Here is a 115,343-nt window from a genome sequence, read left to right on the forward strand (position 1 = left end):
AGGTCGCTGGGACTTGGGTCGGCGATCCCTCGCGTTATCGAAGGAGGGCTTCGCGAATGATTCGGCTGACTAAAGGGGCGAAGCCTCAGGTACTAGTTGATAATGCGGCAGGTTGGACAGCTGAAATTTTGAGAAAAATCGGCGAAGGTTCAAAGGTTGGTGATGCAGTTGGACGAAGGTACGCGCATCAAGACATCAAGTTGGCATTGTTGGCGGAAACGCACGGCAAGTGCGCCTACTGCGAAGCCAAGATTCTTCACATTGCGTTCGGTGATATTGAGCACATCGTTGCAAAGAAGCCGCGCCCCGAGCTTGCCGTCGAATGGACTAATCTGACGATTGCGTGTGATCGATGCAATCAAAGTAAGTCTGACTTGGATGGTGTCCTCGATCCATACTCAGTTGACCCCGAGGACCACCTCGTTTTTCTTGGGCCTCTTGTCAGGTCGAAGGCGGCCAGCGACCTTGGTGAGCTTTCGGTTCGCATACTTGAGTTGAATCGCCCGGCTCTCGTAGAGCGGCGTACCGAAAGGATTGATGCAGTTTTAGCCTTTCTTCGTCTGGCGGAACGGGCAGTTGATATTCGGTTGAAGAGGGAGTTGATCGCCGATGCGCGTCGCTGTTCTGCCCCGTCAGAAGAGTATTCGGTAGCAGTTGCGTCTGCCCTTGCTGCTTGTGGTGTGGACCGAGCCGAAGGCCACCGCTGATGTGAGGTGTCGCACTTTGACCAAAACCTTGAAGCCCAACGAGCCCGGCATCGCGCTCGGCGTGGCGCTGATCGCGCTCCTGGCCGGATTGTTGGCTGCAAGCACGTAGGATGGGTTCGCGTGCGAACCCGTCGGTCGTTGGCCAATAGCCCTGCATCACGCCTTCTTCCATGCTCCAAACCGAGGCATATGCAAATGCGCATAGTTGGCTATACAGAGGAACAACTTGATGAAGTGCCTGCTGCGCCGCGCGAGTTGGCGGAGATAACGTTCGTCGCCACGCCCGAGGAGGCCCGCAAGATCGCCGCGTTTCTCCTGCATGCGGCAGACGAGATGGACCGGATGGGGGCCGACTACAGCCACATCCATCTGTCGGACAAGCAGCCGGGGTTCGACGACTCTCCACATGTCACGGTGTTCAACACCGCGAACGTATGAACTATCCCGACGGGCAAGAGGTACGCGTCGGCCACCGCGTGCGTTTGGGCGAGGACAGCGGTGGGGTCGTGGTGTTCTCTATCGATCGCGACGAGTACGCCGCCGACTATCCGAAAGCGGAGTGGGCGTATCTGGAAGCCGGCGTGATGATCCGGTTTCCGAAGGACGGCCTCATCCATTTCGCCGAGGAGGACGACGACCTGGAACTCCTGTCGCGCGCACAGCGCGAAGGCGATGCGGGTTGAAGGAGCGCTGAGACAAAGGCTGATTGCTCGCCGCTCACCGTCGTCAGCACACTCGCTCTCACGGAGTGTAGAAGCTCCGCACTAAGCGGTAACTCGCCACCGATCCCACAGGCGGGTTTCTTATGTCCGAAGCTCGGGCATGAGATCCGACGCAGTGCAGTTCCGCGTCGGGAGGGCGGCTAATACAACACCTCGCAAGAGGGAATATGCCCACCGGCTTAGTGCGGCTTCTAACCTCCCGACACCCTTGCGCCGAATCTTCGGCACAAGCCCGGCTGGTTTGCTGGAGACCCCCCGCATGAGCAAGGACACGCGTTCCATCCCCGCCGCATTCCGCGGCTACCTGCTGCCCCGTTCCGCCCACGACTCGCTGGTCCAGACGCGCGATCAATTGCGCCTGCTGGCGGTCCTCACCGAAGCCCGCAAAGAGCCGACCGACTACGTCGTCCTCTCGCTTGACGCGCTGTCGGAACTGTTCGAGCGAACCGCGTCCTACGTTGACGACGCTTTATCCCTCGTCATCCAGCACGGCCCCGAGCCCGAGCCGGGCTGAGTTCGCTGCGCGGTAGCCCGTTAGGCGACGCGCATCCGGGCTCGTCCCGCGATCGAGTTCAGACACGACGCAAGGCTCGGCTCGGCGGGCCGTTGCGTAGCGAAGGGCGTCAGCGTTCGGCCGCGATCCCTGAGGTCGGGTGGGTCATTCGTGCTTCAAGTCCGGCGGAAGCCATGACCCTTTACCCGTTCGGCTCAACTCGTACCCCGACATTCCCCATGTTTCGTAGGCAAGCTCGGTGAAGAGCAACGTCAACTGGCCCGCCCCGCGAACGTCTCCGAACCCGACTAGCGACCAGCTGCGCGGCTGCGATTCGCACCCGTCGCAACCGGAGTGGCCTTCGGTGTACTCAACGCGCCATTGCCCCGAAGCTGCACGTACGTAGATGCCGAGGAACGACGCGAGGCTGGGCTCACCGTTCGAGTCCATCGCGTAGGTTTCGGAGCTGTGGATCGCCACGTCCCCAAGCTGTCGTGACCGGTCGGTCAAAATCGTGAGCATCTCAGAACGTCGCCCTCCGTCTCCGGGCATGGGCGGTATCGAGGGTCGCCCAATCGAGCCCTCCATTCGGACCAGTTCTGCGTGCTCGGCAGGTGTCGCCGGCCTCGCCTCGTACCTGTCGCCGGGATTGATGTCGCTGTCTGCAATCAGGGTTCCTGCTGCGATATCCATCGTCGGCGAGAACGAAGCCACAATGCCGTCACCGACCTCCGGATCAGCCGAACTCACCAGTTGTGCCCGACCCAGGCTCTTGCCATGCAGGTAGAAGTTGAAGGTCTTGGGTGCGGAGGGAAACGGGTCGACGTCGAGAGAACCATAGTCATAGGTGCCCGGAATGTCTGTCGGGTCCAGAAGGAACACGGACGCGCGGCGATGCTCGCCAGCGAGGGTGCTGGCGTGACCTGTACAGCCGATCAGACAGGTGGCGATTAGCAGAAGTGCCAGCCTGTTCATCAAAGGATTCCTGGCGCATTGACGGTGATGTGGAGATGGTCTTTGTGCGTGTTGGCATTGCCCGGTGCCATGTCATTTGGGGTCGGGGCGGCGGCGTCGTGCGTGTTTGAATCGATGTACCAAGGATCGAAAAGCTGCTGCACGTGTGGGGAATCCTGAAGCTGCTGACGAAATGCGGCGAAGAGGGCGGGGCGGTTGGCTTCCATCTCCGCAATCCAGCGCCTCCGCGCCTCCGCACTTTGTCTGCTTGCACGGAAGAGTTGGCGTTCGCGTTCGCTCACCCATGGGAGGTCTGGGCCGCTGCCAATGAGTTCACCGCGATTGAGGCGAATGCTGTCGGTCGCGTCGCCAATTCGATTAACGTCCAAACCGATTCCAGCTCGGTGTGCGATCGAGCCAAGGAGTGGCCGCCAGCACGATGTGATGTTCAGGGTCTCGACCCCTGCAAGACGAGCGGCATCCATGAGCGCAAACAGGCCAATGGGATGTATCCGCGTAAGGCCGTCGCTGAGATTGTCGAAGTTGCGAATGTTCGACCTTGCGTTATCTGCGTCAGAGAACGTGATGGTTATCGTGCGGTCCTGGGGGGTGGCGCAGTTCACGATAACCGTCGGCTGCGTAAGGACTCGGTACACCGACATGATCGCGGAACGAATTCCGCTGTCGCAGTCGGCGGGGATTAGATCAGCAGCTTCCTGTTCTGTGTACTTGCGTGAAATGCTTGCCCACGTGTCCCCATGGAGGAGAGCGCTGTAGTAGTCAGTCATCGCGCCCGTGGTCTTGTCAACAGCGGATCGGTCTAATGTGACAACCGGTCGCGCGGCTTGTATGCCTCGTCGCTCAGTTACTTTGACGTAGATGTCGTTGTGCTGCGGTGTAACGGAGTACACCGGGAACTGCCGTCCGCCTGGAAGAGAGTCGGTGTTGAGGTAGAGCGAAACCTCAGTTCCCTCCGGAGCCCTGATTGAGAACCGAGTTCGTCCCACGATGCGTTTCGGCCATCCTTCGACCCTTCGCTGCACCGTTCCGTTGAAAGCGACCTCATACGGAATCTTCAATCCGGTCTCGGTGGAGCTTGAATCGGGCCAAGCTCCCGTTTGAAAGAAGTAGGTAACGGTGCGTTGGGCGCGAATGCGAACGGCTGTTGGCTCCGTTTCTTGCGTAGTACGCGTAACTGCGTCAGCCTGCTGCACGTTCAGCATCCTTCTATGTCTTGGTTGTCGTGATCCGCTTCGTCTTGCCAAGCGTTCAGCCATGTCAGGCGCACTTGTTCGGAGACGTGCGACGACACTTGAACGGTCAGCCCTTCCTCGTTCGTTCTGCCCGTGAACGTCCTGCCGTCGGACAACTCGATCAGATATGGGATGCCTGCGAGGAACGCTCCGGATTTCTCATCCACCGCTCGATACTGCTCGGTAAACCGTCCCGGCAGAGGCGACGCGAAACTCGCTGTCGAAGGCGGCAGGAACGCCTTCTCCGAGCCGATGCATTCGAAGCTCACGAGTCGCTGGCGCGTGGCAACAAGCCTGTGCCCGCATGCCAGCTTGCAGCCGTGGTAAGCGGCGGGTTTGCTTATGAAGAACCCCGAGCGACCTTCCACGACGGTCGTCATTCCGCACTGGCCGCAAAGCACCGAGTCGCCGACGCAGACCAGGGCGCTACGACTTCCGTCGATGCATTGGATGGTGAAGTCGGCCAGACCAGTCAGCGCCTGGCCGCCCACTTCGGTGGGGTCGCCCACCACGATGGCGTGAAGGGCGCTCATGCCGGCACCGGGTACTCGGCCAGGACCGGTTGCATACCTTCGAATTCAACGAGCGCTGCCCCTGTAGAGGGGCTGGCCGAGATGACATCGCCATTATTCAGGCGGCTGCCAACTACCGCGATGGGGCGGCCGGACAGGATGACGTAGCGCGAGCCGGTGATGATCCAAGCTTTGCGGCCGTCGGGATAACGCACCTCGTCGCCAACCCGGGCGACGTCTCTGCCGTCCAGTAGCGAAGCGCTCTTCCGGGCGACGACTTCGCCTCCGCGTTCTGTTGTTGCCCCGTCCGTCGCGACGGCGTAGGTCGCTTTGATGGTTTGTCTTGCCTCGTTCATTCCCGTTGCTCCGTGCTGGTTCGGTGTGTGACCGATACCGACACTGCCACCCGGAGGACGCGGCGCGCATTGGGAATGATTCGAGGAGGCGGGGTGCGGCGAAACTTTGCGTTGGGGTGTTACAGGGCATCAACGGCTGGCTTTAAGCGGCCAGCGTTTGTAGCCCGGGTAAGCGAAGCGCACCCGGGTCGAGCGTGACAGCTCCCGGGTGCGCTTCGCTTGCCCGGGCTACAAGAGCTAGAACCGTAGCGTTGTGCGGCGAACGCGAGAATTCAGGGCGCCGCTCCGTTGCCCCTCACCCCAACCCCTCTCCCGCAGGGAGAGGGGCTAAAGCAGGGCTCACACTCGGCCCTCTAGCTCTGCAATCCCATCGGTCGCCGCAGGGAGGGGGGCTAACCACGGGCTTATACCCAGCCCGTCGCATAGAACACGCCGATCACCGCGAACACCGCGATCGTCTTGATCACCGTGATCGCGAAGATGTCCTTATACGCCTGGCGATGCGTGAGGCCGGTGACCGCCAGCAAGGTGATCACCGCGCCGTTGTGGGGCAGGGTGTCCATGCCGCCGGAGGCCATCGAGGCGACGCGGTGCAAGACTTCCATCGGAATGCCGGCGGCGTTGGCGTTCGCGATGAAGGTTTCCGCCATCGCCGCCAACGCGATGCTCATGCCGCCCGACGCCGAGCCGGTGATGCCCGCCAGCGCCGTCACGGTGACGGCCTGGTTGACCAGTGGATTCGGAATCGCGCCCAGCGCATTCGCCACGACGAGGAACCCCGGCAACGCCGCGATCACCGCGCCGAAGCCGTATTCCGACGCGGTATTCATCGCCGCGAGCAATGCGCCGCCGATGGCCGACTTCGTGCCTTCCGCGAAGCTGGTCATCACCGGCTTCCATGCGAAAACCAACACGGTGGCGATGCCGATCAGCAGCGCGCCCAGGACGGCCCAGATCGCGGCGAACTTCGCGACCTCCTGCACCACCGGCGCCGCGCTGCCGATCACCGCCGGATCGAAGCTGTGGTTTTCGCCGTAGAAGCGCGGAATGACCGACGTCAGCACCTTGTTCGCCACGCCTACCAGCACCAGCGGCGCGATCGCGATGAGCGGATGCGCGAGCGTCTGACCGGAGAACGCCGCCGGTTCGTTCACCAGCGACGTGCCGTAGCCTTCGCCGTTCGCGCGAGCGGTGCGGCGGCGCCAGTCAAGATAGGCCAGGCCCACGACGAGGATGAAGATGCCGCCGATCGTGCCCAGCACCGGCGCGGCCCACGTGTTCGTGCCGAAGAACGTGGTGGGAATGATGTTCTGGATCTGCGGCGTGCCCGGCAGCGCGTCCATCGTGAAGGTGAACGCACCGAGCGCGATGGTGCCGGGAATCAGGCGCTTGGGGATGTCGCTCTGGCGGAACAGCTCCGCCGCGAACGGATACACCGCGAATACCACCACGAACAGCGACACGCCGCCGTAGGTCAGCAGCGCGCAGACCACGACGATCGACAGCATCGCGCGCTGCGCGCCGAACAGGCCGATCGTGGCGGTGACTATCGACTTCGAAAAACCCGACAGCTCGATGAGCTTGCCGAAGATCGCGCCGAGCAGGAACACCGGGAAATACAGCTTCAGGAACCCGACCATCTTGTCCATGAACAGGCCGGTGAACATCGGCGCGACCATCGACGGATCGGTCAGAAGCACCGCGCCCAGCGCCGCCACCGGCGCAAACAGGATCACGCTGTAGCCGCGATACGCGACGAACATCAAGAAGCACAGCGCGGCCAGCACGATCAGAAATGCCATCGAAGTCCCCGGGATCATTCAGTCCAGACCGCAACCCGTGCCGTCATCCCCGCGCAGGCGGGGAGCCATGTGTCCGGTGCGTCACGCCATTCGAAGGCGGTGATGGAGGGGACAGTTGGATTCCCGCCTTCGCGGGAATGACGAACCAGGGCGATGGGGCAAGTCTCGGCGCGGCGGTGGGTGGCCGGCATTGTCCGAAGGTACAGGAGCGGTCTTTGGACCTTGCGCTCTAGGCTTGCCTCCATGACGGGGAGGGCCGTCGTCCATTTCGTCCGCCGGCAACGCGCGGTGGACGTCCTTGAACGAGTTGGGGGAGGAGCGTCGACATGAAGCACAGCAGCAACCGCACCGGACTGAGCATCGCCATCGGCATGGCCATCACCGCCGCGCTGCTGGCCCCGGCCGCGCAGGCGCAGGACACCACGGCCACCGCGCAGGGTGAGGAAACCACCACGCTGAGCGGCGTCACCGTCACCGCACGAAAGCGCGAGGAGACGCTGCAGGAGGTGCCGGTCGCGGTGACGGCGTTCACCGCCGACGCGCTCGACCAGCTCAACGTCGAGGACCTCAGCGACCTCGATGCGCAGGTTCCTAACCTGACGATCTACGCCGCGCGCGGCTCGTCCAGCACGATCACCGCCTACATCCGCGGCGTCGGCCAGTCCGATCCGCTGTGGGGCGTGGACCCCGGCGTAGGTATCTACATGGACGATGTCTACATCGCCCGTCCGCAGGGCGCGCTGCTGGACGTGTTCGACGTGGAGCGCGTGGAAGTGCTGCGCGGGCCGCAGGGCACGCTGTACGGCAAGAACACCATCGGCGGCGCGATCAAGTACATCTCGCGCGGCCTCAGCGTCGATCCGGATGGCCAGGTATCGGTCACCGTCGGCAACTACAACCAGCTCGACGTGCGCGCCGCGGCCAGCGGTTCGGTCGGCGATGGCGCGCTGCGCGGGCGCCTGGCCGTGGCCAGCCTCAACCGCGACGGCTATGGCGAGAACCTCACCAACGGCCAGCCGGTGAGCGACAAGGAAATCCTCGCCGCGCGCGGCCAGCTGGGTGCGTACGTCAGCGACAACCTCGACATCCAGTTCGCCTTCGACTGGATGGACGACCAGTCCGGCGTGCGCGGCGCGAAGATGCTCGCGCCGAACCGCTTCGCGCCGGGTTTCGCGCCGCTGGACGACCGCTACGACATCCGCAGCGGCATGCCCAACGTCAACGACACCGAGATGAAGGGCGCATCGGCCACCGTCAACTGGCGCGTGAACGACGATTGGGCGGTGAAGTACATCCTCGCCAAGCGCGAGTCCGACACCGAGACGAACATCGACTTCGACACGCTGCCCAACAAGATCGCCGACGTGAAGGCGTTCTACAGCGACGAGCAGGTCACCAACGAATTGCAGGTGAACTACGACGCCGGCGGCCGCAGCCGGGGCGTGGTCGGCCTGTATTTCTTCGACGGCTGGGCCGGCGGCCAGGTGCTGAACAACTTCTTCAACGCCTCCTTCGGCGACACGCAGGGCACGGTCTACACCGACCAGTGGGCGCTGTACGCGGACTGGACGTTCGACCTGACCGAGAAGCTCAAGCTCGATGTCGGCGCGCGTTACACCGACGAGCGCAAGCACGCGGTCGTGCTCAACCGCTGCTACACCGATGCGACCTTCAGCACGCTGGCCGTGCGCTGCGCCGCGAACAACCCGACCCCGATCGCCGCCAACTTCGACAAGCGCATCGGCTTCCAGAACACCTCGCCGAAGGTGTCGCTGGATTACCAGGTCACGCCGGACATCATGGTCTACGGCCTGGCGTCGCGCGGCTTCAAGTCGGGCGGCTACAACATCCGCGCGCAGGCCACCGCGGTGCCGCGTTCGGCCGAGCCGTTCGACGACGAGTCGGTCGACAGCTACGAAATCGGCACGAAGATGGGGTTCCTGGACCAGACGCTGTTCCTGAACCTCGCCGCGTTCCACAACAAGTACAAGGACATCCAGCTGTCGGTGTTCACCGCCTACGACAGCAACGGCGACGGCACGAACGATGCGTTCTTCGGCGACTTCACCAACGCCGGCTCCGGCACGGTGGAAGGCGTGGAAGTGGAATACCAGTGGCTGCCGACGAAGCACTGGCTGATCAGCGGCAACTTCGCGTGGCTGGATGCGAAGTACGACGAGTTCATGTACGCCGGCGTCAACATCGCCGACGAACAGGAGTTCACCAACGCGCCGGAGTTCTCCGGTGCACTGAACGTCGAATGGCGCACGCCCTTGTCGAACGGTGGCGACATCTCCGCACGCGTGGGTTTCAGCTACCAGAGCGACGTGGTGGCGACGACGGAAATCGTGCGCACCGGCGCGCAGCCGATCACGCAGGACGGCTACGGGCTGGTGAACGCGGGCGTGATCTGGCGCCTGGACGAGAACTGGTCGTTCTCGCTGCAGGGCACGAACCTCGCCGACAAGGAATACCGGACCACCGGCTACAACCTCAACGCGGCGCTCGGCGTGCTCACCGGGTTCTATGGCGCGCCGCGGCAGTACAGTTTGGCGGTGCGGTACGACTTCTGATACGGGATTCCGGGTGCGCTTTGTGTACTCGGACCGCAGCAATTCCTTCTCCCTTCGGGAGAAGGTGCCCGAAGGGCGGATGAGGGGTAACGGAGGGCCATGGTTCGACCTGTCAGTGCAGTGCTGCACTGCGCGTTGATCGGTGACGCTCCGTTTCCCCTCACCCCCAATCCCTCTCGGTCTGCACTCCCTTCGGTCACCGGAGGAAAAGGGGCTCTGCGTTGCGACGGCTGTGATCTCGTCGGCTCACCTTTCCAGCGTCATCCCGGCGAAGGCCGGGACCCAGGCTGTCATGCCTCCCGCATCCTCGCCGTCATTCCTGCGAGAGCTGGAACCCATTTGACTCTCGGAGCTTCCCTTCGCGTTGGCAACAGCGCAGCGCTGTACCGCAACGGTGGGTTACCCCTCCCGCTCCGTTGCCCCTCACCCCAACCCCTCTCCCGGTGGGAGAGGGGCTAACGCTATCCTCAGCCCATGAGCCCCGCCGCATGCCCATGCTGAGCTTCACCACCGTCGCCGTCGCCAGCCTGGCGTGGCTGGCGCTGATGTTCGGCACGGCGCTATATGCCGAACGGCGGCCGACGGTGCTCGCGCGGCAGTGGCGGCACGTGTATGCGCTTTCGCTCGCAGTGCACTGCACCTCGTGGACGTTCTACGGCACCGTCACGCAGGCGGCGCGCTACGGGTGGCCGCTGCCGCCGACGTTCCTCGGCGCGATCCTGCTGTATGGCCTGGCGATCGCGTTCATGGTGAAACTCGTGCGGCTCTCGCGCGAGACCAACGCGACCTCGCTCGCCGACCTGATCGCGACGCGCCTGGGCAAGGACGCGTGGCTCGCCGCGACGGTCACGCTGATCGCCGCACTCGGCCTGATCCCGTACATCGCGCTGCAGTTGAAGGCGGTGGCGATGAGTTTCGCGATGCTCACCACGCGCAGCTCGCACGGCGCCGCCGGGCCGGCGTGGCAGGACAGCGCGCTGTACGTCGCGCTGGCGATGGCGCTGTTCGCGATGCTGTTCGGTACGCGCCGTGCGAGCGCCGCCGAACACAACCGCGGCCTCGTGCTGGCAATGGCGTTCGAATCGGTATTCAAGCTCGCCGCGATGCTCGCGCTCGGTGCGTTCGTGTGGTTCGGACTGGGCGATCTGCCGCAGGCCGCCGCGGCGCCACCGCCGCCGCGCGGCGCCGACGGCTTTGCACCGCTGGTGCTGCTGGGCGCACTGGCGATGTTCGTGCTGCCGCACCAGTTCCACGTCGGGGTGGTCGAATGCCGCGACGAGCGCGACGTGCGCACCGCACGCTGGCAATTCCCGCTGTACCTGGTGCTGATCGCGTTACCCGTGCTTCCACTGGCGACGGCCGGGCAATCGTTGCTCGCGGGCACCGGCGTGCCGTCGGACCTGTTCGTGTTGGCGCTGCCACTGTCGCACGGGCAGGAAGGGCTCGCGCTGTTCGCGTTCCTCGGTGGTTTGAGTGCGGCGACCGGCATGGTCGTGGTGAGCACGCTCACGCTCAGCCTGATGATCGGCAACCACTGGTTTGCGCCGGGCCTGTTGCGCGGCGCGTGGTCGCGCAACGACGGAAGCGACCTGCGCGGCAGCGTGATCGCGCTTCGTAGGAGCGGCATCGTCGCGATCATGCTGCTGGCGTGGGCGTATAGCCGGCTGCTCGCGGGCAGCGACGCGCTGGCCGACGTCGGCGCGGTGTCGTTCTCCGCGCTGGCGACGCTCGCACCGGCGCTGTTCTTCGCGGTATGGCGCCCGCAGACGCCGCCGCGCGCGGCGGTGGCCGGCATCGTCGCGGGATTCGCGGCCTGGGCGTGGGTGCTGCTGTTGCCGCTGATGTTCGAAGCCCGCGGCGCGGTGCCGGCGTGGCTCGTGGCCGGGCCGTTCGAACTGGGCTGGCTCGCCCCGGACGGCCTGTTCGGCCTCACGGGCTGGAGCCGCCTCGGCCGTGCGGTCGGCGCGAGTCTGTTCGTCGGCACGATGACGACGGTCGTCGTGGCCATGTGGCGACGCGAAGCGCCGCGGCGCGCGCAACGCGGTCTGGACCTTCGCACGCTGCGCGACGCCGGCCTGCGCTTCCTCCCGCGCGAACGCGTCGAGCAACTGCTGCACGGCGTGCCCGCCGTGGGTGCGGTGCCGGCGGCAGTGGAAGCGGGGATCGAGCGCGAACTCGCCGCGGTGCTCGGTTCGGCTTCGGCGCGCGTGCTGCTCGATGCGGCTCGACGCGCGGGCAGCCAGGAACTCGATACCGTCGCGGCCATCGTCGGCGAAGCCTCCGCCGACCTGCGCTTCAACCAGCGCGTGCTCGAAGCGGCGCTGCACAACATGAGCCAGGGCATCAGCGTGGTTGATGCCGAACTGCGACTGGTGGCGTGGAATCGGCGCTACGCCGAGCTGTTCGGTTTCCCGGACGAACTGCTCACGGTCGGGCGGCCGATCGCCGAACTCTCGCGCTGGGCGCTGCAACGTCTGCCGTCGCGCGGCTGGAGCGGACGCGATCTCGAGCGCGCGCTCGAACGCCGCCTGGCCTTTATGCGTGCCGGCACGCCGCATCTGTCCGAGCGCGTGCTGCCCGACGGCAGCATCGTGGAAATCCGCGGCAATCCGATGCCCGGCGGCGGTTTCGTCGCCACCTTCACCGACGTCACCGCGTTTCGTCGCGCAGAAGCCGGGCTGATCATGGCGAACGAAACGCTGGAGCTGCGCGTCGCCGAGCGCACCGCGGACCTGGAAGTCGCCAAGCGCGAGGCCGAGCGCGCGAACGAAGCCAAGAGCCGCTTCCTCGCCGCGATCGGCCACGACCTGATGCAGCCGCTGCATGCCGCGCAACTGTTCGCCGATGCGCTCGCGCAGCAGCCACTCGATGGACGCCAACGTGAAACGGTCGCGCAGATCGGCGGCGCGCTGGATTCGACCAACGACCTGTTGACCGGCCTGCTCGACATGTCGCGACTGGAGGCCGGCGGGCTGGAGCCGCAGCCGCGCGCCTTCCCGCTGGGGGACGTGCTGGAACCGCTTGCGTCGGAGTTCCGTGCGATCGCCGCCGCGCACGGCCTGCGCTTCCGCTTCGTCGGCACGCGCGCGTGGACGCACAGCGACCCGCAACTGCTGCGCCGCGTGCTGCAGAACTTCCTCGCCAATGCCGTTCGCTACACGCCGCAGGGCAGCGTGCTCTTCGGCGTGCGTCGCGACGGCGATGGACTGCGCATCGAAGTGCACGACACCGGACCGGGCATCGCGCCCGCGCAGCAGGCGGCGATCTTCGAGGAATTCCGCCGCGGCGAGGATGCGCCGGGGCAGGGGCTCGGCCTGGGATTGTCCATCGCCGAGCGCATCGCGCAGTTGCTCGGCGCCCCGCTGGCGCTGCGAAGCGAACTCGGCGCCGGCACGGTGTTTTCGGTGCGCGTGCCGCTGGCACCGCGTCCCACGGCGACGCCGCACGCCATCGCACACGACGGCGGCCCGCTGCGCGTGCTGCTGGTCGACAACGATCCGCTGGCGATGGACGCGCTCGCCGGCGTCCTGCAGCGGTGGGGCTACGAGGTCGTGTGTGCCGTCGACGGCGTCGAGGCCGAAGTCGCGTTGCGCACCGCGCCGGCGGCGTTGTGGCTCTTCGACTACCACCTCGACGAGGGCGACACCGGCGTGCGGCTGGCCGCACGGTTGGCGGAGGCATTCGGCGCGCGGCCGACGCTGATCCTCAGCGCCGATCGCGGCGAAGACGTGCGCCGCGCCGTGCACGAGGCCGGCCTGTCGTTGCTGGCCAAACCGGTGAAGCCGCTGGCGTTGAAGTCGATGCTCGACCGCGCGCTGGCCGCGCGCGAAGTCGCGATGTCGTGAAATTTCTGCACGCCTGAGGCCGGTTCTGCATCGGCGGAAAGGATGTCCGCGCCTTCGTCACATGCCGCACAGCCTGCGCCGGCGCACCTGTCGGCGCCGCATGCCGCACGCATCAGCTTTGTTCCCTGAAGCAATTTCATCCGGCCTTGAGCCGCGTGGCGCCATCGGCCGCTTGCGCGTCATGGCATGGAAATTGCGCCTTTCCTCGGTGCAGGCGGGTTCCGGGGCCTGCGCCCACCCCACACGAGAGGACGCAACCATGGCCAACGACCACGCACAGGTAAACCGACAGGGCAAGAGCGAGCGCGGTTTCGCATCGATGGATGCCGGCCGCCAGCGCGAGATCGCCAGCAAGGGCGGCAAGGCCGCGCACGAGAGCGGGCGCGCGCACGAATTCAGTTCGGACGAAGCGCGCGTCGCCGGGCGCAAGGGCGGCGAAGCGGTCAGCCGCGACCGCGAACACATGTCGGCCATCGGTCGCAAGGGCGGCGAAGCGAGCGGCAGCAACCGCGCCGCGCGCGATGTCCGCGACGGCGGCGGCAACGGCCGCAATGGCGGGAACGGCGCCTGACCAGTGACGCGTCGGCTATGACGCGAGCTGTCGCGCCGGGTCGGCCAATTCGAGTTCGCGCAGCACCACGCTCGCCTGCGTGCGGTTGCGCACGCGCAGGCGTTCGAATATGGCCGACAGGTGCGCCTTGACCGTGCGTTCCTGCACGTCGAGGCGATCGGCGATCTGCTTGTTGAGCAGGCCTTCGGCCACCAGCGTCAGCACGCGGAACTGCTGCGGCGACAGGCTGGCCAGGCGCGCGGCGAGGTCGGCGTCGCTGCTGTCGCTCTGCGTGCGCGCCACGGCCGCACGCAGCGAACCGGGCAGCCACTGCTCGCAGGCGAGCACGGCGCGGATCGCATCGCGCAGTTCGTCCAGTCCGGCGCTCTTTGGCAGGTAACCCGCCGCGCCGTGGTCGAGCGCGCGGCGCACCACGCGCGGATCGTCGTTCGCCGACACCACGACCACCGCGACACCCGGGTACTGCGCGCGGATCGCCGCCAGCCCCGCCAGCCCGTGGTTGCCGGGCATGTGCAGGTCGAGCAGGACCAGGTCGATGCCGGCGTCGGCTTCCAGCGCGGCGAGCACGGCGTCGAGGCTGCCGGCTTCGCGGATCTCGGCGTCGGCAACGGCCTCCATCGCCGCCTGGCGCAGGGCGGCGCGGAACAGCGGATGGTCGTCGGCGACAAGCAGGCTCGGCATCGGCCAAGCCTAGCAAGCGGCCGCGCGTCCGGCGCAGCGGTGGTACGAAAGTACGATGGGCGACGCGGATGAGATTGCTAGGCTCGCCGCATGAACCTGACACCCGTCCGCATCGCCGTCGCAGGGGCCGCCCTCGCGCTGGCCGCCTGCGCCACACAGAGCCCGCGCAACGCGAAGGAGGCCGCACCGGTGTTGTCGCAACCGCGCACGACCGATCACCGCGGCGACGACGACCTGCTCAGCGGCGGCCTTGGCCTTGCCGGATTGCGCGCGCTCACGCCGCCGGCCTTCGCCGATGCCGGGCATCCGACGCCGGCGGAACTGCGCCGGCGCGCGCTCTGGAGCAATTGGCGCGGCATCGCTGATCTTGCGCCGGGCGGCGGCTACGGCGAGCTGTACGGGACGATCGCGCCGATCCCCGGCCGGGAATTCAGCGCCTTCGCCACGGTGGTCGGCGCGAACCAGCCACACCGCGTGCTGGTGCAGGTGCCCGATGCGTTCGATACGGGCAAGCGCTGCGTCGTCGTCACCGCCTCGTCGGGGTCGCGCGGCATCTACGGCTCGATTGCCGTCGCCGGTGCGTGGGGCCTGCCCAAGGGCTGCGCCGTCGCCTACACCGACAAGGGCGCGGGCACGGACTACTTCGACCTCGACGCAGGGCAGGGCGTGCGCGCGGACGGCACGGTTGGTGCACGTGGTGAGCCGCTCGCGTTCGATCCGGCAACGACCGCGACGTCCGGCGTGGCGTTCAAGCACGCGCATTCGAAGGACAACCCGGAGGCCGACTGGGGCCGCCACGTGAAGCAGGCGGCGCAGTTCGCGCTGCAATCGCTGGACGAGGCATTCCCCGCCGCGGCGCCTTTCACCTTCGACAACACGCGCGTGATCGCGGTCGGCATCTCCAACGGTGGCGGCGCCGTGCTGCGTGCGGCGGAACTGGACGGCGACTGGCTCGACGCGGTCGTCGCGGGCGAGCCAAATGTGTTCGTCGAAGGCGCGCGACCACTGTACGACTACACGACGCAGGCGGCGCTGCTGATGCCGTGCGCGCTGCTGCACCTGCAGAACCTGCCGCAGCCGCCGCTCACCGCGCAGTCGGTTCCGCTGTGGACGCAGCGTTGCGCCGCGCTGAAGGCCGCCGGCCTCATCGAGGGCGACGACACCGCGGCGCAGGCGCGCTCGGCGTACGAGGCGATGAAGGCGTCCGGCTGGACCGACCAGGCGCTGCGTGCCGGCGCGTTGTCGGTGGGCTTCGACCTGTGGCGCGCGGTCGCCGTCACCTACGCCTCGGCGTACGGGCGCTACGGATTCGGCGACATGCCGTGCGGCAATCGCTACGCCGCGCTGGGAACGGACCTCGCGCCGCGTGCCGCCACCGCCGCCGAACGCGCGGCGTGGTGGTCGGACGCGAGCGGCATCCCGCCGGGCGCGGGCGTCCACATCGTCGAACAGAACCCGACCGCGCCGCTGACCACGCTGCAGTGCCTGCGCGCGATGTGGACCGGCAACGACGCCGATGCCGCACGCGTGCAGCAGAGTGTCGCCGAAACACGCGCCAGCGTGCCGCGCGAGGGGCTGCCGGTGGTGGTGATCCACGGAACGGACGACGGGCTGATCCCGCCGGCCTTCAGCAGTGCGCCGTACGTGCGACAGGCGAAGGCCGCAGGTCGCGACGTGCGCTACTGGCAGGTGCACAACGCACAGCATTTCGATGCGTTCCTCGGCCTGCCGGACTACGGCGCGCGCTACCTGCCGCTGCTGCCGTACGTGTACGAAGCGCTGGACCGGGTGGATGCGCACCTGGACGGCGCGGGCTCGCTGCCGACCGATGCGGTGATCGAGACGACGCCGCGCGGGGCGGGGAAGGCGCTGACCGCTTCGGATCTGGCGATGCCGCGGTAGTTTGTTCGTCATCCCGGCGAAAGCCGGGACCGAGGCTGACGACCTCTCAGCACATGGTTCGTCATTCCAGCGAAAGCTGGAATCCATCCTCATTCGCGGTTTATCGATCAAGCAACACCACAGCGCTGCGCCGCCGACAGTGTTTGCCGCGGCCGCTCCGTTGCCCCTCACCCCAACCCCTCTCCCGATGGGACAGGGGCCAACGCCGCCTCTTGCTGGCTTCACGCCCGATTTGGCACGCTGGCGGCCTCACCGATCACGGAGCGCCGCATGCCGCGCCGCCATTTCTCGATGTTGCGCGAGTTCCATCTCGCCGACTGGTTCACGCTGGGCAACGCCTTCTGCGGCACCGGCGCGATCTTCGCGGCGATGCGCTTCCTCCAGGACGGCGTGGTGAACGACCTGCTCATCGGCATGGCGCTGATCCCGCTGGCCTTCATCTTCGACGCGCTCGACGGCCGTGTCGCGCGCTGGCGCAAGTCGGCGTCCACGCTCGGGCGCGAGTTGGATTCGCTGGCCGACGTGATCTCCTTCGGCGTCGCGCCGGCCGCGCTGGCCTACGCCTGCGGCCTGCAGGGCGGCTGGGACTGGATCGTGCTGAGCTACTTCGTCGTCTGTGGCGTGAGCCGCCTGGCGCGCTACAACGTCACCGCCGAAGCGCTCTCGGGCGAGGACGACAAGGTGAAGTACTTCGAGGGCACGCCGATCCCGACCAGCCTGCTGCTGGTAATCGTGCTGGCCGTGGCGGCCTCGCAGGGCGCCATCGGCGCGAACCTGTGGCTGGGCATGGTGCAGCTGGGGCCGTGGCAGTTCCATCCGCTGGTGCTGATGTTCGCGCTCTCCGGCTCGCTGATGATCAGCAAGACGCTGCGCATCCCCAAGCCCTGACCGGGCGCCGTCGCGGCGGCGAAACACGGCGTTGGTACCATGGCCGCCTTCCCCGACGGCGGTGATGGCGATGCAGGGCGTTGACGATTTCGAAGCGTGGAACCGGCGGTACTGGAACGCCTGGGGCGACGCGCTGCGCGCGACGCAGCCGGCCGCGACGCCGACCATGCCCGGATGGAACGAGGCCGTGGACTGGTGGTCGCAGTTCGCCCGTGGCGGGCTGCCGCAGGGCGACGAGGCCGTGTCGCGCTTCAACGCGCAGGCGCAGGGCTGGTTCGGGCAGATGCAGCAGCTGGCCGCGCAGTTCGCCGGGCGCAGCGCCAACGCGGGCGACATCGCCTCCGCCTGGAAGCAGGCGCTGGGCGGCGACGGTGCGAATCCGTTCGCGCAGGTGTTCGCGAACATGCCGGGCAGCGCGCAGACCGATCCGTCCAGGTGGTTCGAAGCCTTTGCGCCCATGCTGCAATCGATGCAGCACGGCGCACAACCGTGGGACGGTCGCGCATGGCTGTCGTTGCCGGCCTTCGGCTTCGCGCGCGAGCATCAGGAACGCTGGCAGCAGCTGGCGCAGGCGCAGGTCGAACTGCAACAGCAGAGCCAGGCCTACCAGGCGCTGCTCGCCGAAGCCGGGCAGGACGCCTTCGCGCGATTCGAACGCAAGCTGGAGGAGCGCAGCGCGCCGGGCAAGCAGCTCGACTCGGTGCGCGCGCTGTTCGACCTGTGGATCGACGCGGCGGAGGAGGCGTATGCCGACGTCGCGCTGTCGCCGCGTTTCCGCGATGCCTACGCCGCGCTGGTCAACGCGCAGATGATGCTGCGCGGGCGCATGCAGAAGGAAGTCGAGCAGCTGGGTTCGCAACTGGGCATGCCGACGCGGACCGAAGTGGATTCGGCGCATCGCAAGATCGTCGAACTGGAGCGCGAACTGCGACGCCTTCGCGATGCGATAGAAGCCTTGTCGCGGCAGGCGTCGCGACCCGAGGCGCGCAGCGCGCCGGCGGAGGAAACCCGATCGTCTGCCGCACCGAAGAAGGCCGCGCCAGCAAAACCTGCTGCAAAGAAGGCGCCCGCCAAGGCGACGAAAGCCGGCAAGCCGGCGAGCAAGAGCGGGAGGACGCGCTGATGGACGCTTTCGGCCCGTTGGGCTTCACGCCCGATTCGCTGGCGCAGGAATCGCTGCGCTTCCAGGCCAAGCTCCGCGCCGGCCTGGACACGCTGCACCAGGTGCACGACATCGATTACGGCGCGACCGCGCGCGAGGAAGTCTGGCGCGACGGAAAGGTCGTGCTGTACCGCTTCCGCGGCAACACACTTCCCAACGGACGGGCGCCGACCGCGCGCGTGCCGCTGCTGATCGTCTACGCGCTGGTGAACCGGCCGTACATGGTGGACCTGCAGGACGACAAGTCGATCGTGCGCGGCCTGCTGGAACGCGGCGAGGACGTGTACGTGCTCGACTGGGGCTATCCCGACCGCTCCGACCGCTACCTGGAACTGGACGACTACATCCAGCGCTACATCGGCGGGGCGGTGGACCACCTGCGCGGCGAATACCGCATGGACGGCATCAACGTGCTCGGCATCTGCCAGGGCGGCGCGTTCTCGCTGTGCTACACCGCGCTCAATCCACACAAGGTGCGCAACCTCATCACCATGGTGACGCCGGTGGATTTCCACACCAGCGACAACATGCTGGGCAACTGGACGCGCGGCCTCGACGTGGACCTGTTCGTCGACACGCTGGGCAACGTGCCGGCAGACGTCATGAACTGGTGCTACCTCACGCTCAAGCCGTGGCGCCTGTTCGTGCAGAAGTACGTGGGCATGGTAGACGTGCTGGACGATCCGAAGGCGCTGGAGGATTTCCTGCGCATGGAGAAGTGGATCTTCGACTCGCCCGACCAGGCCGGCGAGGCGTTCCGCCAGTTCGTGAAGCAGTTCTACCAGGGCAACGGTTTCATCAAGGGCGGCATCGACATCGGCGGGCGCGCGGTGAACCTGCGCAGCATCGAGGTGCCGATCCTCAACATCTACGCCGAACAGGACCATCTGGTTCCGCCGGCGTCGTCGAAGGCGCTGGCGGGGCTGACCGGAAGCGACGACTACAGCGAGCTCTCGTTCCGCGGCGGCCACATCGGCATCTACGTTTCCAGCCGCGCGCAGCGCGAAGTGCCGCAGGCGATCCACGACTGGCTGGGCCAGCGGGCGCGGTAATCGCCCGATCCGCCCGTAGCGCGTGACGAAGGTCCGCATACGCGCATGCGAACGCGCGGCGTCGACGTCGCGCGTGCGAAACTGCGGCGATCCAGAAGGACGCATACCGTGATCCGAATCCTCCTCATCGCCTGCCTCGCACTGCTCGGCGCCTGCGTTGCGCATCCCGCCACGACCACCGCGCCCCCCGCGGCCGTCAGCGATTCGGCCCGGTGGGAACCGGACATCACCGCGTTCGAACAGGCCGACAGCGTCGTGCGACGCCGGCCGGGCGGCGTGGTCTTCGTCGGTTCGTCCTCGATCCGGCTGTGGGACTCGATTCCCGACGATTTCCCCGGCGTGCCGATCATCAACCGCGGGTTCGGTGGCTCGCGCGTGCGCGATTCGACGTATTACGCCGATCGCATCGTCACGCCGTACTCGCCCAGCGCGATCGTGTTCTACGCCGGCGACAACGATTTGTACGAAGGCCGCACGCCGAAGCAGGTACGCGACGACTTCGCCGCGTTCGTCGACAAGGTACGCAAGGAGCTGCCGCGCACGCGCATCGCGTTCGTGTCGATCAAGCCCAGCCCGTCGCGTGCCGCGCTGCTGCCGCAGATCCGCGAGGCCAACGCGCTCGTGCGCGAGTTCGCGCAGCAATCCGAAGGCGTGGATTACCTCGACGTCTTCCTGCCGATGCTCGATGCGCAGGGCCAGCCGCGCGAGGAACTGTTCGTCGCCGATCGCCTGCACATGAATGCGAGCGGATATGCGATCTGGGCCGGCGTCGTGCGGCCGTGGCTGGCGGCGCAGCCCGCGCCGTGAGCATTCCACGCGCCATTGCGACGCTGCTCGCCGGCGCGATGATGGCGCTGCTGGCAGCGTCGGCGGCGGCCGCGCCGCCGCCGCAGGCGCAGCGCGAGATCGAACAGCTGATCGACGCGCTCGGCCGCTCCGGGTGCGACTTCCAGCGCAACGGTTCGTGGTATCCGGCCAGCGAGGCGCAGGCGCACCTTCGCCGCAAGTACGACTACCTGCGAAAGCGAGACCTCGTCGCCACCGCCGAGCAGTTCATCGAGCGCGCGGGCACGCAGAGCAGCATGAGCGGCAAGGCCTACGCCGTGCGATGCCCGGGGCAGGGGACGGTACCGTCGGCGCAATGGCTCGGCGCGAAGCTCTCGCAATTCCGTCACGCGACACCCTGACGGCCGGCGCTAGACTCGCGCGCGTCGGCCGGCCTGGCCTTGCGAGCACGCGCCATGAACGTCACCCGCACGCTTACCCGCTCCCGCCACGACCGCATGATCGCCGGCGTGCTCGGCGGCATCGCCCGAAGATTCGGCTGGAATTCGACGCTCACGCGCGTGTTGTTCGTGCTGGTGTCGATCGCCTCGGCGGCGTTCCCGGGCGCGCTGGTCTACCTGATCCTCTGGCTGCTGATTCCCGAAGGCGACTGATGCGGGCGTCTCGCGTGTCGTTCGCGATGCGCTAGGCTTCGCGCATGCCGATGCTTCGACGATTCGCGATCGCGCTGGGCGCGCTGTGGACGCTGCCGAACACGTTGGTCGGCCTGATGCTGGGCGTGGTCGGGCTCGCCTTCGGTTCGCACGCGCACTGGCGCCGACGCGAGTTGGCGCTGGTGTTTCACCGCTGGCCGTGGGGGCCGGGCGGGGCGATCACGTTCGGCAACGTGATCCTGCATACCGGCGACGACCTGGATTCGCCCTGCGTGACCTATGCCCATCGCGCGGGTCACGGTGAGGAAGCGCCGATCGTCCTGGCCGACCACGAACGCGCGCACGTGTATCAGTACCTCGCGCTCGGGCCGCTGTTCCTGCCGCTGTATCTGTTGTCGGGCGGAATCAGCGTGCGCAACCGTTTCGAACGCGCAGCCGATCGCTATGCGAGCACGGGACGGGGCTGGTGGCCATGGTCGGCCTCGTAGCGACGTCTCATTCGAACGAAATCAGCTGGCCCTCGCTCTTCCACGCCGCGAAACCTCCGGCGAGCGGGCGAACGCGCTTGAAGCCGCGCTTGTTGAGCGCGCGCGCGAGCACGGCAGCAGAGGCTTCGTTCGGGCAATCGCAGTAGACGATCACTTCCTCGCGCGGCATCAGGGGCGCTTCGGCGACGGTCTGCACGAAGACCGAGCCGGGAATCCAGCCGGTTTGCGCGCGCTGCGGCTCCGATCGCACATCGAGGATGAGCGGCGGCGATTCGCCATCCATCAGCGCACGCAGCTCGGCCGGCGTGATCCGCGCCATGCGCAACTGGCGCTGGAACATGCGGCGGCGCCACAGCTTCCACAGCACGAAGGCGGCGATCAGCGCGAGCACGACCGGAACCGTCATGCGGCCCAGCGTTTCGAGGCGATCGAGAACGTCGTTCACCGCTTCGTGGAAGATCGCGCCCAGGGCCACCGCGACACCGGCCCACAACACGGCGCCGATGCCGTCGTACAGGAGGAAGCGGCCCGCGCGCGTGCCGGTTTCGCCAGCCAAGGTCGTCGCCACGGCCGCGAAGCCGGGGATGAACTTGGCGACGATCAGCGAAGGCGGACCCCATCGCCCGTAGATGCCGCGCGTCATCAGCACGCAAGAGTCCGGCGAAAGCGACAGGCGGCACATCAATCGCAGCAGCTTCGCGCCGAGCCGCCGCCCGCCTACATACCAGAGCCAGTCCGCAAGGACGGCCGCGAGAGCGGCCACCGCGACGATCGGCCACACGCTGCGCCCCTGGTCGGTCGCGAGCGCGGCGGTGAGGATGATCGGCGGATACGCCGGCACGGGAATGCCGCCCTGGTCCAGCAACACGCTGACGAAGACGACGAGCAGGCCGTAGACGGCGATGAGGTGGAGGAGGGTGTCCATGCGGCCGCGGGGGCCCTGGCGCGCGGGGGCGATGTCGCAATGGTAGGCCCGTGGCCGGGCACCGGGTAGCGCATTCCGTGCATTGCTGCGTGTCGCCGGTGCGGCCTTGCGCCGGCGGTCCGGGTGGGACGTCAGCCGATGTGGAAGCTCGCCCGGGTGCGACCGAGGCGCTGCCCGTTCGGGCCGAAGCTCTGTTCGACGAACGTCACGCGGGCCTCCTCGATCAACACGATGGAACTGCAGCGCGTGCCGTAGCGCTCGCCGCGCACGAACGGCGGGGACAGCAGGCGTTCCAACGGCAGGCCAACGCCGGTGTCGGGCAGGGTGTCGTCGGGGGCCGGTGTGGTGTCGGCCAAGGCATCGAACAGCGGCGCAAGGGCTTCGTCGCCGGTCTGGCCATCGAGGGCGGCGGCGCTCGCGAGCCAGCGCTCCAGGGCCCGCGTCGCATGGCCGCTCTTGGGCCAGGGCGCGTCGAAATCCCCGTTCGACATGGCGTGAAGGCCGGGCGTCACGTCGTACGTCCGGAACTGCGGGTAATTGCTGGCGAACGCGAGTCGGCGGCCATCGAAGGCCAGCATGTTGAAACGGCCGAACCCGGCCGCTTCGGGAGCGAGGCCGGCCAACGCATCGACGCTGCCGTCGTCAGCCACGAACTCCCGCACTAGCGCGCCGCGCGAGCGGGGCATGGGGCCTTCCGCGGCGCCCGCTCGTACGTTCGTGACGGCGGCAAGCCGGCCGCGGGTGGACGCCATCAGCCAACTCCCGCCCGCGAGCAGGTCGCGCCCGCCATAGAGCGCCGGATCGACCGGGTCCACGCCGGCGGGCGCGGCCGGCCGGTCGTGCGCTTCGTCGCGGTTGGCGATCAGCGCCAGCCGGTAGCGTGGATGCTGCTTCCACGAAAGGGCAATCAGGCACATGCGTGTATGTCGGCAGGAGGAATGGAAGTTGCGTTCAGCTGGGGCGGCGGGACCGTTGTAGGGATAGTCCTACAAAGCAGCGCAGCCCTCGCTGACTGTGGCGCCGCGAAAACCTTGGCAGCCTATGAACCCTGTCCCCGCACGTCCATTCCGGACGCCCCCCGTCGGGAGGAGCCCTCCGATGTACCGCGTCGAACTATCGCGCCATGACGGCGGCGTCCTGCAGCAGCAGATCGCCGAAGCCAGCGCCGATTACGCCAGTGCCGAAGCCGCGCTGGCCGCGGTGCTGCCCAAGGCAAAACGTTGCGCGGAGCGGAGCAGCCAGGCGCTGTGGCTGCGCATCTACGACGAGCGTTCCCGGGTGGTGTTCGGTACGCTCCTGCCCTGAGCAGCGGCGCCTTTCGCGTCGCCCACCGTCTCCTCGGAGCACGACATGGGCAAGAAGGAGTTCGAAGCCTCCATCGCCAGCGGCGGCCACCATCGCCTCGCGCAGATGATCGGCGAATGGGAAGGCACGTTCCGGCTCTGGTTCCAGCCCGACCACGTCGCCTGCGAAGCGCCGCAACGCGGCACGATCCGCGGCATCCTCGACGGCCGTTTCCTGCTGCACGAATACCGCAGCCGTTTCGGCGACGAGCCGATCGAAGGCGTCGCCATCTACGGCCTGCACCTGGACGACAACGCCTACGAATCGGCGTGGGTAGAAAGCTTTGGTACCGGCACCAGCATCATGTTCTCGGCGGGACCGGCCGCATCGGAGCACTTCAACGTGCTCGGCAGCTACGGCGACGGCCAGGGCGGCCCGCGCTGGGACTGGCGGACCGAAATCGAACAGCCCGATCCCGACCAGCTCGTCATCACGATGACGAACATCTCGCCGCAGGGCGAGGCGGCGAGGGCGGTCGAAGTGCGGTATCGGCGCGTGGCGAACACCGGCCTGTAATCGAGGGATTTCAGGCGCCCGCGGGCCGCAATTTCAGCGCCAGCCCATTCGCAGCGATCGCAAACGAGTCCGCATCGATGCGATCGACCGCCGCGCCGTCGCTCAGATGATACGAACGCAACCCTTCCACCACGCGTCGCTCTCCGGCGCCGCGCGTTTCGATCAGCGTGCGACGCACATGGATCGTGTAGCGGTTGCCGGCTTCGTCGTACGCGCTGAAGGTGTCGTTGGGCATCATCCACTCCCCGTTGTGGTGCGACGCATACGATCGGCGCTGGTTGTCTCCTGGCGTGAGACTGTGCGGCGATCACTTCGCACACGAAGACGGCGCTGGCACGACGAACAAAAAACCCGCGATCGCTCGCGGGGTTCTGTCTGGTGCCGGAAGTGGGACTCGAACCCACACGCTTTTAAGGGCGGCGGATTTTGAGTCCGCTGCGTCTACCGATTCCGCCATTCCGGCGCGGCGGTGCAGTATAGCCGAGGGGCCGGGTCGCGGTGCAGCGTTACAGGCTCAGGCCGCCGTAGCGGGCCATCGCGGCAGCCAGGACGAAGATCGCCGCCAGCAGGATCAGTTCGAAGCGGACGATCGCACGCATGCGGGCGGTTTCGGCGGCGTCGGGCAGGAAGATCGGGTTGGCGGCCAGCGCCTTGCGCCAGCGCAGGAAACGCATCGTCGGCAGGATCGAGAGCAGGCCTACCAGCACGAACGCGCCCATCTTCGCGTGGAACCACGGGTTGTGCAGGTAGAAGTCATGGCCCTTGATGCCGAAGGCGACACGCGCGATGCCCACCGCGATCAGCGCCATGGCGGTCATCCCGTAGCCCATGTCGATACCGGCCAGGCGTTGGAGCGACACGCGGTCCAGCGTGCCGCGCAGCAGGACCGATTCGGCGACCAGCATCGAAACCAGGCCGAAGACGAGCAGGTGGTGGAGCGAAGCGAGTACGAAGTCGATCAGCACGTGGCGCGCTCCTGGCGATGAATGCGGCCCACGCTAATGCCGCCGCGGGACGGCGGCCAGACGCCGAAGGTCAGTAATGTGACGGCCGGCGCTGCCGGCAGGGTTCAGGCGGCTTCGTCGGTGCGCAGCGTCTTGGCGACGCGCGAGAACCACTCGCCCTGATCCGGGACGAACGTCGCGCAGGATTCCATCGCCGCCTTGTAGATGTGCAACGACACCGCGACAGCGTCGGGGCTGACGTTCCGGATCGTGTGGTACTCATGCGGCGGAATCAGGCTGCCCGCGCTGCCCGGACCGGCATGCATGCCACCCGCGGCGCGGAAGCGGTAACGATCGCCCTCGCGTTCGAGCAGCTCGTACTGCGTGATCTCCAGTTCGCCGTCCCACACGCCTTCCACGCACCACAAGCCGCAGTGGTCGTGCACCGGCGTGCCCTGGCCCGGGCCCCAGGTCATCGCGACGACGCTGTAGCCAAGCTCCGGGCTGCGGTAGAGCTCGCGGCGCGCGTAGTGGTCGGCGATGGGCTCGTGGACGCAGGCCGGCAGCTGCACGTCGCGGTCGCGGATCATGCCGCACAGCGTGCTGCGCAGCGCGGACGTCACGGCATGTTCGTCGCCGCTCGACACCGCGGCATCGATGGCGGCGACCAGCTTTTCGTGGCCGGGGAAGTGCAGGTCGGGCAGCGCGTCGTGAGCGTTCATGCGCCGATTCTACCGCGCGGCGCGCTTGGCCTTTCTTGCGCTGCGTCAATCCGCGCGGGGTTGCCAGACGAAAGCAGGGCGCTTGAGCCGGCTTAGAGGGCGTTCAGGAAGCCTTCGACCGCCGGTCCGAAACGCGCGATATCCACCAGGAACGCGTCATGGCCCTGCGGCGATGGCAACGGCAGGAAGGTGGCCTCGGCACCGCCGGCGCGCAGGCCTTCGGCGATTTCCTCCTGCTGCTGCAGCGGGAACAGGATGTCGGTGTGCACGCCGATCGCCAGCGCCTTCCCGATGCGGATGCTCGCCAGACCCGCGCGCGTGTCGGCTTCGCCGTTCTGGCGTGTCGCGCAGTATTCCCCGATGTCGAACCAGTCCATCGACCGGCTGAGATACAGGTAGCAATTGGGATCGAACCGTCGCACGAAACGTCGCGCGTGGCCTTCCAGGTAGCTTTCGACTTCGAACTCAAGACCGAAGGGATCTTCGTCGGCGCGGTCGGAATCCAGCCTCACGCGACCGAAGCGGCCGTCCCATTCCAGTGCGGAGCGATAGGTGATCACACCGAGCTTGCGCGCCATGCGCATGCCCGACTCGGGGTAGTGCGCATCGTCGTACTGACCGTGGTTCCAGTTCGGATCCAGGCGGATCGCCTCACGCTGCAGCGAACGGATAGCGATCGAGAAGGGCAACGCTTTCGCCGCGCCGGAGATGTTGATGTGATGTTGCGCCAAGCCGGGATGACGAAGCAGGAACGCCAGCGCCGTCATCCCGCCCATCGAGTTGCCGATGAGGCACGCGATGCGATCCAGGCCCAGTCCGCGCACGAGATGCGCGGCGGCATCGGCGCCGTCTTCGACCGAAAGATCCGGGAAATCCAGGCGATACAGCGCGCCCGTCAGCGGGTTGATCGACGCCGGGCCGGTGGAACCCTTGCAGCTTCCGAGCGAGTTCACGCAGATCACGAACCAGCGGTTCGTGTCGATGGGCTTGCCCGGGCCGAGCATCGCTTCCCACCAGCCCGGTTCCGGGTTGGCTTCATTGCTCGCGGCGTGCGCATCGGGCGAAAGGCCGGTGACGATCAGCACCGCATTGTCGCGCGCGGCGTTGAGGGTGCCCCAGGTTTCGTATGCGACGCGGGCGCCGTGCAGTTCGCCGCCGCGTTTCATCGGGAACGGGGAGGGAAGGTCGAACCAGCGCGTGCCGGGCGGGATGAATTCGGTCATGGCGCAAGCTTAATCGCCCCGGTGGCGATAGGGCATCACGGTTGCGATTGCGGGCATGCCGGAACGTACGGTTACGTGCCGTCGTCCATCCGTCCGCGGCTCCTTACGGACGAACGGAATCGATCACCAGTTCGATCGCGCCGGACGTCTTCGATGGCGTCGCCTTCGCTTCCAGATCGCCCGATTTCGGCATCGCATCGCCGCTGGCGGAGATGCGCGCGAGCACGTCGACCGCCTCGAGCTGCGACAGCTTCATCGTCGGCATCGGGCTGTCGCCGTCGTCGAGCACGACCTCACGCGGGAAGCCGGCGGCGGGGAGCTTCTCGACCGCCACCGGCATCGGCGGGCCACCGGCCTGGCGCGCGATGACGAACAGCGTCGCGTTCGGCGGGATCTTCGCGGCGAGTTCCGGCGCGACCGACACCTTCACCTTCAGCCCGCCCTGTGCAGGCGTTTGGGCTGCAGCCGTGGCCGCTGGCAGCGGCGACAGCCCGGCTTCGGCACGCGCTGCGTCGATCTGCGCGCGCAGCGGCGCCGCAGCTGCGGCGTCGACGACGGAAAGCAGCGGCTCCCACGTCCGCGCCGCTTCAGCCGGCTGCGATGCCTGTCGTTGCGCGATGCCGAGGAACCAGCGCGCGCGCTGGTGCATCGGTTGGAGTTCGATCGCGTGGCGCAACATCGCGACGCCTTCGGCGTCGAAGCGGCGTTCCGGCGCGGCGAGGGCGCGCATCTCGGCACCTTCGGCCAGCAGGTCCGGATCGTCCGGCGCGAGCTTGAGCGCGCGGGCCAGCGCGTCGGACGCCTTCGCGGCATTGCCCTGCGCGATGTAGGCGCGGGCAAGCAGGCGCCAGCCCTCGACCTGGTTGGGATCGCGCTGCAGCTCGCCTTCGAGCTTTACGATGGCGTCTTCCAGCGTGCGCGGCATCTCGCGCTGCGCCGGGTCAAGCGCGGCTGGCGTGCCGATCGCGAAGTAGGTCGTCGCGGTGGCGAGCGTCAGCCCGGCGATCACCGCGATGCCGGCCACGCGGCGCGTGCGCCACAACGGTCGCAGCACGTACGCCAGCGTCAGCACGGCCAGCACGAGGCCGGCGATCACGAAACCCCACATCGCACCGCCCATCACCACTCCTGCTCTTCGTTGCGATCAGCCGTGCGTTCGTTGTCGGCCTGTGCGGACGGACGCGAGCGGCGTCGCAACGCGCCAACCACGATGAGGCCGCCGGCCAGCAGCACCAGCGCGGGGCCGAACCACAGCAGCCACGTCTTGCTCTCGACCTGCGGGCGGTACAGCACGAACTCGCCGTAACGCGCCACGAGGAAATCCTTGATCTCCTCGTCGCTCTTGCCCTTGCGCATCAGTTCGAGCACTTCTCGGCGAAGGTCCACCGCGATCTGCGCATTGGAATCGGCCAGCGACTGGTTCTGGCACATCACGCAACGCAGCTCGCTTACCAGCGCATGGAAGCGCGTTTCCTCGGCGGTGTCGGCGAAACGCAACGGCGTGGCGTCCGTGGCGACCTGCGCGAATGCGGGGGTGCCCGACAGCATCAGCGCGAAGGCCAGCAGCAGCGCGCGCATCACAGCGGCTTGCCCTGTCCGGCTTGCGCGTCGATCTGCGCAAGCTTGGGCAGCAGTTCGTTCGCGATCACCTCGTCGGTGAGCGGGCCGACGTACTTCCAGCGGATGATGCCGCCGCCATCGACGAGGAAGGTTTCCGGCGCGCCGTAGATGCCCCAGTCGATCGCGGCCTTGCCGTCGTAGTCGGTGAGGACCATCAGGTACGGATTGCCGAACTGCTCGAGCCAGCGCAAGGCGTCGGCGTGTTCGTCCTTCCAGTTGAAACCGATCACGCGCAGGCGCTTGGTTTCGGCGAAGCGCGTGAGCACGGGATGTTCGTCGCGACATGCCGGGCACCAGCTGCCCCACACGTTCAGCAGGTACGGTGCGCCGCGCAGGTCCTTGTCGGTGACCAGGCGCCCGGCTTCGTGCAGCACCGGCAGGCGGAAGGCGGGCGCAGGCTTGCCGATCAGCGGCGAGGGCAGGGCATCGCGGTTGGGATTGCGGCTGAGCAGCACGCCGGCGAAGAGCAGCACGCCAAGTGCGGCGACGATCGCCAGCGGAATCCAGCGCATCGTGGATTTGCGCGGTGCGCTGTCGGGCGTATCGCTCATCGTGCGGGCTCCGGAGTCGGTTCGGTCGCGGTGATGGTCGGACTGCGCGCTTCGGCCACGCGGCGGAAACGCCGATCCGTCGCCGTCACGAACCCGCCCAGCATCATCAGCAGCGCGCCGGCCCAGATCCAGCGCACGAACGGCTTGATGTGCACGCGCAGCGCCCACGCATCGTTGCCAAGCGGCTCGCCCAGCGCGACGTAGAGGTCACGCGTGACGCCGCGCGCGATCGCGGCTTCGGTCATTACCTGGCCGCCGCTCGCGTAGGCGCGCTTTTCGGGATGCATGACGGTAAGCGGTCGGCCGTTCTCGAAGACGGTGACGGTGCCGCGGTCGGCTTCGTAGTTCGGTCCCTGCGAATGCGTTGCGCCGTCGAAGCGGAACGAATAACGGCCCAGTTCCACCGTCTGCCCCGGCGCGACGGCGAGCTCGCGCTGCGTCGTCAGGCCTTCGGTCAGCAGCGCGCCGACGAGGAACACCGCGACGCCAAAATGCGCGAGCGTCATGCCGAGCATTTCGGCGGTGAAGCGCTGGCCCGTGGTCTGGCTGCGCACGCGCGTCCACACGAAGCGCGCCGTGCCGAACAACACCCACGCCGCGCCGAGCACGCCGGCGGCAACCTTCAACGGCCCCTGCGGCGCCATGAAATACGCGATCGCCGCGAGCACGGCAGCCAGGCCGGCCCACGGCAGCAGCATCGCCATCGGCTTGGACGGCTGTTCGCGCTGCCAGCGCGTGATCGGGCCGAACGGCAGCAGCAGCACGAGCGGCGCCATCAGCAGCACGAACATCAGCGCGAAGTAGGGCGGGCCGACGGAGATCTTGCCCAGTTCGAGCGCGTCGGCGAGCAGCGGATAGAGCGTGCCGAGCAGCACCATCGCGCACGCGGTCGACAGCAGCAGGTTGTTGGCCAGCAGTAGCGTTTCGCGCGAGTAAAGTTCGAACGGCTTGCCGGCATCGTCCGACGAAGGCGCCTTCAGCGCGTACAGCAGGAGCGATCCGCCGACGACGATGCCGAGGAAGATCAGGATGAACAGTCCGCGCGCCGGGTCGGCCGCGAACGCATGCACGCTGGTCAGCACGCCCGAACGCACCAGGAACGTGCCCAGCAGCGAGAGCGAGAACGTGGCGATCGCCAGCAGCAGCGTCCACCCGCGGAAGCTGCCGCGCTTTTCGGTCACCGCCTGCGAATGCAGCAGCGCCGCGCCGGCGAGCCACGGCATGAAGCTCGCGTTCTCGACCGGATCCCAGAACCACCAGCCGCCCCAGCCGAGTTCGTAATACGCCCACCACGAACCCAGTGCGATGCCGAGCGTCAGGAAGGCCCAGGCGACGTTCGTCCACGGACGCGTCCAGCGCAGCCAGCGCGCATCGACCTTGCCGTCGAGCAATGCGGCGATGGCGAATGCGAACGGCACCGCGAAGCCCACGTAGCCCAGGTACAGCATCGGCGGATGGATGATCATCCCCGGATCCTGCAGCAGCGGGTTGAGGTCGCGACCTTCCGCCGCCGCTGGCAGCAGCCGCAGGAACGGATTGCTGGTGAAGATCAGGAACGCGAGAAAGCCCGCGCTCACCAGACCCATGACGCCGAGCACGCGTGCGATGACGGTCTCAGGCAGGCTGCGCGAGAAGCGCGCGACAGCTCCGGTCCACGCGGCCAGGATCAGCGCCCACAGCAGCAGCGAGCCTTCGTGCGCGCCCCACACCGCGGTGTAGCGGTACATCAGCGGCAGCAGCGAATTGCTGTTCTCGGCGACGTACTGCAGCGAGAAATCCTGCGTCACGAAACCGTGCGTGAGGATGACGAATGCGAAGGCCACCAGCGCCAGCTGCGCGTAGGCCGCCGGACGCGCGACGGCCATCCACGGTGCGACGCCGCGCTGCGCGCCGGCCAGCGGCAACGCCGCCTGCAACACCGACACCAGCAGCGCGAGGATCAGCGCGACCTGCCCGATCTCGCCCAGCACTTACTTGGCTTCCTTCGCCGCGCCGGCGGCGGGCGCGTTGACGTCGTGCTTTTTGTGCGCCATGCCCATCTTGTCGGCGACTTCCTTGGGCATGTAGTTCTCGTCGTGCTTGGCGAGGATTTCCTCGGCCACGAACACGTCGCCCTGCATGCGGCCGGTGGCGACGACGGCCTGCTTTTCGCGGAACAGGTCGGGAAGGATGCCGGTGTACTTCACCGGCATCTGCGCGTCGCCGTCGGTGACGCGGAAAGTGGCATCGAGCGAGCCCGGCGCGCGCTTGAACGAATCGGCCGCGACCATGCCGCCGAGGCGGAAACGCGCCTGTTCGCCGGCTTCGCCGCGCAGCACTTCGCTGGGCGTGTAGAGGTAGGCGATGTTGCGCTGCAGGGCCATCGCGACGAGCGTGGTGGCGATGCCGGCGGCCACGACCAGGGCGATGACCCAGAGCAGGCGGCGGCGACGGACGGGATTCATGCGGAAAGCACTCTCGAGCGGAATACGGCTAGCGGGTCAGTTCGGCGTCGCGGCCCGGGCGCGCGGCGTCGCGCGCGGCACGCAGGCGTGCGCCGCGCAACTCGCGACGGATCTGCAGCTTCGTGCTGACGAAGTCCCAGCCCAGCACGATGACGAACACCGCGTAGGCGGCGATCACGTAGTTCAGGTAGCTCATGCGCCGCGGCCTCCGGCCAGGTCGGCGACCCATGCCTTGCCGCTTTCGCGACGCAGGTTGTCGGCGCGCGCGCGCGACAGCAGCGCGCCGGCGAACCACAGCTTGGTGCCGATGACCATCCAGATGAGCGGGCCGTACATCGACGGATCCATCTTCGATTCGCCGAAGATCTGGATCGTCTGGCCCTGGTGCAGCGAGTTCCACCACACCACCGAATAGCGGATCACCGGCAGCAGCGCGACGCCGACGATCGCCAGCAGTCCCGCGGCGCGCGCGGCGGCGCGGCGGTCGTCGATCGCGTTGTACAGGCCGATCACGCCCAGGTAGAGGAACAGCAGGATCAGTTCCGTCGTCAGGCGCGGGTCCCAGTCCCACCACGTGCCCCACATCGGCTTGCCCCAGATCGAACCGGTGAGCAGGGTGATGAGGGTGAAGGCGGCGCCGATCGGGGCGCAGGCCATGGCGAGGATCTCGCACAGCTTGATGCGCCACACCAGCGCGATGGCCGCGTAAAGCGCCATCAGGCCGAAGACGGCCATGCTCATCCAGGCGCTGGGCACGTGGATGTAGAGGATGCGGAAGCTGTCGCCCTGCTGGTAGTCGGCCGGCACCTGGAACAGCGCGCCGTACAGGCCCCAGGCCATCACCAGCAGGCCGAGGCCGTAGCCCCAGGGCGCCCAGCGAGCGGCAAAGCGGTCGAAGTACGGCGGCGATCCGAGTTTGTGGAACCAGCGGATGATCGGATTCATCAGTTTCTCAGCCGGTCCGGTGGTGCGACCGGACGGTGGCGGTTGCGGCGGATTGTCGCGTTGGCCGGGACGTCGGCCCTTGATCTGGCTCAAAGCTCCCTGCGCCGTCCATCGTCCGTCGAACTCAACTCAGTGCGATGCGGATCGCGGCGGCGGCGGCGAGCGGGGCCACGACCAGCGCCACCGCCAGCCCGGCTCCGAGCAGCAGCAGCGCCCCGGTCGGATCCAGCCCCTGCGCCGAGGCAGCCACGCTGCCCGCGCCGAACACCAGCACCGGCACGTACAAGGGCAGCGCCAGCAAGGCTACGAGTATACCGGAGCGCCGCATCCCGACCGTCAGGGCCGCGACCACCGCGCCGATGAGGCTCAGCAGCGGCGTGCCCAGCGCGAGCGAGATCATGAGCACCGGCAACTGCTCGCGTGGCAGGTACAGCAGTTCGCCCAGGAACGGCGCGGCGATGAGCAGCGGCAACGCGGTCGTCGCCCAGTGGATGAACGTGCGCACGCCGACCAGCCATGCCAGCGGCACCGGCGCCAGCATCCACTGCTCGAGCGAGCCGTCCTCGGCATCGCCGCGAAACAGCGTGTCCAGCGAGAGCAGGCCGGCCAGCAGCATCGACACCCACAGCACGGCGGACGCGACCTTCGACAGCGCCGCCTTCTCCGCGCCCAGCGCGAGGGCGAACAGCGTAACCACGAGCAACGCGAACAGGGCAGGCTGCAGCGCATCGCCGCGACGGCGCCACAGCAGGCGGGCGTCGCGGGAGAGCAGGGCGCGCGCGGCGCCGACGAGGCTGGGCGAGGTGGAGGGCGTCATGCGGCGGCAGCCTTGTTCAGCACCAGCATGCGCGTGCGCACCGGCGGGGCGGCGTACGCGCCGTGGGTGGTGACCAGGGCCGCGCCGCCGTCGCGCAGGTGCGCCTGGACCATGCGGTTCACCAGTTCGATGCCTTCCAGGTCGAGGTTCGCGTAGGGCTCGTCGAGCAGCCACAGCGGCGCCGGCGACATCCACAGCCGGGCGAGCGACAGGCGCTTCTTCTGCCCGGCCGAGAGTTGGCGGGCGAGGGCGTCCTCGTAGCCGGCCAAGCCGACGATCGCCAGGGCGTTCTCCGGCAGCTGCGCGCGACGCCGGCCCTGCAGGCCGCACAGGAAATCGAGGTTCTCCATCGCCGTCAGGTCGGCCTTCAGACCGGGCAGATGGCTGAGATAGGCGATGGCCCGGGCGCGGCGGGCGTGCCCGGCAGGTTCGCCGTCCAGGTCGATCTCGCCCCCGTCCGAGCGCAGCAGCCCGGCGAGCACGCGCAGCAACGTCGTCTTGCCGGCGCCGTTGTCGCCCTGCACGAGCAGCGCTTCGCCGGCATCGACGCTGAAATCCAGCGGGCCGAACACCGGTTCGTCGTTGCGCGCGAAGCGCAGGCCGCGGGCGGCCAGCAGCGGCGGGGCGGGGCGGTCGTGGGGCGTCATCGGGAAAGCCGGGGCGGGCGGCGCCGCGAGGGCGGCCATTCTATTCGGTTCGCGAAAGCCGCCGCTTGCCGGCGTCGGGCGGCGGCGCGGCCCTGGCGTCCGCGGTCAGGCCGGCAACCAGTCGGTGTGGGCGACCGCGGCCCCGGCCGGGGGCGATGCGAGCATCCGCAGGCGCACTGGCTCGCCGGCGGCCCAGTCGAGCACGCCCGCCTGGCCGAATTCCTCCGCGAGCCTCAGCACGGTGCTCGCGTCCAGGTCGGCGACGAGCCAGCCCGGTTCGCGCCAGCGGCCGGCGACGTCCTGCGCCCAGGCCGGATGCCGCGTGGCGCCCAGCGTCTCCAGCTGCGCGACCAGCAGCGCGTCGGCGGCTTCGTTGGCCGTGTCCGAACGCGGCTGCGACGCCGGATTCCACGCGGTGATGAAGGCATAGCGCGACGCCGGGGCGTACGCCTCCAGGTCCAGCGCCGGCTCGCCCACGCGCAGCGGGAAGGCGTCGCCGTCGAGCACCACCACGTACTCCGCGGCGGCGTAGGCGCTGGCAAGCTCGGCGGCGTCGACGATCTGCAGTTCACGCATGCGGCAAGTGTCCACACCGCACATGACCGGTGCAATCGACGGGCGATGATGCCGGCCACGGCCGGGAGATGCGCAGATGAGCGTTCGTCATGACGCCGCCGTGCCCGCGTCCTTACACTTGGCGGTCCGCAACCCCACGTCGAGCTTCCCCCGCGATGACCCTGCAAACCAAGCTGCCGAAGGTCGGCACGACCATCTTCACCGTCATGTCGCAGCTCGCGATGGAGCACGACGCGGTCAACCTCGGCCAGGGTTTCCCGGACTTCAACGTGCCCGAACGCCTGATCGAAGCGCTCGACCGCGCGATGCGCGAGGGCAAGAACCAGTACGCGCCGATGACCGGCGTGCCGGCGCTGCGACAGGCGATCGCCGCCAAGACCGAGCGCTGCTACGGCCACCGTCCGGACGCGGACTCGGAAGTCACCGTCGTTTCGGGCGCGAGCGAGGCGATCTTCGACGCCGTTGCCGCCGTGGTACGACCGGGCGAGGAAGTGATCGTGCTCGATCCCTGCTACGACTCCTACGAGCCCGCGATCGACCTGGCCGGCGGCCGCGCGGTGCACGTGCCGCTGGATCCTGCGACCTTCGCGCCTGACTGGCGAGCGATCCGCGCCGCGGTGACGCCGAAGACGCGCCTGCTGATGATCAACTCGCCGCACAACCCGTCGGGCGCGATGTTCACCGCGGACGACATCGCGCAGCTCACGGCGCTGCTTCGCGATACGAACATCTGGCTGCTCTCGGACGAGGTGTACGAGCACATCGTGTTCGACGGTCGCCGCCACGAGTCCGTGCTGAGCTATCCGGAACTGCGCGAGCGCGCGTTCGTCGTGTCCAGCTTCGGCAAGACGTACCACTGCACGGGCTGGAAGGTCGGTTACTGCATCGCGCCGCCGCTGCTATCTGCGGAACTGCGCAAGGTGCACCAGTACAACACCTTCTGCACCTTCGCACCGGCGCAGTGGGCGTTCGCGGAGATGATCGAAGCCGAGCCGGAGCACTACGAACAGCTCGGCGCGTTCTACCAGTCCAAGCGCGACCGCTTCCGCGAACAGCTGCTCACCACGCGCCTGAAGCCGCTGCCGGTGCCGGGCGGGTATTTCCAGCTCGTGGATTATTCGGACGTGAGCGATCTGGACGATGCCGCCTTCTGCCGCTGGCTGACGACGGAGAAGGGCGTCGCCGCGATCCCGTTGTCGCCGTTCTACGAATCGCCGCCGTCGGGCCAGCGCCTGGCGCGATTGTGCTTCGCGAAGAACGAAGCGACGCTGGACAAGGCGATCGAGCGATTGCAGAAGCTCTGACGTGAACCCCACAAACACACGGGCACCGCAATGAACGACCTCCGCGTCACCCTCGTACAAGGCGACACCCGCTGGCACGATCCGGCCGGCAATCGCGATTACTACGGTGGACTGATCGCGCCGCTGCGCGGCACGACGGACCTGGTGATCCTGCCGGAAACCTTCACCAGCGGATTCTCGAACGACGCCATCGGCAACGCCGAAACGATGGCGGGCGCCACGGTCGAATGGATCCGCGAACAGGCCGCGCGCCTGGACGCGGCGGTGACCGGCAGCGTGCAGTTGCGCGACGGTGAAGGCGTCTACAACCGCCTGCTGTTCGCCACGCCAGACGGTGCGTTGAGCACGTACGACAAGCGCCACCTGTTCCGTTACGCGCGCGAACACGAACGCTACGCGGCCGGTCGCGATCGCCTCACGCTCGACTGGCGCGGCTGGCGCATCTGTCCGCTGGTCTGCTACGACCTGCGTTTCCCCGTGTTCTCGCGCAACCGCTTCGACGTGGAGCGCGCCGGCCAGCTCGATTTCGACCTGATGATCTTCGTCGCGAACTGGCCGTCTGCGCGCGCGTACCCGTGGAAGACGCTGCTGCGCGCACGGGCGATCGAGAACCTGTGCTACGTCGCCGCGGTGAACCGCGTCGGCACCGACGGCAACGGCCTGCATTACGCCGGCGACAGCGCGGTGATCGACTATGTCGGCCAGCCGGTGACCGAGTGCGCCGACGTCGAAACGGTGGTCACCGTGACGCTGTCCGCGGCCGAACTGGCGGCGCATCGCGAGCGTTTCCCCGCGATGCTGGATGCGGATGCGTTCGAGTTGTTGTGAGCCGTGATTCGGGATTCCCGATTCGGCAAGTGGCGTCCGAGCGCGTGAGGAAGCGAAGCCCGCCAGCCGTCGGGTTTCTGCCCTTGCGAATTGCGAATCAGCAATCACGGCTTTTCGCCGTCCGCCCGTAACGGGCGTACACTGGCCGGGCCGCGCCTTTGCGTCACGCGTGAAGCCGCCTTCGCGGCCTGCGGCAGTTCTGAAGCCATCGACAACGACCGAGCCCCGCGCCGCCCCGTGCGCCGCGTCGCGCCCGGCCTCCGTAGAAGGAGCCGTGCCATGTCGTCCGAAACCCTGTCCCCTCGCCTCCAGGAATTCCTCAGTTCCAATCGCGTCCACTACGACACGATGACGCACCCGCATGCGTTCACCGCACGCGACACCGCGGCCAGCGCCCACATCGACAGCCACGAGATGCTGAAGACCGTCATGGTGCGGCTCGACGGAAAGCTCGCGATGGCCGTGCTTCCGTCGGACGAATGGCTTGACCTCGCGCAGCTGCGCAAGGCCAGCGGCGCACGCGAGGTCGCGTTGGCGACCGAAGCCGACTTCAAGGATCGCTTCCCCGAATGCGAAGTCGGCGCGATGCCGCCGTTCGGCAACCTCTATGCGATGGAGGTGTACGCCGCGGCCAGCCTGGCCGATGACGATGACATCGCCTTCAACGCGGGCACGCATCGCGAGCTGATGCGCATGGGCTGGCACGACTTCGAACGCCTCGTGCATCCGCGCATGGTCGAGCTGGCGCGCCACTAACCGCATCGCGCGTGCAATGCACGGTGCAAAGTTCCCGCCGGGCGGCGGTCCGACGGACGTACTGCGCGGTTAACCTGCCGCGCCCAGATCGTGCATCCGGAGGCGTGGCTCAATGGAACTGAACGCCGTCTCGCGCTCGTGGCAGCGCATTCCGCCGACCGCGCGGACATGGATCCGGCGCGTCGCCTTCGCGCTTCTCGGCGTGTACGCGTTCTACCTGCTCGCGGGCAACGTGTTCATCAACACGCCGATCGGCGAATGGACGGCGAACCGCAAGCCGGAGAAGTTCCAGATCGAATGGGGGCCGGGCTACACCGTGTGGCCAGGCCGCGTGCACGTATGGGACGTGCGGATGAAAGGCCACGCCGGGCGCGCGACGTGGGCGGTGAATGCAGCGCGCGCGAATGGGCGTATCGCGATCCTTCCGCTGCTGCGAAAGACCGTGCGCGTGCCCGAGGTGATCGCGGTTGACGTGACAGGTGCGGTCGACATCGGCGGCGCGCGCAAGCCGCCGCTGCCGGCGCGCCCCGGCGGCTGGGTGCTGCAGTTCGATCGGATCCACAGCGACTCGATCCGCAACGGGCGTCTGGGCGACCTCGTGCTCGAAGGCCTGGGAAGCGCCGACGTCGGCTTCTACAAACAACTGCGCGGCGGCGCGCTGGAGCTGATGCCGTCCCGTGCGCATTTCGAGAACGTGCAGCTGCGCTACCGCAAGGAAGCACTGCTGCGCGACGGCCGCATCGATGCCGACTTCGCCATCGCGCGGCACACGCGCGAGCAGGCGCGCGGCATCGCGAAGCTGCTGTTGACCGACGCGAAGCTGAAGCTCGATGGCAAGGCGCCGACGCTGCGCGTCGAGGTCGATCCGCAGGGCCGCATCGCGCTGGCGAACGTCGCCGGCGATGGTCGCGCGCAGATCGACCTCGGCTTCGCACGTGGTTCGCTGACGCCGGGCAGCCGGCTGCGCTGGCACACGCCGGTCACCGGCCACGACGGACGCGGAGCGGCGTTCGACGATGCGCTGGACGTCGCGCTCGACGTGGATCGCGACATGCGCCTGGTCGCACGCGCGCCGGCACATGCCGAAGGGCGTCTGTCGCTCGATGCCGACATCACCGTCCGCGGCACGCAGGTGCCGCTGAAGGATCCACGCAGCCTGTTGCCGCGCAGCTCCGGGCACGTGGTCGGGCGCTGGCATTTCGCATCGCTGCGCTGGCTCGGCAATTTCTTCGATGCACCCTGGCTGTCGCTCGACGGCGCCGGCGTGGTCGACGCCGACGTGCGCGTGGTCGATGGCCGCGTCGCGGGTGGCAGTCGCGTCGGCGTGCCCGACGTGCAGGCGGTCGCGCACGTGATGGGCAATCGCATCGCCGGTCGCGCGAAGGCAGACGGTCGACTGGATGCAGGCCCGAACGACGAAGTGCTGCCGCGCCTGGAGTTGCTGATGGAGCGCTTCGACATCGCCGCCGACGATGCGCCGGGCAAGCCCTTCGTGCAGGGACAGAACCTGCGGCTTCTGCTGGAAAGCGTGTCCGGCGTGGAACGGCAGGCGCTGCGCCAGCCCGGCGCGATGAAGCAGGTCGGGCAGGCGATGCGCGCGCACCTCACCTTTGCCAACGCGCAGGTGCCGGACCTGCGGGCGTACAACCGCTACCTGCCCAATGAACACCTGCGTTTCGACGGCGGGGCCGGCACGCTGTCGGGCGACCTGACGCTCGATGGCGCGGGCGCGATCGGGCAGGGCACGCTCGGAGTGGACGCGCGTGCGGCCCGCATGCACCTAGCGGGCATCGCGCTGCGTACCGACGTCGACATCGACACCAAGCTGCGCCGCGCCGACCTGAAGCGCCACACGTTCAACATCGACGGCACGCGCCTGGCACTGCAGAACGTCAGCTTCACCGAACCCGGCGGCGAATCGCGCAGCGGATGGTGGACGCGCATCGACCTGCAGCGTGCGCGCATGGACTGGGACCGTCCGGTGAGCATCGATGGACGCGCGCAGATCGCGATGAAGGACGTCGGTTTCCTGCTTGCGCTGTTCTCGCGGAAGAAGGACTACCCGAAGTGGATGGGAAAGCTGATCGATTCCGGCCAGGCGCAGGCGAACGGCAACGTGCGCCTCGCCGGCAAGACGCTGCTGCTCAACGACGTGCACGCGAGCAACCAGCGCTATGACGTGATGGCGCGCCTGCGCCTGCACGGCAAGCAGCGCGACGGCAGCCTGTACGCGAAGTGGGGCGTCCTGAGTTGCGCGGTGGCCGTCGACAACGGGCAGCGCGACTTCCACCTGATCAAGGCACGCGAGTGGTACGACGCGCAGCCGCGTCTTTCCCCATGAGGACCGGTCGCGCACGTCCGACTTGAGCCGCGATCAGAACGTCACCGTGACCGTGATCGTGTCGGCGTAGCTGCCCGGCGGCGGCGAGGTCTGCATGGGCAGCGTCGCGTAGACGGTGGCTGTCTGCGCCGCGCCGGAGCCCGACCCGGACACGGTGCCCGAACCCCCGCTGCCATCGCCCCACACCTGGGTGCGTCCGCTGTCGCGATAGAGCGCGTAGCCCAGCGTCTCGCTGCCGCCGGAGCGGGTCATGCGCCGTTCCGCGAACGTGGCGCCGGTGCCCGAGCCGGTGTTGAGCGCGATCGTGTAATTCGCGCCCTTCGTGCAGGTCGTCGAGACGACGCCGGTGCTTGTCGTCGCCGCCCGGATGACGCCCTGCTGGCCGAAGTCGATGTTGGTCGCCGACACCGTGCAGTTGGAAATCACGGTGGCCCGTGTCGTGAACGAGAACGCGTTCTGCGGTCCGGAGCTGGTCGTGCAGGTCGGCGGCGTGCCCGACGTATAGCCGATCACGTTGTAACCGGTGTAGCCGGCGCCGAGGAATCCCTGGGAATACGCGCCGGCGCTCAGCTGCGACTGGCCCCCGAAGATGCGCACGTAGACCGGAACCGTCACGCTGCCGCTGCCCGACGCGATCGGAATTTCCGCGGTCAGCACGTTGTTCGCGTTGGCTTCCCACAGGCTGCCCCACGGGCGCGTGCGCGCCGAATCGATGTAGAGGTCATAGGACAGCTTCACGCTTCCGGGGCCGGTCATCAGCCGCGTGGAGCCGATGCTGGCGCATGCGTGGATATACGGCGTCGACGCGCCGGTGCAGGTGAAGGTCGCCTGCGCCAGGAGGTCGACCGCCTCGGTCGCGAAGGCATCGACGTTGCCGAAGTCCACATTGCTCATGGAGAACGTGCACGTCTGCGCGCGGACCGGCGCGAAGCACACCATCACCGACATTACGGCGATCAGGCCCAGGCGAATTCCTGCCCCGCGATACGCGGCGTTCATGGTGCGCCACCCGTGGTGCAGACGAACGGACCCAGCGTGGTCATCGTCGCGGACGCATCGAACGTGAAGCGGACGCGACATGGCTTCCCTGCGGGTTCGGCGTAAAGTTCGTTGTCCTCCTGCAATTGCTGCAGGAAGACCTGGCCGTCGTAACCCACCGCGGTGGCCTCGCCGGTGGCCACCAGCGTGACGACCGTGCCGAGCGGCAGCGGCTGGCCGCTTTCGTCCACGAGCACGACCAGTGCGCCGCGGAAACGCGTCACGGGGAACGACACGAGCACGCCCGACATCGCGCGCGGCGCGACCTGCATCGACTCGACGTCCAGGTTGGCGTCGAGCGGCAGTGCAAGGGTGTCGATCGCGAGCCGGTTCCCCTGCCATGACAGCAGGTCCGGAATCAGCAGATGGCCTTGCGCGTTCGTCGTGCCTACACGGCGGTTCTCGCGCAGGACGGGCACGTTGGCCATGCCGTCAGTGTCGACCAGCGCGAAGGCGTCGTAGACCGAACGCGTGGCCATCAGGTCGCCATCCATCCACACCAGCGCGCCGGTGGCGAACAGCGAGGCGTTGTCGTAACTGAAGTCGTCGCGCGTGGCGTGCTCCAGCATCAGTGAGGCGTCGCCGTAGCGGCCGCGGTAGTCGAGCCGGCCCGAGCCGTGGCGATACCCGTCGTTGCCGCCATCCAGCAGCGCGTTCCACGCGAAGCCGCCCGCGTCGTAGTCCATCGAGCGGTTTGCGGCGATCGTCGCCGTGCGCGCCTCACCGTAGCGGCTCACGCTGGACGACACGCTGATGCGGCGATCCAGCGACAGCGAGGCGCCGATGTAGAGGCCGGCGGAGTCGTCCACGTCGACGTCGCGGAATGCATTGGCGAACACGCTCAGCCGCTGCCCGAACGTGCCGCTGTAGCCCATCGACACGATGCGCGAACCGCCGAGGTCGGACGCCTCCTGGCGCGTGTAGGTGAAGGTGATCGAGTGCCGTTGTCCGAGCGGGATGCCGAGCGAGGCATGCGCCTGCCGCTGCGGCACGGTCACGCCCTTCACCGTGCCGAGGTCGCGAAAGCCGCCGTCGGCGCGCAGCGCCTGCAGGTCGACGTTGAATCGCGGCGACTGGTACTGGTAGCCGAGGCCCCATTGCATGCCGTGCTGGCCGTCGCCGCCGCTGCCGGTCGCCGATGCGTTGAGCACCCCTGCGCCGCGCAGTTCGAACAACGCGCCGACGCCAAGGTTGGTCAGGCCTCGCGTGAGTTCGGTATGCGCTTCGAGCGTGAACCGGTCGTTGATCCCGTGGCGCAGCGACGCGTTGGCCGCCGCATCGTCGGCGTAATCGAACGAACGGCTGCCGTAGTTGCGTCGCGGATAGCCCACTTCCACCGAGTAATCGGTCAGTCCGTCGCCGAGCAGGCGCGTGTCCAGATACAACGGCCGGCTGAGCGTGACCTGCCGCCCCATCGCATCCTGGTAGACGACGGTCGCCACGCCCGCGCCGGTGAGGGCCGGCGGTGCGGCGATCACGAACGGGCCGCCGGTCGCGCTACCGGTGAACTGGCGCAGCCCGTTGACGTAGAGGTTCACCATCGTCGGCACGACGGCATCACCGCCAAGTGCGGGAATCGGAAAAGTGATCAGGTCCGGCCGCACGTCGAAATTGCGCGACAGGCTCGCGCCGCCCATGTGGATCGCGCGCGACCACGTCAGCGACGAGGACACCAGGTCGCCGACCGTCCACGTGCGTAGCGCGTCGGGGTTCGTGTAGGTCCAGTACGTGTCCTGGCGCACGTAGTCGTACTCGCCGTTCTCGACGGTGGAATAACCGGTGTTGACGAACACGCCGGCCGGCGAGAAGAAACGCAGTTCGGTGTTCAGCGCGAAGGTGCGGTTGCGACGGTCGTACTGCGCTTCGAATTCGTTCTCGCCCAGCACCGGCAATCGACTGTAACGCGCCGATCCCAGCAGCGGTGCGTGCAGGCGACGGCCAAGGCGCTTTTCGTCGAAGCCGACGCGCGAGTTCTGCAGGCGCGCGGTGTAATTGAGTAGCAGGCCGGTGCCGGAGCGGCTCGGCGGCGGAGGAGGCGGCGCCTCGCCCAGGCGCTGCGCGACCAGCATCGTTTCGGGCAACGTGAAATCGATGCGCTGCGCTTCCTCGATGTAGTCGAACGACAGGCCCGGGATGGCGTCGAGCATCACCTGTCGGTCCGCGTCGAGCGACAACGCGTCCTCGCGCAGCCCGATCTGCGTCAGTTCGTCGGCGGGCATCCGGAACGCCCCGCGCACGCGGTCCACCTGCACGATCAGCCCGGTCGCGCGACCGTTCACCGTCGCCTCCAGGTAATAGGACGCCGGCGCCTCATCGGCCGGCTGCGCGATGGCGGGGGCGAGCGCAGCCAGGCGCACCAGCGCGGCGACGGCGCAGATCGTCACGGTCCTCCGCATGCGCACGCGCATCGGCTGCCTCTCCCGCACATCGCCGCAGGGACGACGGAGCCATGGCCGCGCGGCCTCCCCGCCGGGCGATTACAGGTCGACCGCGATCGGCTGGCCGTTGAACATCGCGACCACGCGCGTGGGTCGTCCCTTGGCCGCCGCATTCGCCGGAATGGGCACGCTCCAGCGCATGCTTCTTCCGGGCAGCACGTAACCGAGCAGTCCACCGACGACGGGCGTCGACGTGCCGCCGGCATGTTCGATCGCCACTTCGGATGCCTGCATGTGCGCGTCGCTCTTGTTCTGCGCATCGAGCGTGAGCGTGCTGCCCGCGATCTGCGCCGCGAAGGTGACCGCGCCCGGCGGCATCGTCGCCTTGGGCAGCACGAACACCGGCACCGAATAGCGCATCTGCACCGACACGCCGACGTTCGGCGCGCGCGTGGCGTCGGGGATTTCGTCGACGATCAGGCGGTAGGTTTCCTCGGCCGCGATCGCCGACTTGTCCACGCGCACGATGCGGATCGACTGCGTCTGTTTCGGCGCGAGCGTCGCCATCGGCGGGCTGGCGACGACCTTCTGCGTCGGCGTCAGGCGATCCTCGTTGTCCTTCTGGTCCCAGGCGAACACGCGCACCTGCGCCCTGATGGGCGCATCGCCTTCGTTGGTGATGGTCATCACCGCCGTCGCCTTGCCGGGACCGAGCGTGATCGTGGTCGGCATGACGTGGATCGAACCGGCCTTCGCGGTACCGATGGCGAGCGCGAAGGCCAGTGCGAGCGCGGGAAGAACGCGGTTGAGCCTCATGTCGGATCTCCTTGCCTGACGGGGAACACGCACGCGTTGACGACGCGGTTCGCGCGCTCGGATGGGATGCGGTGGCGTTTGCGGGGCGGCCTCAGTAGTTGACCGTGACCGTGACCGTGCTGGCGTACGCGCCCGGGGCGGGCGCCGGCTGTTCCGGAACCCGCGCGAAGATCACGTGGGCGATGTTTCCGCCGTTGCCGGTGCCGCCGACGGTGTCCGTGCCGACGGTGTTGCCCCAGTTCTGCGTGCGCATGCTGTCGCGGAACAACTGGTACTTCAGCGCGTTTCCGCCGGCGCTGGCCATGCGCCGGTCGGTGATGGTGGAACCGGTGCCCGTGCCCGCATCCAGCGCCACCGAGTACGGCGTGCCGGGCGTGCAGGCGATGACGAGCGTGCTGCTGGTGTCGGTGTTGGCGGTCATGACGCCGAGCGTGCCGAAGTCGATGTTCGGCGCGCTCATGATGGTGCAGTCGCTGACCATCGTCGCCAGCACCTGGAAGGTCGCGGTCTTCGTGGCGGAGGGCGAGGCGAGCGGCGCCATCGCGAACGCCGCGACGGCGACCAGGCTTGGAAGACGGGAAGCGGGCAGGGTACGCATCGAAAACCTCCTGGCAGATGGGCGCCGGATCGCAGGGATACGGTTTCAGTACGTGACGAGGACGAGGAACCGCCGCGGCGACGGGGCGCCGCGTGCATCGGGCATGGCCTGGAAAGCGACGGCGTATGGCGCGCGCGAAGTGCAGAGGATGTGGATCGCCGCCGCCGTCATGGCGAAGGCCGGCGCGTCGATACGACACGACGACGCGACCGTCGCGGTCACCCGGAAGGCAGAGGTGCGCGTCGCCGCCGATGCGGCGCTCGCGAACAGAAGGGCACACGCGCACGCGCCCGCCCATACCGTGTCCAGCATCGCCACGGTGCGATCTCCCGGCTTGTCGTCCGGCGTGCGGCCGCGATGCGGGGCGGGCATCGGCCGCCGGATGCCCGCGCTACATGCTTGGCCCTCGTTCGTTCGCTGAGGGTGAAATCGCGTGCCGTACGTCGCCTTGTTCGCACAAACGAAAACGGGGCGCTGTGAGCGCCCCGTTTGGAGTCGTGCTGCTTGCGCGAATCAGCCGCGCGGACCGCGACCGCCGCCCGGACGTCCACCGCCGCGCGGACCACCCGGACGCGGACCACCCGCCGGACGATTGCCGCCCGGACGGTTGCCGCCGGGGTTGCCACCCGGACGACCGCCAGCCGGCTTCGGGCCGCCCGGACGACCGCCCGGACGCGGCGCGCGCGGCTTGTCGCCGTACGGGTTGAAGCTGCCGGGGTTGGCGTGGTCGGACGGGAAGCTCGGTGCGTTGCCCGGATGACCGTAGGGACGCGAGGCGCGCTGGCCCTGGCCGCCACGCGGACCCTGGCCGCTGCGCTGGCCACCGCCGCCGCTGCGTTCGCCGCCAAAGCCGCCGCCGAAACCGCCACCGCCGCTGCGTTCACCGCCAAAGCCGCCGCCACGCTCGCCGCCGAAACCGCCACCGGCGCGACCGCCACCGCCGCCCGGGCGCGGGCCCTTGCCGGCGTTCGGCTTGCGCGGACCGCGCACACCGTCGGGGTTGCGATGGCCGCTCGGGCCGGTGGTCACGCCGTCCGGCACGTACCAGGTGCGGAACGCGGCCGGATTGCCTTCCGGCAACGGCTTAGGACCCTTTTCCTTGCGCTGCTTGAACGGCTTGTTGCCGGCCTTCGCGGCGGCTTCGCCGCTGACGGTGAGGCCGCCGTGCTTGCGCGGACCACCGCGACCACGGCCGCGGTCCTCGCGCACGTGGTCGAAGCGGCGCAGTTCGCGGCCTTCGTCGGCCGTGTTGTGGCCGCCCACGTAACCGTGCGAACGCGCCTTGCCGGTCAGGTCGATCGTCGCCTTGGTCGCCTTGCGCTGGCCGATCACTGGCTGCAGCGTCAGCGCCGACGGCGCGCCGCCATCTTCCAGGCCCAGCTTGCCGCGCAGCGCTTCGACGGCTTCGGACGTCAGCTCGCGCGACTGCCCGCGCAGCAGCTCGCGCGGCAGCGCGACGTCGCCGTAGCGGATGCGCTTGAGGCGGCTCACCTGGCAGCCCTGCGATTCCCACAGGCGGCGCACTTCGCGGTTGCGGCCTTCCTTCACCACGACGCGGAACCAGTCGTGCGAATCGGTGCCGCCGATGCGTTCGATCTCGTCGAACTTCGCCGGGCCGTCTTCCAGCGCGACGCCACGCGAGAGGCGGTCGACGATGTTGTCCGGCACGACGTCCTCGCCTTCCGGCGCGCGCACGCGACAGACGTATTCGCGTTCGACTTCGAACGACGGATGCATCAGTGCATTGGCCAGCTCGCCGTCGGTGGACAGCAGCAGCAGGCCGGTGGTGTTGATGTCCAGGCGGCCGATGGCGATCCAGCGCGCGCCCTTCAGCGCGGGCAGTGCCTCGAACACCGTCGGGCGGCCCTCGGGGTCTTCGCGCGTGGTCACTTCGCCTTCGGGCTTGTTGTACATCAGCACGCGGGAGGGATCGGTCAGCGCGCTGGCGACGAACTGGCGTCCGTCGAGCTCGATGCGGTCGCCGCTCTTGACGCTCACGCCGACCTGCGCGGTCTCGCCGTTGACCTTCACCAGGCCGTCGGCGATGCGCTGCTCCAGCGCGCGGCGCGAGCCGAGGCCGGCCTGCGCGAGCACCTTGTGCAGGCGTTCTTCCAGTTTCGGCGCCTCGGTGGCGGCCGCATCGGGCGCGCGTTTGAGGGTGAGCTTGCGGCTCTTTTCTTCAGTCATTTTTGTGTTGCTCCGACTCGGCCGGTTCGGCTTCGTCATCGGTGGGAACGGTCGTCGTCTCGACGGCGTTGTCTTGCTCGTGATCGTTCTCGTCCGCCGCGCGCTCACCCGGCGCGGCTTCGGGGTCGCCCTGCAGGGCGTATTCGTTTTCGTCGATGTCGAGGTCGGCGACCTCGTCGTCGATGGTTTCGGCTTCGGTTTCGTTTTCGGTCGCCTCGTCGGCGGCCGCGTCCGGTGTTTCGTTCTCGTCGGCCTCGGCGGTACCGCCGGCCGCGGCCTCATCGCCGATGTCGTCGCCTGCTTCGGCGCCGGTTTCATCCGCATCCGATGCGGTGGCAGTGGCGGTGTCGTCCGCGTCCGCCTCGTTCGCCGGCTCGTCCGACGCATCGGCGGCTTCGGCGTTGGACGCCGCGGCATCGTCGGCCACGCCCGCCGCGATCGGCGCCGGCGTGCCTTCGAACTGCAGCTGCGGTTCGAGTTCGCCGATGTCCTTCAGCTCCGATAGCGGCGGCAGTTCGTCCAGGCGCTTGAGGCCGAAGTAGTCCAGGAACACCTTCGTCGTGCCGAACAGCGCCGGCTTGCCCGGTACGTCGCGGTGGCCAACGACGCGGATCCACTCGCGCTCTTCCAGCGCCTTGATGATGTTGCTGTTGACCGCCACGCCGCGGACCTGCTCGATCTCGCCGCGCGTGATCGGCTGGCGGTAGGCGATCAGCGCGAGGGTTTCCAGCGTGGCGCGGGTGTAACGGGTCTGGCGCTCGGTCCACAGGCGCGCGACCCACGGGTGCACGTCGGCCTTGACCTGGAAGCGGAAGCCCGAGGACACCTCGACCAGTTCGACGCCGCGGTCCTCGCAGCCGGCGCGCAGGGCTTCCAGCGCCTGTTCGACGCTGTCCGGCGGGGCCGGCTGGTCTTCGGGGAACAGCGCGTGCAGCTGCGCCAGCGTCAGCGGCTGGTTCGCGGCCAGCAACGCGGCCTCGACGATGCGGGTGATCAGTGGTTGGTCCATGAAGGGATCTTTGCCCTGCGTCTGCGTTTGCTCGTCATTCCCGCGTCAGCGGGAAGCCAAGGACGTTGCGGTTGTTGCGGTGTAGCGGGAGCGTGCGGTCCGGAACTCAGCCATCGTTGGCCGCCGGCTCGTCGAACTCGCTGCTCAGTTCGATCTCTTCCCCGTCCTTGAGCAGCGCGAGCGACTTGACGTAGATCGGTGCGAACGGTGCTTCCTGCACGATCTCCACCAGTTGTTCCTTGGCCAGCGTGAGCATGCCCAGGAACGTGACCACGATGCCGAGCTTGCCTTCCTCGGCGGTGAACAGCGTCTCGAAGCGCTGGAACGTGCCGTCCTTCAACCGTTCGAGCAGCTCGCCCATGCGCTGGCGGACGCTGAGGGCATCGCGCTTGATCGCGTGCTGGGTGAACAGCTCGGCGCGCTTGAGCACGTCGTGCAGCGCCAGCAGCATTTCCTTCAGCTCCACCGGCGGCGGCAGGCGCACCGACGCGCGGTCCGGGACGAAGGCCTGCACCGGCGCGGTATCGCGATCCAGGCGGGGCAGGCTGTCGATGTCCTCGGCGGCCTTCTTGAAACGCTCGTATTCCTGCAGGCGGCGGACCAGTTCGGCGCGCGGATCCTCTTCCTCGCCGACCTCGTTCACCGCGCGCGGCAGCAGCATGCGCGACTTGATCTCGGCCAGCATCGCGGCCATGACCAGGTAGTCGGCGGCCAGCTCGAAGCGCATCTCGTGCATGGCCTGAATGTAGTCGACGTACTGGCGGGTGATGTCCGCCACCGGGATGTCGAGGATGTCCAGGTTCTGCCGGCGGATCAGGTACAGCAGCAGGTCGAGCGGGCCTTCGAACGCCTCGAGGATGACCTCCAGCGCGTCCGGCGGGATGTAGAGGTCCTGCGGGATCTGCAGCACGGGCTGGCCATGCACCACCGCCAGCGGCATTTCCTGCTGCTGTGGCGCGGTGGAGGCCGGGGCGGCCACGGGTTGCGGATCGCTCGCGTCGGCTGCGCGTTCTTCGGTCATTCGGAGCCGGCCCCTCCGGGCCGTGGGCACTGCTATCGCTCAGGCTGGCGGTCGACGGACCACCGTGGATGCAACGGACTTGCTGGGTCGAACCCTGCCGGACAGATGCTGGTCCGGTCGGAACTCCCGTCAGGAAACCTTTCCTATATGTCGAACCTCGGGCCCTTACCGGACGACCAACGCCGGTGCGTCACGCGGGGGCGTGGCGGGCGATGGAGTTCGGGCTCGAGGCCGTCGGGGGCAGCGACGCACCGGGTGCGTGCGAGGCGACGGTGTGGGGATCCGGTCGCGTCGGGCCGCTGCAGCCGGCCTTGTGAAAGCAAGGGTACGGCCTCGTCCGGGCGGTGTCCAGCCGCGGGGCGACTACAATTCAGCTCGGTTCCCAATGGTTCGGAAGGACGCGCGACGGCATGTGGTACGTGATCGAAGGTTATGACGGCAACGACGTGCTGGCCCAGCGGCTGGCGGCCCGCCCCGACCACCTGGCGCGCCTGACCGCGCTGCGCGATGCCGGGCGTCTGCTGCTCGCCGGCCCGTGCCCGGCAATCGATGCCGAGGATCCGGGCCCGGCCGGTTTCAGCGGCAGCGTCGTCATCGCCGAGTTCGAATCGCTCGATGCCGCCCGCGCCTGGGCCGACGCCGATCCCTACGTCGCCGCCGGCGTCTACCAGCGCGTGGAGGTCCGGCCATTCCGCAAGGTGCTGCCGTGAGCCTGCCGCGCGAGCAGCGGGTCGGCGCCATCCGCGCGGCGCTCGCGGTCGCCCTCGCGCCGGTGTCGCTCGAGATCGAGGACGAAAGCCACCGCCACGCCGGCCATGCCGGGGCGGCCGACGGGCGAGGGCACTTTCGCGTCGACGTGGTGAGCGAGGCCTTCGCCGGCCTCGGGCCGATCGCCCGTCACCGGGCGGTCTACGCCGCCTTGGGCGACTTGATGACGACCGACATCCACGCGCTTTCCATCCGGGCGCGGACCCCGGCCGAGGCAGGCTGAACCCGGATCCGCACTCCGGCGGTAGTGCCGCGGTGCAACATCCACCGGTCGAGTTGCCTGCAAGAACGCCGACGAAGCCGACGTTTGCCGTGCCCGCGTAACACCAGCTTTACACTTGAAATTGGAAACGTTTACAGTCCGCGCGCATTCTCCGCACAGGCCCTGACAGCGTGCCGAGCGTAACCATCAAAGACGTCGCCCGCGTCGCGCAGGTCTCCGTGGCCACCGTCTCGCGAGCACTGAACGGCCATGGGAACGTCGCCGAAGACGTCCGCAATCGCGTCTTCGCGGCAGCGCAGGAACTGCGTTACACCCCGCACGCCGCCGCACGCAGCCTCAGCAGCCGCCGCACGCAGACGCTGGGCGTCGTGTTGCCCGACCTGCACGGCGAGTTCTTTTCCGAACTGATGCGTGGCATCGACCAGGTCGCCCGCGCCAAGCGGCTGCACCTGCTGGTATCGAGCTACCACGGCAATCCGGACGAGCAGGGCGCCGCACTGCGCGCGATGCGCGGCCGCGTCGATGGATTGCTGGTGCTGTCGCCATTCGCCGAAACGCCGACGCTGCTGGGCGAGCACCTCGATCCGTCGCTGCCGACGGTGCTGATCAACAGCCAGTCGGGGCTCGACGGCGCGGCCGTCCTGCGCGTGGACAACCACGGCGGCGCGGTGGCGATGGTCGAGCACCTCGTCGCGTCCGGCCATCGCAGCATCGCCTTCATCGCCGGGCCCGCCGACAACTTCGATGCGCACGAGCGTCTTCGCGGTTATCGCGATGCGCTCGCGCGCCTGCTGCCCGGCACGCCCGAGTGGGTGTTGCAGGGCGACTTCGACGAAGCGTCCGGCCATCGTGCCGGACGTGAGCTGATCGAGTCGTCGAGGCGCCCCGATGCCGTGTTCGCCGCCAACGACATGATGGCGCTCGGCTGCCTGTTCGCGTTCGCGCACGATGGCCTGCGCGTGCCCAACGACATTGCCGTGGCCGGCTTCGACGACATCCCGCTTGCACGCTACGTGCACCCGGCCCTCACGACCATTCGCGTCAACATCGCCGAACTCGGCGCGCGCGCGGCGCGATTGCTCATCGCGCAGATCGCCGGAGAAGCGGCCGACGAAGCGCCCGCGTCTTCCAGCGACCTGCTGGAAACCGGGCTCATCGTGCGCGAATCGAGCGGTTCCCGCCTACTTCCGCGTTCTCCGTGACGGCCTGTGCCCCGGGACGTCACGGTTCCTTGTGTCTGTTCGCTGTAAACGATTCCACGTGGTTCGACATGCTTTTGGAGAGAGGAAGCATATGAATTCGAGGTTCCCCCGACATCCGACGCGCCGGCTGCTCGCCTGCGCCCTTGCCAGCTGCCTGGTCGTCGCCGCCCCCGCGGTGATGGCGCAAAGCACCTCGGCGACCATCCGCGGCCAGATCACGGTCGATTCGGCGCCTGCGACCGAAGCACAGATCACCGCGACCAACACCGCCACCGGCCTGACCCGGAAGGTGCAGGCGGCGAACGGCAGCTACAACCTGGGCGGCCTGCCGCCGGGCACGTACCGCATCGACGCGGTCGCCAACGGGCAGACGACGACGAGGACCGTGACGCTGCAGGTCGGCCAGACGGCGACGATCAACCTGTCCGCCGGCGGGCTTCCCGAAACCGCGCCGGCGGGTGATGCGACCACCGTCGACGCCGTCACCGTGACCAGCGAAGTGGTCGCGGAAACCAAGACGTCGGAAATCGCCACCTACGTCACCAACAAGCAGATCGAGTCGCTGCCGCAGGGCACGCGCAACTTCCTCGCCTTCGCCGACCTCGCGCCGGGCGTGGCGTTCGAAACCGGCAACGAAGGCTCCACGCGCATCAAGTCCGGCGCGCAGAACGCCAACGGCATCAACGTCTACATCGACGGCGTCGGCCAGAAGGACTACGTGCTGCGCGGCGGTATCAGCGGCCAGGATTCCAGCCGCGGCAATCCGTTCCCGCAGTCGGCCATCGGCGAGTACAAGGTCATCACGCAGAACTACAAGGCCGAGTACGACCAGCTGAGCAGTGCGGCGATCGTCGCCACCACGCGCTCGGGCACGAACAATTTCGAAGGCAGCTTCTTCTGGGATTACACCTCCACCGACTGGCGCACGCCGACGGTGTTCGAAGAGCGTGCCGACGACAAGGTGCAGACCAAGGAAGAGCAGTACGGCGCCACCTTCGGCGGCCCGATCCTGCGCGATCGCGCGCATTTCTTCCTGTCGTACGAAGCCAAGGAATACGAGTCGCCCCGCACGCTCACGCCGGGCCGCGGCTACTCCATCGACCAGTTGCCGGACTTCCTGCAGGCGGAAGCCGGCACGGGCCTGTTCAACGCGCCGTTCAAGGAAGACCTGTACTTCGGCAAGGTCGACTGGCTGATCGGCGAGAACCATTACTTCGAGCTGACCGGCAAGTACCGCGACGAGGAAGAGCTGACCAACACCGGCGGCCAGAACCTGCCCAGCTACGCGACCAACAAGCTCAACGAGGAAACGCGCGCGGACCTGCGCTACCAGTACACCAATGGTCCGTGGCTCAACGATTTCCACCTGACGTACGAGGACTCGACGTTCAACCCGAGCCCGTATACCAGCGGCATCGCGTACATCCTCAGCAACCGCAGCGACAACGGCAACGCCGATTTCAACAACGTCATCGTGCGCAGCGGCGGTGGTTCGGACTTCCAGGACAAGGGGCAGAAGGGTTACGGCATCCAGAACGACCTGACCTTCACCGGCTTCCAGGGCCACACGCTGAAGATGGGCGTGAAGTTCAAGGACGTCGATGTCGACGCCACCGAGCGCCAGCCGTACTACCCGCAGTTCACCTATGACGTCGGCACCAGCCTGACGCAGCCGATCCACGTCAAGTTCGGCACCGCGCTTCCGGGCGTGGGCGACGGCTCGGCGTCGTCGTCGAACAAGCAGTACGGCATCTATTTCCAGGACGACTGGGAGGTCAACGACAAGCTGATCCTCAACCTCGGCCTGCGCTACGACTACGAGAAGAGCCCGACGTACCTGGATTACGTCACTCCGGCCGACGTCGCCGCCGCGCTGCGCGGTTCCACCGCGATCAACAACCCGAACTCGGGCATCAACGTCGAGCGTTACATCAGCAACGGCAGCAACCGGAAGTCCTTCAAGGACGGCTGGCAGCCGCGCCTGGGCTTCTCGTACGACCTGTTCGCCAACCAGGAACACGTGATCTACGGCGGCGCCGGCCGCGCGTACGACCGCAACCTGTTCGACTGGCTGCAGCTGGAGATCACCAAGTCGACGTTCCCGACGACCGACATCGATTTCCGTCTCGCCGACGGCTCGTGCCCGCGTCCTTTGCCGTCGCCGGGCACGCCGTGCATCGACTGGAGCGACGCGTACTTCGATCCGGCGGTGCTGTCGACGCTTGCCTCGCAGACGGGGCTGGGGCGTGAAGTCTTCATGCTCGACAACAACCTCAAGACGCCGTACTCCGACCAGTTCAGCCTCGGTATGCGCAACCAGGTTGGCGACTGGCTGACCGACGTGACGATCTCGCGCGTGGAGAGCAAGGACGGCTTCGTGTTCCTGCTCGGCAACCGCCAGGCGGACGGCTCGTTCTTCCGCCCGGGCTTCAGCTGGGGTCCGCCGTGGGGCCAGGGCTTCGCGCCCTTCGGCAACCTGATCCTGGGCACCAACGGGCTTGAGACCAAGACCAACGCGCTGTACCTGAAGGCCGAAAAGCCGTACACGGCCGAATCCGGCTGGAGCGTCACGGTCGCCTACACCTACCTCGACGCGCGCGAGCAGCGCGAATCGCCGGAGGTGTTCTCGCTCGATTACCCGACCGTGGCCGCGCTGGGTTGGCATGACGCCGAGGTGCCGGAGCATCGCCTGGTCGCCACCGGCATCTACGACGGCCCGTGGAACACGACGCTTTCGGCCAAGCTGACGTTGACCTCGCAGCCGCCGCGCTACTTCGTGAACTGCGTGAACGTCGACCAGCCCGACAACTGCTTCATCGACCAGTACAAGCCGGATGGCACGTACGGCAGCAAGCAGTTCGACATCGCGGCGATGAAGGAATTCGACACCGGTGCGGGCTTCAGGATGTGGGCCCGCGCCGACATCCTGAACGTGTTCGACTGGGCGAACTACAACAGCTACCAGGATTACCCCGGTGGCTTCAATTCGCCCAACCCCGAATTCGGCATCCCGCTTGCACAGGCCCTGCCAACCCGTACCTTCAAGCTCTCGCTAGGCTTCAACTTCTGACCCGGGCCGCCGGCCGCCTTCTCGTCGGGGCGGTCGGCGGTTTCGTGGTACGGCCTTCGCCCGCATGGGCAAGGCACGGCGACTTCCATTCGACAAGATGGCGTGGTGATGTTCGATTCGATACGACGCAGCGTGGGGACTGCATCGCTGGTGGCGGTGCTCGTGTTCATTTCCGGATGCAAGCAGGAAGGGCCGGCGTCCAAGGCGTTCCCGATCGCGTCCGCGCCGCCTGTCGAGGTGGAGCCGTTGAAGCCGACCAAGCTCGAACTGCCGCCGCTGTTCCGCGACGTCGAAAAGCGCACGTTCCAGTTCTTCTGGGACACCACCAACGAAGTGAACGGGCTCACGCCCGACCGTTATCCCTCGCGCCCGTTCGCGTCGATCGCCTCGGTCGGCTTCGCGCTGACCGCGTATCCGATCGGCATCGAGAACGGCTGGGTCAGCCGCCGTCAGGCGGTGGATCGTACGCTCACCACGCTGAAGTTCTTCCGCGACATTCCGTCCGGCCCGCAAGCGGAAGGGAAGGGCGCCTACAACGGCTTCTATTACCACTTCCTCGACATGGACACTGGCGCCCGCTACCAGAGCTGGGTCGAGCTTTCGAGCGTCGATACCGCGCTGCTGATGATGGGCGTGCTGTTCGCGCAGAGTTACTACGATCGCGACGATCCGCGCGAGAAGGAAATCCGCGACCTCGCCGACACGCTCTACAAGCGCGTGGACTGGCCGTGGCTGCAGCGCAACGCGCCGCTGATCTCGATGGGCTGGTTCCCCGAAAGCGGCTTCATCCAGCACGACTGGACGGGCTACAACGAAGCGATGATGCTCTACATCCTCGCGATGGGATCGCCGACGCATCCGGTCGCGCCGGAATCGTGGTCGGTGTGGACGCGCACGTACAACGATTCGTGGGGCGTCTACCAAGGCGAGGAATACCTGTCGTTCGGCCCATTGTTCGGCCATCAGTACAGCCACGTCTGGATCGATTTCCGCGGCATCCAGGACGACTACATGCGCGAGCGCGGCATCGATTATTTCGAGAACAGCCGCCGCGCGGCGTACGCGCAGCGCGCCTACGCCATCGCCAATCCGATGAAGTGGAAGGACTACGGTCCGGAAGTGTGGGGCCTGACCGCCAGCGACGGCCCGCAGCAGACGCTGCAGGAATTCCGCGGCGAGCAGCGCCAGTTCCGCCACTATTCCGCGCGCGGCGCCGGCCTGCGCGACACGTTCGACGACGGCACCATCGCGCCGACCGCGGCGATCGCGTCGCTGCCGTTCGCGCCGGAAATCGTCATTCCTTCGACCGTCGCGATGCACGAGCGCTACGGCGAATACCTGTATTCCAGCTACGGCTTCCTGGATTCGTTCAACCGCAGCTTCGACTTCGACATTCCGCTGAAAACCGGCCGCCTCGTGCCGGGCGAAGGCTGGGTCGCCAGCGACTACATCGGCATCGACCAGGGGCCGATCCTGGCGATGATCAGCAACTACCGCAACGAGTTTGTCTGGAACGTGATGAAGCGGAACAAGTACATCCGCGACGGATTGCAGAAGGCGGGCTTCAAGGGCGGCTGGCTGGAACCGGTGAAGGAAGGCGAAGCCGCGCCAACGCAGCCCAAGCCGCAGACGCAGGCGGAAAAGGACGCCGCTACGGCGCGCGCGCTGGGCGAAGCCGAGTCGCGCGTGAACCGTGCCTCGCAGACGCCGCAGCCGGCACCGCCGCCGGAACCGAAGACGAAGTGAGCGGGCGAACGCCACGGCGGATCACGGCGCGTGCGTTCATCGCGTTGATCGTGCTGTGCGCACTCGCCGCAGTCGCAGGATGCGGCAGCGAACGCGACGACCGCACCGTCGTGCGCTTCTGGGCGATGGGCTTCGAGGGCGAGATGGTCCGCCAGCTCATCCCCGATTTCGAGCGCGCCAACCCCGGCATCCGCGTCGAAGTGCAGCAACTGCCGGTCACCGCCGCGCACGAGAAACTGCTGACCGCGTTCGCCGGCGACGGCCTGCCGGACGTGTGCGGCCTCGGCAACACGTGGCTGGCCGAGTTCGTGGAATTGCGTGCCGTCGCGCCACTGGAGCCGTTCCTCGCGCGCACGCCGTCGATGCCGGCGAATGACTACTTCAGCGGCTCGTGGGATACGGGCGTCATCGGCAGCCATGTCTACGCGGTGCCGTGGTACGTCGAGACCCGCCTGCCGTTCTATCGCAAGGACATCCTCGAAGCCTCCGGCGTGAAGCAGGTGCCGCGCACGTGGGGCGAATGGAATGACGCGATGGCCGCGGTGAAGCGACACGTCGGGCCTGATCGCTATGCGATCCACCTGCCGCTTAACGAATACGAGCCGCTGCTCAACCTGGCGATCCAGCAACCCGATCCGCTGCTGCGCGACGACGGCCGCTACGGCAACTTCCGCAGCGCCGGCTTCAAGCGCGCGCTGACGTTCTACAACGACATCTTCGCGCGCAAGTGGGCGCCGGCCTTCGCCAACACGCAGATCGCAAACGTCTGGAACGAGTTCGGCCGCGGTTTCTTCACCTTCTACGTCAACGGCCCCTGGAACATCGCCGAGTTCCGCAAGCGTCTGCCGCGAGAACTCGAAGGCAAGTGGGGCACGATGCCGCTTCCCGGTCCGGACGGCCCGGGCGCCTCGGTCGCTGGCGGTGCGAGTTTCGTCGTGTTCGAGCAGTCCAAGCACAAGGACGCGGCGTGGAAGCTCGTCGCGTACCTGTCCGACCCGCAGGTGCAGGTGCGTTTCCACGCGCTGACCGGCAACCTGCCGCCGCGGCGCAGCGCGTGGGCCGGTAGCGAAGCGCTGGCGACGGATCCGTTCACGTTGCCGTTCCGCGAACAGCTCGAACGCGCCAGGCCCGCGCCGAAGGTGCCCGAGTGGGAGCGCATCGCGCAGGAGCTGCGGATCGTCGGCGAGCAGATGGTCGCCGGCCGGTATACCGTGGACCAAGCGGCGGCCGAGCTCGACCGCCGTGCCGATGCGATTCTCGAAAAACGCCGCTGGATGCTCGATCAGCACGCCGCTGGAGGTGCGCGATGAACGCCATGCCACGCGTCAGCGCGTCCACCGCGGGCTGGGTGTTCGCCGCGCCCGCGCTGACGGTGATCGGCGTGTTCTTCGGCCTTCCGGTGCTCGCCGCGTTCGCGCTGAGCCTGACCGATTTCGACATCTACTCGCTCGCGGATCTGTCGAACCTGCGCTTCGTCGGCCTGCACAACTACGCGACGCTGCTGCAGGATCCGCTGTTCTGGAAGGCGCTGGGCAACACGATGTACTTCGTCGTGGTCGGCGTGCCGCTGTCGATCGCGGTGTCGCTTGGCGCGGCGCTGCTGCTGCACGCGAAGAGCGCGCGCTTCAAGCCGTTCTTCCGCACCGCGTACTTCGCGCCGGTGGTGACGACGGTGGTGGCCGTCGCGGTGATCTGGCGCTATCTGTTCCACACGCGCTATGGCCTGGTGAACTGGGGCCTGACGTCGATCGGCCTGGATCCCATCGACTGGCTCGGCGATCCGACGTGGGCGATGCCGACGATCATCCTGTTCGCCGTGTGGAAGAACTTCGGCTACAACATGATCATCTTCCTCGCGGGCCTGCAGTCGATCCCGGAGGACCTTTATGAAGCGGCGCGCATCGACGGCGCCACGCCCGCCCAGCAATTCTGGAACGTGACGCTGCCGCAGCTGGGCCCGGTGCTGCTGATGGTGGGCATCCTAACGTTGTCGGGCTACTTCCAGTTGTTCGCCGAGCCCTACGTCATCACGCAGGGCGGCCCACTGGAGAGCACGGTCAGCGTGCTGTACCTGATGTACGAACAGGGCTTCAAGTGGTGGAACCTCGGCAACGCGTCGGCGGTGGCGTTCCTGCTGTTCGCGCTGATGTCGGTGGCGACCAGCGGGCTGCTCTGGTTCGCGCGGCGCAAGGGAGCGGAAGCATGAGCCCGCGTCTGGCGAAGGCGATCGTCAACGGGCTGATGATCGCGCTCGCGGTGATCAGTCTCGCGCCGCTGCTGTGGATGCTGTCGGTGTCGTTCATGCAGCCGGGCGAAGCGGCGCACTTCCCGCCGCCGCTGCTGCCCGCCGCGCCGACACTGCACAACTACCACGAGCTGTTCGCGCGTGCGGGCATGGGCCGTTACCTGCTCAACAGCGCGATGATCGCTACCGCGGCCACGCTGATCGCGCTGCTGCTCAACACGATAGCCGGATATGCGTTCGCCAAGCTGAAGTTCGCCGGGCGCGAGCGCGTGTTCCGCCTGCTGCTGGCCGCGCTGATCATCCCCGCGCAGGTTACGATGATGCCGCTGTTCCTGATGCTCAAGCAGATGGGGCTGGTGAACACCTATGCCGGCGCGATCGTGCCGCTGATGGCGAGCGTGTTCGGCATCTTCCTGGTGCGACAGTACGCGCGCTCGATTCCCGACGAACTGCTTGAAGCGGCCCGCATCGACGGTGCGAGCGAGACGCGCATCTTCTTCCAGATCGTGCTGCCGGTGCTCAAGCCGATCCTCGTCACGCTGGCGATCTTCGTCTTCCTCGGCGCGTGGAACGACTTCATGTGGCCGTTGATCGTGCTGAGCGACGCGGGACACTTCACCCTGCCGGTCGCGCTGGCGTCGCTGTCGCGCGAGCACGTGCAGGACAACGAGATGATGATGGCCGGATCGGTGGTGACGGTGTTGCCGGTGCTGATCCTGTTCCTGGCGCTGCAGCGTTACTACCTGCAGGGCCTGTTGGTCGGCAGCGTGAAGGGGTGAGGATGGGAAGGCGTTTCGCTTGGGCGTTCGCGCTCGTTCCGGTGATGGCGTTCGCGCAGGGCGTTGGCGAGATCCGCATGTTGGACGATTTCGAATCGACCACGCCGTGGCAGGTCGTCACCTCCGATCAGGTGAGCGGGACGCTGCGCACCGTGCCGGGCGCCGACGGCCAGGCCGTGTGCCTGGACTACGACTTCAACGGCGTGTCCGGTTATGCCGGATTGACGCGTGAAATTCCGATCGATTATCCGGACAACTACGCGTTCTCGTTCCAGCTGCGCGGCGATTCGCCGACGAACGACCTGCAGTTCAAGGTCGTCGACGAGAGTGGCGACAACGTGTGGTGGGTCAACAAGCCGGGTTACGATTTCCCGAAGACGTGGACGCCCGTCGCCTACAAGCAGCGCCACATCAGTCGCGCGTGGGGCCCGGCGCCGGATCCTACGCTGCGCCATAGCCGCAGGATCGAATTCACGATCTACAACAGCGTCGGCGGCAAGGGTTCGGTGTGCTTCGACCAGCTGGCGTTCCGCAAACTCGCGCCGCAGGACAACTCGCCGCTGACCGGCACCGCAAGCGCGACAGTGGAGACTCGCAACGGACCGGCACGTGCCGCGATCGACGATGCGCCCGACACCGCATGGCGAGCCGACGTTGGCGCGAAGCAGGCGCCGCAGTTCACGCTCGACCTGCGCAAGCCGCGCGAGTTCGGCGGGCTCGTCCTCGACTGGTTGCCGGGCGAACACGCGAGCGAGTACCGCATCGAGTTGTCGGACGACGGCGCGACCTGGCGCACGGCGCGCGAGGTGCGCGGTGCCGACGGCGGGCGCGATCACATCGCGCTGCCCGAATCCGAGGCGCGCTTCGTCCGCCTGACGCTGCTGAAAGCGCCGGCAGGCCGTATAGCGCTTTCGCGCTTGCAGGTGATGCCGTTGGCGTTCGCCGCGACGCCGAACGACTTCGTCCGCTCCGTCGCGAAGGACGCGCCGCGTGGCCGTTGGCCGCGTGGCTTCTTCGGCGAACAGCCGTACTGGACGATCCTCGGTCTCGACGGCGGCATCGAGCAGGGCCTGATCGGCGAAGACGGCGCCATCGAAACCGGCAAGGGCGGCTTCAGCATCGAACCGTTCGTGGTGAGCGACGGCAAGCTGGTTACATGGGCCGACGTGAAGGCCACGCAGTCGCTGCAGGACGGCTACCTGCCGATCCCGTCGGTGCATTGGCAGCACGCGGACTTCGCGCTGGACACCACCGCCTTCGCGCACGGCACGCGCGACGATTCGCATCTCACCGCGCGCTACGTGCTTCGCAACACGAGCGATCGCCCGCGCCGCTACGTCTTCGCGCTGGCCGCGCGGCCGATGCAGGTGAATCCGCCGACGCAGTTCCTGAGCACGGTCGGTGGCGTCAGCGAGATCCGTTCGATCAGCGCGAGCGCCGACACCATCGCCGTCACCGGCCGTTTCCGGGTGCATGCGGGCAACGCCGCCGATAGCGCGTTTGTCAGCCGCTTCGACGAAGGGGAAGTGGTGCAGCGCCTCGCACGTGCGGACTGGGCGTCGTTCTGTTCGAAGGGATGCGAACGCAAGGCGTTCGGTGCCGTGGAGAATCAGGTTGAGGACGCGACCGGGCTGGCATCGGGCGCACTGCTGTATGCGGTCGAGCTCGCCCCGGGGCAGTCGCGCGAATTCGACTGGAGCGTGCGCCTCACCGGTCGCGATGTGACCACTCCGACGGCCATCGACGCCGCGAAGGCGCAGGACGCCACCGCCGCCCTCTGGCGCAGCAAGCTCGACCGCGTGCAGATACAGGTTCCCCAGCAAGGCCAGCACGTCGTCGATACGCTGCGCACCGCGCTCGCGCACATGCTGATCAGCCGCATCGGTCCGCGTTTGCAGCCGGGCACGCGCTCGTATTCGCGCGCGTGGATCCGCGACGGCGCGATGATCGGCGAAGGCCTGCTGCGCATGGGGCGCGAGGACGTCGCGGCCGAATTCCTGCGCTGGTACGCGCCGTACCAGTTCGACAACGGCAAGGTGCCGTGCTGCGTGGACGACCGCGGTAGCGATCCGGTGCCGGAAAACGACAGCCACGGCGAGCTCATCTTCACCATCGCCGAGGTGTACCGCTTCAACCGCGATCGCGCGATGCTGCAGGCGATGTGGCCGCACGTGGTCGGCGCGTTCGACTACATGGAAAAGCTCCGACTGTCCGAACGCACCGAGGCCAATCGCGCGCGCAACCCCGCGTTCTACGGAATGATGCCGGCGTCGATCAGCCACGAAGGCTATTCGGCCAAGCCGATGCATTCGTACTGGGACAACTTCTGGGCGCTGCGCGGCTACAAGGATGCAGTCGAGATCGCGCAGTGGCTCGGCAAGGACGCCGACGCGAAACGCTTCGCCGCCTCACTCGATCAATTCCGCGATGACCTGTACGCGTCGCTGCGCAGCGCGACGCAGCAGCACGGCATCGACTTCCTGCCGGGCGCGGCGGAACTGGGCGATTTCGATGCGACGTCGACCACGATCGCGCTCGCGCCGGGCGGCGAGCAGGGTCGCCTTCCTCAGGACCTGCTCACCAACACGTTCGAACGCTACTGGCGCGAGTTCGTGGCGCGTCGCGACGGCACGCGCGAATGGAAGGACTACACGCCGTACGAGCTGCGCACCATCGGCACGTTCGTGCGGCTTGGCTGGCGCGATCGCGCGCACAAGGCGCTGGATTTCTTCTTCGCCGACCAGCAGCCGCGTGCATGGAACCAGTGGGCCGAAGTCGTCTCGCGCACGCCGCGCAAGCCGTTCTTCGTCGGCGACCTGCCGCATGCGTGGGTCGGGTCGGACTACGTGCGTTCGGCACTGGACCTGTTCGCGTATTCGCGCGACCTGGACGACACGCTCGTCGTCGCCGCCGGCATTCCGGCGGACTGGCTGGCGGGCGAGGGCGTGAGCGTGGCGAACCTGCGCACGCAGTACGGCCCGGTGGGTTACCGGCTGCGCGAGTCCGACGGGGCGTTGATGCTCGACGTCGCGCCGGACACCCGGCTGCCGCCGGGCGGCATCGTGTTCACCTGGCCGTACGACACCGCACCCGGCGCGACCACCATCGACGGCAAGCCGGTGCAGTGGCGCGGCGGCGAGTTGCGCATCGGGCGCGCCGGCGCACGCGTGCGGGTGGCGCTGCGCTGAACGGCATGGCCCGGGCGGCGTCGCGTTGACGCCGTCTGGACCTTCGCTGCGGCAACGTTCGAGCCTCCGCAGCATGAAGTGCGGCCCTTGGCCCGGATTCCCCAACGCGTTCTTCCAGCCGACGAGCGTGCGCGCCAGCACGCGCTGGACCGCTACCACGTGGTCGACACACCCACCGAGACGGTCTACGACGATCTCGTCCGCGCCGCCGCGCACCTGTGCGGCGCACCGATCGCGCTGCTGTCGCTGATCGATCGCGAACGCCAGTGGTTCAAGGCGCGCGTCGGCCTGGCCGAACACGAAACGCCGCGCAACGTCGCGGTCTGCGCGCACGCGATCCTGCAGCCGGGCGAGCTGATGGAAGTGAGCGACCTCGCGCGCGATCCCCGCTTCGCGTTCCTGCCGATCGTGATCGGCGAGGTGCGCGCCCGCTTCTACGCGAGCATGCCGCTCACGACCGCCGACGGGCAGGCGATCGGCACGTTGTGCATCGTCGACCGCCAGCCGCGCACGCTCGACGGCGAGCAGCGCGAATGGCTGCATTCGCTGGGCCGCATCGCGATGGGTCTGCTGGACGGGCATGCGCGCCGCTACCAGGACGAAGTCCGCGCCGCGCTCGACCCGCCGCGCGCGCCGCAGTCCGAGCCGGAAGCGAAGGCGAAGGAGAACTACCGCATCGCCATCCTGGAAGTGCAGCGGTACGCGGCCGCGGTGGAAAGCAGTGGCGAGCGCACCGTCGACAAGGCGTTGGCGGCGCTGGAATCGCGCTTCGAAGCCTGCATGGACCTGGAGGCCGGCGATCGGGTGAACCGCGTGAGCGAAAGCGCGGAGTTCGTCGCCGTGCTGATGGGCGATGCGGGCGAAGCGCGCCTGGACGCGCTGCTGGCCGTCGCCGCGGCGGAACCTTCGCAGAGCGGGTTGGCGGTGCTCGTGGGCAGCGCGGTTTCGACGCACGGCGACGAGGCGCTTGGCGCCGTGTTCCTGCGCGCCGAAGCCGACCTGAGCCGGCAGAAGGACGCGGCCGGCGAGTCGCCGGCCTGAACCCGATTACTGCTTCTTCGCCGGCGCCATGGGTTTGGCGTTGACCGCGCTGCCGTCGGTGAGCAGTGCGTTCGGCGCGAGCACGACGGTGTCGTTCGCCGCGACGCCCGACAGCACTTCGATGTCGTTGCCGAGGTTGCGGCCCAGCGTGACGTCGTGGAAGGCGAGCTTGCCGTCCTGCACCGTCGCCACCTGTGCGACCGTGCCGCGCTGCACGACGGTCGACACCGGCACCACGATCGCCGGCACCGCGCGCGTGAGGTGCAGCGCGACGCTGCCGACCATGCCGGCGGGGATGCGGCTGTCGGGGTTGGGCAGTCGCAGTTCGGTGCGCATCACGCCGGCATCGCGCGAGATCGCCTGCGCGCTGCGCACGACCTGCGCCTTGAACGTCTGGCCGGGCAGCTCGGGGAAGGTGACGTCGCCTTCGACGCCCGGCTGGATCTGCAGCGCCACGTTCTGCGGGACGTCGACGACCACGCGCAGCGGATCGAGCGCGTTCACCTCGAACATCGGCTGCGCGCTGGCGACGTCGCCCACCACGCGATCGCCGCGCTCGACGTTGCGCGCGACCACCACGCCGGAGAACGGCGCGCGCACGGTCTGGAAACCCTGGCGCTCGCGCGCGGCGGCCAGACGCGCCTCGGCGGCGCCACGCGCGGCGACGGCGACGTCGAAGTTCGCCTTGCGGTCGCTGTAGAGCTCCTTCGAGATCGCGCCCGAACCGATCAGCACCTGAGCGCGGTCGTAGTTGACCTTGGCCAGTTCCTGGTCCGCCTTCGCCTGCGCAAGCACGGCGGCGGCTTCGCGCACGGCCTGGTCGGATTCCGGCGCGGAGATCACCGCCAGCACCTGGCCGGCGACGACCTTGTCGCCGAGGTCGGCGCGACGTTCGCTGACGAAGCCGGTCGCGCGCGGATAGAGCTGCGCCGATTCGCCGGCCAGCGCACGCGCGGGCAGGCGCAGTTCGAACGCGGCGTCGGCGGGTTTTGCCTGCACGGTCAATACGTCGGGAACCGCCTGCGACGGCGTGGGCTCGGCCGAGCTGCGGTTGCAGCCGGACAGCGCGAGCGCGACCCAGAGCGCGGTCAGGGTGAAGGTCGCGCCCCGCGTGGTGATGCGCGCGTGGGAGGGGGCGGTCGTCATGGCGTGGCTCCTGCCTCGGCGTCTGCGGTGCCGGGGGTGTCGTCGGGATGGGCGGCGTGGCGCGCGGCGGCCGGCATGCGGCGGCCGAGCACGGCAAGGATGGACGGAACGAGGATCAGCGTGGCCGGCGTGCCGAACAGCAGGCCGCCGATGACGGCGCGGCCGAGCGGCGCGTTCTGCTCGCCGCCTTCGCCCAGGCCCAGCGCCATCGGGATGATGCCCAGCACCATCGCGCTCGCCGTCATCAGCACCGGGCGCAGGCGCACCGCGGCGGATTCGTACGCGGCGAGTTCGGGGTCGTGGCCGTCGGCGACCAGTCCGCGCGCGAAGCTGGTGACCAGCACCGAGTTCGCGGTCGATACGCCGATCACCATCATCACGCCCATCAGCGCCGGGACGCTCAGCGGCGTGCCGGTGACGAACAGACCGATGGCGGCGCCGGCGATGGCGATCGGCAGGCCCGACATCGCCACCAGCGGCTGGATCCACGACTGGAAGTTCACCACCAGCACCAGGAAGACGAGCGCGGCCGACATCAGCAGGCCCGCGGCGAGTTCGCCGTACGCGCTCTGCATCTCGCCGGCCTGGCCGACGATCTCGATGCGGTTGCCCGGCTTGAGGCGGGATTCCAGCTGCTTGGTGATGCCGGTCAGCGCGTCGTGGACCGAACCGAGGTCCGTGCCTTCCACGTTCGCCAGCACGCTGATCGTCGGCGCGAGCGTGGTGCGCGCAAGGCTCGCCGGAACCTGCCGCGGCGTGACCGTCGCGATGTTCCGCAGCAGCACCGCCTGCCCGTCGCTGCCGATGCGCAGCGGCGCGTTGAGCAGTTCGTCGATGCTGGTCATGTTCACCGGCGGCGCCTGCACCTGCACGGTGTAGGCGAGCGCGTTGACGGTATCGGTCCAGTACACCGGCGACACCGTGCCGGCCGAGCCGAGCACGGCGAGCACCGCGCGGCTGGCCTGCTGCGCGTCAAGGCCGAGCTGCGCCGCGCGCGTGCGGTCGATGTGCACCTGGTATTCGGGCAGGTCGAGCACCTGGCGCAGCGCGACGTCCACCGCGCCCGGCACCTGGTGCAGGCGCTGCTCGATCTCGCGTGCGAGCGCGAGGTTGCCCGCGCTGTCGCGGCCGATGATGCGCACTTCGAACGCCGCCGCGGCCGAGCCCGCCAGCGTGCGGCTGGTCGCGTCCGGCGGGCGCTCGAACATCTTCACGTCGGGGAATTTCTCCGCGATGGCGTGGCGGATCCGCGACAGGTATTCGTGGCTCGGACCGTGCGGCGTCTTCAGCTGCAGCATGATCTCGGCTTCGAACGAACCCACCACGGCACTGTCGACCAGCGACAGGTTCACCGCGTCGGGCACGCCGATCTGCTCGTAGACCGTCTGCAGTTCGTCCGGCGGCACGATCTTGCGGATCTCACGCTGGATGTCGGTCACGCGCGCGGCGGTCTGCTCAAGTCGTGTACCCGACGGGAAGCGGACCTGGAAACGCAGCTGGCCGGCGTCGACGTGCGGGAAGTACTCGCGTCCCAGCGACATCGCCGACACGCCGCCCAGGGCGACGACGAGCAGCGCGGCGATGGCGAGCACGCCGCCGTGGTGGCCTAGCTTCACCAGCAACGCGTGATGCTTGTCGCGCAGCGCATCGAGGCGATGTTCGACCGCGTGGTTGACCTTCAGCAGGAACTTCTCCGGCGCCCAGCGCGGGTTCGCGCGCGACTGGATGTCGGCCGGCAGGAGCAGGTAGCACAGCACCGGGATCAGCGTTCGCGACAGCAGGAAGGAGGCGAGCATCGCGAAGATCACCGCCAGCGCGAGCGGCGTGAACACCCATGCCGACAGGCCCGTCATCAGCAGGATGGGCGTGAGCACGATGCAGATGGCGATGGTCGAGACCATCTCCGGGAACACCACTTCCTTCGCGCTGTCGAGGATCGCGGTGCGCACGTCCTTGCCGAGCGCGATGTTGCGGTTGGTGTTCTCCACGTCCACCACCGCGTTGTCCACCAGGATGCCGATGGCGAGCGCCAGGCCGCCCAGCGTCATCACGTTGAACGTGTAGCCCAGCAGGCTGAGCATCGCGACCGACGCCAGCAGCGCCAGCGGAATGGCCGACAGCACGATCAGGCTCGAACGCCACGATCCGATGAACACCAGCACGACCAGCGCGACGAGCAGGCCGACCAGCAGCGCTTCGTGGCGGATCGAACCGATGGCGTTGTCGACGAATACCGACTGGTCGAAGATCGGCTGGATGCGCGTGCCCGGCGGGGCGGAGGCTTCGATTTCCGGCAGGCGCTCGCGCACCGAACGCACCAGTTCCACCGCCGAAGCGTTGCCGAGCTTGATCAGCGCCACCGCGACCGCGCTGGAGCCGTCCATGCGCGCGACGTTGGTCTGCAGCGCGCCGCCGTCGCGCACGGAGGCGATGTCGCGCACGTACACCAGCGTGCCGTTGCGCGAGGCGACGGGGATGTCGAGGAAGTCCGCCGCCGTCGCCGGGCTGGAATCGAGCGAGATCTGCATCTCGCGGGCGTTCTCGCGGATGGAACCGGACGGAAGCGTCGGGCTGCCGCGTTCCAGCGCGCCGGTGACATCGGCCGGCGTCAGACCGTAGGTCTGCAGCGCGGCGGGATTGAGGTCGACCATGATCTGCCGCGCCGCGCCGCCGTAGGGCAGCGACATGCGGATGCCGGGGATGGTCTGGATCTGCGAGCGCAGCTGTAGTCGCGCGTAGTCGTACAGCTGCGCCTCGGTGAGCGAGTCCGACGACAGCACCAGCATCAGCACCGGCGTGGACGAGACGTTGTTGCGGATCACCAGCGGCGGCGACGTGCCCGGCGGCATGCGGCGCAGGATGGTCTGCGACACTGACGTGATCTGGCCGAGCGCGCGGTCCAGGCTCACGTTCGGCTGGAAGTCGATGCGCACGATGCTGGCGCCGTTGATCGTGTCGGACCGGACTTCCTTCAGGTCGTCGACGGTGTTCATGATCGCCACCTCGGAGAACGAGGTGAGCTTGGCGGCCATGTCGGCGGCGGGCAGGCCGTTATAGGTCCAGACCAGGTTGACCGACGGGATGCCGACTTCCGGGAGGATGTCGGTCGGCATGCGCCGTGCGGCGAGCGTGCCGAACAGCAGGATCAGGATCGCGAGCACGCCGATGGTGTATCGGCGGCTCAGGGCGTACTGGACAATCCACATCGGGTGGCCGGCCTGTGCTGGGCGAAGCGTCGGGGGAGGGAAGGCCGCACACCCGTTGGCCCCGCGGCCGCGCGTAAGCGGGCGTGCAGGGCGGGTCGGCGCGGGGCGTTCCGTGTCCTGCGTACGGTAGTCCCGGGCGGAGGCATGCGATAGTCCATTGCTGCTGGATCATTGCCCGATCCTGCAAATCCGTCGCGAGCCGGCACGATCGGCAAGCTTCGGCATAGCCCGGAAGTCATAATCCGAGCGCCTCCCGGAACGGCTGCAACTCCCCGGAACTCCAATGCCTTCCATCGATTCCCCGAACGATCGCCCCGGTTGCGCCGCCTTGCCGGAACTCGCGCAGCGGATTGCCCGATCGACACCGGGCGACGGTGTCCACGCGACCGCGTTCCCGCCGCTGAGCCTGGTCCGCCTGAGCGGTCCCACCGCCTGCACGCCGGTCGTGTACGAGCCGCGGCTGGTGATCGTGGCGCAGGGCAGCAAGACGGCGACGCTCGCCGGCCAGACCTACGTCTACAACCCGCTCAACTACCTGGTCGTGTCGGTGACCCTGCCGGTGACGGGGCAGGTGATCGAGGCCACGCCGGACGAGCCATACCTTTGCCTTCGCCTGGACATCGATCCGGACGACGTGGCCGCGCTCATCGCGCAGTCCGGGCTGCCGCAGCCCGCGTCGCCCGACGTCGCGCAGGGCCTCGACCTCGGCCTCTATGCCGCGCGCGTCAACGCACCGCTGATGGACGCCGTGCTTCGCCTGATGCGCCTGCTCGATACGCCGGACGACCTGCCGGTGCTCGGTGCGATGGCGCGACGCGAGATCCTCTACCGCGTCCTGACGGGAGAACTCGGCCATCGCCTGCGCGCGCTGGCGACGAAGGACACGCGCTCCAGCCGCATCGCGCGCGCCGTCGCGCGGCTGCGCGAGGACTACCTGCAACCGCTGAGCATCGACGAGCTCGCGCGCACCGTGCACATGAGCACGTCCTCGTTCCACCACCAGTTCAAGGCGGTGACGACGATGTCGCCACTGCAGTTCCAGAAACACCTGCGCCTGCACGAAGCACGTCGACTGATGATGGCCGGCGGCATGGAAGCGCTGTCGGCCGCGCGCCATGTCGGCTACGAAAGCCCGTCGCAGTTCAGCCGCGAATACAAGCGCCTGTTCGGCGCGCCCCCGCGATCGGAAGTCGGACGTTCGCGCGGCGTGCCGCAGGTCTAGCCTTCGTCGCGCCGCGCGGATCAAGTAATCCAAATCTGCAAACGCGTCGCCGATGTGAGCACGCCCGAAGCAGAACCCTTCTCCCGCCTGCGGGAGAAGGTGCCGTGCCTTGGCAACGCCCCGCATGCCCGGGCTACAGTGGCCGCGTTCCCACCGGACACGAGCACGCATGGATCGCGATGCCCTCCTGCAGCAACTCGCCCGCACGCGCACGGCATTGATCCGCACCTATGTGCTGCACGTGGTGTGGTTCGCCATCATGTGCACCGCGACCGCATTGCAGTGGCGGCAGGACGGCCTGAAGGCCTCGGTGCTGCTTACGCTGGTGACGGTTCCGCCGGTGCTGTTCTACACCGTGCGCGCGCACCGGCTCTGCCGCGCGCTTGATCCGCGCGCACGAACCGTCGGCCTGGTTCCCGTGCTGGTGACGACGGTGATCCTCAGTCCGTTCGAATCCGGACTGGTGCTGCCGCTGAAGAACCTGCTCGTAGCGCGACGCGTGCTGCGCGATGCGCGAATCGCGTCGAAGGACGCAGTGCATGTGGCCAGCAGCGAAGCGTCGATCGAAGCCCAGAGTTGATCCGAACGCTCACGCGCACCAGTGCACGTCGAGCGGCGTGCCGTATGAGCTTTCCAGTGTCGCCAGCACCGGCCAGCGTTGCACGTCGCCGGAGGCGATCGCCTCTTCGAACACCGCGCGCTTTCGCGCACCCTGGATGAGCAGCAACCGGTGCGCGATGCGCTTCATGCCGTGCGGGGTGAGGCTGATGCGGCGCGGCCATCGCTGCGCGCCGGGGCAGCCGTGCGCGTCCACGGCGACGTAGTCGCGCGGGCTGGTTAGGACGCGCTCGGCGTCGGCCATGCCGGGGAACAGCGACGCCGTATGCCCGTCCTCGCCCATGCCGAACACCGCGACGGTCGCTTCGCGGCGCGCGTGCGCGTTGGCGGTCGCGACCGCGCCTTCGAGGTTGCGGCCGGCCTGCGTCATCGGTTCGAAGCGCGCGACGGCGGCGTGGTCGCGCAGGAATTCGTGATGCACCAGCCACGCGTTGCTGTCCGGGTCGTCGGGCAGCAGCCAGCGCTCGTCGACGAGGCCGACGTCCACGCGCTCCCAGTCCAGCGGCGCCTGCGAGAGCGCCCGGTAGACCGGCCCCGGCGTGCCGCCGCCGGAGAGCAGCAGGCGCGCACGTGGCTGGACGATCAGTTCGCGGCGCAGTTCCGCGGCGATCGACACCGCCGCCGCCCAGGTCCACACCTCGCGGTTCGCGTGGGCGTGGAACGTGTAGGTCGCGGCGGTTTCGGGCACCGGCTGGGGCGAGCGATCGGCCATTCGCCGGATCCTCGCACAGCCCACTTCAAGGCCACGTGTGGCGTTACGCGACGTCCTGCGCCAGCGCGGCGGCGCCGAGCAACCCCGGTTGCGGATGCACCACCGCCAGCGTCGGGATGCGTGCCATCACCGGCGAGAACCGGCCCTTGTATTCGAAGCGCTGGCGGAAGGCCGAATGCGCGATCGACGGCAACAGCTTCGGCACGAGGCCGCCGGTGAGGAACACGCCGTCCCATGCGCCAAGCGTCAGGACCAGGTCGCCCGCGGCCGCGCCGAACACCGCGCAGAACACGTCGATCGTGCGCAGGCTGCGTTCGTCGCCTTCCTTCGCGCGTGCGGTGATGTCCGACGGTTTCAGCGGGCCCGGATCCTCGCCGGCGATGTTGCTCAGGGCGCGATGCAGGTTCACCAGGCCCTGGCCGCTGACGAGGCGTTCGTTCGATACGCGGCCGAACTCGGCCGACATCTGCACCAGGATCTCGATTTCCTCCGGCGAGTTCGGCGCGAAGCTGACGTGGCCACCCTCGGTCTGCAGCGGAAAGTAGCGGCCGCCGCGCCGCAGCAGCCCGCCCACGCCCAGGCCCGTGCCGGCACCGATGATGGCGAAGGTGCGGTCCACGGCGTCGTGGCCGCTCCAGCCGATGCCGCCGACCGGCACCACGTCCTGCGGACGCAGCAGCGAGGCGCCCATCGCCTGCGCGGCGAAATCGTTGACCAGGCGCAGCGACCCAAGGCCCAGTTGTTCGCCGGTGCGCACGGCGGAAATCACCCACGGATGGTTGGTGATGCGCGCCTCGTCGCCGTCCACGCGGCCGGCCACGGCGAACACGCCGGTCGTCGCGATGGCGCCGGTGGTGTCGAGGTAATGGCGCGCGGCGTCGGCCAGCGAGGGGAAATCGGCGACGGCGAATTCGCGCACGCTGTCCATCAGCAGCGGGTCGACCGCATCGCGACGCGCGAGCGCGAAACGCGCATTGGTGCCGCCGATGTCGGCAAGCAGGGCGTGGCTGTCGGTCGGGAAGGTCTCGCTCAAGGGATCACCGCGGTGGGGTAAACGCAGAAAGGCCGCAGCGTAATGGACCGCCGCGTGCCTGTCTCCGTGGGCGATGTACCGGCGCCGGCCTGTCGCGACTGAATACGAAATCAGACCCCGCCGCGCATGCCGTTCCCAGAAGAGCGGCGGGACCCGCTGCCGTGGGAGGGAAGGGCAGCGGATCCCGTCCGCCAAACCGTGCGCGACCGTCGGGTCCGTGGCCCCATGAAGGCCGCGCGATAGGCATGAAAACGGTTACATGGCAGGATAACGAAGCCCGGCGCCATTTGCATCGCCGGAACCAACAGAATGCGAGCGCCGTCCCGCTCGACCGCAGGGACACACCCGAGGAACTCAATGGCGAAGGTCACGCTGGATCGTCTGCGCAAGGTCTATCCCAACGGCTTCGTCGGCGTGGACGACGCGACCTTCGACATTGGCGACGGCGAACTGCTGGTGCTGGTCGGCCCCTCGGGCTGCGGCAAGTCGACGCTGCTTCGCATGATCGCGGGCCTGGAAACCATTACCGCCGGCGAATTGCGCATCGGCGATCGCGTGGTCAACGACGTGGCGCCGAAAGATCGCGACATTGCGATGGTCTTCCAGAGCTACGCGCTGTATCCGCACATGACCGTGGCCGAAAACCTCGGTTTCGGCCTGAAGCTGCGCGGCGCGTCGAAGGAGGACATCGCCCGCCGCGTGACCGAATCGGCGCAGATGCTCGAACTGGAATCGCTACTGGATCGCAAGCCGGCAGCGCTGTCGGGCGGACAGCGCCAGCGCGTCGCGCTCGGCCGCGCGCTGGTGCGCCAACCGCAGGTGTTCCTGCTCGACGAACCGCTGTCGAACCTCGACGCCAAGCTGCGTGCGTCCACGCGCGTGGAGATCGCGCGCCTGCACCGCAAGCTCGGCACGACGATGATCTATGTCACGCACGACCAGGTCGAAGCGATGACGCTCGGGCAGCGCATCGTCGTGCTGGACAAGGGCCGCATCCAGCAGATCGACACGCCGATGGCGCTGTACAACCGGCCGGCGAACCTGTTCGTGGCGACCTTCCTGGGCAGCCCGAAGATGAACCTGCTCGAAGGCGAGGTCGTGCAGCGCGATGACGATCTCGCCTTGCGCCTCGCGGATGGCATCGAACTTCCGCTGCCGCCGGAAGCCGGGCTGCGCGAGGTCCTGCGCGGTTTTGCCGGCAAGCGGCTCACCGTCGGCCTGCGTCCGGAAGATCTCTCGCTCGCCGCACCTGGCGCGGGGCAACTTCAGGCGCGCGTGGAAACCGTCGAACCCATCGGCAACGAAGCCTTCCTCAACCTTGCCTGCGGTGGCGGCGAGCTCGTCGTCCGCCTGCCTCCGCGCAACCTGCCCGGTCCCGGCGACACGGTGTATCTGGGGCACAACCCCGAGCACATGCATTACTTCGATCCGGATACCGGGCGCAGCCTGCGCGCGTAGGCCTTACTCGGGCTGCGCGGCCGCCCGCGCGACGTCGGCCGCGTTGACGTCTTCCGCACCGGGCGAGGTTGTCTGCTCGCCGATTTCGCGCGGCCCTGCCTGCCGCGATTCCGAATCGCCCGCCGCGCGGATCGCCCGCGCCACGCGCACGCGCGGCAGCGCATACGGATGCGAGGCGTTGAGGAATTCGATCATCCGCTCGCGCACGGCGCAGCGCAGGTCGAACAGGTCGCCGGAATTGCGCGCGCTCACCAGCAATCGCACCTGCAGAGTCGACTGGTCCGAATCGGTGATCTGCGCGACGCACACGCGGCCGTCCCAGCGTTCGTCGCTCTCGCAGATGTGCTGCAGCGCCTTGCGTACCTCGGCCATCGGCGTGCGGTAGTCGAGCCACAGGAAGGCGGTGCCGAGCAACTGCGAGGTGGTGCGCGTCCAGTTCTCGAACGGGTTCTCGATGAACCATTGCAGTGGCACCACGAGCCGGCGCTCGTCCCAGATGCGCACGACGACATACGTGCTGTCGATTTCCTCGATGCGGCCCCATTCGCCCTGGACGATGACGACGTCGTCCAGGCGGATCGGCTGTGCCACGGCGATCTGCAGCCCGGCGATGAGGTTGCCGAACACCGGCTTGGCGGCGATGCCCGCCACCAGGCCGATGATGCCGGCCGATGCGAGCAGCGTCGTGCCGATCTGGCGGATGGCAGGGAACGTCATCAGCGCGATCGAGACGCCGGCGAGGATCGCCACGCCCTGGGCGATGCGGCTGAGCACGCGCGTCTGGGTCTGGATGCGGCGGGCTTCGAGGTTGTCTGCGACCTCGACGGGGTTCTGGCGCAGGATCCGCCGTTCGATCGCGCCGATCGCCCGGACCACCAGCCACGTGAAGCACAGAAGGGTTCCGACGCCGAGCCAGTGCTGGATCCGGTCCAGCCAGTCCTCCGGCAGCGGCACGGCGCGCACCGCCACGCTGAGGAAGACCAGCGGCAGCGCGACGGCCGCGGGGAGGGCGATGACCTGCGTGATGCGAGCCCGCATCCGGGTGGCGGCGTGGGCATCGGCCCGGCGCGACAGGGCGAGCAGGGCGCGATGGACCAGCAGGCCCAGCACCAGCGCGATCGTCAACGGCCACGCGATCGCGCCCGCCTGCTCCCAGAAACCTCGATCCATGCCCCAGCCTCGCAGCGGCGCCGTAAATGCCGCGTCGACCTGTCGGCCGTCCCACCGGGCGCGTCCACGGAGCGGCCATCCGGCCCGCAGGGCCGTCCGGCCTCGCTATACTCTTTCGTCATTCGGCATAAACGCCGATGCTTCGCTATACCGATCAAGCAGTTAGCGTAGATACGTCATCCACCTCACGAGGATGCGCGCGCGGTCCGGCGACACGCATCGAGCCCGAGAACACATCGACGCATGCGTCTGTCCACGATCAAGCTGTCCGGCTTCAAATCCTTCGTCGATCCGACCACGCTGCACCTGCCGACCAACATGACCGGCATCGTCGGTCCGAACGGCTGCGGCAAGTCCAACATCATCGACGCCGTGCGCTGGGTGATGGGCGAAAGCTCGGCCAGCCGCCTGCGCGGCGATTCGCTGACCGACGTCATCTTCGCTGGCTCCTCCGCCCGCAAGCCCGTGTCGCAGGCGATGGTCGAGCTGATCTTCGACAACTCCGACCACACCATCACCGGTGAGTACGCGGCGTTCAACGAGATCTCGGTCAAGCGCACCGTCAGCCGCGACGGCAGCAACCAGTACTACCTCAACGGCGCCAAGTGCCGCCGCCGCGACATCACCGACCTGTTCCTCGGCACCGGCCTGGGCCCGCGCAGCTACTCGATCATCGAGCAGGGCATGATCTCGCAGGTCATCGAGGCCAAGCCCGAGGAACTGCGCGTCTACCTGGAGGAAGCCGCCGGCATCTCCAAGTACAAGGAACGCCGCAAGGAAACCGAAACGCGCATCCGCCACACGCGCGAGAACCTGGACCGCCTGAACGACCTGCGCGAGGAAGTCGGCAAGCAGCTCGAACACCTCAAGCGCCAGGCGCGCCAGGCCGAGCAGTACCAGGCGATCCAGGCCGAGCGGAAGGTGAAGGACGCCGAGTGGAAGGCGCTTGAACACCGCGCGCTCGACCAGAAGCTGCAGGGCCAGCGCGAGAAGCTCGCCCAGCAGGAAACGCGTCTGCAGCAGCTCATCGCCGAACAGCGCGAAGCCGAACGCGAGATCGAGACCGGCCGCGTGAAGCGCGAGGAAGCCGCCGAGGCGCTCAACAAGGCGCAGGCCGCCAGCTATGAAGTCAGCGGCACGCTGGCGCGCATCGAACAGCAGATCCAGCACCAGCGCGAGATGGCCAACCGCCTGAACAAGGCGCGCGACGAGGCGATGACCGCACTGGCCGAGCTGGGCCAGCACATGGGCAGCGACCAGTCCAAGCTCGACGTTTTGCGCGAAGCGGTGGCCGAAGCCGAGCCGCGCCTGGAACAGCTCCGCGAGGAAGACGTCCTGCGCCAGGACGCGCTGCGCGAAGCCGAAGCCGCGCTGACCGACTGGCAGCAGCGCTGGGAAGCGCACAGCCGTGCGCAGGCCGAAGCCTCGCGTGCCGCCGATGTCGAACGCACGCGCATCGAACACCTGGACCGCCAGGTCCTGGAAGCCGATCGCCGTCGCGAATCGCTCGGCAACGAACGCTCCGGCCTCGACCTGACCGCGCTGTCGGACGCGTTCGCCGAGCTGCAGGAAAAGCACGAGACGCAGAAGTTCTCCATCGACAGCCTCACCGAGGAGCTGGAGACCCGCAAAGCCGCGCTGGCCGAACTGCAGGAACAGCAGCGTTCCACGCAGTCCGAGCTGGCCGAGGCGCGCAAGCAGGCGCAGGCCGCACGTGGCCGCCTGTCGTCGCTGGAAACCCTGCAGCACGCGGCGCTGGGCCAGGAGCAGGGCGCCGCGCTGCGCTGGCTCAAGGCGCGCGGGCTCGATTCGGCCACGCGCGTGGGCGAGGCGCTCGACGTCGACGCCGGTTGGGAAAACGCGGTGGAAAGCGCGCTCGGCCAGATGATCGAAGGCGTGCTGGTCGAATCGCCGGAAACGCTGGTGGAAGCCATCGGCGAACTGGGCGAAGGCCGCCTGGCGCTGGTCGATCCGCAGAACGACGCCGTGCAGTTCGCACCGACGTCGCTTGCCTCGAAGGTGCGCGGTCCGATCGCGATACGCCGCATCCTCGCGCGCCTGCATGCCGCCGACGACCTCACCGCGGCGCGCGCGCTGCTGCCGACCCTGGGCGAGGGCGAATCGGTCATCACGCGCACGGGCGAACGCCTGGGCGCCGGCTGGGTCCGCGTGCTGCGCTCCGGCGCCGCACAGCAGGGCGCGTTGCTGCGCGAGCGCGAGATCCAGACGCTGCGCGGCGAGATCGAAACGCTGCTCGCGCGCGAGAAGGAACTCGAATCGCTGCAGGTGCAGCTGCGCGACCGCACGCTCGCCGCCGAACAGCAGCGCGAGGACGCGCAGCGCACGCTGTACATGGCGCATCGCAGCGTCTCGGAAATCGCCGGCCAGCTGCAGAGCCAGCAGGGCCGCCTCGACAACGCGCGTTCGCGCATCGAGAAGATCGACGCGGAACTGGCGCAGCTCGCGCAGAACCTCGAAGCCGCGCAGGACCAGGCCCGTGAGGCGCGCAACCGCCAGGAAGAGGCGGTGATGCGCATGACCGAACTGGAAGACGCACGCCAGGCGCTGGAAGGCGAACGCCGTGCGATGACCGACGCGCGCGACCAGGCCCGCAACATCGCTCGCGAAACGCGCGACGCCGCCCACGCGCTGGCGCTCACGCTGGAATCCCAGCGCACGCAGATCGCCGCGCTGGAGCAGGCGGTCTCGCGCATGGTCGGGCAGCGCGGCCAGCTCGACACGCGGCTGGAAGAACTCTCGCTGCAGCTGGCGGAGGGCGACGACCCGGTCTCGACGCTGGAAGAGCAGCGGCAGGTCGCGCTCGAACAGCGCGTGCTGACCGAGCAGAACCTCACCATCGCGCGCACCACGCTGGACGGCATCGACAACGACCTGCGCCGCTTCGAGCAGGTCCGCCACCAGCGCGACGACCAGGCGATCCAGCAGCGCGAGGCCATCGGCCAGCGCCGCCTGGAGCAGCAGGCGCTGGTGCTCAAGGCCGAACAGCTCGCCGCGGCCGTGGTCGAGGCGGGCTTCGTGCTGGAGGACGTGGTCAACACGCTCACCGACGACATGAACCCGCAGGTGTGGGAACGCACGGTGTCCGAACTGGACGGCAAGCTGCGCCGCCTGGAGCCGGTGAACCTCGCCGCCATCGCCGAACACGCCGAAGCCGAGCAGCGCAAGGACTACCTCGACGCGCAGAACACCGACCTCGCCACGGCGCTGGAAACGCTGGAAGAGGCGATCCGCAAGATCGACCGCGAAACCCGCGGCCGCTTCAAGGACACCTTCGACCGCGTCAATTCCGGCGTGCAGGAGCTGTATCCGCGCCTGTTCGGTGGCGGACACGCGTACCTGGAACTCACCGGCGAGGACCTGCTCGACACCGGCGTGTCGATCATGGCGCGCCCGCCGGGCAAGCGCGTGTCGAACATCTCGCTGCTGTCCGGCGGCGAGAAGGCGATGACGGCCGTGGCGCTGGTGTTCGCGATCTTCCGCCTCAATCCCGCGCCGTTCTGCCTGCTCGACGAGGTCGACGCGCCGCTGGACGAAGCCAACGTCGGCCGCCTCGCGCAGATGGTCAGCGAGATGAGCGAGGCGGTACAGTTCCTCTTCGTCACCCACAACAAGGCGACGATGGAAGCCGCGCACCAGCTCTCCGGCGTGACCATGCGCGAGCCGGGCGTCAGCCGCCTGGTGTCGGTGGACCTGGCCGAGGCCTCGCGCCTGGCGGGCGTGGCGTGATCGCGCGACCGTCGCATCGAAACAACATCGGGAAGGAGTTCAACGAATGTCCGACGTGACCCTGCTGCGGATCGGCATCCTGATCGCCGGCCTGATCCTCGTCGCCGCCATCGTCTTCTTCGGCCGGCCGCGAAAGCCGGGGCAGGGCAAGCGCGTACCGCGCGAACCGGCCGCCTCGTCCGGCGCGCCGCGCCAGGAGCCGACGCTGGGCGAGCAGATCGAACGCGACCTCGCGCAGGGCGGCACCGCCGGCGGCTCGACCTCGCAGGCCGAGCTGGAGCTGTTCGACCGCACGCTTGAAGGCGGCGCCAACAGCGAGCTGGGCCGTCGCGTCAGCGAGGAGTTCGACAAAATCGTGACCCTGTACCTGGCCGCGCGCGCCGGGCAGAAACTGCATGGCCCGGACATCGTCGTCGCCGCCGAGAAGGCGGGCTTGGTGTACGGCTACATGGGCGTGTTCCACCGCCTGGTCGAGAACCATCCCGATCGCGGCCCGGTGTTCAGCGTCGCCAACATCATGAAGCCCGGCAGCTTCGACATGGCGAACATCCAGTCGATGGAAACGCCGGCCATCGCGTTCTTCCTGACGCTGCCGGCGCCGGTCAACGCGCTCGACGCATGGGAAACCATGCTGCCCACCGCGCAGCGCATGGCCGAACTGCTCGACGGCGTCGTCCTGGACGAACAGCGCAACGCGCTCGGCCGCCAGCGCATCGCCCACATCCGCGACGAACTGCGCGCCTACGACCGCCAGCGCGAAGCGCCGCCGCTGACGAAGCCGGCGCGCTGGTAAGGCACGGGGGCGCGCTGACCAGAAGGTCCGCGCTTCTGCACATGTCGTCATTCCCGCGAAGGCGGGAATCCAGGGACGTTCCATGCTTTACCTGCGATCCTTCAGGCATGTGCCCCAAGCGCCGATGGACTACGCGAAGGCGTGGAAAGTCCATGGATTCCCGCCTTCGCGGGAATGACAATGCGGCAAGTTCCGGCGGTGCGATGAGGCCAGCGTAGTCGCCGAGATTCGACGCGAGCGCGCTTCCGCCCTCACGCGCGTCCCGTCAGAATGTCCACGCCCCCGCCGTGCAACGGCCGAAGGACTGCACGTGGCCAAGACCCAGACTCCCGCCGATCGCATCGCCGAACTGCGTCAGCGCATCGACGACGCCAACTACCGTTATTACGTGCTCGACGATCCGGCGATTCCGGATGCCGAGTTCGACCAGCTGCTGCGCGAACTGCAATCGCTGGAAGCCGAACACCCGGATCTGGTGACGACCGATTCCCCCACGCAGCGCGTCGGCATCGCGCCGAGCGGCACGTTCGCGCAAGTGCGCCATGCGATTCCGATGCTCTCGCTCGGCAATGCCTTCACCGACGAGGAAGTGGCCGATTTCGAGCGTCGCATCGAGGAAAAACTCGGTCGCCGCGCACCGAAGTTCTCGGTCGAACCCAAGCTCGACGGCCTGGCCATCAGCCTGCGTTACGAGAACGGCCGCTTCGTGCAGGGCGCCACGCGCGGCGATGGCGCGACGGGCGAGGACGTCACGGCCAACCTGCGCACGATCAAGGCGATCCCGCTGCAGATGCGCGGCTCCGGTTGGCCGGCCGTGCTGGAAGTGCGCGGCGAGGTCTACATGCCGCTGGAGGCGTTCAAGAAGTACAACGAGCGCGCGGTATCGGTAGGCGGCAAGGTGCTCGCCAACCCGCGCAACGGCGCGGCCGGTTCGTTGCGCCAGCTCGATCCGCGCATCACCGCGCAGCGGCCGCTCGCGTTCTACGCGTACGCCGTGGGCGTCGTCGAAGGCGCGGAACTGCCGCCGACGCACTCGCAGACGCTCGCGAAGCTGCGCGAGTGGGGCTTTCCGGTGAGTGGGCTCAACGACGTCGTGGCCGGCGCCGAAGGTCTGCTCGGCTACTACAGCGGCATCGGCAAGCAGCGCGATTCGCTGCCGTTCGACATCGACGGCGTGGTCTACAAGCTCGACGACTACGAAGGCCAGCGCGAGATGGGCTTCGTCTCGCGCGCGCCGCGCTGGGCCATCGCGCACAAGTTCCCGGCGCAGGAGCAATCCACGGTGCTGGAAGGCATCGACATCCAGATCGGCCGCACCGGCGCCGCGACGCCCGTTGCGCGCCTGAAACCGGTGCAGGTCGCCGGCGTCATCGTGACCAACGCGACGCTGCACAACGCCGACCAGATCGCGCGACTGGACGTGCGCATCGGCGATACGGTGATCGTGCGTCGCGCCGGCGACGTGATTCCCGAGATCGTGCGCGTCGTGCCCGAATACCGCGATCCGCACGCACCGCAGTGGCAGATGCCGACGCAGTGCCCGGTGTGCGGTTCGGAGATCGTCCGCGAGGAAGGCGAAGCGGTGTGGCGCTGCTCGGGCGAACTCACCTGCGCCGCCCAGCGCAAGGAAGCGATCCGCCACTTCGCGTCGCGACGCGCGATGGACATCGAAGGCCTGGGCGAGCGCTTCATCGAGGATCTGTCCGACCTCGGCTACCTCCAATCGGTCGCCGACCTCTACAAGCTCGAACTCGACGACCTGCTGGAAATGAAGCGCCGCGCAGACGAGCGCGACGGGACCACGCCCGAGACGGTCAAGTCCGGCAAGGTCGCCACGAAGTGGGCCGAAAACCTGATCGCCGCGATCGACCACAGCCGCACCACCACGCTGGAGCGCTTCCTCTACGCGCTCGGCATCCAGCACGTCGGCGAGAGCACGGCCAAGGCGCTGGCGGCGTGGTTCGGCGACATCGCGCTGATCCGCCGCCTGCCGTGGCCGCTGTTCAAGCGCGTGCCCGACGTCGGTGGCGAAGTGGCGCGCGCGATCGGGCATTTCTTCGACCAGCCCGGCAACCAGCAGGTGATCGACGACCTGCTCGCGCGCGGCGTGACCATCACCGACACGCACGCGCCGAACGCGAAGCTGCGCGACGGCCTGGATGTCGCGACGCTGCTGGTGGACCTGGAAATACCGAAGATCACGAAGATCCGCGCCGACCAGCTGGCGAGCGCGTTCCCGAACGTGCAGGCATTGCTCGACGCGCCGCAGCACAACTTCGTTACCGCCGGCCTGCCGAACGACACGGCCATCTCGCTGGCCGAATGGCTGGAAAACGAGGAACACGCGCGACTGCTCGGTCGCGCCGGCGAATCGCTGGCGACGCTGCTGTCGCTGACGCCCGAAGGCGAAGTCGCCGCGGCCGGTCCGCTCGACGGCCAGACCGCGGTGCTCACCGGCACCTTGGCGGCCATGAGCCGCGACGAGGCCAAGGCGAAGCTGGAAGCGCTCGGCGCGAAGGTCGCCGGCAGCGTGTCGAAGAAGACCAGTTTCGTCGTCGCGGGTGAGGCGGCCGGTTCCAAGCTCGACAAGGCGACGGAACTGGGCGTGGACATCTGGGACGAAGCGAAGCTGCTGGCGTTCCTCGCGCAGCATGGAGGCTGACGGCGTGAGCGACTGGCAACCGTCGGCGTCGTTCGACGCACTGCGACTGCGCGCGCGGGTCAACGCGACCGTGCGTGCCTTTTTCGCCGAGCGAGGCGTGGTCGAAGTGGAAACGCCGGTGATGTCGGTGGCCGGCAATACCGACCCTAACATCGCGTCGTTCCACCTGGAATTCAGCGGCCGCACCGATGGCGCGCCGCGTACGCGCTGGCTGCGCACGTCGCCGGAATATCCGTTGAAGCGGTTGCTCGCCGCGGGCTTCGGCGATTGCTACGAACTCGGGCGCGTGTTCCGCGACGGCGAAGCGGGCGGTCGCCACAACCCGGAATTCACGATGCTGGAGTGGTACCGGCTCGGCTGGGACCACACGCGTCTGGTCGACGAAACCGCCGCACTCGTGCAGGCCGCGCTGGCGCTGGTCGGCCGGACGGCGCCGCTCTCGCGCATCGCGTACCACGAGCTGTATCGGCAGCGGCTCGGCATCGACGTGGAGACGGCTGACGACGAACAACTGCGCGCGGCGCTGGGCGAGGTCGTCATCGACCCGACGGGCCTGACGCGCGACGACTGGCTCGACCTGCTGATGACGCACCGGCTGCAGCCGTCTTTCGATCCGGACGAACTGCTGGCCGTGTACGACTACCCGGCCTCGCAGTGCGCGCTGGCCCGCATCCGCCCGGGCGAAGTGCCCGTCGCAGAGCGGTTCGAGCTGTACCTCGGGCCGCTCGAGCTTGCCAACGGCTACCACGAACTGGCCGACGCGGCGGAGCAGGGCGCGCGGTTCGATCGGGACCGGGAGGTGCGCCGCGGGCGTGGCGACATCGCACCGCCGCGCGACGAACGCCTGCTGGAGGCGCTGTCGGCGGGGTTCCCCGCGTGCGCCGGCGTCGCGCTGGGCATGGACCGCCTGATGATGGCGATGCTCGGCACCGGCCGCATCGCCGATGTGCTGGCCTTCGACTTCGCGCGTGCCTGAGGTCGCACTTCCGGGATCGTCCCCGTCCTTGATGCCCGTTTACGCACGGACCCGATACAGTGGCGTCTGGAAGACAGGGGTGCATGATGCGCAGCTTGGCGGTCTCGACGTTGCTTGCGGCATGTGTGGTGGTCGCGCCTGAGGCGTTCGCACAGGAAGAGGGCGGGCGCTTCTACGGCGATCGCATCCTGCGCTGCGAATCCAAGGACGGCGAGGACAACATCTGCCCGGCCGACGTCCGCGGTGGCGTCCGCCTGCTGCGTACGCTCTCGCGCACCGATTGCGACGAGAACAAGACCTGGGGCGTGAGCGCGGCGGGCGTCTGGGTGAAGGACGGTTGCCGCGCCGATTTCGTGCTCGGCTACGGCGGCACCGTCGGCAGCGGCAGCGGTTCGCGCGTGATGCGCTGCGAATCCAAGGGCAACCGCTGGACGCATTGTCCGGCTGAAACGCGGGCCGGCGTCGAACTGGTGCGCCAGCTTTCGAAAAATCCCTGCATGCGCGGCCAGAACTGGGGCGCCGATGCGCGTGGCGTGTGGGTGTCCGGCGGTTGCCGGGCCGAGTTCCGCATGATGGTTGACGTCGCCAACGAAGCGCCGCGCGAGATCGTGCGCTGCGATTCGGTCGAGAAGCGCCCGCGCCATTGCCCGATCGACACCAAGGGCGGCGTGCGCGTGTTCCGCCAGCTCTCCCGCGCCGCCTGCATCGAAGGCCGCAGCTGGGGCGTGGACGACAACGGCATCTGGGTCGAGGACGGCTGCCGCGCCGAGTTCGAGATCCACCAGAAGCCGCAACCTTCCAACGGCTGAATAACCGCGGGCGGGACCGTTCCGGTGCGGTCCCCGTTAAGCCTCGCTGGTTAGTCTGAGAAAAACTCGCATCGCACGAAGGGGGCTTCGATGTTCGCGCATTCGCTCAGGGTTCTTGGGTTCTTCTCCGTGATCGCCGCCAGCGCGCTGTCGGCGCAGGCCGCGCACGCGCAGGTCGATGCGCAGCGTTACGGTTCCGACCGGGCCGTTCGCTGCGACTCCAACGACAACAGGTTGCAGCGCTGCGCCGCCGATACGCGCGGCGGCGTGCGGCTGCTGCGGCAGGTATCGAAATCGTCCTGCGTCGAAGGCCGTAGCTGGGGCTACGACCGGACCGGCATCTGGGTCAACAACGGGTGCCGCGCCGAGTTCGCGCTCGGCGGCGGTTGGGGTGGTGGTTGGGGTGGCGGCGGTGGTGGCGATGGCCGCACCGTGCGCTGCGATTCCAACGACAACCGATACCAGCAGTGCGCCATCGACGGTCGCGACGCGCGACTGGTTCGTCAGTACTCCAAGTCGGCCTGCGTCGAAGGCCGCAGCTGGGGCGTCGGTCGCGGCTTCGTGTGGGTGAACAACGGCTGCCGTGCCGAGTTCGCCAGCGGCTACGGTGGCGGGCACGGCGGCGGCTGGAATGGCGGTAACGGAGGCGGTCACGGCGGTGGCGGCTGGAACGGTGGCGGCCCCGCGCAGACGCTCTACTGCGGTTCCGACGACAACCGCCAGCGCCGCTGCAACGTCACCATCCGCCGCGACGCGCGCATGGTGCAGCAGAAGTCCAAATCCGCATGCATCGAAGGCCGCAGCTGGGGCTGGGATCGCGACGGCATCTGGGTGAGCAACGGCTGCCGCGCCGACTTCCAGGTGCGGTAAGCCCGCAGCATGACGGGTGCGGGAAGCGGGCGCGAGGGCCCGTTTCCCGACCTGAAACCTGCGGCCTGTAAACTGGCCGCATGAATACCAACGCCATCGATTTCGACCGCTACGACCGCATCCGTCCGATCCGCTGGACCGGGCAGGCCCTGGAACTGCTGGACCAGCGCAAGCTGCCGTTCGTGGTCGAGTACGTCACCTGCGCCGACAGCGATGCCGTCGCCGAGGCGATCCATGCGCTCACCGTCCGTGGCGCGCCGGCCATCGGCATCGCCGCGGCCTGGGGCGTGGTGCTCGCATCGCGCACGGTCGAGGCCAATGACGGCCGCGATGCCGCTGCCCGACTCGAACCGGCGCTGCAGCGCCTCAACGCCGCGCGCCCGACCGCGGTGAACCTGGCCTGGGCCCTGGCGCGCATGCGCCGCGCGCTTGCCGCCGCCGGCGCGGACTGGCGCGACGTGCTCGAACGCGAAGCGCAGGCCATCGCCGACGAAGACCTCGCCGCCAACCGTCGCATGGGCGCGCTCGGTGCCGCGCTGATTCCGCCGGGCAGCGGCGTGCTGACCCACTGCAACACCGGCTCACTCGCCACCGCCGGCTTCGGCACCGCGCTTGGCGTGATTCGCGCCGGCGTTGCCGAAGGCCGCATCGACAAGGTGTTTGCCGGCGAAACCCGCCCGTGGCTGCAGGGCGCGCGCCTGACGGTGTGGGAACTGCAGCAGGACGGCATCTCGCCGACGCTGATCGCCGACTCCGCCGCCTCGCACCTGATGCGCTCCGGCGACGTGCAATGGGTGGTCGTCGGTGCCGACCGCATCTGCGCCAACGGCGACACCGCCAACAAGATCGGTACCTACCAGCTCGCGATCGCCGCGCGCCACCACGGCCTGAAGTTCATGGTGGTCGCGCCGTCGTCCACGGTCGACATGGAAACCCCGTCCGGCGATGCGATCCACATCGAGGAACGCGACCCCGGCGAGCTGTTCGCCGTCGGCGGCGTGCGCACGGCGGCCGACGAGATCGGCGCCTGGAACCCGGTGTTCGACGTCACCCCGCACGAACTGATCGACGCCATCGTGACCGAGCGCGGCGTGATCGAGCGGCCGGACGAGGCGGCGATGAAGGCGGCATTCGGCTGACATTGCCGGCTCCGCACCCGCCGGGAAGGAGCCGCAAGGAGCGGTCAACGCGACACCCTCCACACGGCCGGTCGAGGATTCGGTGCCGCCGTCGCGCCGTGCCTGCATGCCTGTGCTGAACGATCCCGCGCAAATATCGCGGAAAACCCGCCGGATTCCCTCGCAAGTCATTGTTTCTGGCCGGGATTCGGGTGTCTCGAAACCCCGTTTCGTGCTATCATTTCCTGTCGATCCGACACCGCCCGCTGCGGACTGGAACGCCAGCCCGCAAGGGGTGTTTTGCGGCTGAAACATCGCGCTGATGGAACCTCCGGTTCGGGCGCGCGCAAATAAACAGACACGGAAACCCGATGGCCGAACTCGCCAAGGAAATCATCCCGGTAAACCTCGAAGACGAGATGCGCCGCAGCTACCTCGATTACGCGATGAGCGTGATCGTCGGGCGCGCGCTCCCGGACGCGCGCGACGGCCTCAAGCCGGTGCATCGCCGCGTGCTGTACGCGATGAACGAACTGGGCGCGCACAGCAACAAGCCGTACTACAAGTCGGCGCGTATCGTCGGTGACGTCATCGGTAAGTACCACCCGCACGGCGACACGGCCGTGTACGACACGCTGGTGCGCATGGCGCAGCCGTTCTCCCTGCGCTACATGCTGGTGGACGGGCAGGGCAACTTCGGTTCGATCGACGGCGACAACGCTGCGGCCATGCGATACACAGAGGCGCGCATGTCGCGCATCGCGCATGAGCTGATGGCCGATATCGACAAGGAAACCGTCGATTTCCAGCCCAACTACGACGAAAAGGAACTCGAGCCCACCGTCATGCCGACGCGTGTGCCGAACCTGCTGGTCAACGGTTCGGCCGGCATCGCGGTCGGCATGGCGACCAACATCCCGCCGCACAACCTGTCGGAAGTGATCGACGCGACGATCGCGCTGATCGACGAGCCGACCATCGATATCGACGGCCTGCTGCAGTACATCCCGGGCCCGGATTTCCCGACCGCCGGCATCATCAACGGCACCGCGGGCATCACCGCCGCGTACCGCACCGGTCGCGGCCGCGTGCGCATGCGTGCGCGCGCCGAAGTCGAAGTGGCCGACAACGGCCGCGAGGCGATCGTCGTCACCGAGATCCCGTACCAGGTCAACAAGGCCCGCCTGATCGAGAAGATCGCCGAGCTGGTCAAGGAAAAGAAGCTCGAGGGCATCAGCGAGCTGCGCGACGAGTCCGACAAGGACGGCATGCGCATCTACATCGAGGTCAAGCGCGGCGAATCGGCGGAGGTCGTGCTCAACAACCTCTACCAGCAGACGCAGATGGAGTCGGTGTTCGGCATCAACATGGTCGCCATCGTCGACGGCCGGCCGAAGCTGCTGAACCTGAAGGAGCTGCTGGAAGTCTTCGTCAAGCATCGCCGCGAAGTCGTCACCCGCCGCACCATCTTCGAGCTGCGCAAGGCGCGCCAGCGTGCGCACATCCTGGAAGGCCTGACGGTCGCGCTCGCGAACATCGACGAGATGATCGAGCTGATCAAGACCTCGGCGAACCCGAACGAGGCGCGCGAACGCATGCTCGCCCGCACGTGGGAGCCGGGCCTGGTCGGTGCGCTGCTCGCCGCCGCCGGCAGCGACGCGTCGCGTCCGGAAGACCTGCCCAATGGCGTCGGCCTGATCGATGGCCGTTACCAGCTCACCGAGACGCAGGCGCAGCAGATCCTGGAAATGCGCCTGCACCGCCTGACCGGCCTGGAGCAGGACAAGCTCACCGACGAATACAAGCAGCTGCTGGAAACCATCCGCGGCCTGATCGAGATCCTCGAGGATCCGTCCGTGCTGCTGGAAGTGATCCGCACCGAACTGCGCAACGTCAAGGAAGAGTTCGGCGACGCGCGCCGCAGCGAGATCCGCGCGAGCGAGGAAGACCTCGACATCCTCGACCTCATCGCGCCGGAAGACGTGGTGGTGACGCTGTCGCATTCCGGTTACGCCAAGCGCCAGCCGGTCAGCGCGTACCGCGCGCAGAAGCGCGGCGGCAAGGGGCGCAACGCGGCCTCGACGAAGGACGAGGATTTCATCGACCACCTGTGGCTGGTGAACACGCACGACACGCTGCTGACCTTCACCAGCGCCGGTCGCGTGTTCTGGCTGCCGGTGCACCAGCTGCCCGACGCCGGCCCGAACGCGCGCGGTCGTCCGATCATCAACTGGATACCGCTGGAAAACGGCGAGCAGGTCCAGGCCGTGCTGCCGGTGCGCGAGTACGAGGAAGGCCGCTACGTCTTCTTCGCCACGCGCAATGGCACGGTCAAGAAGACGCCGCTCACCGAGTTCGCCTTCCGCCTGCAGCGCGGCAAGATCGCGATCAACCTCGATGAGGGCGACGCGCTGGTCGATGTCGCGATGACCAATGGCGATTGCGACATCATGCTGTTCGCGAGCAACGGCAAGGCCGTCCGCTTCTCCGAGGACGCAGTGCGTTCGATGGGCCGCACCGCCACCGGCGTGCGCGGCATCCGCCTGGCCGAAGGCGAGGAGGGCGAGGAAGGCGATGACAACGGTGGCAGGAACACCAGCGGCGCTTATGTCGTCAGCCTGATCGTCGTCGAAGGCGATGGCGACATCCTCACCGCCAGCGAACGCGGCTACGGCAAGCGCACCGCGCTGGAGGAATACCCGCGCAAGGGCCGCGGCGGCCAGGGCGTGATCGCGCTCAAGACCACCGAGCGCAACGGCAAGCTGATCGGCGCAGTGCAACTGTCCGACCACCACGACGTGCTGCTGATTTCCGACGGCGGCACGCTGGTGCGCACGCGTGCGGCGGAGATCTCGCAGGTCGGCCGCAACACGCAGGGCGTCACGCTGATGCGCCTGTCGGCGGAGGAAAGCCTGCAGACGATCGAACGCGTGGACGCCTCGCTCGACCAGGACGAGGAGAACGGCGGCGAAGCGTCGATCGATGGCACCTCGGCAGTCGTGGCCGATGCGTCGATCGAGGCGTCGGGCGAAACGGATTCGCCGGCCGCGACCTGATCGGTTCGCCGATCGTTCCAAATGAAAACGCCGCCTTCGGGCGGCGTTTTTTTTTGCACGGTGCCCGCGCGTCGCTCGAACCGTCATTCCGGCGAACGCCGGGACCCAGGCCGACGACGCGTGAGGTCGTGCCTCAACGGCGCCTGCGTCCAAGGTAACGCGCTGCATTCCCGCCTCCGCGGCAGTGACCGCGACGAGGAATCACCCCAGCACCCGCACCTCATCCCCGCGACGCACCACGCCCGCCGTGCGCGGAATCAGATGCCGCCCGAACGTCACGCCGGCATCGAATCGCCGGTAGCCCGTCAGCGTCTTCAACGGCTGGCCGTCGTGCGATCGACGCCCGGTCGCCGGATCGATGTTGACGAAGTTGCAGCGCGTACAGTCCTTCGCGACGTCGAATTCCATCTCGCCGATGGCGATGCGCGTCCACGCATCCTCGGCGTGCGGTGCGTCGACATCGACGACGAAATTCGGCCGGAAGCGCGTCATCGAGACCGGCACATCGAGCTGCGAATTGAGTCTATCCAGCGAGCCGCGGCCCAGCAGCATGATCGGGAAACTGTCCGCGTAACCGACGATGTCGCCTTCGCGCGCGAACGCCGGGTCGACCTGCCGTTGCACCGTGTCGTCCATGTAGACCAGTCGAACGGTCGTGCCGAGGTACCGGCTGAACCATTCGCCGGCTTCGGACGACGCGAACGTGGCGGCGACCGGCTTCTTCCAGATCTCGACGACCGAATGCTCCGACGGCACCGGAATCGCGACGCCCAACGTCGGCAATCCCGGTGCGTCGAGTGCCAGGCCGCCATCGACAGGCCTCGCGTGGACGAGTGTGAGCTCCGGGAACTGGCGGCCGGTAATGAAGCGACCGTCGCCGTCGACGATCATCCAGCGGCGGTCGCCGGCCAGTCCGCGTGCTTCGACATGCGCCTCGTCGAGCGCCAGCGGCGCGCAGGACTTGATCGGATAAAGGTACAGGTCGCTCAGCTTCATGGCGGTTCGGACGCGCGGGGACGCACCCATCGTGACCGCCGTGGCGAACGCGGTAAAGCGTCAGCGCCGCGGCAGGCGCCGCTTCACTTCCGCCAGCACCACGTCGACCGGCAGCTGCGCCAGGTCCGGCACCTGCATCGCATCGAAGGCGCGCATGCGGATGCCAGTGCGTTCGACCGATGTGTGCGACCCGAACAGGGCGAGTCCCGGTACGCCGAGCGCCGCGGCCAGGTGCGTCGGTCCGGTGTCGTTGCCGACGACGAATGCCGCGCGCCGCAGGACGCCGGCGAGGGCGAACCAGTCGAGGAATCCCTCCGGCGCGGTGAGAACGGTAGCCGGGAGGCTGCGGGCCAGTTCCAGTTCGTCCGGCCCCGGCACGACCACCACCGCGTGTCCGAGTTCGGTCAGGCGCCGGGCGAATTCGGCGTGCCCAGGCCAGCGCTTGTGCACGTGCCGGGCGGCGCTGCCGGGGATCAGCACGATGTAGTCCGACGGGACGCCGGCGGCGGCGAGGAGCCCGCTCGCATCGTCGGCCATCCAGACCGGATCGGGCGCGTCCGCGTGGCGCACCCGGATTCCCGCCTGCGCCAGCATCCACGCATAGGCCAGCCGGTCCGGAGTGCCGCTGTCGGACGGATTCTGTTTGCGCAGCCAGTGCGAGGGCTCGGGCATCAGGCGCCGGTACAGCGCGGTGCGGTCGCTGCCCTGCAGGTCGTAGACGCGGTCGAAGCCGCGCTCGCGCAGGGTCCGCAGCAGCGCGAGATTGCGCCCGAGCTGGAGCAGCGGCGCGCGCGGATCGGCGATCACCTCGTCCACGTGCGGGCAGCGCGACATCAGCCGCGTGTACGGCGACGAGGCGAGCAGGACGATGCGGCGGTCGCGGTGGTGTTCGCGCAGGTCGCGCAGCGCGCCGTCCGCCTGGAGCAGGTCGCCGAACGCGCCGTGACGGATCACCAGCACCGGGTTGCGGGTCCGGACGTCGCGCTCCGACGCGGCAGCCGGTCTGGCCGGCAGGTCGGGTTCGGCGATGACAGGACGCGGTACGTCGCGCGGCATGCGTCAGGTCGGGTGGGACGATGCGGCCGATGATCGCACACGCCATGTGACAACCCCGACAGACGCATCGACCCGTTCGGCACGACGTTCGGCCGCGAAGTTTTCGTGGCCGAAATCTATACTCGGCGCACAACCGGGGAGACTGCATGAAGCGCGCATCGGAAGGATTCGTTCACGCCTGGCCGGGTCATGGCCGCGTGGTTCGTTGGTTCGCATTCGTCGCCATCGCCGCCGCGCTGCTGGGCGGCTGCAAGCGCGACGCGAACGGCCAGCTTCCCGCGCCGAGCGGCGAGGCGATCCAGGCGAAATCGCAGACGGTGCAGGGCTTCGCGCTCGTCGCCGCATACCCGGACCAGAAGGGCGACGAACAGCTCGCCATCGCGCTGGACTTCAGCAAGCCGCTGGTGGGCACGCAGTCCTTCGACGACCTGATCGCGGTGACCGACAAGAACGGCGCGGTCGTGAAAGGTAGCTGGGTGCTGTCCGACGACGCCAGAGTGCTGCGGTTCCCGCACGTGGAGGCGAGCAAGGACTACATCGTCGCGATCAAGGCCGGCCTCACCGCCGCGTCGGGCGATCGCCTCGCGCAACCGCTGCGCAAGGAGGTCTACACGGGGCCGCTCGATCCTGTGGTCGGCTTCGCCTCGCAGGGCAGCGTGCTTCCGGCGCGAGAGAGTCGCGGCCTGCCGGTGGTCTCGGTCAACGTGCCGGAAGTGGACGTCGAGTTCCTGCGCGTGCGCGAGAAGGAACTGCCGAAGTTCTTCGCCGAGTACCAGCGCGGCGGTCGTCGCGGCAGCTGGGAACTGGCCAGCGAATACAGCGAGAAGACCCCGCTGGATCGCCTCGCCGAACCGGTCTACGTCAACCGCTTCGTCCTCGGCGGCAAACCGAACGAGCGCGTGCTGACGTACCTGCCGGTGCAGGACATCAGGGAACTGCAGGAGCCCGGCCTGTACTTCGCCGTGATGAAGCGCGCCGGACAGTTCCAGGACCAGTACGAGACCGCCTTCTTCACCGTCAGCGACCTCGGCCTGCACGTACGCGCGTACAAGGACACGATGTTCGTGCATACCGCGTCGCTGCAGTCCGGCGCGGCGGTGCCGAACGTGGAGTTGCGCATCCTCGACTCGCGCGGCGAACCGGTGCTGAAGGCTGAAACCGATGGCAACGGCAACGCGCTGCTGAAGTACAAGCTCGATGCGGCGTACGTGCTGGTGGCGAGCAAGGGTCGCGACGTCTCGATGCTGCCGTTCAACCAGCCGGCGCTGGACCTGTCCGAGTTCGCGGTGAGCGGCCGCGAGCAGGCGTGGTTCGACGTGTTCGCGTGGTCCGGGCGCGATCTGTACCGCCCGGGCGAAACCGTGCGGTTGTCGGCGCTGCTGCGCGACCAGGACGGCAATCCGGTCGCGGCGAAAGCAGGAAAGACGCCGCAGCCGCTTTTCCTGCGTTACGTGCAGCCCGACGGCAAGACGTTCCTGGAAACGCGCGTGCAACCCGATGCACAAGGCTACGTGCGTCACGCGCAGGTCATTCCGGTGGACGCGTCAACCGGCCGCTGGCGCGTGGAATTCCGCACCGATCCCGGCAGCAAGGACGCCGTGCAGGGCATGACGTTGCGCGTGGAGGAGTTCCTGCCCGAACGCCTCAAGCTCGACCTTAACGCGCAGCCCATGCTCAAGCCGGGCGAGCCCCTGCGGCTGCAGGTCGATGGCGCGTATCTGTACGGCGCCCCCGCGTCGGGCAATCGCTTCACGGCGAAGCTGGCCGTGGCGGTCGAGCAGCATCCGCTGGAACAGCTGCCGGGCTGGTTCTTCGGCGATCCCACGCTGCCGTTGCCGAAGGAAGCGTCGGACGTCGTCGACACCGAGCTCGACGAGCAGGGCAAGCTCGAGCAGGACATCGCGCTTCCCGAGGAAGCCAAGCCCACCAGCACCATCGCTGCGATCGTCACCGGCAGCGTGTACGAAACCGGCGGGCGCAGCGTCAATCGCAGCCTCAAGCGCGTGCTGTGGCCGGCCGATGCGATCGTCGGCGTGCGCCCGCTGTTCGACGACAAGGAAGGTGCCGACGCGAATACGACGGTCGGATTCGAGATCGGCCGTTACGGCAGCGACGCACAGCCACGCCCGGCCAAGGCGCTGCGCGTGACGCTGGTGCGCGAGCATCGCGACTATCACTGGAACCACGGCGACGACGGCTGGGATTACGACTTCACCCGCCGTTATGAAGACATCGAGACGAAGACCGTCGACGTGGGCAGCGGATCGGCGCGCGTCGATGTCCCGGTCGAGTGGGGCGACTACCGCCTCGACGTGTTCGACCCGGCGACCAAGCTGACGACGCGTTATCCGTTCACCGCCGGGTGGAGCTGGAACGACGAGAACCGCGGCCTGGATGCACGCCCGGACAAGGTCAAGCTCGCGCTCGACAAGACCTCGTACCGCGCCGGCGACACGCTGAAGGTAACGCTGACGCCGCCGCACGCCGGCAAGGGCCTGCTGATGGTCGAGACCGACCGCATGCTCTACGTGCAGGACATCGACGCCAAGGCCGGCAGCACGTTCGAAATCCCGGTGACGAAGGACTGGGAACGCCACGACGTCTACGTCACCGCGCTGGTGTTCCGCGGCGGCAGTGCGCCCAGCAAGATCACGCCGGCGCGCGCGGTGGGCGTGGCGTTCGTGCCGATGGATCGTCGCGATCGCAAGGTTGCCGTCGGCCTGTCCGTGCCGAAGCAGATGCAGCCCGAACGCGACCTGCCGGTAACGGTGAGCGCGCCGCAGCTGGCCGGGCAGGACGCGTTCGTGACCGTCTCGGCGGTGGACGTGGGCATCCTCAACATCACGCGCTTCCCCGTGCCCGACGCCGCGGCGCATTTCTTCGCGCAGCGTCGCCTGGGCGTGGACGCATACGACGTCTACGGCCGCGTGATCGAAAGTTTCGAAGGCAGCATGGCGAAGATCCGCTTCGGCGGCGACATGGCGCTGGCTGCGCTGCCGCAGGCGCGGCGTCCGACGGCGAAGGTCCAGACCGTCGACCTGTTCGCCGGTCCGGTGAAGCTCGACGCGAAGGGCAGCGCGCGCGTGCGCCTGCCGGTGCCGGACTTCAACGGCACGCTGCGGGTCTCCGCGCTCGTGTATTCGGCCAGCAAGTACGGCAGCCGTGCGGCGGAGACCATCGTGCGCGCGCCGGTACTGGCAGAAGCCAGCCTGCCGCGCGTGCTGGCGCCGGGCGACAAGAGCAACGTCACGCTCGACGTGCAGAACTTCACCGGCCGCGCCGGCACGTTCAAGGTGCAGGTGACGGGCGAGGGGCCGATCGCGATCGCCGACGGCACGCGCACGGCGCAGCTCGCGTCGGAAGCGAAGACCACCTACACCTTCCCGCTGCAGGCACGTCCCGGCATGACCGTGGCGCAGGTGCGCGTACGCGTGGACGGTAACGGCGTGAAGGTCGATCGCCGCTACGACCTGCCGGTGCGCCCGGCATGGCCGTCGGTCGTGCGCGCGCGGACGAAGGTACTCGATTCGCTGGGGCAGATCGCGCTGGACCAGGCGCTTGCCGAAGGCCTGATGCCCGAATCGGTCAACGCGCGTCTGACGGTCAGCGCGCTGCCGCCGATTCCATTCGCCACGGCATTGCAGGGCGCGCTCGAGTATCCCTACGGCTGCGCCGAGCAGACGACCAGCAAGGGTTTCGCCGCGCTCGAACTCGACGATGCGACGGCGAAGATGCTCGGCACGACGGGCCTGGACGCAGCGAAGCGTCGGGCGCGGATGGAAGGCGCGTTCGGGCGTCTGGCCGCGATGCAGATCGGCTCGGGCCACTTCTCGATGTGGGGCGACGGCGACTACGTCAATCCGCTGATCACGCCTTACGTCGTGGAGTTCCTGCTCGACGCGCGCGATGCCGGCTTCGCCGTGCCCGACGCGATGCTGCAGAAGGCGCTGAAGGTGCTCAACGAGGACCTGCTCTCCGGCGGCGCGCCGTTCTTCGGCTACGACCGTCGAGAACACCTCAAGTTCGCCTACCAGGCCTACGCCGGCTACGCGCTCGCACGCGTCAACCGCGCACCGCTGGGCACGCTGCGCGCGCTGTACGACAACGAACGCAAGAACAGCCTGACCGGCCTGCCGCTGGTGCATCTGGGCATCGCGTTGTCGCTGCAGGGCGACAAGACGCGCGGTGCGAAGGCGATCGCCGAAGGTTTTGCGCGCGATGCGGCCGATCGGCCGGATTACCTCGGCGATTACGGCAGCCGCCTGCGCGACGATGCGCTGATGATCGCTCTGGTGCACGAGCACAAGCTCGACAAGCCGGAGTTCGACGCGCGTTCGGTGGCGCTGGGCAAGGAGCTCGACGCGCGGCGCAACACCGGCTGGCTGTGGCTGAGCACGCAGGAGCAGGTCGCCATCGCGCGCCTGGGCAAGGCGCTGATGGCCGACCAGGGCAAGCAGGTCTCGGGCGAATGGAAGGTCGGCGACGCGACCAGCGAAGCCGGTCCGGCGCGCCTGGTCGGAAAGCTGTTCGACGCGGCGGCCATCGCGCGCGGCGTGAGCTTTACGCCGAAGGGCGAGCCGCCGCTGTACGCGAGCTTCGAAGTCGCCGGCGTGCCACGCAGCGCACCGGCGCCGGACAAGTCGGTCATCGACATCGACCGCAAGTACTACTCGACCGATGGACAGCCCTGGACCGGCGGCACGCTGGCCGAAGGCGAAGCGCTGATCGTGCAGGTGAACGTGCGCGCGAGCAGGCCGATGCCCGACGCGCTGCTCACCGACCTGCTGCCGGCGGGTCTGGAGATCGAGAACTTCAACCTCGGCGACGGCAAGCAGTGGGCCGGCGTGGTGATCGACGGGATCGAGCTGAGCGACCGCGACGACGCGGCCGAAGTCCGCCACGAGGAGTTCCGCGACGACCGCTACGTGGCGGCGCTCAAGCTCGACGTCGGCGACACCGCGCGCGTGTTCTATCTGGTGCGCGCAGTGACGCCGGGCACGTACACGGTGCCGCCGTCGCTCGTGGAGGACATGTACCGGCCGGACCTGCGCGGCGTCGGCAAGGTGGCGCCGTCGGTGATCACGGTGACGCAGCCGGGAGGGAAGTGAGGTTCGACGTGCAGTTGCCGGGCTTTGCCATCGAGTGGAAGAACGTCATCCCGGCGAAAGCCGGGGCCCAGGCCCGGTGTGTTTCCGTTTGCCGTCGCGTTGCTCCCGTAATGCGTGACAGCCTGGGTCCCGGCTTTCGCCGGGATGACGGCTCTGGAAGGTATGACGGCTCAGCTCTGGAAGGTGTAACGGCGACGGGCGGGCTGACGCGTGACTGAGACCCGCACTCCTGCGAGGCATTCGTCGAAGCGCCGCCGCGCCGCGCTGAAGTCGCTCCTCGCCGCGCAGCTGCTGCTCATCGCGGCAATGCTCGCCGACCTCGCGTTCCCGCTGCCGCTTCCCGACGCGCGCGACCGCGGCGCCGTCGTCACCGCCGCCGACGGCACGCCGCTGCGCGCGTTCGCCGACACCGGGGGCATCTGGCGCTATGCGGTCGAGCCGGAGCAGGTGTCGCCGCTGTACGTGCAGGCGCTGCTGACCTACGAGGATCGCTGGTTCTGGCGGCATCCGGGCATCAATCCCGTGGCGATGCTGCGCGCGGCCGGGCAATGGGCGCGCAGCGGGCGCGTCGTGTCGGGTGGCTCGACGCTGACGATGCAGGTCGCGCGCATCCTCGATTCGAGGCAGGACGCACGCGCGTCGAACCAGCGCACGCCCGGTCGCAAGCTGCGACAGATGTTGCGCGCGTTGCAGCTGGAAGTGCATCTGTCCAAGCGCGAGATCCTCTCGCTGTACGTCAACCATGCACCGTTCGGCGGCACCGTCGAAGGTGTGGAAGCGGCGAGCTGGGCGTATCTCGGGAAACCGTCCTCGCGCCTGTCGCACGCCGAAGCCGCGCTGCTCGCCGTGCTGCCGCAGTCGCCCAGCCGCCTTCGTCCCGACCGCGAACCCGAGCGCGCCCGCGTCGCGCGCGACAAGGTGCTCGCGCGCATGCAGCAGATGCAGGTGTGGACGCCCGCGGAGGTGACGGACGCGCGCGTCGAGCCGGTCGTCGCGCGGTCGCTGCAGCCACCGCGCTATGCGCCGCTGCTGGCGCAGCGCCTTCGTTTCGAACAACCGGACGAGGTGCGCATCGCATCCACGCTCGACCTCGATCTGCAGCGCACGCTCGAAGACCGCGTCGCGGCGTATTTCTCGCAACTGCCCGAACGCACGTCCGCCGCGCTGCTGGTGGTCGACAACGCCACGCTCGAAGCGCGTGCCTATGTCGGCTCGCTCGCGTTTGCCGACGCCGCGCGCGTTGGTCATGTTGACATGGTGAAGGCGTGGCGTTCGCCCGGTTCGACGCTCAAGCCGTTCCTGTACGGCCTGGCGCTCGATGACGGACTGATCCATTCCGAGAGCCTGCTGGTTGACGCGCCGCAGGCGTTCGGCGATTACCGGCCGGGCAATTTCGACGCGGCGTTCAATGGTCCCGTCGGCGCGGCGCAGGCGCTGCGCTTGTCGCTCAACGTGCCGGCGGTGGATCTGCTCGACCGCGTCGGCCCGTCGCGTTTTTCCGCGCGGCTCGCGCATGCGGGCATCCGACTGCAGTGGCCGCCCGGTGCGACGCCGAACCTCTCGATGATCCTCGGCGGCACCGGTGCGCGACTGGAGGATCTGGTCGGCGCGTATGCCGCGCTCAATCGCGACGGCGTCGCCGGTCGCGTCCGCTATACGCGCGATGCGCCGCGCGTGGACCGGCGCCTGCTGTCGCCTGGTGCGGCATGGATCGTGCGCGAGATGCTCGAAGCCAATCCGCGCCCCGGCAGCGCGGCGGACACCTTCGATCCGCGCGGACGGCCGCGCGTGGCGTGGAAGACCGGAACCAGTTTCGGTTTCCGCGACGCGTGGGCGCTGGGCGGCACGCGGCGCTACACGGTCGGGGTGTGGGTCGGTCGTCCCGACGGCACGCCGCTGCCCGGCCAATACGGCGCGATCACCGCGCTGCCGCTGATGTTCGAAGTGATCGACAGCCTGCCTCGCCAGCGCGCCGACGCCGCGCCGCGTCCGCCGCCGGCCAGCGTGGGGATGCTCGACATCTGCTGGCCGCTCGGCCTTCCTCCCGATCCCGAGGCACCACAGCTGTGCCGTCAGCGACGCGAGGCCTGGACGCTCGACGGCTCGGTGCCGCCGACCTTCGCCGAACGCGACGCGCGCCTGTGGAGCGCGGGCGTGGAGCGATTCGACGTCGACGCGCGCACGGGCCTGCGGTTGTCGGCCGATTGCAGCGCGACTCACGTGCGTGAGTCGCGCGAGATCGCACGCTGGCCGGCGCTCGCCTCGCCATGGCTGTCCGGCGCGGCGCGTGCGGCGGCGCGCCTGCCGCGGCTATCGCCCGACTGTGTCGCCGACGGTCGCGATGCGGTGCAGGAGCTGCGCATCGAAGGTCTGAACGATCGCGCGACGCTCGCGCCTGCGCCCGGTGGCGCGCAGGCGGTGCGGCTGTCGCTGCGCGCACTCGGCGGCGATGCGCGCGTGCGCTGGCTGCTCGACGGCCGGCTCATCGGCGAATCCGTGGGCGAGGGCGCGTTCGTCCACGATTTCGAGCAGCCCGGCGAGCACACGCTGACGGCGCTGGCCGACAGCGGGGCGTGGTCGCGGCTGGGATTCCGCCTTCAGGCGGGAAGCGAGTGAGTCGGGAAGAAGCGCGAGCGCACGTTTCCTCCCGACAGGATTACAGGTGCTTGAGCTGCTCGAGCACGTGCTCGGCGGAGGACACGCGGAACTCGCCCGGCGCTTCGACGTTGAGCAGCTTCACCACGCCGTCGTCGGCATACAGCGCGAAGCGCTTGGCGCGACGGCCCATGCCGTAGGCGCTCGCATCGAGTTCCAGGCCGAGCGCGCGCGCGAAGTCGCCATTGCCGTCGGCCAGCATCATCAGGCCGTCGGGCACGTTCTGGCTCTGGCCCCACGCCTGCATCACGAACGGGTCGTTGACCGCCATGCATGCGACTTCGATGCCGCGGCTGCGGAATTCGTCGAAATGCTCAACGAAGCCGGGCAGGTGCTTTTCCGAACAGGTCGGCGTGAACGCGCCGGGCACCGCGAACAGCACGATCCGGCGGCCGTCGAACAGGGCGTTGGTATCGACCGTTTCCACCCCCTCGCGAATGCGCTGCAGCGGGACTTCGGGGATGCGTTCGCCGATCTGGATCGTCATGGCGGTTCCTGTGCGGAGGTGCGGAAGATCGCCCGATTCTAGACCCTGCGCCGGGAAACCCCGCGTCAACGCATGCTTGAAAGCCCGTGCGCGTGCGCCTATTTCAGAGGGTTACCACCATTCGCGGCTCCGTGGATCCCTCGCGACCTCGGCTTCGCCGCGATTGCGCTAACCTCCCGCCTTCGCGGCCATGCCGCGGGCAGCCTTTACGGGACGGACGATCGATGCAGTTCAAGGATTACTACGAAACCCTGGGCGTTGAGCCCGGTGCGGGCGACGCCGAAATCAAGACGGCGTACCGCCGGCTCGCGCGGAAATACCACCCCGACGTCAGCAAGGAAGCCGGTGCCGAAGAGAAGTTCAAGGCCGTCAACGAAGCCTACGAGGCGTTGCGCGATCCGCAGAAGCGCGCGGCCTACGATCAGCTGCGCGCGCGCGGCTATCGTCCGGGCGACGACGTGCAGCCTCCGCCGGGCGGGTTCGGCGGCAACGGCTACGGCAGCCCCGACTTCGAGGAGATCTTCGCCGGCGGTGGCGCGGGCGGCGGATTTTCTGACTTCTTCGAAAGCCTGTTCGGTCGAGGCGGCTTCGGCCAGCAGCGTGGCGCCGGCCCGCAGCCGCGCGGCGATTCGCGCGCCAAGCTCGCCGTGTCGCTGGAGACGGTGTATGAGGGCGGCACGGTGCGCATCTCGGTCAACAACCGCACGCTCGACGTGCGCGTGCCCAAGGGCATCCGGCCGGGGCAGGTGATCCGGCTGGCCGGGCAAGGCGCGCACGGCGACCTGCTGCTGGAGATCGAGTACGCCGCCAACCCGCAGTTCGAGGTGGACGGTCGCAACGTGATCCACGTGCTGCCGATCGCCCCGTGGGAAGCGGCGCTGGGCGCGACGGTCAGTGTGCCGACGCTCGGTGGCCCGGTGGAACTCAAGATCCCGGCCAATTCGGAAGCCGGCCGCAAGCTGCGCCTGCGCGGCCGAGGCCTGCCGAACGACCCGACCGGCAGGCAGCCGCCGGGCGACCAGATCGTGGAGCTGGAAGTCCTCGCGCCGCGCGCCAACACCGACGCGGAACGCGAGGCGTACGAGCAGCTGCGCGACGCATTTGGCGACGACTGGCGGCGCGCCTGACGGCACGTCAGGGTACGGACACGACAAAGGCGCCTTTCCGGCGCCTTTGTCGTGTCTGAGGTTTGATCAGGTCTCTTTCGGATTAATCCGATGGAGCGGCGGGAGGTCGTCTGGTGCCATCGCGGCATGAACTCCCAACTTCAACCCGGCGCGCGGTGGATGCGCAATGCGATCTGCTTCCTGTGGGGCGTCTGCGGGATCACCGCCTTCGCGATCCTGGTCGAAGCGATCGACCGGCTCTGGTTCTGACGCCTTCGCCGCTCAGCGCTTCATCACCTGGCCGATCACGTCGGACAGGTCGCCCTCGCTGAAGGGCTTGGTGAGGTAGGCCTTCGCGCCCTGGCGCATGCCCCAGACGCGGTCGGTGTCCTGGTCCTTGGTGGTGACCAGGACGACCGGGATGTGCGAGGTCGTCGGGTCGCGGGTGATCGAACGCGTGGCCTGGAAGCCGTTGAGGTTCGGCATCACCACGTCCATCAGGATCATGTCGGGGAGCTCGCGCTTGGCGGCCTCGACGCCCGCGGCGCCGTCCTCGGCGGTGAGGGCCTCATGGCCGAGCTTCTCGACGATGCGCCGGATGCCCATGAGCTGCGACGGCGAGTCGTCGACGATGAGAATGCGCGCCATATGTGTCCCCCTGAACGTTTGGGGATTGTAGCCAGCGTCAGGGCTGTCGCAACAGCGGGCGGCGAACGTTCGGCGCGCCCAATCCGTGCGTCAGATCACGACCAGCGTACGTCCCAGCGATCCGCCGGCCAGCATCGTCGGGAAGACCTCCGGCAATTGCTGCAGACCGACCTCGCGCATGCAGATGCGATCCAGGTGCTGCGGCTTCCAGTCGTCGGCCAGGTGCTGCCAGACGCGTTCGCGGATGTCGCGCGCGGTGCCGGCCGAGGCGACACCCAGCAGCGACACGCCGCGGATGATGAAGGGCATGACCGTGGTGTCGAGCTCGGCCGTGGCGGCAAGCCCGGCGCTGGCGACGTTGCCGTAGGGCGCGGTCTGCGCAAGCAGGCTGGCGAGCATGGGGCCGCCGACGTTGTCCAGGCCGCCGCCGAACTGCGCCGATTCCATCGGCCGCGTCGTCGCGAGCGCATCGCGACCGAGCACTTGCGTGGCGCCGATTTCCTTGAGGTAGTCCGCGTGCTCCGGCTTGCCGCTGATGGCGTGCACTTCGAAGCCGGCGCGACTGAAGATGTCGACCGCGAGCGAGCCAACGCCGCCGGTCGCGCCGGTCACCGCGAGCGGACCCAGATCCGGCGTCTGCCGGTTCTCGGTCATGCGCAGCAATGCGAGCGCGGCGGTGAAGCCCGCGGTGCCCAGGATCATGCTCTCGCGCAGGCTGAGGCCGCTGGGCAACGGAATCACCCACTTCGATTCCAGGCGCGCGTATTCGCCGTAGCCGCCGTCGCGCGTTTCGCTGAGGCCGCAACCCGTGACCAGCACGGCGTCGCCTTCCTTGAACTTCGCGTCCGTGGACGCGACGACGTGGCCGGCGACGTCGATGCCGCCGACCAGCGGGAACCGGCGCAGGATCTTGCCTTCTCCGGTGCCGGCGAGCGCGTCCTTGAAGTTGACCGACGAGTAGGCCGCCTTGACGACCACTTCGCCGGGCGAGAGGTCGTCGAGCGAGACCTGCTCCAGCCCGCTGCGATAGCCGCTGGCGTCGTTGTGGATGCGGAAGGCGTTGAACGTGGCGGGGATGGTCATGGGGGGCATCCTTGGCGAAACAGGATCAGAGGATATCGGGATACAGGTCGCGCCATTGTGGATTGGTGGATTCGATGAGCTGGAGCTTCCATGCGCGGCGCCACTCCTTGATCGCCTTCTCGCGACTGATCGCCGCGTACATGGAATCATGGCACTCGAACCACACGAGCGAGTGCACACGGTGGCGGCGCGTGAAGCCCTCCACCACGCGCGATCGATGCTGCTGGATGCGACGTATGAGACCGGACGTCACGCCGGTATAGAGCGTGCCGTTGCGATCGCTCGCGAGGATGTACACGCACGGCTGCTTCACGGGCGCTTCCGAAGACGTCATCCCGGCGAAGGCCGGGATCCAGGCCTGGAGCGTGTCAGGAGCCGTTGGCGATGTGCATCGGTGATCGACGCTTCAGTGCGTCAGTGGATTCCGTGAAGTTGTCAGCCTGGATCCCGGCTTTCGCCGGGATGACGGTTGGTCATTGCATCAGGCCGGTTGGCGGCCTCGCTGGCTTGGTGCTTTAAACCCTCACCGCATCGCCCCGCGCCGCTTCTCGTCCATCCACTTGTCCGCCTGCGCCGGCTTGTATGCGTGCATCCACGCGAGCATCGCGTCCATGTCGTCGCCGTGCCACAGGTCGTCGCGCTGGTCGGGGTGCAGGAAGCGTTCGGCGACCATGCGGTCGAGCATGCCCATCAGCGGCGAGTAGAAGCCGTCGACGTCGAAGAACGCGCACGGCTTGTCGCCGATGCCGAGCTGGCGCCAGGTGAGCATCTCGAACATCTCGTCCAGCGTGCCGAAGCCGCCGGGCAGGGCGACGAAACCGTCGGACAGGTCGAACATGCGCGCCTTGCGCTCGTGCATCGAGCCGACGATTTCCAGCCGCGTCAGGCCCTTGTGCGCGACTTCCCAGTTGACCAGCTGTTCGGGAATCACGCCGACCACTTCGCCGCCCGCGGCGAGCACGGAGTCGGCGACCACGCCCATCAGGCCGACGTTGCCGCCGCCGTAGACCAGCGTGATGCCGTCCTTCGCCAGGCGCGTGCCGAGCGCGATGGCGCGTTCGGTGTAGATGGGTTTGGAGCCGGAATTGGAGCCGCAATAAACGCAAAGGGAACGCATGTTTTCAACTCTCGGGAACGGAAGGTGGATCAGGTGGATCAGGTGGATTGCATCAGGACGATGCCGGACATGCGTCGCATCTCTTTGCGCTTGCGCGCAGGTTGCAGCGCATCGAGCAGCTTCCACAGCCACATGTTCGGCGGGGACCGTCGCAGACGCAGGGCTTCGTCCCAGGTGGAACGGAACTCCTGCTCGCGCCAGCCAAACGGCGCGAAGAACGCCGTGCCTTCGGCGGGACCGAACCGGAAGGGCGCGTTGCCGGCCTTCAACTGCGGCTGCCAGCGGCGTTCGAGCATCTTCAGCAATCGCGGCGATGCGAGGTCGGTCAGCCACCAGCGGGCGCGTGCGACATCGTGCAGGTCGGCGGACAGTTCGGCGACCTGGGCAGGTTCCAGATAGACCAGGAGCCCCTCGGTGATCGCCAGTACCGGCCCGTTCGCGGCAGCGCGGGCGAAGACGTCGCGGCGGACGGCCGCATCGCGCAGGTCCGCGCCGATGAATTCAACGGAGCAGCGCGGCGTCTCGCCCGCCATCTGCTGGCGGAAGTCGTCGACCGATTCGGGAAGGTCGACGTGCATCCAGCGCAGCGTGGGCGGCAGGTCGAGGCGGTAGGCGCGGGCGTCCAGACCGGCGGCGAGGTTGAGGACCGTCGTCGCGCCTTCGCGCACGCAGCGCAGGATGATCTCGTCCATCACCGCGGTACGCACGACCATCGGCCAGCTCATCGATGCGCCGCGCGGCAGCGTGCGGACGATGGTTTCTCCGCGTTCGCCGCCGAGCCGCCGGGCGAAGGGATCGTGGAAGATCGCATCGGGACGCTCGCTTTCCATCGCGCGATAGATCGCGACCCAGGCGGCGGTGTCGGATACGTTGCGGATCGGAGTGCCGGTCACGGGATCTCCTTCAAAGCAAAAGGCCGCCAGCACTGGGAAGTGATGGCGGCCTGGTTGCGGCGCACGCGGGTGTTGGCGCGGCCGGCGGCGATCAGTTCGCCTTGTGGATGGCGCGCTTGGACACCGCCATCGCGGCGTCGTGGATCGCCTCCGACAGCGTCGGATGGGCGTGGCAGATGCGGGCGAGGTCGTCGGCCGAGCCCTTGAACTCCATCGCCAGTACGCCTTCGTGCACGAGTTCGGACACGCCGACGCCCACCAGGTGCATGCCGAGGATCAGGTCGGTTTCCGCGTGCGCGATGACCTTCACGAAGCCGGCCGGCTCGCCCATGGCGACGGCGCGCGCGATGGCGGCGAACGGGAAGGTGCCGACCTTGTACGGCGTGCCTTCGGCCTTGAGCTGCTGCTCGGTCTTGCCGACCCAGGCGATTTCCGGCTCGGTGTAGATGACCCACGGGATCGTGTCGAGGTTGACGTGGCCCGGCAGGCCGGCGATCAGCTCGGCCACGGCGATGCCTTCCTCGAAACCCTTGTGCGCCAGCATCGGGCCGCGCACGCAGTCGCCCACGGCCCAGACGCCGTTCACGCCGGTGTGGCAGTGTTCGTCGACTTCGATCATGCCGCGCTGGTCCAGCTTCACGCCGGTGCCTTCGGCAAGCAGGCCGCGCGTGGCGGCGCGACGGCCAACCGAAACGAGCAGCTTGTCGACGGTGAGCGTCTTCTCGCCTTCGGCATCGGTGTAGGTGACGACGACTTCCTTCGTCTTGCCCTTGCCGGAAATTTCGGTGTTGCTGACCTTCGCGCCGAGCTTGATGTCCAGGCCCTGCTTCTTGAATTCCTTCGCGGCGGTCTTGGCGACTTCGGCGTCGGCGGCGGCGAGGAAGTCCGGCAGCGCTTCGAGGATGGTGACCTCGGCGCCCAGTCGCTTCCACACGCTGCCCAGTTCCAGGCCGATCACGCCGGCGCCGATCACGCCCAGGCGCTTGGGCACGGCGGTGAAGTCCAGCGCGCCGACGTTGTCGACGATGTTCTCGCCGTCGAACTTGGCGAACGGCAGTTCGATCGAATCCGAACCGGCGGCCAGGATCACGTTGGTGCCCTTGAGCTCGACGGTGCTGCCGTCATGCTGCTTGACCGTGACGACGTTGCCCGGCTGCAGCTGGCCGAAGCCGTAGAACGGCGTGATCTTGTTCGCCTTGAACAGCATCGCGATGCCGCCGGTGAACTGCTTCACGATCTTGTCCTTGCGGCCGATCATCGTGGCGACGTCGATCTTCGCGTCCTTCGCCGTGATGCCGTGTTCGCCGAACAGGTGGCCGAGGTTGTAGAACTGGCGCGAGCTGTCCAGCAGCGCCTTCGACGGCACGCAGCCCACGCGCAGGCAGGTACCGCCCAGCGCCGGCTTGCCGTCCTTGCCGAGCGCGGCGTCGATGCACGCGGTCTTCAGGCCCAGCTGTGCGGCGCGGATCGCCGCGTGGTAACCGGCCGGGCCGGCGCCGATGACGATGACGTCGAAGGTTTGCTGTTCGCTCATTGCGTATGTCCTGTGCCTTGCCCTTCGTTGCAACTGCAGGAAGGTGGCGCGCTGCGCCGGAATGGGGGACGGCGGAGTGGGGCGCGAGCCGGTCGTTCTCGACGGAGGGCCGGCGGTGTCGCTTCGCCGACCCTCACCCCAACCCCTCTCCCGCCGGGAGAGGGGCTCGAAGCGGGATTACATCCCGAGCAGCATGCGGTGCGGGTTCTCGAGCTGGTTCTTGATATCGACCAGGAACAGCACCGCGTCCTTGCCGTCGATGATGCGGTGGTCGTAGGACAGCGCGATGTACATCATCGGCGCGGCGACGACCTGGCCGTTCTCGACGATCGCGCGCTCCTTGATGGCGTGCATGCCGAGGATCGCGCTCTGCGGCGGGTTGACGATCGGCGTGGACATCAGCGAACCGAACGTGCCGCCGTTGGTGATGGTGAAGGTGCCGCCCTGCAGGTCGTCCAGGCCGAGCTTGCCGTCGCGCGCCTTCTTGGCGTACTCGGCGATGCCCTTCTCGATGTCGGCGAAGCCCATGCGCTCGACGTTGCGCAGCACCGGCGTGACCAGGCCCTTGTCGGTCGACACGGCGATCGAGATGTCGGCGTAGCCGTGGTAAATGATGTCGTTGCCGTCGACCGAGGCGTTGACCACCGGATGCTTCTGCAGCGCGTTGGCGGCGGCCTTGGCGAAGAAGCTCATGAAGCCGAGCTTGATGCCGTTGGCCTTCTCGAACTGCTCGCCCAGCTCCTTGCGCATGGCCATGACCTTGCCAAGGTTGACCTCGTTGAACGAGGTGAGCATGGCGATGGAGTTCTTCGACTGCATCAGGCGCTCGGCGATGCGCGCACGGATGCGGGTCATCGGCACGCGCTCTTCCGGACGCGCGCCACCGGCGACGCCGCCGGTCTTGCCCGAGGCGTAGTTGACCAGGTCTTCCTTGGTTACCGCGCCACGACGGCCGGTGCCTTCGACCTGCGACGGATCGATGCCCTGCGTGACAGCGGTGAAGCGTGCGCCCGGCGGCAACTGGTCGACGCCGCCGGCCGCCTTGGTGGCTTCGGCCGCGGCGGCCTTCGGCGTCACCGGCTGGGCTTCGGCGGTGGTGGCGGCGACGTTCTTGGCGTCGATCGCGGCCTTGTCGGCCTTGGCCTCGGGAGCCGGAGCGGCGGCGGCCGCGCCTTCCTCGACGACGGCGATCAGCTGCTGGCTGGTCACCGTGTCGCCTTCCTTGAACTTGATTTCCTTGATCACGCCGTCGACGGGCGAGGGCACCTCGAGCACGACCTTGTCGGTCTCCAGGTCGACGATGTTCTCGTCGCGCTTGACGGCGTCGCCGACCTTCTTGTGCCAGGTCGCGATGGTGGCGTCGGAGACGGATTCGGGCAGAACGGGGACTTTGATCTCGGTGCTCATGGGGCGCGCATCCTGGATGACGTAAGCGGTGTGTCGTGTGTGGGCGGAGTGTGGCGAGCGGCCGTTATTCGGCCGTGATCTCGCCACGCAGCGGATTCTTCAGTGCATCGGCGACCAGCGCGGTCTGCTCGGCGACATGGTCGGCGAGGTGGCCGGCGGCCGGCGACGGCGAGCGCGCGCGACCGGCGTAGTGCAGCGTCTGGCCGGACTGCAGGCAGGCCGCCAGGTGGTGGCGGATCTGGTACCACGCGCCCTGGTTCTGCGGCTCTTCCTGGCACCACACCACGTCGGTGGCGTTCTTGAAGCGCTTCAGTTCGGCCTGCAGCATGGCGCGCGGGAACGGATAGAGCTGTTCGACGCGGAGAATCGCCACGTCGTCCAGGCCCTGCTTCTGCTGTTCTTCCAGCAGGTCGTAGTAGACCTTGCCGCCGCAGACCACGACGCGCTTGACCTTCTTCACGTCCGCCGAGGCGTCCGGGATCAGGTGTTGGAACTCGCCCTTGGCCAGTTCGTCCAGCGTGGAGACGGCGAGCTTGTGGCGCAGCAGCGACTTGGGCGTCATGACCACCAGCGGCTTGCGCGTGGTCATGCGCATCTGGCGGCGGATCATGTGATACGCCTGCGCCGGGGTGGTCGGCGTGCAGACGATCATGTTCTCCAGCGCGCACAACTGCAGGAAGCGTTCGAGGCGCGCGGAGCTGTGCTCCGGGCCCTGGCCTTCGTAGCCGTGCGGCAGGAACAGTGCCAGGCCACACAGGCGGCCCCACTTGGCCTCGCCCGAGGACAGGAACTGGTCGATCACCACCTGCGCGCCGTTGGCAAAGTCGCCGAACTGCGCTTCCCAGATGTCCAGCGTCATGGGATCGGCGGTGGCGTAGCCGTACTCGAAGCCCATCACCGCTTCCTCGCTCAGCAGCGAGTCGATGATCGTCACGTCGGTCGGGTTCTTCACCAGACGGCGCAGCGGCAGGACGTACTCGTCGTTGGTCTGCTCGTGCAGGATCGCGTGGCGGTGGAAGAACGTGCCGCGGCCGCAGTCCTGGCCGACCAGGCGCAGCTTGTAGCCTTCGTCCAGCAGCGTCGCGTAGGCAAGGTTCTCGGCGAAGCCCCAGTCGCCCGGCTGCTCGCCGGCCGCCATCTTGCGGCGGTCCTCGTAGATCTTCGCCACGCGCGGGTGCAGCTTGAGGTCGGCCGGCACGTCGTTGATCGTGACGGCGAGTTTGTCGAGCTTCTTGCGGTCGAACGTTGTGTCGACGGGATCGCTGAGCTTGCCCGACAGGTACTTCGACCAGTCGATGGTGAACTCGTCCGGCTTGACCTCGACCACTTCGGTCGTGACCACGCCGTCGTCGAGCTTCTGGCGGTAGCCGTCGACCAGCGCCTGCGCCTCGTCGGCGCTGAGCGTGCCCTCGGCGACCAGCTGCTGCGCGTAGAGCTCGCGCGGCGTCTTGTGCTTGCGGATGACCTGGTACATCACCGGCTGCGTCGCCGCCGGCTCGTCGGCCTCGTTGTGGCCGTGGCGACGGTAGCAGACCAGGTCGATGACCACGTCCTTGCCGAACGTGTTGCGGAAGTCCAGCGCCAGTTCGGCGCAGAACACGACCGCTTCGGGGTTGTCGCCGTTCACGTGCAGCACCGGGGCGCCGACCATCTTCGCGACGTCGGTGCAGTACAGCGTCGAGCGGGCGTCCTGCACGGCACTAGTGGTGAAGCCCACCTGGTTGTTGATGACGATGTGCACCGTGCCGCCGACGCGGAAACCGCGCGCCTGCGACATCTGGAACAGCTCCATCACCACGCCCTGGCCGGCGAACGCGGCGTCGCCGTGGATCAGGATCGGCAGCACCTGCTGCGCGCCCTTGTCGCCGCGACGCGACTGGCGCGAACGCACGGAGCCGACGACCACCGGGTCGACGATCTCCAGGTGCGACGGGTTGAACGCGAGCGCGAGGTGCACCGGACCGCCCGGGGTAGCGACGTCGGCCGAGAAGCCCATGTGGTACTTCACGTCGCCCTGGTGGGCGAGGTCGCTGTGGACGTGCTCGAACTTGCCTTCGAACTCGTCGAACAGGTGGCGCGGCGGCTTGCCGAGCGTGTTGATCAGGACGTTGAGGCGGCCGCGGTGGGCCATGCCGATAACGACGTCCTTGGCACCCTGTTCGCCGGCGCGACGGATGGTGCTGTCCATCAGCGGGATCAGCGCGTCGCCGCCTTCCAGCGAGAAACGCTTCTGGCCGACGTACTTCGTGCCCAGGTAGCGCTCCAGTCCATCGGCGGCCGTCAGGCGCTCCAGGATGCGCTTCTTGTCCTCGGCGGTGCGGCCGAACTTGCCGCCGGCCTTTTCCAGGCGCTCATACAGCCAGCGACGCTGGTCGGCGTCGGAGATGTGCATGAACTCGGCGCCGATCGGACCGGTGTAGGTGGCCTTGAGCAGGGCGAACAGGTCGCCCAGCTTCATGCGGTCGTGGCCGCCCACGCCGCCGGTGCTGAACTCGGCGTTGAGGTCGTTGCTGGTGAGCTGGTGGAACGCCAGGTCGAGATCCGGCGCGTCGGGCTTCTGCCACAGGCCCAGCGGGTCGATGTCGGCGCCCAGGTGGCCACGCGAACGGTAGGCCGTGATCAGGCGACCGACGTGGCGCTCGCGCTCATCGCCGGCACCCGCGGCCACGGAGACTACGCCGCGCGCGGCCTGGCGACCGGCTTCCGCGATCTGCTCGATCACCGCCGAGTGCGGGATGTCGCCGGCCTCGCGACCCTTGAAGCCGTCGAAGTACGCCTTCCATTTGGGATCGACACTGTCGGGAGCAACCAGGTACTGCTCGTACAGGTCTTCGACGAAAGCGGCGTTGGCGCCGAGCTGGGAGGACTGGGAGAACTGCTTCAGGAGACTGTCCACGATGGCGATCGGGAAACTCGGTGGGGAAAGGCGGAGTGAGCCTGGATGCGCGCGAGCGCGGCTATTCAGGCGCCAAGATTCGGAATTATAGCCCTTGACCGCCGACAAACGGCTAACACCAACGTCGAAGTGCGCATGCCGGCGGATGACGAAAAGCGGGCGTTGGCGCGCGGACGGCTTCGGCCCGTGAATAGCGTTTGGGCGCGGCGCGCGGGTTCAAGGTCGGAGTAAAGGCCGGAGCAAAGTCCGGACGGGACGCGGGATTCGTTCAGATCCCCAGCGCCCGGTACTCGGTGCACGGGCGCGCCCGCTCCCAGACCGGCGTGAAATGGGCCCGCAGCTGGCGGGCGCGGGCTTCGTCGTCGAGCCGGGTTTCGCCGTCGAAGCGGTGCCCGAGCGTCCGGAAGTACCAGCCGCCGCCATCGGTGGCCACGTAGGCGGAAGCGTAGTCGCGATCCACCGGCTCCTCGATCGCGCGGAACGTGAAGGCACTCGGCAGCCGCTGCGACAGGCCGATCAGCGGGGCGAGCGCCCGCCGGGGTGCGTCCGGATCATGCAGCAGCACGCGCACCTCGCCGCCGCCGACCGCGAACCGCCGCAGGGCGGCCATCGCTTCGGTCGTGTCGAGCAGGCCCGGGTCGAGGTCGCGGCTATAGACGAGCAACTGGCGGCGCGCGCCCTCGATGACCCCGAGCAGCGCCGCCAGCCCAGCGTCGCGCCGCAGTACGGGGTTGACCCCGCCCAGCACGAGCCGCATCGACTGGTGTTCCAGCCCCGCCTCGACGAACCGATCGCCGTACGGGAGGAAGCCCTGTCGTGCGTAGAACGCCAGCGCGGCGACCTGCGCGTGCAGCGTGATCTCGTTCCAGCCGAGCGTGCGGGCCTCGACCAGCAACGCCCTGAGCAGCGCCTCACCGACGCGGCGGTTGCGCCATTCCGGGACCACCGCCATGCGTCCGATGCGCCGATCCGGCGTGAGCCGGCCGGTGCCGATGGCCCGGCCCTGCGCGTCGCGGGCGATCACGTGCCGGCTCAACGGATCGAGCGCGTCGCGCTCGATTTCCACCGGTACGCCCTGTTCCTGCACGAAGACCACGTCGCGCACGGCGCGCAGGTCGGCGGTCGCCTGCTCGAAGGCGACCGCCTGGACGGTGAACACGGCGTCCGGGCGGCTCATTCCTCTTCGTCCGGCAGAGCGAGGTTGAAGTGGCCGGACTGGATCAGCTCCTGCACGAGATCGCGGCCGGCGTCGGACAGCGACGCGTAACCGGCGCCGTCGAGCTGCGCGGCGTCGGCGATCAGCGCGGCGTCGTCGGCGGGCAGGGGATAGTCGTGTCCGCTGACGTACAGCCGCGCCGGCTCGCCCTTTCGATGCGCACGCCGCCACGCCATGCGCGAATACGGGTGCCGGAACAGGCTGGCGCCTTGTTGCAGGTCCCATTCGATCTCGATGCGCGAGCGCGCCTGGCCGCCGCTTTGAACCTCGCCGCCCGCGCGGTACACGGTGATGAAGCGGCCGAACCAGTCGCCCAGGCGATCCGGATCGTTCATGCGCAGCAGGTTCAGCGCCTCGACCACGCGGTTCATCGCGGCGGTGTCGATCTCGTTCGGATCGGCGGACGGCGCGAGGTCCGGGTCGGTGTAGCGCAGCGCATCGTCCGCATCGCTTGCGAGCGTGTCGACGAAGTCGCCCAGCAGTTCCGCCGCCGACGGCGCGCGCATGCCGACGGAGAAGGTGAGGCACGCGTCTTCGGCAACGCCGTTGTGCGGCACGCCGGGCGGCAGGTACAGCATGTCGCCGGGGCCGAGCACCCAGTCATGCGTCGGGTTGAACTCGCGCAGCAGCTTCAGTTCGACGTCGGGGCGGAAGTCGAGCGGCGGACTCGCGCCTGCGTCGATCTGCCAGCGACGATGACCGTAGGCCTGCAGCAGGAAGACGTCGTACTGGTCCACGTGCGCGCCGACCGAACCGCCCGGCGCGGCGAAGGAAATCATGACGTCGTCGATGCGCCAGCGCGGCAGGAAGCGGAACTGTTCCAGCAACGTGGCGATGTCCGGATCCCACTTGTCGACGTCCTGCACCAGCAGCGTCCAGTCCTGGTGCGGCATGCCCGGGAACTCGTCTTCGTCGAACGGGCCATGGCGCAGCGTCCAGCGATCGTTCGCGCGGTCGTGCATGACGATGCGCGACAGCGCGGTTTCCTCGCATGCGAGGCCGGCGAGGTCTTCCGGCAGGACGGGCGTCTCGAAATCGGGGAACGCATTGCGGATCAGCAGCGGGCGCTTCTGCCAGTAATCGCGCAGGAAGCGCTCGGGTGTCATGCCCAGCGGCGGCAGCGTGCGGGCGTCGATTTCGATGGGCAGTTCAGCGCGCGCCGACTTCGCCGTCTTGGTGGCGGTCGTGCGCGCGGGAGCGTTCTTCGTCGGTGCGATCTTTCGGTTCATGGCGTGGCGATTTCGTCGTAGCCGCGGCCAAGGAACTGCAGCAGGCACCAGCCGTGTCCGAACGGATCGGCGATGGTGACGATGCGGCCCCAGTTGGCCTGGCGGATGGGGGAATCCTGCGTCGCACCGGCGGCAAGCGCGCGGGCGAGTGCGGCGTCGAGGTCGACGACGACCACGTCGCAGTGGAGCGGCGTCCAGTGGCGGGTGTAGTCGCGCGCTGATTCGCCGGCGCCGATGGAACCGGCGTCCTTGCGCAGCAGGTAGAGGGGCGCTTCGAAGCCGAGCAGTTCCACGCCGTCGTCGCCGAAGCGCCGTGCGGGCGTCAACCCGAACGCGCCGGTGTAGAAGGCTTCCGCCTCGCGTACGTCCGGCACGTCGATGTTGACGAGCAGCTTCATGGCATCGGGATGGCGCGCGTCGTCAGATCTCGCGCGCCAGCTTCTCCGCCAGGCCCACGTAGCTGCCCGGCGTCATGTCGAGCAGGCGCTGCTTGTCGGCGGCGGGAAGCTCCAGCGTGCCGATGAACTCGCGCATCGAGGCTTCGTTGATGCCCTGGCCGCGCGTGAGCGCCTTGAGTTGTTCGTACGGGTTCGGCAGGCCGTGGCGGCGCATCACCGTCTGCACGGCTTCGGCCAGCACTTCCCACGCGGCGTCGAGGTCTTCGGCCAGGCGCTGCGGGTTGGCGCTGAGCTTGCCCAGGCCGCGCAGCAGGGCGTCGAAGCCGATCAGCGCGTGGCCGAACGCGGTGCCGAGCGCGCGCAGCACCGTGGAGTCGGTGAGGTCGCGCTGCCAGCGGCTGATCGGCAGCTTGGCCGCGAAATGCTCGAACAGCGCGTTGGCGATGCCGAAGTTGCCTTCGGCGTTCTCGAAGTCGATGGGGTTGACCTTGTGCGGCATGGTCGAGGAACCGACTTCCCCGGCCTTCACCGCCTGCTTGAAGTAGCCCAGCGAGATGTAGCCCCACACGTCGCGGCACAGGTCGATCGCGATGGTGTCGATGCGGCGCTGGGCGTCGCAGATTTCGGCGATGCCGTCGTGCGGCTCGATCTGCGTGGTGTACGGCTGCCAGTTCAGGCCGAGCGAATGCACGAAGCGTTCGGAAAAGGCCGGCCAGTCAATGTCGGGATACGAGGCGACGTGCGCGTTGTAGTTGCCGACCGCGCCGTTGATCTTGCCCGGCATGCGCGCGGCGGCGAGCGTTTCGCCCTGGCGCTGCAGGCGCGCGACGACGTTGGCGATTTCCTTGCCGACGGTGGTCGGCGAGGCGGTCTGGCCGTGGGTGCGCGAGAGCATCGGCAGCGCGGCGTGTTCGTGCGCCATCGCGCGCAGCTTCTGGATCAGCTCGTCGAGCTTGGGCAGCAGCACGTACTGGCGCGCCTCGTTGAGCATCAGCGCGTAGCTGAGGTTGTTGATGTCCTCGGACGTGCAGGCGAAGTGCACGAACTCCAGCGCCGGGCCGAGCTCGGCGTCGTCCTTCAGGCGTTCCTTGATGAAGTACTCCACCGCCTTGACGTCGTGGTTGGTGGTGCGCTCGATCTCCTTCACGCGCGCGGCATCGGCCGGGGTGAGCGTGTCCACCAGCGCACGCAGGCGCGCGGCGGCGGCATCGGAGAACGGCGCGAGCTCGACGATGCCCGGTTCTGCAGCCAGCGCCAGTAGCCATTCCACTTCCACCTTCACGCGCGCCTTGATCAGGCCGTACTCGGAGAAGATCGGTCGGAGCGCGTCGACCTTGCCGGCGTAGCGGCCATCGAGCGGGGACAGGGCGAGCAGCTGGGCTTCAACGGACATGGCGGGCTTCAGTGGGAGATGGCGAAGGCAAACCGCGATTCTACTACTGCTCCCCGGGGCGACCCTTCGCGACCGGCCGGGCAGGGTGAAACACGCGTAACGCGCCCGGCGTAAGCTCGGCGCATCCGAACCGGAGGACCCCCGATGGCCAAGCAGGCCCGCCGCGACAGCGGCTTCCGCACCGAGAAAGACAGCATGGGCGAGTTGCAGGTGCCCGCGCAGGCCCTGTGGGGCGCGCAGACGCAGCGGGCGGTGCAGAACTTCCCGATCTCCGGCCGCCCCATGCCGCGGGAATTCATCCGCGCGCTGGGCCTCATCAAGGCCGCGGCGGCCGAGGTCAACGGCGGCTTCGGCCTGCTGGGCAAGGGCGCCTCGCAGGCGATCCGTGCCGCCGCGCTGGCCGTCGCGTCGGGCGAACACGACGCGCAGTTCCCCATCGACGTGTTCCAGACCGGCTCGGGTACGTCGAGCAACATGAACGCCAACGAGGTCATCGCGGCGCTGGCCAATGCCGGCGGCAAGGTCGCCAAGGCGATCCATCCGAACGATCACGTCAACCTCGGCCAGAGTTCCAACGACGTGATCCCGACCGCGATCCGCGTCAGCGCGCTGGTCGCCACGACCGAACAGCTGCTGCCTTCGCTCAAGCACCTGCGCCGGACGATCGAACGCCAGGGCAAGGCGCTGGGCAAGGTCACCAAGACCGGCCGCACGCACCTGATGGATGCGATGCCCCTGACGTTCGCGCAGGAATTCGGCGCGTGGGCCTCGCAGCTGGCGTCGGCACAGGCGCGCATCGAGGACGCGCTGGGCCGTGTGCGTCGGCTGCCCATCGGCGGCACCGCGATCGGCACCGGCATCAACGCCGATGCGCGGTTCGGCAAGGCGATGGCAAAGGCGCTTTCGGCGCTGTCGGGCGTCAAATTCGATTCGGCCGACGACAAGTTCGAAGGCATCGCGTCGCAGGACGATGCGGTGGAGCTGTCCGGCCAGCTCAACGCGCTGGCGGTGGCGCTGATGAAGATCGCCAACGACCTGCGCTGGATGAATTCAGGCCCGCTGGCCGGGCTGGGCGAGATCGAATTGCCGGCACTGCAGCCGGGCAGTTCGATCATGCCGGGCAAGGTCAATCCGGTGATTCCCGAAGCGACCTGCATGGTCTGCGCGCAGGTGATGGGCCACCACACCGCGATCACCGTGGCGGGGCAGAGCGGCAATTTCCAGCTCAACGTGATGCTGCCGCTGATCGCCTACGACCTGCTCGATTCGATCCAGCTGCTGGGCAACGTGATGCGCCTGCTGGCCGACGACGCCATCGCCGGGCTGAAGCCGCGACCGGATCGGGTGCGCGAAGCGTTGGACCGCAATCCGATCCTGGTCACCGCGCTCAATCCGATCATCGGTTACGAAAAGGCCGCCGCGATCGCGAAGCAGGCCTACAAGGAAGGCAGGCCGGTGCTGGATGTGGCAGCGGAGAGCAGCGGGCTATCGCTGAAGCAGCTGCGCGAACTGCTGGATCCGGCGGCGCTTACGCGTGGCGGGATCCATGAGGGGAGTGGGGGCGGTGGTTAACCAGCCGTCGTCTCTTCCAGCTGCCATCCCGTAGCTGTCATCCCCGGTTTTCAGCTGTCATCCCCGCGAAGGCGGGGATCCATGCATCCACCCGGTCACGGCCTTCGAAGGCCGTTATGCGTCTGTCCGTTGGATTCCCGCCTGCGCGGGAATGACGGCAAAAGCAGGGGCGCCGCGACACGAGCTTGCGCGCCCCCCAGACTTACTGCTTCGTCGGCGCCTCGGCCGCCTTCGCCGCTTCCTCCGCCGCCGAGGCGGCCGAATCGGCCACCTTTTCGCCCCTGTGCTTCGCGTCGCTGCGGCACTCGTCGATGTCGGCCTGCGTCATGTTCGCGTAGGGCTTAAACTCCGGCATCGCCGCGGCGAGGCGGTTCTGCGATTCCATCATCGCCGGCAGCGCGTCGCAGAGCGCCATCGCCGCAGCTTCGACCTTTGACGCCTGCGCCTCGACGTTGCGCTCGATGTCGTCCCCCGAGCCGCCGGTGAAGACGCTCTTGATCGACTGCGTCACTGCCTGCGTGGCGAGGTCGGCGCTGTGCATGCCGATCGTCACGCCCGCGTTCGCGACGTCGATGATGCGGCCGCGATACTCGAGCAGCAGCGTGCGCTGCTGCGGGGTTACCGCCACCGCGTCACCGTCGATCAGCAGATCGCCCTTGGGTGAAATTTCGACGCGCTTGCCGCCGGTGCCGCTGTTGTTGACGCTGACGTTGCCTTCGGCGATTTCCTTCTTCGCCTGCG

98 protein-coding genes, 1 tRNA gene and 2 pseudogenes (2 of these 101 running past the window's edge) are annotated in these 115,343 nt (G+C 68.1%); 49 read left to right on the top strand and 52 right to left on the bottom strand.

Annotation, left to right across the window (positions count from 1 at the left end; genetic code table 11):
* The 5 genes from GOY17_RS07275 to GOY17_RS07295 all read left to right on the top strand — a co-directional run.
* Positions 1–60, top strand: the end of a protein-coding gene (locus tag GOY17_RS07275; RefSeq protein WP_157029870.1) for an AAA family ATPase. It extends 1,218 nt beyond the left edge of the window; 60 of the gene's 1,278 nt are visible here — the last part of the coding sequence; its start codon lies off the left edge, out of view; the stop codon is at positions 58–60.
* Positions 57–707, top strand: coding sequence for an HNH endonuclease (locus GOY17_RS07280; RefSeq protein WP_157029871.1), 651 nt, complete (start codon positions 57–59; stop codon positions 705–707). Before GOY17_RS07275 ends, GOY17_RS07280 begins: the two co-directional genes overlap by 4 nt.
* Before the next feature lie 189 nt (positions 708–896).
* Positions 897–1,145, top strand: a complete 249-nt coding sequence (locus tag GOY17_RS07285; protein ID WP_157029872.1) for an Imm32 family immunity protein — start codon at positions 897–899, stop codon at positions 1,143–1,145.
* Positions 1,142–1,390: a hypothetical protein gene (locus GOY17_RS07290; protein ID WP_157029873.1), complete on the top strand. Its 249-nt coding sequence runs from the start codon at positions 1,142–1,144 to the stop codon at positions 1,388–1,390. The genes GOY17_RS07285 and GOY17_RS07290 overlap by 4 nt, the downstream gene beginning before the upstream one ends.
* Positions 1,391–1,688: 298 nt before the next feature.
* The gene (locus tag GOY17_RS07295; RefSeq protein ID WP_157029874.1) at positions 1,689–1,943 is read left to right on the top strand and encodes an XAC0095 family protein; all 255 of its coding nucleotides are present in this window, start codon (positions 1,689–1,691) and stop codon (positions 1,941–1,943) included.
* Between the two features lie 144 nt (positions 1,944–2,087).
* Here GOY17_RS07295 and GOY17_RS07300 read toward each other — a convergent pair whose 3' ends face one another.
* From GOY17_RS07300 to GOY17_RS07320, 5 genes are all read right to left on the bottom strand, one after another.
* Positions 2,088–2,897 carry a hypothetical protein gene (locus GOY17_RS07300; RefSeq protein ID WP_157029875.1) on the bottom strand — a complete coding sequence of 270 codons (810 nt, stop codon included), beginning with the start codon at positions 2,895–2,897 and terminating at the stop codon, positions 2,088–2,090.
* Positions 2,897–4,090: a hypothetical protein gene (locus tag GOY17_RS07305; protein WP_157029876.1), complete on the bottom strand. Its 1,194-nt coding sequence runs from the start codon at positions 4,088–4,090 to the stop codon at positions 2,897–2,899. The genes GOY17_RS07300 and GOY17_RS07305 overlap by 1 nt, the downstream gene beginning before the upstream one ends.
* Before the next feature lie 2 nt (positions 4,091–4,092).
* Positions 4,093–4,662, bottom strand: a complete 570-nt coding sequence (locus GOY17_RS07310; protein ID WP_157029877.1) for a PAAR domain-containing protein — start codon at positions 4,660–4,662, stop codon at positions 4,093–4,095.
* Positions 4,659–4,997, bottom strand: a complete 339-nt coding sequence (locus tag GOY17_RS07315) for a PAAR domain-containing protein (protein WP_157029878.1) — start codon at positions 4,995–4,997, stop codon at positions 4,659–4,661. The genes GOY17_RS07310 and GOY17_RS07315 overlap by 4 nt, the downstream gene beginning before the upstream one ends.
* Before the next feature lie 404 nt (positions 4,998–5,401).
* A complete protein-coding gene (locus tag GOY17_RS07320; protein WP_157029879.1) occupies positions 5,402–6,799 on the bottom strand; it encodes a GntP family permease in 1,398 nt (465 codons plus the stop codon).
* 326 nt (positions 6,800–7,125) lie between these two features.
* On the opposite strand from GOY17_RS07320, the gene GOY17_RS07325 reads away from it, so the two are divergent.
* The 3 genes from GOY17_RS07325 (at position 7,126) to GOY17_RS07335 (ending at position 13,788) form a co-directional block, all read left to right on the top strand.
* Entirely contained in the window at positions 7,126–9,372 is a 2,247-nt protein-coding gene (locus GOY17_RS07325; protein WP_232338550.1) for a TonB-dependent receptor, read from the top strand.
* Positions 9,373–9,866: 494 nt separating this feature from the next.
* Positions 9,867–13,217: a hybrid sensor histidine kinase/response regulator gene (locus GOY17_RS07330; protein ID WP_157031634.1), complete on the top strand. Its 3,351-nt coding sequence runs from the start codon at positions 9,867–9,869 to the stop codon at positions 13,215–13,217.
* A 259-nt stretch (positions 13,218–13,476) separates the two neighbouring features.
* Complete coding sequence (locus GOY17_RS07335; RefSeq protein ID WP_157029880.1) at positions 13,477–13,788, top strand: KGG domain-containing protein; 312 nt, start codon at positions 13,477–13,479, stop codon at positions 13,786–13,788.
* Positions 13,789–13,803: 15 nt separating this feature from the next.
* Here the strand turns inward: GOY17_RS07335 and GOY17_RS07340 are convergent, their stop codons facing one another.
* Positions 13,804–14,469, bottom strand: a complete 666-nt coding sequence (locus GOY17_RS07340) for a response regulator transcription factor (protein WP_115840641.1) — start codon at positions 14,467–14,469, stop codon at positions 13,804–13,806.
* 90 nt (positions 14,470–14,559) lie between these two features.
* On the opposite strand from GOY17_RS07340, the gene GOY17_RS07345 reads away from it, so the two are divergent.
* The 8 genes from GOY17_RS07345 (at position 14,560) to GOY17_RS07380 (ending at position 21,400) form a co-directional block, all read left to right on the top strand.
* Positions 14,560–16,371, top strand: a complete 1,812-nt coding sequence (locus GOY17_RS07345) for a 3-hydroxybutyrate oligomer hydrolase family protein (RefSeq protein ID WP_157029881.1) — start codon at positions 14,560–14,562, stop codon at positions 16,369–16,371.
* Positions 16,372–16,641: 270 nt separating this feature from the next.
* Entirely contained in the window at positions 16,642–17,259 is a 618-nt protein-coding gene (pssA, locus tag GOY17_RS07350) for a CDP-diacylglycerol--serine O-phosphatidyltransferase (protein ID WP_157029882.1), read from the top strand.
* Between the two features lie 70 nt (positions 17,260–17,329).
* The gene (gene phaE / locus GOY17_RS07355) at positions 17,330–18,382 is read left to right on the top strand and encodes a class III poly(R)-hydroxyalkanoic acid synthase subunit PhaE (RefSeq protein ID WP_232338551.1); all 1,053 of its coding nucleotides are present in this window, start codon (positions 17,330–17,332) and stop codon (positions 18,380–18,382) included.
* Positions 18,382–19,473 carry a class III poly(R)-hydroxyalkanoic acid synthase subunit PhaC gene (locus GOY17_RS07360; RefSeq protein ID WP_157029884.1) on the top strand — a complete coding sequence of 364 codons (1,092 nt, stop codon included), beginning with the start codon at positions 18,382–18,384 and terminating at the stop codon, positions 19,471–19,473. Before phaE ends, GOY17_RS07360 begins: the two co-directional genes overlap by 1 nt.
* A 45-nt stretch (positions 19,474–19,518) precedes the next feature.
* On the top strand, positions 19,519–20,280 hold the full coding sequence (locus tag GOY17_RS07365) for an SGNH/GDSL hydrolase family protein (RefSeq protein ID WP_157029885.1): 762 nt from the start codon (positions 19,519–19,521) through the stop codon (positions 20,278–20,280).
* Between the two features lie 38 nt (positions 20,281–20,318).
* The gene (locus tag GOY17_RS07370) at positions 20,319–20,660 is read left to right on the top strand and encodes a YfeK family protein (protein WP_157031635.1); all 342 of its coding nucleotides are present in this window, start codon (positions 20,319–20,321) and stop codon (positions 20,658–20,660) included.
* A 54-nt stretch (positions 20,661–20,714) separates the two neighbouring features.
* Positions 20,715–20,912 carry a PspC domain-containing protein gene (locus GOY17_RS07375; protein WP_115840635.1) on the top strand — a complete coding sequence of 66 codons (198 nt, stop codon included), beginning with the start codon at positions 20,715–20,717 and terminating at the stop codon, positions 20,910–20,912.
* Between the two features lie 50 nt (positions 20,913–20,962).
* The gene (locus GOY17_RS07380) at positions 20,963–21,400 is read left to right on the top strand and encodes a hypothetical protein (protein ID WP_157031636.1); all 438 of its coding nucleotides are present in this window, start codon (positions 20,963–20,965) and stop codon (positions 21,398–21,400) included.
* A gap of 7 nt (positions 21,401–21,407) precedes the next feature.
* On the opposite strand, the gene GOY17_RS07385 is transcribed toward GOY17_RS07380, so the two are convergent.
* Both GOY17_RS07385 and GOY17_RS07390 read right to left on the bottom strand, forming a co-directional pair.
* Entirely contained in the window at positions 21,408–22,325 is a 918-nt protein-coding gene (locus GOY17_RS07385) for a rhodanese-like domain-containing protein (RefSeq protein ID WP_157029886.1), read from the bottom strand.
* A gap of 131 nt (positions 22,326–22,456) precedes the next feature.
* On the bottom strand, positions 22,457–23,242 hold the full coding sequence (locus tag GOY17_RS07390) for an NRDE family protein (RefSeq protein WP_157029887.1): 786 nt from the start codon (positions 23,240–23,242) through the stop codon (positions 22,457–22,459).
* Positions 23,243–23,423: 181 nt separating this feature from the next.
* On the opposite strand from GOY17_RS07390, the gene GOY17_RS07395 reads away from it, so the two are divergent.
* Together GOY17_RS07395 and GOY17_RS07400 are read left to right on the top strand one after the other, a co-directional pair.
* Positions 23,424–23,630, top strand: coding sequence for a hypothetical protein (locus tag GOY17_RS07395; protein WP_115840632.1), 207 nt, complete (start codon positions 23,424–23,426; stop codon positions 23,628–23,630).
* A gap of 45 nt (positions 23,631–23,675) precedes the next feature.
* On the top strand, positions 23,676–24,185 hold the full coding sequence (locus GOY17_RS07400) for a DUF1579 domain-containing protein (RefSeq protein WP_115840631.1): 510 nt from the start codon (positions 23,676–23,678) through the stop codon (positions 24,183–24,185).
* 10 nt (positions 24,186–24,195) lie between these two features.
* Here GOY17_RS07400 and GOY17_RS07405 read toward each other — a convergent pair whose 3' ends face one another.
* The 15 genes from GOY17_RS07405 to GOY17_RS07475 all read right to left on the bottom strand — a co-directional run bounded on the left by GOY17_RS07405 (position 24,196) and on the right by GOY17_RS07475 (position 34,674).
* Positions 24,196–24,420 (bottom strand): hypothetical protein, encoded by a 225-nt coding sequence (locus GOY17_RS07405; RefSeq protein WP_147298534.1) that lies wholly within the window; start codon positions 24,418–24,420, stop codon positions 24,196–24,198.
* Between the two features lie 141 nt (positions 24,421–24,561).
* Positions 24,562–24,648, bottom strand: a tRNA-Leu gene (locus GOY17_RS07410).
* A 43-nt stretch (positions 24,649–24,691) separates the two neighbouring features.
* Positions 24,692–25,150 (bottom strand): DUF2214 family protein, encoded by a 459-nt coding sequence (locus GOY17_RS07415; protein WP_198173849.1) that lies wholly within the window; start codon positions 25,148–25,150, stop codon positions 24,692–24,694.
* Between the two features lie 104 nt (positions 25,151–25,254).
* Positions 25,255–25,851: a cysteine dioxygenase family protein gene (locus GOY17_RS07420; protein WP_232338552.1), complete on the bottom strand. Its 597-nt coding sequence runs from the start codon at positions 25,849–25,851 to the stop codon at positions 25,255–25,257.
* A gap of 92 nt (positions 25,852–25,943) precedes the next feature.
* Positions 25,944–27,074 carry a homoserine O-acetyltransferase MetX gene (metX, locus tag GOY17_RS07425; RefSeq protein WP_157029888.1) on the bottom strand — a complete coding sequence of 377 codons (1,131 nt, stop codon included), beginning with the start codon at positions 27,072–27,074 and terminating at the stop codon, positions 25,944–25,946.
* Between the two features lie 103 nt (positions 27,075–27,177).
* Positions 27,178–28,194, bottom strand: coding sequence for a tetratricopeptide repeat protein (locus GOY17_RS07430; RefSeq protein ID WP_232338553.1), 1,017 nt, complete (start codon positions 28,192–28,194; stop codon positions 27,178–27,180).
* The gene (locus GOY17_RS07435) at positions 28,194–28,655 is read right to left on the bottom strand and encodes a cytochrome c-type biogenesis protein (protein ID WP_425477870.1); all 462 of its coding nucleotides are present in this window, start codon (positions 28,653–28,655) and stop codon (positions 28,194–28,196) included. The genes GOY17_RS07430 and GOY17_RS07435 overlap by 1 nt, the downstream gene beginning before the upstream one ends.
* On the bottom strand, positions 28,652–29,245 hold the full coding sequence (locus tag GOY17_RS07440) for a DsbE family thiol:disulfide interchange protein (RefSeq protein WP_115840627.1): 594 nt from the start codon (positions 29,243–29,245) through the stop codon (positions 28,652–28,654). Before GOY17_RS07440 ends, GOY17_RS07435 begins: the two co-directional genes overlap by 4 nt.
* A complete protein-coding gene (locus GOY17_RS07445; protein WP_157029889.1) occupies positions 29,242–31,215 on the bottom strand; it encodes a heme lyase CcmF/NrfE family subunit in 1,974 nt (657 codons plus the stop codon). Before GOY17_RS07445 ends, GOY17_RS07440 begins: the two co-directional genes overlap by 4 nt.
* On the bottom strand, positions 31,216–31,689 hold the full coding sequence (ccmE, locus tag GOY17_RS07450; protein ID WP_157029890.1) for a cytochrome c maturation protein CcmE: 474 nt from the start codon (positions 31,687–31,689) through the stop codon (positions 31,216–31,218).
* Positions 31,690–31,717: 28 nt separating this feature from the next.
* Positions 31,718–31,885, bottom strand: a complete 168-nt coding sequence (gene ccmD, locus GOY17_RS07455) for a heme exporter protein CcmD (protein WP_157029891.1) — start codon at positions 31,883–31,885, stop codon at positions 31,718–31,720.
* Entirely contained in the window at positions 31,882–32,634 is a 753-nt protein-coding gene (ccmC, locus tag GOY17_RS07460) for a heme ABC transporter permease CcmC (protein ID WP_157029892.1), read from the bottom strand. The genes ccmD and ccmC overlap by 4 nt, the downstream gene beginning before the upstream one ends.
* 124 nt (positions 32,635–32,758) lie before the next feature.
* Positions 32,759–33,451 carry a heme exporter protein CcmB gene (ccmB, locus tag GOY17_RS07465; protein ID WP_157029893.1) on the bottom strand — a complete coding sequence of 231 codons (693 nt, stop codon included), beginning with the start codon at positions 33,449–33,451 and terminating at the stop codon, positions 32,759–32,761.
* Complete coding sequence (ccmA, locus tag GOY17_RS07470) at positions 33,448–34,098, bottom strand: heme ABC exporter ATP-binding protein CcmA (RefSeq protein ID WP_115840622.1); 651 nt, start codon at positions 34,096–34,098, stop codon at positions 33,448–33,450. The genes ccmB and ccmA overlap by 4 nt, the downstream gene beginning before the upstream one ends.
* A 105-nt stretch (positions 34,099–34,203) precedes the next feature.
* A complete protein-coding gene (locus GOY17_RS07475) occupies positions 34,204–34,674 on the bottom strand; it encodes a DUF3293 domain-containing protein (RefSeq protein WP_157029894.1) in 471 nt (156 codons plus the stop codon).
* 155 nt (positions 34,675–34,829) lie between these two features.
* On the opposite strand from GOY17_RS07475, the gene GOY17_RS07480 reads away from it, so the two are divergent.
* From GOY17_RS07480 to GOY17_RS07495, 4 genes are all read left to right on the top strand, one after another.
* Positions 34,830–35,978 (top strand): pyridoxal phosphate-dependent aminotransferase, encoded by a 1,149-nt coding sequence (locus GOY17_RS07480; RefSeq protein WP_157029895.1) that lies wholly within the window; start codon positions 34,830–34,832, stop codon positions 35,976–35,978.
* Between the two features lie 30 nt (positions 35,979–36,008).
* On the top strand, positions 36,009–36,806 hold the full coding sequence (locus tag GOY17_RS07485) for an amidohydrolase (protein ID WP_115840619.1): 798 nt from the start codon (positions 36,009–36,011) through the stop codon (positions 36,804–36,806).
* A gap of 279 nt (positions 36,807–37,085) precedes the next feature.
* A complete protein-coding gene (locus tag GOY17_RS07490) occupies positions 37,086–37,562 on the top strand; it encodes an aminoacyl-tRNA deacylase (protein WP_115840618.1) in 477 nt (158 codons plus the stop codon).
* 112 nt (positions 37,563–37,674) lie between these two features.
* A complete protein-coding gene (locus tag GOY17_RS07495) occupies positions 37,675–39,903 on the top strand; it encodes an AsmA family protein (protein WP_157029896.1) in 2,229 nt (742 codons plus the stop codon).
* Between the two features lie 33 nt (positions 39,904–39,936).
* Here GOY17_RS07495 and GOY17_RS07500 read toward each other — a convergent pair whose 3' ends face one another.
* The 8 genes from GOY17_RS07500 to GOY17_RS07535 all read right to left on the bottom strand — a co-directional run bounded on the left by GOY17_RS07500 (position 39,937) and on the right by GOY17_RS07535 (position 48,950).
* Positions 39,937–40,902: a Csu type fimbrial protein gene (locus tag GOY17_RS07500; RefSeq protein WP_198173850.1), complete on the bottom strand. Its 966-nt coding sequence runs from the start codon at positions 40,900–40,902 to the stop codon at positions 39,937–39,939.
* Positions 40,899–43,325, bottom strand: coding sequence for a fimbria/pilus outer membrane usher protein (locus GOY17_RS07505; RefSeq protein WP_198173851.1), 2,427 nt, complete (start codon positions 43,323–43,325; stop codon positions 40,899–40,901). Before GOY17_RS07505 ends, GOY17_RS07500 begins: the two co-directional genes overlap by 4 nt.
* A gap of 93 nt (positions 43,326–43,418) precedes the next feature.
* Positions 43,419–44,135: a fimbrial biogenesis chaperone gene (locus GOY17_RS07510; RefSeq protein ID WP_157029899.1), complete on the bottom strand. Its 717-nt coding sequence runs from the start codon at positions 44,133–44,135 to the stop codon at positions 43,419–43,421.
* A 91-nt stretch (positions 44,136–44,226) separates the two neighbouring features.
* Positions 44,227–44,733: a Csu type fimbrial protein gene (locus GOY17_RS07515; RefSeq protein ID WP_198173852.1), complete on the bottom strand. Its 507-nt coding sequence runs from the start codon at positions 44,731–44,733 to the stop codon at positions 44,227–44,229.
* A gap of 45 nt (positions 44,734–44,778) precedes the next feature.
* Positions 44,779–45,051 (bottom strand): hypothetical protein, encoded by a 273-nt coding sequence (locus tag GOY17_RS07520; protein WP_157029900.1) that lies wholly within the window; start codon positions 45,049–45,051, stop codon positions 44,779–44,781.
* Between the two features lie 195 nt (positions 45,052–45,246).
* On the bottom strand, positions 45,247–46,920 hold the full coding sequence (locus tag GOY17_RS07525) for a pseudouridine synthase (protein ID WP_157029901.1): 1,674 nt from the start codon (positions 46,918–46,920) through the stop codon (positions 45,247–45,249).
* Positions 46,913–47,929 carry an SMC-Scp complex subunit ScpB gene (gene scpB, locus GOY17_RS07530; RefSeq protein ID WP_157029902.1) on the bottom strand — a complete coding sequence of 339 codons (1,017 nt, stop codon included), beginning with the start codon at positions 47,927–47,929 and terminating at the stop codon, positions 46,913–46,915. Before scpB ends, GOY17_RS07525 begins: the two co-directional genes overlap by 8 nt.
* Positions 47,930–48,035: 106 nt before the next feature.
* Positions 48,036–48,950 (bottom strand): segregation and condensation protein A, encoded by a 915-nt coding sequence (locus tag GOY17_RS07535; RefSeq protein WP_115840614.1) that lies wholly within the window; start codon positions 48,948–48,950, stop codon positions 48,036–48,038.
* 410 nt (positions 48,951–49,360) lie between these two features.
* On the opposite strand from GOY17_RS07535, the gene GOY17_RS07540 reads away from it, so the two are divergent.
* The 10 genes from GOY17_RS07540 to GOY17_RS07585 all read left to right on the top strand — a co-directional run bounded on the left by GOY17_RS07540 (position 49,361) and on the right by GOY17_RS07585 (position 63,212).
* Entirely contained in the window at positions 49,361–49,660 is a 300-nt protein-coding gene (locus GOY17_RS07540) for a YciI family protein (RefSeq protein ID WP_115840613.1), read from the top strand.
* Between the two features lie 2 nt (positions 49,661–49,662).
* Positions 49,663–49,941, top strand: a complete 279-nt coding sequence (locus GOY17_RS07545) for a BolA family protein (RefSeq protein ID WP_232338595.1) — start codon at positions 49,663–49,665, stop codon at positions 49,939–49,941.
* A gap of 170 nt (positions 49,942–50,111) precedes the next feature.
* The gene (locus GOY17_RS07550) at positions 50,112–51,143 is read left to right on the top strand and encodes a LacI family DNA-binding transcriptional regulator (RefSeq protein WP_157029903.1); all 1,032 of its coding nucleotides are present in this window, start codon (positions 50,112–50,114) and stop codon (positions 51,141–51,143) included.
* A gap of 91 nt (positions 51,144–51,234) precedes the next feature.
* Positions 51,235–54,213: a TonB-dependent receptor gene (locus tag GOY17_RS07555; protein ID WP_157029904.1), complete on the top strand. Its 2,979-nt coding sequence runs from the start codon at positions 51,235–51,237 to the stop codon at positions 54,211–54,213.
* Between the two features lie 108 nt (positions 54,214–54,321).
* Positions 54,322–55,959, top strand: a complete 1,638-nt coding sequence (locus tag GOY17_RS07560; protein ID WP_157029905.1) for a glucoamylase family protein — start codon at positions 54,322–54,324, stop codon at positions 55,957–55,959.
* Positions 55,956–57,269 carry a sugar ABC transporter substrate-binding protein gene (locus GOY17_RS07565; protein WP_232338554.1) on the top strand — a complete coding sequence of 438 codons (1,314 nt, stop codon included), beginning with the start codon at positions 55,956–55,958 and terminating at the stop codon, positions 57,267–57,269. Before GOY17_RS07560 ends, GOY17_RS07565 begins: the two co-directional genes overlap by 4 nt.
* A 5-nt stretch (positions 57,270–57,274) precedes the next feature.
* On the top strand, positions 57,275–58,165 hold the full coding sequence (locus GOY17_RS07570) for a carbohydrate ABC transporter permease (protein ID WP_157031642.1): 891 nt from the start codon (positions 57,275–57,277) through the stop codon (positions 58,163–58,165).
* A complete protein-coding gene (locus tag GOY17_RS07575; RefSeq protein WP_157029906.1) occupies positions 58,162–58,983 on the top strand; it encodes a carbohydrate ABC transporter permease in 822 nt (273 codons plus the stop codon). Before GOY17_RS07570 ends, GOY17_RS07575 begins: the two co-directional genes overlap by 4 nt.
* Positions 58,984–58,985: 2 nt before the next feature.
* Positions 58,986–62,171: a discoidin domain-containing protein gene (locus GOY17_RS07580; protein WP_157029907.1), complete on the top strand. Its 3,186-nt coding sequence runs from the start codon at positions 58,986–58,988 to the stop codon at positions 62,169–62,171.
* 87 nt (positions 62,172–62,258) lie between these two features.
* Positions 62,259–63,212 carry a GAF domain-containing protein gene (locus tag GOY17_RS07585; protein WP_198173853.1) on the top strand — a complete coding sequence of 318 codons (954 nt, stop codon included), beginning with the start codon at positions 62,259–62,261 and terminating at the stop codon, positions 63,210–63,212.
* Between the two features lie 6 nt (positions 63,213–63,218).
* On the opposite strand, the gene GOY17_RS07590 is transcribed toward GOY17_RS07585, so the two are convergent.
* Positions 63,219–64,358, bottom strand: a complete 1,140-nt coding sequence (locus tag GOY17_RS07590; protein ID WP_157029909.1) for an efflux RND transporter periplasmic adaptor subunit — start codon at positions 64,356–64,358, stop codon at positions 63,219–63,221.
* Positions 64,355–67,564: an efflux RND transporter permease subunit gene (locus tag GOY17_RS07595; protein WP_157029910.1), complete on the bottom strand. Its 3,210-nt coding sequence runs from the start codon at positions 67,562–67,564 to the stop codon at positions 64,355–64,357. The genes GOY17_RS07590 and GOY17_RS07595 overlap by 4 nt, the downstream gene beginning before the upstream one ends.
* Before the next feature lie 283 nt (positions 67,565–67,847).
* Here GOY17_RS07595 and GOY17_RS07600 point away from each other — a divergent pair, with 283 nt between their 5' ends.
* Both GOY17_RS07600 and GOY17_RS07605 read left to right on the top strand, forming a co-directional pair.
* Positions 67,848–68,786 carry an AraC family transcriptional regulator gene (locus GOY17_RS07600; protein ID WP_115840604.1) on the top strand — a complete coding sequence of 313 codons (939 nt, stop codon included), beginning with the start codon at positions 67,848–67,850 and terminating at the stop codon, positions 68,784–68,786.
* Between the two features lie 169 nt (positions 68,787–68,955).
* Complete coding sequence (locus GOY17_RS07605; RefSeq protein WP_157029911.1) at positions 68,956–69,366, top strand: hypothetical protein; 411 nt, start codon at positions 68,956–68,958, stop codon at positions 69,364–69,366.
* A gap of 9 nt (positions 69,367–69,375) precedes the next feature.
* On the opposite strand, the gene pgl is transcribed toward GOY17_RS07605, so the two are convergent.
* Positions 69,376–70,116 carry a 6-phosphogluconolactonase gene (gene pgl / locus GOY17_RS07610; RefSeq protein WP_157029912.1) on the bottom strand — a complete coding sequence of 247 codons (741 nt, stop codon included), beginning with the start codon at positions 70,114–70,116 and terminating at the stop codon, positions 69,376–69,378.
* 43 nt (positions 70,117–70,159) lie between these two features.
* Entirely contained in the window at positions 70,160–71,149 is a 990-nt protein-coding gene (gene glk / locus GOY17_RS07615) for a glucokinase (protein WP_232338555.1), read from the bottom strand.
* A 357-nt stretch (positions 71,150–71,506) separates the two neighbouring features.
* Here glk and GOY17_RS07620 point away from each other — a divergent pair, with 357 nt between their 5' ends.
* Positions 71,507–72,607 carry an ABC transporter ATP-binding protein gene (locus GOY17_RS07620; protein ID WP_157029913.1) on the top strand — a complete coding sequence of 367 codons (1,101 nt, stop codon included), beginning with the start codon at positions 71,507–71,509 and terminating at the stop codon, positions 72,605–72,607.
* 3 nt (positions 72,608–72,610) lie between these two features.
* On the opposite strand, the gene GOY17_RS07625 is transcribed toward GOY17_RS07620, so the two are convergent.
* The gene (locus GOY17_RS07625) at positions 72,611–73,777 is read right to left on the bottom strand and encodes a mechanosensitive ion channel family protein (RefSeq protein WP_157029914.1); all 1,167 of its coding nucleotides are present in this window, start codon (positions 73,775–73,777) and stop codon (positions 72,611–72,613) included.
* Between the two features lie 243 nt (positions 73,778–74,020).
* On the opposite strand from GOY17_RS07625, the gene smc reads away from it, so the two are divergent.
* The 9 genes and pseudogenes from smc (at position 74,021) to gyrA (ending at position 87,808) form a co-directional block, all read left to right on the top strand.
* Positions 74,021–77,524, top strand: coding sequence for a chromosome segregation protein SMC (smc, locus tag GOY17_RS07630; RefSeq protein ID WP_157029915.1), 3,504 nt, complete (start codon positions 74,021–74,023; stop codon positions 77,522–77,524).
* A gap of 46 nt (positions 77,525–77,570) precedes the next feature.
* Positions 77,571–78,317: a cell division protein ZipA gene (gene zipA, locus GOY17_RS07635; RefSeq protein WP_115840598.1), complete on the top strand. Its 747-nt coding sequence runs from the start codon at positions 77,571–77,573 to the stop codon at positions 78,315–78,317.
* 310 nt (positions 78,318–78,627) lie between these two features.
* Positions 78,628–80,551 (top strand): annotated as a pseudogene (gene ligA / locus GOY17_RS07640) (NAD-dependent DNA ligase LigA); the annotation flags it as partial.
* 182 nt (positions 80,552–80,733) lie between these two features.
* Positions 80,734–80,979, top strand: a pseudogene (locus tag GOY17_RS19135) (BRCT domain-containing protein); the annotation flags it as partial.
* The gene (epmA, locus tag GOY17_RS07645; protein ID WP_157029917.1) at positions 80,969–81,955 is read left to right on the top strand and encodes an EF-P lysine aminoacylase EpmA; all 987 of its coding nucleotides are present in this window, start codon (positions 80,969–80,971) and stop codon (positions 81,953–81,955) included. The pseudogene GOY17_RS19135 and the gene epmA, both read left to right, overlap by 11 nt.
* An 83-nt stretch (positions 81,956–82,038) precedes the next feature.
* The gene (locus tag GOY17_RS07650) at positions 82,039–82,764 is read left to right on the top strand and encodes a DUF3011 domain-containing protein (protein WP_115840595.1); all 726 of its coding nucleotides are present in this window, start codon (positions 82,039–82,041) and stop codon (positions 82,762–82,764) included.
* Positions 82,765–82,854: 90 nt separating this feature from the next.
* The gene (locus tag GOY17_RS07655) at positions 82,855–83,634 is read left to right on the top strand and encodes a DUF3011 domain-containing protein (RefSeq protein ID WP_157029918.1); all 780 of its coding nucleotides are present in this window, start codon (positions 82,855–82,857) and stop codon (positions 83,632–83,634) included.
* 80 nt (positions 83,635–83,714) lie between these two features.
* On the top strand, positions 83,715–84,773 hold the full coding sequence (mtnA, locus tag GOY17_RS07660; RefSeq protein WP_157029919.1) for an S-methyl-5-thioribose-1-phosphate isomerase: 1,059 nt from the start codon (positions 83,715–83,717) through the stop codon (positions 84,771–84,773).
* Between the two features lie 350 nt (positions 84,774–85,123).
* Positions 85,124–87,808 carry a DNA gyrase subunit A gene (gene gyrA / locus GOY17_RS07665; protein WP_157029920.1) on the top strand — a complete coding sequence of 895 codons (2,685 nt, stop codon included), beginning with the start codon at positions 85,124–85,126 and terminating at the stop codon, positions 87,806–87,808.
* Positions 87,809–88,009: 201 nt separating this feature from the next.
* Here gyrA and GOY17_RS07670 read toward each other — a convergent pair whose 3' ends face one another.
* Together GOY17_RS07670 and GOY17_RS07675 are read right to left on the bottom strand one after the other, a co-directional pair.
* Positions 88,010–88,804 carry an MOSC domain-containing protein gene (locus GOY17_RS07670; protein ID WP_157029921.1) on the bottom strand — a complete coding sequence of 265 codons (795 nt, stop codon included), beginning with the start codon at positions 88,802–88,804 and terminating at the stop codon, positions 88,010–88,012.
* A 60-nt stretch (positions 88,805–88,864) separates the two neighbouring features.
* Complete coding sequence (locus tag GOY17_RS07675; RefSeq protein WP_157029922.1) at positions 88,865–89,860, bottom strand: glycosyltransferase family 9 protein; 996 nt, start codon at positions 89,858–89,860, stop codon at positions 88,865–88,867.
* A gap of 146 nt (positions 89,861–90,006) precedes the next feature.
* Between GOY17_RS07675 and GOY17_RS07680 the strand changes: the two genes are divergently transcribed.
* Both GOY17_RS07680 and pbpC read left to right on the top strand, forming a co-directional pair.
* On the top strand, positions 90,007–94,968 hold the full coding sequence (locus GOY17_RS07680) for an alpha-2-macroglobulin family protein (RefSeq protein WP_157029923.1): 4,962 nt from the start codon (positions 90,007–90,009) through the stop codon (positions 94,966–94,968).
* A gap of 210 nt (positions 94,969–95,178) precedes the next feature.
* Positions 95,179–97,584 (top strand): penicillin-binding protein 1C, encoded by a 2,406-nt coding sequence (gene pbpC / locus GOY17_RS07685; RefSeq protein WP_425482293.1) that lies wholly within the window; start codon positions 95,179–95,181, stop codon positions 97,582–97,584.
* Between the two features lie 40 nt (positions 97,585–97,624).
* Here pbpC and GOY17_RS07690 read toward each other — a convergent pair whose 3' ends face one another.
* On the bottom strand, positions 97,625–98,110 hold the full coding sequence (locus GOY17_RS07690) for a peroxiredoxin (protein WP_157029924.1): 486 nt from the start codon (positions 98,108–98,110) through the stop codon (positions 97,625–97,627).
* Between the two features lie 224 nt (positions 98,111–98,334).
* On the opposite strand from GOY17_RS07690, the gene GOY17_RS07695 reads away from it, so the two are divergent.
* Complete coding sequence (locus tag GOY17_RS07695) at positions 98,335–99,237, top strand: DnaJ C-terminal domain-containing protein (protein ID WP_157029925.1); 903 nt, start codon at positions 98,335–98,337, stop codon at positions 99,235–99,237.
* 126 nt (positions 99,238–99,363) lie between these two features.
* The gene (locus tag GOY17_RS19040) at positions 99,364–99,486 is read left to right on the top strand and encodes a hypothetical protein (RefSeq protein ID WP_267896484.1); all 123 of its coding nucleotides are present in this window, start codon (positions 99,364–99,366) and stop codon (positions 99,484–99,486) included.
* Positions 99,487–99,498: 12 nt separating this feature from the next.
* On the opposite strand, the gene pilH is transcribed toward GOY17_RS19040, so the two are convergent.
* From pilH to purB, 12 genes are all read right to left on the bottom strand, one after another.
* Positions 99,499–99,864 (bottom strand): twitching motility response regulator PilH, encoded by a 366-nt coding sequence (gene pilH / locus GOY17_RS07700; protein WP_115840585.1) that lies wholly within the window; start codon positions 99,862–99,864, stop codon positions 99,499–99,501.
* Positions 99,865–99,954: 90 nt separating this feature from the next.
* Positions 99,955–100,947, bottom strand: a complete 993-nt coding sequence (locus GOY17_RS07705) for a YhdH/YhfP family quinone oxidoreductase (protein WP_157029926.1) — start codon at positions 100,945–100,947, stop codon at positions 99,955–99,957.
* A 25-nt stretch (positions 100,948–100,972) separates the two neighbouring features.
* Entirely contained in the window at positions 100,973–101,260 is a 288-nt protein-coding gene (locus tag GOY17_RS07710) for a GIY-YIG nuclease family protein (protein ID WP_232338556.1), read from the bottom strand.
* Positions 101,261–101,470: 210 nt separating this feature from the next.
* Positions 101,471–102,064 (bottom strand): LOG family protein, encoded by a 594-nt coding sequence (locus GOY17_RS07715; RefSeq protein ID WP_115840582.1) that lies wholly within the window; start codon positions 102,062–102,064, stop codon positions 101,471–101,473.
* Positions 102,065–102,102: 38 nt separating this feature from the next.
* Complete coding sequence (locus GOY17_RS07720; protein WP_157029928.1) at positions 102,103–102,957, bottom strand: class I SAM-dependent methyltransferase; 855 nt, start codon at positions 102,955–102,957, stop codon at positions 102,103–102,105.
* Positions 102,958–103,048: 91 nt separating this feature from the next.
* Positions 103,049–104,491 (bottom strand): dihydrolipoyl dehydrogenase, encoded by a 1,443-nt coding sequence (lpdA, locus tag GOY17_RS07725; RefSeq protein WP_157029929.1) that lies wholly within the window; start codon positions 104,489–104,491, stop codon positions 103,049–103,051.
* Between the two features lie 177 nt (positions 104,492–104,668).
* Positions 104,669–105,898, bottom strand: coding sequence for a dihydrolipoyllysine-residue succinyltransferase (sucB, locus tag GOY17_RS07730; RefSeq protein WP_157029930.1), 1,230 nt, complete (start codon positions 105,896–105,898; stop codon positions 104,669–104,671).
* 64 nt (positions 105,899–105,962) lie between these two features.
* A complete protein-coding gene (locus GOY17_RS07735; protein ID WP_157029931.1) occupies positions 105,963–108,794 on the bottom strand; it encodes a 2-oxoglutarate dehydrogenase E1 component in 2,832 nt (943 codons plus the stop codon).
* 268 nt (positions 108,795–109,062) lie between these two features.
* Complete coding sequence (locus GOY17_RS07740; RefSeq protein WP_157029932.1) at positions 109,063–109,971, bottom strand: GNAT family N-acetyltransferase; 909 nt, start codon at positions 109,969–109,971, stop codon at positions 109,063–109,065.
* Positions 109,968–111,239: a cupin domain-containing protein gene (locus GOY17_RS07745; protein ID WP_157029933.1), complete on the bottom strand. Its 1,272-nt coding sequence runs from the start codon at positions 111,237–111,239 to the stop codon at positions 109,968–109,970. Before GOY17_RS07745 ends, GOY17_RS07740 begins: the two co-directional genes overlap by 4 nt.
* Positions 111,236–111,637 (bottom strand): VOC family protein, encoded by a 402-nt coding sequence (locus GOY17_RS07750; RefSeq protein ID WP_157029934.1) that lies wholly within the window; start codon positions 111,635–111,637, stop codon positions 111,236–111,238. The genes GOY17_RS07745 and GOY17_RS07750 overlap by 4 nt, the downstream gene beginning before the upstream one ends.
* A 22-nt stretch (positions 111,638–111,659) precedes the next feature.
* Positions 111,660–113,030 (bottom strand): adenylosuccinate lyase, encoded by a 1,371-nt coding sequence (purB, locus tag GOY17_RS07755; RefSeq protein ID WP_115840573.1) that lies wholly within the window; start codon positions 113,028–113,030, stop codon positions 111,660–111,662.
* 144 nt (positions 113,031–113,174) lie between these two features.
* On the opposite strand from purB, the gene GOY17_RS07760 reads away from it, so the two are divergent.
* Positions 113,175–114,602 (top strand): class II fumarate hydratase, encoded by a 1,428-nt coding sequence (locus GOY17_RS07760; protein WP_157029935.1) that lies wholly within the window; start codon positions 113,175–113,177, stop codon positions 114,600–114,602.
* Between the two features lie 202 nt (positions 114,603–114,804).
* Here GOY17_RS07760 and GOY17_RS07765 read toward each other — a convergent pair whose 3' ends face one another.
* Positions 114,805–115,343 carry the 3' portion of a YggN family protein gene (locus GOY17_RS07765; RefSeq protein WP_157029936.1) on the bottom strand. 148 nt of this gene lie beyond the right edge of the window, so the window shows 539 of its 687 coding nt (coding positions 149–687); its start codon lies off the right edge, out of view — the gene reads right to left on this strand; it ends in the stop codon at positions 114,805–114,807.

It is taken from the genome of Lysobacter soli, from assembly GCF_009755585.1.
Lineage (GTDB): Bacteria > Pseudomonadota > Gammaproteobacteria > Xanthomonadales > Xanthomonadaceae > Lysobacter_J > Lysobacter_J soli.

What these genes read in the sequence shown, in the direction of transcription:
- GOY17_RS07280 (WP_157029871.1), top strand. Translation starts at nt 57, where the DNA reads ATGATTCGGCTGACTAAAGGGGCGAAGCCTCAGGTACTAGTTGATAAT.
- GOY17_RS07285 (WP_157029872.1), top strand. Translation starts at nt 897, where the DNA reads ATGCAAATGCGCATAGTTGGCTATACAGAGGAACAACTTGATGAAGTG.
- GOY17_RS07290 (WP_157029873.1), top strand. Translation starts at nt 1,142, where the DNA reads ATGAACTATCCCGACGGGCAAGAGGTACGCGTCGGCCACCGCGTGCGT.
- GOY17_RS07295 (WP_157029874.1), top strand. Translation starts at nt 1,689, where the DNA reads ATGAGCAAGGACACGCGTTCCATCCCCGCCGCATTCCGCGGCTACCTG.
- GOY17_RS07300 (WP_157029875.1), bottom strand. Translation starts at nt 2,897, where the DNA reads ATGAACAGGCTGGCACTTCTGCTAATCGCCACCTGTCTGATCGGCTGT.
- GOY17_RS07310 (WP_157029877.1), bottom strand. Translation starts at nt 4,662, where the DNA reads ATGAGCGCCCTTCACGCCATCGTGGTGGGCGACCCCACCGAAGTGGGC.
- GOY17_RS07315 (WP_157029878.1), bottom strand. Translation starts at nt 4,997, where the DNA reads ATGAACGAGGCAAGACAAACCATCAAAGCGACCTACGCCGTCGCGACG.
- GOY17_RS07320 (WP_157029879.1), bottom strand. Translation starts at nt 6,799, where the DNA reads ATGGCATTTCTGATCGTGCTGGCCGCGCTGTGCTTCTTGATGTTCGTC.
- GOY17_RS07325 (WP_232338550.1), top strand. Translation starts at nt 7,126, where the DNA reads ATGAAGCACAGCAGCAACCGCACCGGACTGAGCATCGCCATCGGCATG.
- GOY17_RS07330 (WP_157031634.1), top strand. Translation starts at nt 9,867, where the DNA reads ATGCTGAGCTTCACCACCGTCGCCGTCGCCAGCCTGGCGTGGCTGGCG.
- GOY17_RS07335 (WP_157029880.1), top strand. Translation starts at nt 13,477, where the DNA reads ATGGCCAACGACCACGCACAGGTAAACCGACAGGGCAAGAGCGAGCGC.
- GOY17_RS07340 (WP_115840641.1), bottom strand. Translation starts at nt 14,469, where the DNA reads ATGCCGAGCCTGCTTGTCGCCGACGACCATCCGCTGTTCCGCGCCGCC.
- GOY17_RS07345 (WP_157029881.1), top strand. Translation starts at nt 14,560, where the DNA reads ATGAACCTGACACCCGTCCGCATCGCCGTCGCAGGGGCCGCCCTCGCG.
- pssA (WP_157029882.1), top strand. Translation starts at nt 16,642, where the DNA reads ATGCCGCGCCGCCATTTCTCGATGTTGCGCGAGTTCCATCTCGCCGAC.
- phaE (WP_232338551.1), top strand. Translation starts at nt 17,330, where the DNA reads ATGCAGGGCGTTGACGATTTCGAAGCGTGGAACCGGCGGTACTGGAAC.
- GOY17_RS07360 (WP_157029884.1), top strand. Translation starts at nt 18,382, where the DNA reads ATGGACGCTTTCGGCCCGTTGGGCTTCACGCCCGATTCGCTGGCGCAG.
- GOY17_RS07365 (WP_157029885.1), top strand. Translation starts at nt 19,519, where the DNA reads ATGCGAACGCGCGGCGTCGACGTCGCGCGTGCGAAACTGCGGCGATCC.
- GOY17_RS07370 (WP_157031635.1), top strand. Translation starts at nt 20,319, where the DNA reads ATGATGGCGCTGCTGGCAGCGTCGGCGGCGGCCGCGCCGCCGCCGCAG.
- GOY17_RS07375 (WP_115840635.1), top strand. Translation starts at nt 20,715, where the DNA reads ATGAACGTCACCCGCACGCTTACCCGCTCCCGCCACGACCGCATGATC.
- GOY17_RS07380 (WP_157031636.1), top strand. Translation starts at nt 20,963, where the DNA reads ATGCTTCGACGATTCGCGATCGCGCTGGGCGCGCTGTGGACGCTGCCG.
- GOY17_RS07385 (WP_157029886.1), bottom strand. Translation starts at nt 22,325, where the DNA reads ATGGACACCCTCCTCCACCTCATCGCCGTCTACGGCCTGCTCGTCGTC.
- GOY17_RS07390 (WP_157029887.1), bottom strand. Translation starts at nt 23,242, where the DNA reads ATGTGCCTGATTGCCCTTTCGTGGAAGCAGCATCCACGCTACCGGCTG.
- GOY17_RS07395 (WP_115840632.1), top strand. Translation starts at nt 23,424, where the DNA reads ATGTACCGCGTCGAACTATCGCGCCATGACGGCGGCGTCCTGCAGCAG.
- GOY17_RS07400 (WP_115840631.1), top strand. Translation starts at nt 23,676, where the DNA reads ATGGGCAAGAAGGAGTTCGAAGCCTCCATCGCCAGCGGCGGCCACCAT.
- GOY17_RS07405 (WP_147298534.1), bottom strand. Translation starts at nt 24,420, where the DNA reads ATGCCCAACGACACCTTCAGCGCGTACGACGAAGCCGGCAACCGCTAC.
- GOY17_RS07420 (WP_232338552.1), bottom strand. Translation starts at nt 25,851, where the DNA reads ATGAACGCTCACGACGCGCTGCCCGACCTGCACTTCCCCGGCCACGAA.
- metX (WP_157029888.1), bottom strand. Translation starts at nt 27,074, where the DNA reads ATGACCGAATTCATCCCGCCCGGCACGCGCTGGTTCGACCTTCCCTCC.
- GOY17_RS07430 (WP_232338553.1), bottom strand. Translation starts at nt 28,194, where the DNA reads ATGGGCGGTGCGATGTGGGGTTTCGTGATCGCCGGCCTCGTGCTGGCC.
- GOY17_RS07440 (WP_115840627.1), bottom strand. Translation starts at nt 29,245, where the DNA reads ATGAGCGATACGCCCGACAGCGCACCGCGCAAATCCACGATGCGCTGG.
- ccmE (WP_157029890.1), bottom strand. Translation starts at nt 31,689, where the DNA reads ATGAATCCCGTCCGTCGCCGCCGCCTGCTCTGGGTCATCGCCCTGGTC.
- ccmD (WP_157029891.1), bottom strand. Translation starts at nt 31,885, where the DNA reads ATGAGCTACCTGAACTACGTGATCGCCGCCTACGCGGTGTTCGTCATC.
- ccmC (WP_157029892.1), bottom strand. Translation starts at nt 32,634, where the DNA reads ATGAATCCGATCATCCGCTGGTTCCACAAACTCGGATCGCCGCCGTAC.
- ccmB (WP_157029893.1), bottom strand. Translation starts at nt 33,451, where the DNA reads ATGACGCCCTCCACCTCGCCCAGCCTCGTCGGCGCCGCGCGCGCCCTG.
- ccmA (WP_115840622.1), bottom strand. Translation starts at nt 34,098, where the DNA reads ATGACGCCCCACGACCGCCCCGCCCCGCCGCTGCTGGCCGCCCGCGGC.
- GOY17_RS07475 (WP_157029894.1), bottom strand. Translation starts at nt 34,674, where the DNA reads ATGCGTGAACTGCAGATCGTCGACGCCGCCGAGCTTGCCAGCGCCTAC.
- GOY17_RS07480 (WP_157029895.1), top strand. Translation starts at nt 34,830, where the DNA reads ATGACCCTGCAAACCAAGCTGCCGAAGGTCGGCACGACCATCTTCACC.
- GOY17_RS07485 (WP_115840619.1), top strand. Translation starts at nt 36,009, where the DNA reads ATGAACGACCTCCGCGTCACCCTCGTACAAGGCGACACCCGCTGGCAC.
- GOY17_RS07490 (WP_115840618.1), top strand. Translation starts at nt 37,086, where the DNA reads ATGTCGTCCGAAACCCTGTCCCCTCGCCTCCAGGAATTCCTCAGTTCC.
- GOY17_RS07495 (WP_157029896.1), top strand. Translation starts at nt 37,675, where the DNA reads ATGGAACTGAACGCCGTCTCGCGCTCGTGGCAGCGCATTCCGCCGACC.
- GOY17_RS07500 (WP_198173850.1), bottom strand. Translation starts at nt 40,902, where the DNA reads ATGAACGCCGCGTATCGCGGGGCAGGAATTCGCCTGGGCCTGATCGCC.
- GOY17_RS07510 (WP_157029899.1), bottom strand. Translation starts at nt 44,135, where the DNA reads ATGAGGCTCAACCGCGTTCTTCCCGCGCTCGCACTGGCCTTCGCGCTC.
- GOY17_RS07515 (WP_198173852.1), bottom strand. Translation starts at nt 44,733, where the DNA reads ATGCGTACCCTGCCCGCTTCCCGTCTTCCAAGCCTGGTCGCCGTCGCG.
- GOY17_RS07525 (WP_157029901.1), bottom strand. Translation starts at nt 46,920, where the DNA reads ATGACTGAAGAAAAGAGCCGCAAGCTCACCCTCAAACGCGCGCCCGAT.
- scpB (WP_157029902.1), bottom strand. Translation starts at nt 47,929, where the DNA reads ATGGACCAACCACTGATCACCCGCATCGTCGAGGCCGCGTTGCTGGCC.
- GOY17_RS07535 (WP_115840614.1), bottom strand. Translation starts at nt 48,950, where the DNA reads ATGACCGAAGAACGCGCAGCCGACGCGAGCGATCCGCAACCCGTGGCC.
- GOY17_RS07540 (WP_115840613.1), top strand. Translation starts at nt 49,361, where the DNA reads ATGTGGTACGTGATCGAAGGTTATGACGGCAACGACGTGCTGGCCCAG.
- GOY17_RS07555 (WP_157029904.1), top strand. Translation starts at nt 51,235, where the DNA reads ATGAATTCGAGGTTCCCCCGACATCCGACGCGCCGGCTGCTCGCCTGC.
- GOY17_RS07560 (WP_157029905.1), top strand. Translation starts at nt 54,322, where the DNA reads ATGTTCGATTCGATACGACGCAGCGTGGGGACTGCATCGCTGGTGGCG.
- GOY17_RS07570 (WP_157031642.1), top strand. Translation starts at nt 57,275, where the DNA reads ATGCCACGCGTCAGCGCGTCCACCGCGGGCTGGGTGTTCGCCGCGCCC.
- GOY17_RS07575 (WP_157029906.1), top strand. Translation starts at nt 58,162, where the DNA reads ATGAGCCCGCGTCTGGCGAAGGCGATCGTCAACGGGCTGATGATCGCG.
- GOY17_RS07580 (WP_157029907.1), top strand. Translation starts at nt 58,986, where the DNA reads ATGGGAAGGCGTTTCGCTTGGGCGTTCGCGCTCGTTCCGGTGATGGCG.
- GOY17_RS07590 (WP_157029909.1), bottom strand. Translation starts at nt 64,358, where the DNA reads ATGACGACCGCCCCCTCCCACGCGCGCATCACCACGCGGGGCGCGACC.
- GOY17_RS07595 (WP_157029910.1), bottom strand. Translation starts at nt 67,564, where the DNA reads ATGTGGATTGTCCAGTACGCCCTGAGCCGCCGATACACCATCGGCGTG.
- GOY17_RS07600 (WP_115840604.1), top strand. Translation starts at nt 67,848, where the DNA reads ATGCCTTCCATCGATTCCCCGAACGATCGCCCCGGTTGCGCCGCCTTG.
- GOY17_RS07605 (WP_157029911.1), top strand. Translation starts at nt 68,956, where the DNA reads ATGGATCGCGATGCCCTCCTGCAGCAACTCGCCCGCACGCGCACGGCA.
- pgl (WP_157029912.1), bottom strand. Translation starts at nt 70,116, where the DNA reads ATGGCCGATCGCTCGCCCCAGCCGGTGCCCGAAACCGCCGCGACCTAC.
- GOY17_RS07620 (WP_157029913.1), top strand. Translation starts at nt 71,507, where the DNA reads ATGGCGAAGGTCACGCTGGATCGTCTGCGCAAGGTCTATCCCAACGGC.
- GOY17_RS07625 (WP_157029914.1), bottom strand. Translation starts at nt 73,777, where the DNA reads ATGGATCGAGGTTTCTGGGAGCAGGCGGGCGCGATCGCGTGGCCGTTG.
- smc (WP_157029915.1), top strand. Translation starts at nt 74,021, where the DNA reads ATGCGTCTGTCCACGATCAAGCTGTCCGGCTTCAAATCCTTCGTCGAT.
- zipA (WP_115840598.1), top strand. Translation starts at nt 77,571, where the DNA reads ATGTCCGACGTGACCCTGCTGCGGATCGGCATCCTGATCGCCGGCCTG.
- epmA (WP_157029917.1), top strand. Translation starts at nt 80,969, where the DNA reads ATGGAGGCTGACGGCGTGAGCGACTGGCAACCGTCGGCGTCGTTCGAC.
- GOY17_RS07650 (WP_115840595.1), top strand. Translation starts at nt 82,039, where the DNA reads ATGATGCGCAGCTTGGCGGTCTCGACGTTGCTTGCGGCATGTGTGGTG.
- GOY17_RS07655 (WP_157029918.1), top strand. Translation starts at nt 82,855, where the DNA reads ATGTTCGCGCATTCGCTCAGGGTTCTTGGGTTCTTCTCCGTGATCGCC.
- mtnA (WP_157029919.1), top strand. Translation starts at nt 83,715, where the DNA reads ATGAATACCAACGCCATCGATTTCGACCGCTACGACCGCATCCGTCCG.
- gyrA (WP_157029920.1), top strand. Translation starts at nt 85,124, where the DNA reads ATGGCCGAACTCGCCAAGGAAATCATCCCGGTAAACCTCGAAGACGAG.
- GOY17_RS07670 (WP_157029921.1), bottom strand. Translation starts at nt 88,804, where the DNA reads ATGAAGCTGAGCGACCTGTACCTTTATCCGATCAAGTCCTGCGCGCCG.
- GOY17_RS07675 (WP_157029922.1), bottom strand. Translation starts at nt 89,860, where the DNA reads ATGCCGCGCGACGTACCGCGTCCTGTCATCGCCGAACCCGACCTGCCG.
- GOY17_RS07680 (WP_157029923.1), top strand. Translation starts at nt 90,007, where the DNA reads ATGAAGCGCGCATCGGAAGGATTCGTTCACGCCTGGCCGGGTCATGGC.
- GOY17_RS07690 (WP_157029924.1), bottom strand. Translation starts at nt 98,110, where the DNA reads ATGACGATCCAGATCGGCGAACGCATCCCCGAAGTCCCGCTGCAGCGC.
- GOY17_RS07695 (WP_157029925.1), top strand. Translation starts at nt 98,335, where the DNA reads ATGCAGTTCAAGGATTACTACGAAACCCTGGGCGTTGAGCCCGGTGCG.
- GOY17_RS19040 (WP_267896484.1), top strand. Translation starts at nt 99,364, where the DNA reads ATGAACTCCCAACTTCAACCCGGCGCGCGGTGGATGCGCAATGCGATC.
- pilH (WP_115840585.1), bottom strand. Translation starts at nt 99,864, where the DNA reads ATGGCGCGCATTCTCATCGTCGACGACTCGCCGTCGCAGCTCATGGGC.
- GOY17_RS07705 (WP_157029926.1), bottom strand. Translation starts at nt 100,947, where the DNA reads ATGACCATCCCCGCCACGTTCAACGCCTTCCGCATCCACAACGACGCC.
- GOY17_RS07715 (WP_115840582.1), bottom strand. Translation starts at nt 102,064, where the DNA reads ATGCGTTCCCTTTGCGTTTATTGCGGCTCCAATTCCGGCTCCAAACCC.
- lpdA (WP_157029929.1), bottom strand. Translation starts at nt 104,491, where the DNA reads ATGAGCGAACAGCAAACCTTCGACGTCATCGTCATCGGCGCCGGCCCG.
- sucB (WP_157029930.1), bottom strand. Translation starts at nt 105,898, where the DNA reads ATGAGCACCGAGATCAAAGTCCCCGTTCTGCCCGAATCCGTCTCCGAC.
- GOY17_RS07740 (WP_157029932.1), bottom strand. Translation starts at nt 109,971, where the DNA reads ATGAGCCGCCCGGACGCCGTGTTCACCGTCCAGGCGGTCGCCTTCGAG.
- GOY17_RS07745 (WP_157029933.1), bottom strand. Translation starts at nt 111,239, where the DNA reads ATGAACCGAAAGATCGCACCGACGAAGAACGCTCCCGCGCGCACGACC.
- GOY17_RS07750 (WP_157029934.1), bottom strand. Translation starts at nt 111,637, where the DNA reads ATGAAGCTGCTCGTCAACATCGACGTGCCGGACGTACGCGAGGCGGAA.
- purB (WP_115840573.1), bottom strand. Translation starts at nt 113,030, where the DNA reads ATGTCCGTTGAAGCCCAGCTGCTCGCCCTGTCCCCGCTCGATGGCCGC.
- GOY17_RS07760 (WP_157029935.1), top strand. Translation starts at nt 113,175, where the DNA reads ATGGCCAAGCAGGCCCGCCGCGACAGCGGCTTCCGCACCGAGAAAGAC.